Origin of the sequence: Clostridium sp. C2-6-12 (genome assembly GCF_009928485.1) — a bacterium.
GTDB lineage: Bacteria > Bacillota > Clostridia > Clostridiales > Clostridiaceae > Clostridium.
Genome location: NZ_JAABNP010000006.1, coordinates 1 through 115,343 on the forward strand (window position 1 = coordinate 1; position 115,343 = coordinate 115,343).

Here is a 115,343-nt window from a genome sequence, read left to right on the forward strand (position 1 = left end):
AAATAATGGATAATAAATCGAGCGAAATTATTGCCAACTTTTACTTGACTCAAACATTAATAAGAGAAAAACTATATTGAACAGCATTAATGTGGTAGTATATAGATATATAGGAATATTTAATAGTATTTGCACAATGGAGGTAAAAATTTATGGGAATTAAGCAGACGTTAGTGAGCTTTATGAAAGAGCCAGGATATAGACCAATGGATATTGAAGAGTTAATTGCTGTATTTGATATAAAGAAAAATGAATATACTGCTTTTAAAAAGATTTTAAGAGTAATGGAAAGTGAAGGCTTTATTGCAAGAACAAAAAAGAATAAATATATGATAAATGGAGAAAATCATGAAGAAGAAGGGCTAATTGTAGGTAAACTTCAAGCCCATGCAAAAGGATTTGGATTTTTAATTCCTGATGAAGAAGGTCAAAAAGATGTTTTTCTTCCAAGTACAGCTATGAATGGAGCTATGAATGGAGATAAAATATCTGTAAGGGTAACAAGAGAAGATTCAAATACTAAAAAAAGAGAAGGCGAAGTAGTTGAGATATTAGAAAGAAATACAACCAAAATAGTAGGTGTATATGAAGATTGTAAGAATTTTGGGTTTGTAGCTTCTGAAGATACTAAAATATCTAAAGATGTATTTATTTCTAAAAAAGATAGAAATGGTGCTAATGATGGAGATGTTGTTCTTGTTAAAATAACAAAATGGCCGGATGAAAAGAGAAAAGCAGAAGGTGTAGTAACAGAAATTTTAGGAAGAAAAGGCGATAGAGGAATAGATATTTTAGTTATAATAAAGAAGCTTGGACTTCCAGAAGAATTTTCAGATAAAGTATTAAAGTATGCTGAAGGTATTTCGGAAGAAATAGAAGAAAAAGAATATAAAAGAAGAAGAGATTTAAGAGACTTAAAAATGGTTACAATAGATGGTGAAGATGCAAAAGACTTAGATGATGCTGTATCTATTGAAAGATTAAGTAATGGAAACTTTAAATTAGGAGTTCATATTGCAGATGTAACTCATTATGTAACAGAAGATAGCCCATTAGATAAAGAAGCATTAAAAAGAGCTACTTCAGTTTATTTAATAGACAGAGTTGTTCCAATGCTTCCTAGAAAATTATCAAATGGTATATGTTCTTTAAATCCTAAGGTTGATAGATTAACATTAACGTGTTTTATGGAAATAGATCATAAAGGAAAAGTAGTAAATCATGAAATATTAGAATCAGTTATTAGAACTAATGAAAGAATGACATATACTGATGTTACAAAGATATTAAAAGATCATGACGAAGAATTAATAAAGAAATATGACTATCTTTATGAAGATTTTAAAGCAATGGAAGAGCTTTGCCATATATTAAGAGCCAAGAGAACTAAAAGAGGTGCCATTGATTTTGAAATAGCAGAAGCAAAAATAACTTTAAATGAACTTGGAAGACCAATTGAAATTAAACCTTATGACCGTGAAATAGCTAATAGAGTAATTGAAGAATTTATGCTTGCTGCTAATGAAACAGTAGCAGAGCACATGTTTGGAACTCATTTACCTTTTGTATATAGAATACATGAGGCTCCAGATGAAGAAAAACTGGCTAAATTTAAAGAATTTATTTATAACTTAGGATATACAATACAATGGACAGAAGAAATAAAACCAAAGATTTTACAAGAAATTGTAGATAAAGTTAAAGGAAAAAATGAAGAAACAGTTGTAAATACTTTATTATTACGTTCTATGATGCAGGCGAGATATGCTCCAGATTGTAGCGGACACTTTGGACTTGCAGCAGAATTTTATTGTCACTTTACTTCTCCAATAAGAAGATATCCAGATTTACAAATCCATAGAATTATAAAAGAATATCTTAATGGTAAAATTGATGAAAAGAGAATAAATAAATTAAAAAATATAGTTGGATATTCTGCAAAACAATCATCAGAAATGGAAAGAAAAGCACAAGATGCAGAAAGAGAAGTAGACGATCTTAAAAAAGCTGAATATATGAAGGATAGAATTGGCGAAGAATTTGAAGGAATTATTTCTTCAGTTACGTCCTTTGGTGTATTTGTAGAATTACCAAATACAATAGAAGGATTAGTTCATATTACAGATCTAGATGATGATTATTATATATTTAATGAAGCACAGCTAAGTTTAATAGGTGAGAGAACTAAAAAAGTCTATAAACTTGGTGATAAAGTAAAAGTTGAATGTGTTAATGTAGATATGGCAAATAGAGAAATATTCTTCAGAATCACTGAAGAACCTAAAACAGAAGAATGCAAAGAAACTGAAATTACAGAAGATATAAATGTAGAAGTTAAAAATGAAACAGAAGAAATGGTGTAATTAAAGAAAATAATTTAGGTGGAGAAATACTCCGCCTAAATTTTATTGATTTAAAAACACAGGTATAATATAATTCAATTATACAAATTTAAAGAAATTCTGAAAGAATTTCATCATAAGCTGTTAACTTTCAACTGTTAACTGATTTAAGTGGGTGATAAAATGGCAAGAAAAAAGAATGAAAATTCATTAGCAGAAAATAGAAAAGCAAGACACGATTATTTTGTTGAAGAAGCAATGGAGGCTGGCTTAGTACTTGTAGGAACCGAAGTTAAGTCAATAAGAAAAGGCAGAGTTAATCTTAAAGATTGCTATGCAGATGTGTATAATGGTGAAATTTTTATAAAAAATATGCATATTTCTCCATATGAACAGGGAAATATATTTAATGTAGATCCTGTAAGAGAAAGAAAATTACTTCTTCATAAAGATCAAATAAGAAGACTAGATGCATTAGTAGCTCAAGATGGATATACTTTAGTTCCTCTTTCACTTTATTTAAAAGAAGGTAAAGTTAAAGTTGCTCTTGGAGTATGCAAAGGTAAGAAAAATTATGATAAGAGAGATTCCATGTTAGAGAAAGCTCACAAGAGAGATATGGATAGAGCAATAAAAGAGAGATATAGATAGAAATGAATTGATTATAACTGCTATTTAATGATTTTGCATAACATTAAATAGCAGTTTTTATTGTAAGAAATATTTTAAAGCGCTATTTGCTCATTAAATTAATATTTATTTAATAATATAAATATTGATTTAACTTATAATTATTAAAAATTAGATAAGTTTATGTTAATAAAGTTAAATTTTATACGTAATAGTATAAAATTTGAATAATAATATGGAATTTCCTTTCCTGTAAGTATATAATTATTATTGTAAACGTTGCATTTGATGCAACATTATATAGATTAAGGGGGAATTATTTTGAAGAAACTACTAAAATCAAAGCAGATTACAGCATTATTTACCAGTCTATTTCTTACAATAACTTTATTTGCAGCATTTCCAGTAATAGGGTATGCGGCAGATAATGAGAAAATCTTTGATATCATTGAGATAACAGATTTTCATGGAACGTTAAAAGATTCTTCTGGAAATCCAGTTGCAGGAGTTTTAGCTGATAGATTGGGGAATGTTAAAAAATCAAATGGAGATAGAACACTGATACTTGGAGGGGGAGATTTATATCAGGGATCTGCTATTTCGAATATTATGAAAGGGGTTCCAGTTCAAGAAGTTATGTCTGAAATAGGTATGGAAATAACAACTCTTGGAAATCATGAATTTGACTGGGGCTTGGATACAACTATAAATACTACGATGAAAGGTGCTTCATATTCAATAGTTTGTAGTAATCTTTATAATAAGCAAACTGGTAAGAGAGTATTTGAACCATATAAAATTGTATCTAAAGATGGAATAAAAATTGCTATTATAGGTGGAATAACACAAGAAACGGAGACTAGTGTTTCACCTAAATTTATTAAAGACTATGAATTTAGAAATCTTGGAAATGAAATTAACTCCATAGCAAGTCAAATCAAGCAAGAAAAATCAGCAGATGTAATAATAGCATTAGTACACGAAGGTGATAAAGGAGATAATGCTACAGGACCAGTATTTGATTTGGCCGATAAGCTTCAAAATGTAGATGCTGTATTTGGAGGACATAGTCATACTAAAACAGCAGCAGTTTCTAAAACTACTAATATCCCAGTTTATATTGGAGCTTCTAATGGTAAAGGATATATAGATGCCAAATTTAGAATAACTGCAGATAAAAAGGTTGTTTTTGATGCTCCAAATCTTGAAACAAGTTATGTAGCTTTGGATAATGACAAAGGGTACAAAGCAGCTAAATCAGCAACAGATAGGCATGTTGATAAAATTGTAAAGATGGCAGACAATGAAATAAGTCCAAAAACAAGCGAAATTATCGGATATAATACGCAAAAGGATTTAACAAGAAAATTAGATGCAGCACCATACGGTTCATCAGTTTTAGGAAATTGGGCAGCAGATGTTACAAGAAATGCAATTAAAGCAGATGTTGCTTTCCAAAACAATGGAGGACTTAGAATAGATATACCTCAAGGGAATATAACAGTAGGTACAATCTGGCAATTTATGCCTTTTGATAATACAATTTATAAGTTGAGTATGACAAAGTCTAAAATTAAGGATGTATTAGAACAAGCTGTTGCAGATAACAGCAAGGGATTACAAATATCAGGAATTAGATTTACTTATGACTCAAAGCTTCCATCAGGTCAAAGAGTAAAAGAGATTACAAAAGATGATGGAACAGCAATTAGCGATACACAAATTTTATCTGTAGCAGTACCAGATTTTGTTGCTCAAGGAGGAGATTCTTTCACAGCATTTACAAAAAGCGGTGGATTAGATACTACAAATGATACACATATTGTAGTTAGAGATGCACTTATAGATTGGTGTAAAGCTAACAAGGATAAAGATGATAGCATAAATAAAAAATATAGAAATACAATACCAAATGTAGATATTCCAAGAATGATTAATATATCAAGTTCAATAACTTTACTTGCAACAACAGATGTTCATGGTACAGTTTTAAATTATGATTATGCAACTGGAAAAGAACCAGCAAAAGCACAAGGATTAGCTAAAATCTCATCATATGCAAAAAGTATAAGACAAAATAATAGTAATGTTATGTTAATTGATAATGGAGATACTATTCAAGGAACACCACTATCATATTATTATGATATTTTAGATACAACTTCAGAATACCCTATGGCGAAAGTAATGGGAGCAATGAAATATAATTCATGGACACTTGGAAATCACGAATTTAATTATGGATTAGATGTATTAAATAGAGTGATTAAGGATTATAAATCAGAAGGAATATCAGTACTTGGAGCTAATATTTACAAAAAAGATGGAACTAATTTTGTAGCTCCTTATATTATAAAAAGCTTTTTTGTTAATGGAAAAGAAGTAAAAGTTGCAGTTGTAGGATTAGAAAATAAATGTGTACCTAGCTGGGAAGATAAGAAGCACTATGAGGGCTTAGAATTTAAAGATCTTGTAGATGAGGCAGATAAATGGGTAAAGGAAGTAAAGAGTAAAGGTGCTGACATAGTTATAGTTTCAGCACATAGCGGACAAGAAACAGCAGCCGATGTTTTACCAGAAAATGAAATTAATGCAATAGTAGCAAAAGTTAAAGGAATAGATGCAATTATTGCAGGTCATACTCATTTAAAGATAAATGATTTAAGCCAAAAGAATCCAGAAGGAAAAGTAGTTCCAATATTAGAATCAACAAAGGGGGCTACAGGTTTAGGCCAAATAGACATGAATTTTGATACTAATGGTAAGCTTTGTGGAATTTCAACAAAAAATGTTGTTGTTGATAATAGTATTGCAGATGATCAAGAAATTCTGGATTTAATTAAGCCTTATCAAGAAGCAACATTAAAGTATGTAGATACCAAAATAGGAGTTTCAACTGGAGAGTTTACAGGAAAAGGCCAAACCACTGAACCTACAGCAATTATGGAATTGATAAATAAGGTTCAAAAAGAAGGGGCAGCTACACAATTATCTATTGCAGCACCTTTAAGTTCTTCAGCATTTATACCTAAGGGTGATATAACTATAAAAGATATGATGGCTGTCTATGTATTTGAAAACTTCTTATATGGAGTAAAGATGAATGGAAGACAGTTAAAAGACTGGATGGAGTATTCAGTAAGATATTATGCTCAAACAACTGAGGAAAATAATAAGGTATCTAAGGATTCTGTATTAAATATTCCTGATTATAATTTAGATCAATTATATGGTGCAACATATGATATTGATTTAACTCAACCAGCATGTACTGTTGATAAAGAATCAGGAAGAGTTATATCTGGAAATAGAATAAAGAATTTAAAAATTAATGGAACTTTAGTAAAAGATTCAGATGAATTTACAGTAGCAATTAATAACTACAGATACAATGGTGGAGGCGGCTTTATGAAAGCGGCTGGATTAAGCAGTACAGATCCAAGTATTGTTACTTATGATTCTGCAAAAGCTCTAGGAGATGACGGTCAAGTAAGGAGTTTAATGACAAATTACATTAAAAAGCATGGAGAAATTTCACCTGAATGTTCAAAAAACTGGACTTTCATATTGGGTAAAGAAACTCAAAAGAAAGCAGCTTAATTAATAAGTTACTTAGATTTAAGAACTTATTGAAATGAAAAGTATATCTCTAGGTATTGCCTGGAGATATACTTTTTTATGTTATTTAAATAAACATATATTAAAATTTCTATATTAATTATTAAAAAATTATCAATAAATTTAATATTTTTTAATTAAAAATAAAAAAAGCTTGCAATAAAATAAAGAAATATATATAATAAAAACTAATCCGATTACAATACTAAGGATTGATGGCTTTCGAATTAAGTATTTTAGTTTGAAATTTTATCAATTATTTTTTTTAGAAGTTGACAAATAAAAAAAATGCTTATATAATCATGTCATAAACTAAATTAAATAGTTGAATATCTTATCAAGAGTGGTGGAGGGACTGGCCCTTTGAAACCCGGCAACCGAAATGTTGGTTAATTTATCAATATTTGTATGGTGCTAATTCCAGCAGCTTTTAGCTGATAGATGAGAGGATAAATTTTGCAAAGTGTTTTATGCGCTAGAGATTTATTCTCTGGCGCTTTTGTTTTGAGGTGTTTTTCAATCAAATAGCAAGCCAGCTATTTAATTGAAGTAGATATCTTAGTTATCCGGAGAACTAGACAGAACAAAATCAAGGGAGGAAAGTGTTTTGATAGAAATTAAAAATGTGGTTAAAAGTTTTGGGGAAACACAAGTAATAAAAGATGTATCAATAAGCATTAAACAAGGTGAAATTTATGGAATAATAGGGCATAGTGGAGCAGGAAAATCTACATTGCTTAGATGTATAAATGGTCTAGAAGACTATAATGGAGGATCTGTTAATGTAATGGGGAAAGAAGTTTCTTCATTAACAGGCACAAGCCTTAGAGAATTTAGAAAAGACTTAGGAATGATTTTTCAAAACTTTAATCTTATGCAAAGAAAAAATGTTTTTGATAATGTTGCACTTCCTCTTGAAGTATGGGGCTACAATAAGAGTGAAATAAAAGATAAGGTACTTAAATTACTTAAATTAGTTGGCTTAGAAGATAAAAGACTGAGCAAACCATCAGAACTTAGTGGTGGACAAAAACAAAGAGTAGCAATAGCAAGAGCATTGGCTTTAGATCCTAAGATATTACTTTGTGATGAAGCTACATCAGCATTAGATCCTAAAATTACAAAGGATATACTAGCATTACTTTCAAAGATAAATAAAGAATTAGGAATAACTATAGTAATGGTTACACACCAAATGGAAGTTATTAAAGAAGTTTGTGAAAGAGTTGCATTATTAGACGGGGGAGTTGTAAAAGCTGAAGGAAAAGCTGAAGATTTATTCTTAAAACCAGGAAAATCCTTAAAGAAATTCCTAGGAGAAGAGGATGATGAAATATTGCCAGATGAAGGTGTTAATATAAAATTATTCTTCCCAAGTGATTCTTCAGAAAATGCACTTATAACAAAAATGGCTAGAGAATTAGGAATAGATTTTTCAATAGTTTGGGGTAAGCTTGAAAAATTTAGAGATGAAGTATTAGGGGGCCTTGTAATAAATATAAGCGAAGAAGACAAGGATAAAGTTATAAAATACTTAGAAAACAAGGATGTTTTATTGGAGGTGATTGAATAATGAATGAAGTGATAGGGAAAGCTTTGATAGAGACATTAGAGATGGTTTTTGTATCAACTACATTTTCAGTTATTTTAGGATTTATACCTGCAATTATACTAACATTAACAGCTAATGATGGATTAAAACCTAATAAAATAATATATTCAATTTTAGATTTCATAATTAATACATTAAGGAGTTTTCCATTCATTATATTGATGGTAATAATAATACCATTAACTAGAGTGATTGTTGGTAAATCAATAGGAACAGAAGCAGCGATAGTTCCACTTACAATTGCAGCAGCACCTTTTGTTGCAAGGGTAATTGAATCAGCTTTAAGAGAAGTAGATAAAGGAGTAATAGAAGCAGCAAAATCCTTTGGTGCATCAAATACTCAAATTATATTTAAGGTCATGCTTAAAGAAGCAATTCCTTCAATAATGTCAGGAATAACTCTTACAATAATAAGTATTGTTGGATATTCTGCAATGGCAGGGGCTGTTGGAGGCGGAGGTCTTGGAGACGTAGCAATAAGATATGGGTATCAAAGATATCAAATAGATACAATGATTGTAACATGTATTATTTTAATTATAGTAGTTCAATTATTACAATTTTTAGGCAATTATTTTTATAATAAATTATCAAAATAAATAGGGGGAATAAAACATGAAGAAAAGATCAATATTATCAATAGTTTTAGCAGGAGTAGTAACATTAGGATTAGTTGGCTGTGGCGGGGCAAATACAGCAGGTACTAAAGATTCTAAAAATGATAAGGTAATAAAAATTGGCGTAACACCAAAACCACATAAAGAAATTGTTGATATAGCCAAGCCATTATTAGAAAAACAAGGATATACAGTAGAAATAACTGAATTTAATGATTATGTTCAACCTAATACTGCAGTATCAGAAGGATCATTAGATGCAAACTTCTTTCAACATACTCCATATTTAAATGAACAAAATCAATCAAAAGGATTTAAATTAGTTTCAGTTGGACCAATTCATTTAGAACCGATGGGATTATATTCTAAAAAGATTAAGAATGTAGATGAATTAAAAGATGGAGCTACAATTGCTGTTCCTAATGATCCATCAAATGAAGCTAGAGCATTAAAACTACTAGCTGGTAAAGGAATAATAAAAATAAAGGATGGAGAATTAGTTACTCCAAAGGATATAACTGAAAACAAAAAGAATCTAAAATTTAGCGAATTAGAAGCAGCAGCAATTCCAAGAGCAATGGATGATGTAGATGCAGCTGTAATAAATGGTAATTATGCAATCGAAGCTAAATTTAATCCAGCAAAAGATACTTTAATAGTAGAAGATAAAAATTCTGAAGCAGCTAAGCCTTATGCTAATATATTAGTTGTAAAAGAAGGCAATGAAAAACAAGACAAGATTCAAGCTTTATATAAAGCATTAACATCACCAGAAGTAAAAGCATTTATTGAAAAAGAATATAATGGAGCAGTAATTCCAGTATTCTAATATCAGTAATGAAAAATTAAATTAATAGTAAAATAATATTTTTAGCACAATATTTTATGAGAAGTAAAAATTTCATAAAATATTGTGCTATTTTATATTATATACTCCATATTTTGGATTGCATAATATTAGTTAAATGATTTACATTAGAAGTTGAAAGTAAAGCAACGCTTCCATTAAATTGATTTGTAATATAGTTGAGTACCCAAGAATTTGGATCTTCTTGCTCCTCAAGTAATTTTTTTAGTTTAGCCCTGTTAAACAAAGTGTCATATTCCGATTTTATAATTTCTTTTTGAATATATTGCCCATGTAATAGAGGAGAATAGGCTACGAGAGTTAAATCTTTATAATATTTAATATATTCTTCTAAATCTTTATTGACAGCAATCTGAGGTTGAAAATCTGCATCAATTGCTGGGCTAAGATAACTATATCTTTGCTGTATTGCACTAAAAAATTTATAATTGTTTTTAGTGCAAATATTTCGAGCATTCTCTATGCGCCATGTTGTAAAATTGCTGCAGCCAATTTCTTTTATTAATCCATCTTTAATAAGCTCATTTAAGGTTCCAAGTGTTTCATCTTGAGGAGTATTATAATCATCCACATGTAAATATAATAAATCAATATAATCTATCTTAAGATTATCAAGTGATCTTTTTACAGATTCTATAATAACAGGTCTACTCAAGCCTTGCATATTTGAAAAATCTCTTTTTTCAAGATCTTTTGGAAGTGCCCCAAGTTTTGTTGCAATAACAACATTATTTCTATAATTGTATTTTTCTATCCATTTTCCTATTGTCTTTTCACTTTCAGTTCCATCACCACCATTCCATACAGCATAATTATTTGAAGTATCAATAAAGTTTCCACCATTAGTTATATATTCATTCATAAGTTTAAAGGAATTTTCTTCATTTATAGTTGTACCAAAATTAATTGCTCCAAGTCCTAGAATAGATACATTTAATGACGAATTCCCAAGAGATATTTTTTTCATATGAATCACTCCTACAAAGTTAGTTTATCTTTTGAGGAAATTATAACTTAACTTTATCATCATTGAAATTAGGCACTATTTTGTGGTATAGTTACAAAAAAGTGCCTAAGGAGATGGCTGAAGTGGTAAATGAATGGGAAAAGGGCTGTCCTTTATTATTAACTCAAAGAATAATATTAGGAAAGTGGAAATTATCTATAATATGGTTTTTGGCAAAATATAGAGTCATGAGATATTCTGAGCTCAAGCGAGCTTTTGATGATTCTACTCTTACTCAAAAAATGTTAACTCAGCACTTAAGGGAACTTGAGGAAGATAATCTGGTCTGTAGAATATCATATAATGAAGTTCCACCAAGAGTGGAATATAGTTTAACTGAAATTGGTCTTAAATTTATTCCAGTTGTTGATATGATGGAAAAATGGGGAAAAGAATATATGGAGGAATTCGTGGATAGTACTTTAGGTTAGTAAAGTAATAGGTATTTGTTTTTATCCATGTACATCTTTAAGAATATATATAAATAATGTATACTTTTAGGTATAATTAGAAAAATAATGTTTTAAATTGTAAAACGCATTAAGGGGAAATAAACTCAAAGTGAAGAGTTTTTTAAAGGGGAATGAGTCATGAACATATCAGAAGTTAAGGTTAAATTAACCGGAAATGATATATTAAGTATTATAAATGAATTTGTAAAAATTCAAGGATTAAATTTAAAAAGTGTAACCATTGAAGATGGAATAATTTTAGAGGGAACTTTTAAAAAAGGAATAAAAATAGACTTTTTAATGAAGGTAGAAATAGTTGAGTGTTTTAATAATAAAATTGTTGCAAGAATAGTTAAAGTTAAAATTTTAAATCTTGGGCTTTTTAGAATTATAAGGAGCTTTGCATTGAAGCAGTTAGCAAAAGCTTTTAAATCATATGGAATAGAAAGTGAGAAAGATAAGGTAATAATTGATATAAATATGATTCTTAAAGATGTACCTTTTGTGGATTTAACTATTAATGAAATTTTTATGAAAAGATCAGAATTGTGGGTTGAAGCCTCAAATATTAATATTTCAATAGCAGGGGAATTAATAAAAAAGGTTGAAGCCGAAGAAGTAAAAGTAGAAGAGGTAGATGTTACAGCTGCACTAGAAATTACAAACAAAACAGAGGATAAATATTCAAAAGGAAGAGAAATTTTAAGTAATAAATTTCCAGAAGAAGCTAGACAATATAAGGATTATATATTTATATTAACAGATATAGTTTCTTTGATTTATAGATTGCTTAAGGATACCAGAGTTCCCTTGAAAACTAAGCTGATAATGTCAGCAGCAATTGCATATATAACAGTACCTACAGATTTAATACCTAGTAAAATACCATTTGTAGGGGCAATTGATGATATTGGAGTAGGGCTTTTTGCCTTGAATAAAGTTTTAAAAGATGTTCCCTTGTCTATAATAATAGAAAATTGGGAAGGTAATAATGAATTACTTATAGTATTAAAGAATGGAATTGAATATTTAACTGATTTTACTGGAGCAAGGAATGTACAGAAATTATATGATGTTGTAGAAGAATTATCTACATTATAAATAATAAAGAGTTTAGAAGGGATAATTAAAAATATGGCAAAGAAAGTTTATGCAATACAATATGGATTTGATGCTAAAAATAATAAAAAAATTGAAAATGTTATAGTTAAAACTTGGGACGAGTGTTTAAAATTCGTTAAAGGTGTAAAAGGTGCTAAGTATAAAAGTTTTGAGAGTATGGAAGAAGCTAATGCTTATTTAGGCGAAGGAAATAGGATGTTAAAAAAAAGTGATGAAAATTATCCCAAAGATTGTCTTCATGCTTATGTTGATGGAAGCTATAATTCATCTGACGGAAGATATTCTTATGGCGTAGTTTGTGTCAAAAATAATATTGTTGAATACATAGAAAGCAATGCTGAAAAAGATACATCTGAAAAGAACATACGACAAATAGCAGGAGAGCTTAAGGGAGCCGTTAAAGCTGTTGAATATGCTTTGAAAAAAAAAGAAACTAAAATAGTTTTATTTCATGACTATGAAGGTATAGCTCATCATGCAACTGGTGCTTGGGATAGAAAAGAGGAATCTTCTATGTCATATTATCACAGGATGCAAGAACTAATGAATTCTGGAATTGAAGTCATATTTGTTAAAGTAGACAGCCATACTGGGGATTTATTTAATGAGCTGGTTGATGAAAAGTGCAAGGAATGCTTAGGGATCAATTCAGATAAAGTTGTTGACAAATGGCTTAGTAAAGACATAATAGAAGTATCAGATGAAAAGGTGAAAGCAGAAATTTTAAGTTTAGCTCCTAATAAATCAAACAACATAATTTTATTTGGGGATAGTAAGAGCGAATTTATAGAAATAAAATCATTAAAAGAAGAACAAGAAAATTCCGATAACAGTGATAGGTTTAAGGAAATTGTAAATTTATATAAAAATAATTCTAAAGAAGCTAAAAAGAGAATTTCTAAATTATTGAGTAAAGAAAAAGAATGGTTTATTTTATACTTGCTGGATAATATTAAATAAATTTTTTTGAGTATTTTAATTTAAAGTATAATTTTCAAATAAATTATATAAATAAGGGAAAAATTAACAGGGATAACTTTTTGAATAATACATAATATACTTTTAGAAAATAAATTATTATTAAAGAGGTGTTAATTATGCAAGGTTTTTCAAAAGGAATGGTAGCTGGAATTTTAGTTGGAGTGGCTGTTGAAATGGCTATGATGCCACACTACGATAGAAGAACTCAAAGAACAATGAGAAGAGCTGGCAAAAGAATGAAGAATATGGCTGAATCTACATATAACGGAATCCAAGATTGGATGAGTTAAATGTTAATATTGTAGTGAATTTTTGATTAATTTATTAAATTTGATTTACAAAAGGCATACAAATTAATTGGAAAAAATTTCACATGAGTTGTGAATTATTCCAATTAAGACTTGTATGTCTTTTAATTTATTTATAAATTATTATAAAAAAATATTTTCTGCCTATAAATTTTAGTATAAAAATGGATAAAAAAATTAAATTATATAAATTTTGGACAACATTTATATTTTTATGCAGTTTTTTATTAATTTATGTTATAATTAAGGAAAATTATATTAAAATTAATTAAATAATTTGTTGAATAGAGAAGGATTAAAGAGATGGAAATTCTATCATTGGGAGAGAAAATTAAAAGAAGAAGAAAACAACTGAATATGACATTAAAAGATTTGGCGAAAGATAGGATAACACCAGGGCAAATAAGTTTAGTTGAATCAGGTCGATCTAACCCTTCAGTTGACTTGTTAGAATATTTAGCTGATACATTAAACACATCAGTAGAATACTTGATGGAATCCGAAGAAAGCCAAGCTGAAAAGATTAGTCTTTATTATGAACAAGTGGGAGAATCCTGTATTTTACAAGGTGATTTTGAAAAAGGGCAAAGATATATAGACAATGCCTTATATTATTGCGAAAAATATAATTTGGAATATAGGAAGGCAATGATATATTTTATAACTGCAAAATCTTATATGTATAAAAAAGATTTTCCTATGGCCCAAAAGTTTTTTTTATCAGCAAATGTAATATTTATTAAGAATAATAATTATGAGCAAATAATAAAAACTTTTTTAAATTTAGCCAATATAGCTTTAGAATTGAGAGCATATCATTCAGCTAGTAGTTATTTAAAACAAGCTGAGAAAGTATACTCAGATAATAAAGTGGTAGATGATTTTCTGATGGGTGAAATACACTACAATATGGCAAGAACATATTTTGATGTAGAAGAATTAGATTCAGCATTAGAATATGCATATTTAGCTAAGAAAAGATTTGAACAGATATATAATGATGAAGATTATGCAAAGAACTTATTTTGTTTAGCAGAAGATTTCAATAAAAAAGGCGATTTATCAAATGCTATAAAATATTCTAAAAAGACATTGGAAGTGTATAAAAAAATACAATATAACAAAAGTATAGTAAGTATAGAACATAATTTAGGAAGGCTATTTTACGAATTAGGTGATTTAGAGGAATCGTTTAAGCATTATGAAGTCTCTAGAAATGTAAGTGTTCAAAATCGTGTTAGTAATGTGAATGATATTTTAATTGATATTTGTAAAAATTATTTAAAATTAAAAAATACTGAACAATGTGTAAAAATACTAAAGAATATAGAAACCACAATTGAGGAAGATGATGTTGATAGAAAAATTGAATGTAAATTAATTAAACATACTATTTTTAGTATTGATGAAAAAGCCGAACAAGCTGAAAGTATATTGATTGATACATATTTATTAGCAAAGAACAATGGAAGATTAGCTAAGGCTGGAGAGCTAGCTATGAGAGTAGGAAAATATTTCTTGGATAAAAAGGAAGAGGAAGAAGCTTCATATTACTTAAACCAAGGAATAAGATTATTTGATGAGGCAGCAAAATTAAAAATTAAAGAGTAAATGGGTGATAGAGTTGGAAATACTGTCTACTGGTGAAAAAATAAAAAGAGCTAGAATATTTAAGGGAATTACTTTAAAAGACCTTTGTGGAACTAGAATTTCAATTGCTAAAATGAGTTGTATAGAAAATGGAAAAATTAAAGCTGACAAAGAATTACTTAAATACATAGCTGAAAAAATAGAAATTGATTTGGATTATTTAGTTGAAGATGTTTATGAGCAGATATTAAATAATTTAAATTTTATTAAAAAGAATATTTCATGGGATAAAGATTCTGAAAATAAGTTGAAGGACAATTTGAGTTATGCGCTTAAATACAAATATTATGATTTAGCATTTGAATTAATACATATACTATTTTCTTACTATGTAGAAGAAAATAAAGTGGAAAATATCCAATTAATAGTTTCACAATACTATGATTTATATCAGCGAAATAATACAGAGAAAAATACAGTTATATATTTTAAAGATATGGCAAGATATCTTTCTCAAAATGAAGAATATATAGAAGCAATTTCTTACTATAGTAAACTTAGAGAAATGTTTCATCAAAATAAAGACGGATTTGATAGTGCTGAATATTGTTTGATTGGCTATAATGAAGCTTTATGCTATCAAAATTTAAACAAGTCAGAAGAAGCGTATACTATATTATCAGAAATAATAGAATATGTTAATTCATTAAAAACTGATGAAGGCAAAGGGAAGATATATCATATTTATGCTACAGTATGTATTAAATTAAAGAAAGAGAACGTAGAAGAGTATATAAATAAAGCATACGAATATCAAAAATATAATCCTATATCATTAGCATTATCTCACGGAAATTACGGAAAATATTACTTTGAAGTAGGGGAAAGAGATAAAGCAATTTCAGAGTTAGAAAATGGAATAAAGATATTCCCAAGTGATAACGTGGAAAAGAATGTAGAATTCTTAAATTATTGCACAAACATATTAATTGAAAATTTAGAGTATAATACAGCGTATAAGATTACAGAAGAAGCTTTAAATATGGCAATTATTACTGACAATATTAAATTAATTGAAAAGTCATATTATTTTAAAGGGTTAATACTTCAAAAGATGGATAAATATAATGAAGCAGAAAAATATATGAATTTATCATTAGATTCCTTATTTAAATTTGGAACAAGAGAAGAAAGAAAAAACAGATATATAGATATGGGACATCTTTATTATCAGCTTGGTTCCACTGCTGATGCTTTAAAATACTTTAATTTGGCTTTAGCTGTAGATAAAAAGATTTAATAATATCAAATAAAAACAAGAATTCTAATTTAAGTTTTAAACTAGAATTCTTGTTTTTTTATATGTTATAAGTAAAAAGTGTCAGTTAAATGTTATTCCTCAGTAGATAAATTATCATCATAAGTTTGAGGATTTATATTAAGAAAATAGTCCAATAAATCTTCAATACTAATGATTCCTACAATCTTTTCATTTTCAACTACAGGCATAGATATAATATCATTTTTTCTTAAACGTCTAGCAACAGTATAGAAGTCTTCATTAGATTGAGCTACTATTACAGACTTAGACATAACCCACTCAACCGGACAGCTAACATAATGACCAGGATGTACCATAAATCTATAAATATCAGCCTTTACTACCATTCCTACTAAATTGTTATTATCATCTACTACAGGCATACCATTTATGCCGGATTCATTCATGAAATCTAAAGCTTTATCAATAGAATCATTTGCGTGAATAGTGTGAAAATCTTGCTTAAGAATAGAATTAATTTTCATAATATCACCTCTTTTAAAAAATAATATTCTAATTGTACATGAATTACAAATTAGGATAAATATATAGTTCTACATATTATTATTTTACTACAAAATAACTAAATTTTAAATAAGAGTTTAAGCAATAAAAAAATTATTTAAAAACAAAAATACACTTTGACTTTCTTTGACCTATGTATTATTATATATTTAAGAAGGAAGTGTTTAGTTATATGTTAACAATTATGAGTTTAGCAGGAAATCTCTTTATGAGAATTCTGTAATTATATAAAATTAATTATACTAGGAGGAATAATGATGAATATTGATAAGATGACTTTAAGAGTACAACAAGCTTTAAATGACGCTAATGTAACAGCTGTAAAATTTAATCACCAACAAATAGATTTAATTCACCTTTTTTCTGCACTTGTAGAACAAGAGGATGGATTAGTTCCAAACATTTTCACTAAGATGGGAGTGCCTGTAAAGAATTTAAAGGATTCTATCAATAGGGAGTTAGATTTAATGCCTAAAGTTTTAGGTGATAGTGTTCAAAATGTATATATTACCAGAAAGGTAGAAGAAGTTCTAATTAAAGCTGAAGAAATTTCTAAGAAGTTTGAAGATTCTTATGTCAGTGTTGAACATTTAATGCTTGCTATTATGGAGATAGATAAGAATAGTACTGTTTCTAAAATATTAAAACAATACAATGTAAATAAAGATAACTTTTTAAAAATTCTTTCTGAGGTAAGAGGAAGTCAAAGAGTAGAAACGCAAGATCCAGAAGGGACTTATGATGCTTTGGCTAAGTATGGAACCAATTTAGTTGAACTTGCTAAAAAGCATAAGCTTGACCCTGTTATTGGAAGAGATGAAGAAATAAGAAGAACTATCAGAATTTTATCAAGAAGAACCAAGAATAATCCTGTATTAATAGGTGAACCTGGTGTTGGTAAAACAGCAATTATTGAAGGTTTAGCTGAAAGGATAGTAAGAGGAGATGTTCCAGAAGGGTTAAAGGACAAAATAATATTTTCCTTAGATATGGGTGCATTGATTGCTGGTGCTAAGTATAGAGGTGAATTTGAAGAAAGATTAAAGGCTGTTTTAAAAGAAGTTCAAAGCAGTGAAGGAAGAATATTATTATTTATAGATGAAATTCATACTATAGTTGGAGCAGGTAAAACTGATGGAGCTATGGATGCTGGTAATTTAATAAAACCGCTACTAGCTAGAGGAGAACTTCATTGTATTGGTGCTACAACTTTTGATGAATATAGAAAATATATTGAAAAGGATAAAGCGCTTGAAAGAAGATTCCAACCAGTAATAATTGAAGAACCAACAGTAGAAGATACAATAGCAATACTTAGAGGATTAAAAGAAAGATTTGAAATACACCATGGAATTAGAATTCATGATTCAGCTATAGTAGCTGCTGCTAGGCTTTCTGACAGATATATTCAAGATAGATTTCTGCCAGATAAAGCAATTGACCTGATTGACGAAGCTGGTGCTATGATCAGATCAGAAATAGATTCTCTTCCAACAGAACTTGATGTTATAAGACGAAAGATATTCAAGTTAGAAATTGAAAAGGAAGCTTTATCGAAGGAAAAGGATGAAGGTTCAAAGAGCAGATTAGAGGATATTGAAAAGGAACTCTCAGAATTTAAAGAAAAAAATGATGAAATGACTGCAAAATATACAAGGGAAAAAGATCAAATTACAGCAATTAAAACTTTAAAGAGTGAGTTGGATAATGCTAGAGGCGAAATTGAAATTGCTCAAAGAAATTTTGACTATAATAAAGTAGCTGAAATTCAATATAGTAAGATTCCAGCATTAGAGCAAGAAATTAAGCAAAAAGAAATTGAATTAAAGGAAAACTATGAAGGTGCTTTATTAAAAGAAGAAGTTACTGAAGGGGAAGTATCCCAAGTGCTTTCTAAATGGACTGGAATTCCTGTGACTAATTTACTTGAAGGTGAAAGAGAAAAACTTTTAAGATTAGAAAGTGAAATGGCTAAGAGAGTTATAGGACAGGATGAAGCAATTGAATCTGTTACTAATGCAATACTTAGAGCAAGAGCTGGACTTAAAGATATTAACAGGCCAATAGGTTCATTTATATTCCTAGGACCTACTGGGGTTGGTAAAACAGAACTTGCAAAAACTCTAGCTAGAAATCTATTTGATTCAGAAGAAAATATAATTCGTATAGATATGTCTGAATATATGGAAAAGCATTCGGTATCTAGATTAGTTGGAGCGCCTCCAGGATATGTAGGTTATGATGAAGGTGGTCAATTAACAGAAGCAGTAAGAAGAAATCCTTATAGCGTAATTTTATTTGATGAAATTGAAAAGGCTCATGAAGATGTATTTAATATATTCCTTCAAATTCTTGATGATGGTAGATTGACAGATAATAAAGGCAAGACAGTAGATTTTAAAAATACCATAATAATTATGACTTCGAATATTGGAAGTGAATATCTATTAGAAAACCAAAATGAAGAACATGTTGAAGATGACATTAAGAATAGAGTGATGAGTGTATTAAAATCAAGATTTAAACCAGAATTCTTGAACAGAGTAGATGATATAATAATGTTCAAACCATTATCTGAAGCTGGAATTAAGAAAATAATTGATATATTCTTAGGTGATGTAGGAAAGAGATTAAAAGACAAGAATATAGAGATAGAAGTTACTGATGAAGCTAAAACAATAATGGCAAAAGAAGGTTATGATGTTGTATATGGAGCAAGACCACTTAAGAGATATATACAAAACACATTAGAAAACAGGCTTGCAAGAATGATAATAAGAGGAGATTTAATCTATGGTTCAAAGGTTAGAATTTATGGAAATGAGGAAGAGATTATAATAGAACCTGTCTTATTACCAGAAAAGCAATAGTTTGATTATGCCAGAAAAAAGTACAGTTTTGAAATCTCGGTTCAAATAAATAATTAATATACAAACAATACAGGCAGTCCCAATTGGGCTGCCTTGTTTTCGGTGATATTAAAAATTTAACTGTTGTTATAGTGCTCTTTACAAATAATATATTTTGTAATAATATAAAAATGAATTTAATATTCAATTTTGAGGTGATTAAAAGTAAGATGGTTCAAGTAAAAAAAGATGAAGTCAGGCAAGCAATTGAAAAATCAGCTATAGAAACATTTTTAGAAAAAGGATATAGGAATACAAAAATTAAAGATATTGCTGAAAAAGCAAATATATCTGTTGGTAGTATTTATATTTATTTTAAAAACAAAGAAGATTTATTTTATACACTTTTACCACAATATTTTGTAGATGCTTTTAAAAATTATAATTATAATGTATTTCCAACCCTAACAAGAGCTTTTTTTAATAAAGAACAAAATTTAGAAGATTATCTTCCAAATCACAGAAATATAGATCGTTTAATAGTAAATCGTAAGAGATTATTAATTTTATTGAAATGCAGCCAAGGTACAAAATATGAAAATTTGAAGGATGAACTATTGGAGAATATAGTACAGAGTGAGAAGGATTGCCTTGAGGAATATGGTTTAGGAGATAATTGTAGAACAACTCAAAATTATAAGGTAGTAAAAATGGTATTTAATAATATGTTTAATATGCTTTTAGATTCTCTAGAAGGTGAGATGACTCCAGAGGAACGAAGAAATGTGGTAAGATTTGCATTTAAATATAATTTGGATGGATTTAAAAGATTGCTTATAGAATACACTAAATAAAATAGAAAATCTAATGATAATAGATGGAGTAAATATATTATGATGATTGTAAATAAAGAAAAATGTGTAGGATGTGGACTTTGTGTTAAGGATTGTTTTCCTGGCATAATTAGAGTAATTGATAATAAAGCAAAGATAAGAAATTTAGCATGTATAAAATGTGGACACTGTATTGCTGTTTGCCCTAAAGGGGCTATCTCTACAGATGAATATAATATGGAAGATGTTAAAGCTTATAAGGAAGTAGAATTTAATATTGAAGCAGATACATTACTTAATTTTATAAAGTTTAGAAGATCAACAAGGCAATTTAAAAATAAAGATGTGGAAACAGAAAAGATACTTAAAATTATTGAAGCTGGAAGATTTACACAAACTGCAACTAATAGTCAAAATGTTTCATATATAGTTGTAAAAGATAATATGGAAAAACTAAAAGAAATGATTTATGAAAGTCTTAAAAATAAAGGTGAAGAAATACTTGGAAATTTGAATCCACAGACAATGCCTTATAAAGGATATGCTCAATTATGGCTTAAGATGTATAAGCAATATAAAGAAAATTCTAAAAATGATAAATTGTTTTTTAATGCTCCTGCTTTAATACTTGTTGTATCTGATTCACCAATAAATGCTTCTTTAGCATCATCAAATATGGAGCTTATGATTAATACTTTAGGTCTTGGAACATTTTTTAGTGGATTTTTTGTCATTGCAGCAAAAGAAAATGAGGAAATTAGAAATTTCCTTGGGATACATGAAAAGAACGAAATTGTTACTTGTATGATTATTGGATATCCTAATGTAAAATATTATAGAACTGTTCCAAGGAAAGATCCATTAATATCATGGAAATAAAATATGATTTATTATGCAAATTGTTGAGGTGGGAAATTAAATGGTAGATTTATTTAAAGCATTTACTACAAAGGAAGATTTTTTTTATGAAGGTGCATTTATTGCGAAAGTAAAATATGAACGCTTCAAAACAAAACTATGTAGCGAAACATTTAAGCATGAAATAGTAAAAAGCAGTAGAAAGTTATGTGTAATTAATTGTAGTGGATATGTTAATGGTGAACCTATAGAAACTTTAACGGTGTATTTAATGATGAATGTATCAGTTAAAGAACCTGTTAAACCAGAAATTGTTGAAGATACTGGTGATTTATGGCGTGAGTTTTCAAAAGAGGAAATTGCAGATTTTAGCTATCTAACAGGAGACACAAATTCTATCCATCTTACAGAAAATCCAGTTGTACAAGGATTGTTTATATTAAAAGAACTTTGCAATACAACTCAAGCAAAAGAAATAGAAGTAAAATATATTCATCCTGTTTATGGATGTAACCCAGTTTATATAAAACATGAAGGAAATATTATTAAAGGATTTAGTAATAAAATATTATGTTTCCAAGCAAATTATATAATTTAAAGACAAATGATAATTTAGAAAGGAAGAAAAGATTATGTTGGAATATAGATATGATACACAATTACTAATTGAAGGAAAGAATCTTGATGAAGATAAAATTAATGAATATTTTATAAAGAATTTTAAAGGTGATTGCTTACTTGCGGTTGGAGATGAGGAGTTAATTAAGATTCATTACCATACTAATGAGCCATGGAAGGTATTGGAGTATTGTGCTTCATTAGGAGAAATATATGATATTGTAGTTGAAGATATGGAACGTCAAGCAAAGGGACTTAAAGGTTGACTTTAACGGAATATTAATATTTCTTCAATTTTTATATTGGGATTTAACAACTATATTTTTGGATACTGATATTTAAAGTGTAAAATGAAAAAATAGTGGAACTCTTGGAAAGGAGTTCCGCTATTTTATATTATTTATTAACGCTGCTAATTAATATAGCCTAAATTTAAATATCTATAATTGTAATATATGGGTTATTTAATTGGAATTTCAACATTAGCAGTCATACCAGATTTTAAAGTTCCATCCTGAGAATCTATAGCAACTTTAATTTTAGTAGCAATATGTTTACTGTCAGCAGTTGATTGCTTATCTTTTGGAGTATATTCGTGTTTTAGTGCAATATAGTTAACTGAACCAGTTTGAGTTTTCTTATTTGAGGCTATTACATTTAATGATTGATTGTAAGTTATTTTATCCAAGTATTCATCTGGAATATAGCATAAAACATAGATATCATTTGAGACAGCTATATCAACAATATCGCTTCCGATATTAACCACATCTCCTAAGTTAAAATTTTTACTTATTATTACGCCATCACTTGAGGCTGTAATATTATAATTACTTAGAGTATTTTGAGCTTGATTTAGTTGAGCAGTGGCTTGGTCTAAATCTCCTTGAGCAGCATCAATTGCTTGTTTAGTAGAACCGTTTTTTATTAAATTTAACTGAGCATTTGCAGCATTATAGTTTGCTCTGGCAGCATCAATTGCCTGAGAAGTAGAACCTTCTTGTAATAGCTGAAGTTGCTGTTTAGCAGTTTCAAGCTTAGACTTTGCAGAAGAAAGTTGGGCAGAGGCTGTATCAAGTTTTACTTTTGCATCATCCAAGGAACTTTTTGATACTGCGTCACTTTCATAAAGCTGAGTTGTATTATTATATTGAGTATTTACATTATCATATGTTGATTGAGCAGAGTTTACAGAATCCTGAGCCATTGATACATCATTTTTTGCTATTTCAATCTGCTCGGTTCTATTTCCAGCTAATAATTGGTCGAGTTGAGCCTTGCTTGCACGCGCTTGAGCTTCAGCTTGTTCTATTTGTTCTGGACGGCTTCCTGATTGTAATTCATCAAGTTTTGCTTTTTTAATATTTACTGTAGCCTGCATTTGATCAACAATATATTTTTGGTTTACATTATCTATAACTGCAATAATATCACCCTTCTTCACTACTTCACCTTGATTTTTTTTCATTTCAACAATTTTGCCGGAAACAGTAGAAGTTGAAGTTACAATATTGTTTTGAATATCTCCTTTTAAAGTTAAGACCTTTCCATTTGAGGAACAGCCGGTAAATAGGAATAAAGTAATAAGAATGTATGTAATTAATCTTTTCATATAATCACTCCTTAAATATTCACTATTAATCATTTATTTTTCACTAATTTTGCTACATAAAGTTTTTAGGGATTAAAAGTTTTTAAAGTACTATTTTTACCAACACCATTTAAAATATATTGAATTAAATATTCTAAATCATTCTCGTTTTCTGGCAATTCAGGTAAGGCTATGTAGTGTAAAAAGAGATAACCAAATACAGAAGTAATTATTAAATTAATAATAGTATGGCTAGGCATATCAACAACTTGTCCATTTGCTTTAAATTTTTCAATAATAGAAAAGCCTCTTTTTGCTGAAGGGAAAATAACTGTATTTATTATTTTGCTTCTTAGTTCAGGGTGAAAAGGTACTTCTTGAATTATTACTTTTAAAATCGGTGCACTTTCTGAAACAAATTGTTTTCTGTTCATTATTATTTTTCTTAAAAAATCTTCAAAGCTATCCTGATTATCATTTAAAATTTCATAAAAATCCTCTAAAAAAATTTCAAATAATGAAATCTTAGATAATGCATTGGGAATAGCGTATAAAAGATCTTTTTTAGTTTTGTAATATCTAAAAATAGTGCCTTCTGCAACTTGTGCTTTTTTAGCAATTTCACTAGTAGCTGTAGCCTCATAGCCTTTTTCTGAAAAGAGCTCAATTGCAGCACTAAGAATGTTAATTTGCTTTTCTGTCATGTCCATGTCTGTAGAACTTATGCTTATAAGATCTTTTAAAGTTTTTGTAGATTTCAATTTTACTCACCTCGTGTGTTTTACTATATTTTGCGATATTTTTTCAAAGCTAAAATATTAGCAATGGTAAAGAAGATACAAATTAATATTAAAATAAAGGCATCAAACAAAATATCTTCTAAGCCTTTACCTCGAATCATAATATTTCTAAGAGCATCAGCTGAATACCATAAGGGCATAAACTTGCCGAAAGATTGAAGCCAGATAGGCATGGTAGTCAGGTCAAAAAGGCCTGAAAAAAATACTTGTGGTACAACGATAATAGGTATAAACTGAATTACCTGCAATTCATTGTTTGCAAAAGCTGATATAAAGGTTCCAATAGTTAGTGCAACCATTGCTGTTAAAATAGTAATTATAAGAACTAATGAAAATGAACCAACCATCATTATATGAAGAATATTAATAGAAAACCACGCAATAAGAGCTGATTGTATTATTGTAAAGGAACCAAAGCCTAAAAAATACCCAATGACAATTTCCCATCTTCGAAGGGGAGTTGCTAGGATTCTTTCTAATGTTCCAGTAGTTCGTTCTTTTAAAAAGGCAACTCCAGCTATTAAAAATACAAAAAAGAATACAAAAAATCCAATTAGTATAGGTCCAAAATTATCAAAGGCAGCCATATTTTCATATCCGTATAAATAAGTTATATCAGGTGCTACAGTTTTTGATAAGCCTGAAAGAGAAAGCGCATTTTGAGTTAACTTAATAACGGCTTGACTTTTACTGGGATCACTGCCCTCAAGTGTTATTTTGGGAATTCCACCTTCAAAATTAATCAGTGCATCAATTTCAGAAGCTTTTAAAGTAAGATCAGCATCATTTTCGGTAAATCTAATAACTTGTACATCATTATCCTCTAATTTGTTTACAAAGTTTAAAGGGGCATTTATTATTCCGACTTTAGGATGATACTCTGAACCATCAAAAACAAATGAAAGTAGTGTTAAAACTAAAATCGGTGCTAATATCATTAAACCAATAGTTCTTTTATCATGAGCAAGTTGTAACAAAATTCTTATCATAATTGCTTTAACTCTCATTTTGATTCACCTCCATAATACAAAAAGGCTTCTTCGATTGTAGCTGAATTTGATGCAAGTTTAATTTCAGTTGGAGAACCTATAGCAATCAATCTACCATCTCTAATCATACCTAAAGTATTACATTTGTCAGCTTCATCCATTACGTGAGTAGTGACGATAATAGTAGTACCATTATTCTTTAGTTTATATAATTCCTCCCAAATAGACTTACGAAGTACAGGATCTATTCCAACAGTAGGTTCGTCTAATATTAATATTTGTGGTTCGTGTATGAGAGCAATTGCAAGAGACAAACGTCTTTTCATACCTCCTGAATACTGCTTTACCTGCTTTTTTAAATGATCAGATAAATTTACTAATTCCATAACTTTAGTAATTCTTTCTTTTTGTTTTGCTCTTGGAAGTTTGTACATAGAAGCAAAGAATTTTATATTTTCTTCGGCTGTAAGTTCATCATATAAGGCATCAGATTGGGCCATGTACCCTATTTTATCCATCATTGAAAGCTTTGGCATTTTTTCGTCAAGTAAATATACATTTCCACTGGTTGGAGAATCAATGCCAGAAATCATTTTTACAATAGTTGATTTTCCAGAACCCGATGGTCCAAGCAATCCTAAAATTTCAGAATAGGGAACATCTAAACTTATATCAAAAAGAACTTGTTTCTTGCCGAATAATTTATTCACATGTTCAATACGAATTGAAGGAGAGTTTTTGGTCATGTTATTAGATAAATTTTGCATAATGGTGCTCCTTTCTGAAATGTAGTGAGTAATCACTCATTTTTATATTAAAAAAATAATTTCAAAGCTTTTTAGTTGAAATTTCAAAGATTAGATTTTATATAAAATTTTCTCTACTTTTATTCATATTATAATATGGCATAAATAAAAATTCAAGAAAAAATATTTCTAAAAATAGTAAAATGAAAATTATATTTATGGAGATGAATTAAATGATTAAGGATAATTGGAGGGGAAAATAATTTGCTTTTAAAATTAAATTTAAGGAGATTTCATAAAAAATAAAATTGTGAACATAATAAAAGATAGGCAAGTTTAATATATTGCCTATCTTAATATAATAATATATTATCTTTTTGTTTTAAAAATAGCTATTATAACGGGAACTGAAATTACAGCACTTACTATTGCTTCTGGAATTCCGTTTGTAGCACCAATAGTTGCAATTGCAATACCAGCTGTTTCAGGATTTATTTTAAGGATAGCGGAATATCTTTCTAAATAAAAAACATAAGTCAATCCTAAAACTCCTATTGTATTAACTAAAGTAGCACAGATTGATGCTATTGCTATGCTTATACCCTGATTTTTAATCTTTGATTTAATAAGAGTGTATGCATAATACGCAACCAATCCAATTAAAATTCTAGGAACTAAAGCTATTATAGGATTCCAAAAAATAAATGATGTTGGACCAGGAGCAGTAAAATTTTGATACATTGAAAATAAACCAAAGACTAAGCCTACAGCAGCACCTACCACAGGACCTTCAACAATTGCTCCTATAATAACAGGAATATGCATTATAGTGGCTCTTACAGGTGGAATTGGAATAAATCCAAGGCCAGTCAATCCTAAAAAGATTGAAATTGCAGAAAGCATACCAACCATAGCTATTTGTCTTACTGAAAATCTTGTTTTAACATAATTTCTTTCCATTAAAATACCTCCGTTCTTATTCCTTAATTAATGGATATAATTCGGAAAAATCTATAATCATATATGAATTTCCGTTCAGTTTCCATAGGAATACCGACTAATAGTATTTTATCACTTTAAAAAAAATCTTCAACTAAAATTTGAAATTAGAAAGAAATTTAATTATTAATATCGGTCTGGATTATTATATATATCTTGTTTGTCAGGCATTAGTATTGCAAATATAAAGTATATAACAATTAAAATAGGCAGTTCTATAGTTATTAACACAAATAGAACTCTGACTAAAGTAACATCTCCATTTATATAATCAGAAAAACCTGCAAGAACACCAGAAATTTTTTTCCTCGATATATCTTTATATAATCTCTTTTTTTCTAACATTGAAACCACCATCCATCTTTTTTTATTTTATGTATTTTAAGTATATAAATTAAACTCATTTCTAGTAATATTATAATTATTTGCTTGAATTTTCAATTGGTACATACATGAAGTTAAAATTTAATCTGAAAATATACAAAAGTCTTATTAATATTTATTATAATAGAGAAATTAAAATATAATAGTAGGTTTAACGTATCTTTATATAATAATAAGAAAATCATAAGATATTTAAGAATTATTTCACTAAAATTATTGTTGTATATATAATAAAAATACTTGTAAATGTTATTGGTTCATTATAAACTTTTTAAAGAAGAAAGATTGGGATTAGTTAGGAGTTAAATAAGAAGTTTATAAGTAAACGAGTATATAATATAGGATTAGTTTATTACTTGCTGTTTCTTCAAAAGGAATTTTGAATTATAATATATAAAATGAATAATATTTATGTTGAGAATATTATTAAGATAATAAGGAGAAAATGATAATGAGTACAATTGCAGGAAAAGGTTGCGAAAGAATTATACCTGATGGAGAAAAAAAATCGTTATATGATATAGAAAGAAGTATTATAAAAACTTACAGAAAAGATATTTGGAGAAAATTTATAAAGGCAGTTATGGAATATAAATTAGTAGAAGAAGGGGATAAGATTGCTGTTGGTGTTTCAGGTGGGAAAGACAGTATACTTATGGCGAAGCTATTTCAAGAACTTCAAAAGCATGGACCAGTTAAATTTGAATTGGTATTTTTAGCTATGGATCCAGGATATCATCCAGATATTAAAAAGTTATTAGTTGAAAACTGTGAATATTTAAATATTCCAATTCATATGTTTGATTCGGGAATTTTTGAAGTAGTGGATAGAATGGCTAAGGATTATCCTTGTTATTTATGTGCAAGGATGAGAAGAGGCTCTCTGTATTCAAAAGCTAAAGAATTTGGATGCAATAAACTTGCACTAGGTCATCATTATAATGATGTGATTGAAACGACTATGTTGAATCTATTATATTCAGGTAATTTCAAAACTATGTTACCTAAATTCAAATCAAAGAATTTTGAAAATATTGAACTTATTAGGCCACTTTATTATATTGAAGAAGACGATATAAGGAGATTTATTAATAATAGTGGTATATGGCCATTAAACTGCGCTTGTATGGTTGCAGCAGAGAAAATAGGAAATAAGAGATATGAGATTAAAGATTTAATTAAAGAATTAAAGAAAAACTTCGACGGAGTAGAAAAGTCTATATTCAGAGCGGCCGAAAATGTAAGTATGGATGGAATATTAGGATGGCAGAAAGGTGATACGAAATATTCTTATTTGGATTTTTATGATGAAGAATAGCACCAAGAGTAAAGGTGTTTATTAATTTGGAAAAGTATGTTATATTAGAGTAAGCAATATATCTAAAAAAGGAAGAATAGAAATGACAAATGATTCAATAAAGACTATGGATCCTATTATGTTATTAAGTATAATCAATATGAAATTAAGAGATCAATATTCTTCATTAGATATTCTTTGTTATGATATGGGAATATCTAATGAAAATATAATATCTAGGTTAGATATTATAGGTTATTCTTATAATGAAAAGGAAAATCAATTTAAGTAATTGAAAGTATATTTTAATTTTAGTTTAAAATGTTAGGGAGGATGATGGTATATGAATTTAAAAAAGACAGGAAAAATACTTACTGTTATGGCAGCAACAGCAGCTTTAATAACATCCTTAGTAAAAGACAAAAAAGATAAAGAAACAAAAGAAAAAAAATAAATTGAATTATAGCTTGAGTGAAGGATTATGGGGTATGATTAGGGAAGAATTTCAATTTAACTATGAGGAAATTTTAGATTGGTCAGATAACAATGGATTTAACATAATTTGGAATCAGTTGGATAAAAAATTAATCGTTGATAATAAGGTCATGGAATTTATACAAGAATATGACATTGAAAATCAAAATTTAGACCAATTTATGAACTTTGTTGAAGAAGAAGATAAAAAAAATATGTTTGAATTTTTCTTTCAGGATTTAAGCAAAAGTTATGAAAGCAGAGATCAGATACAACAAAGATATAAGATGAAAGATATAAATGGAAATATAGTAGAATGCATTATCATTGGAAAGACAATACAGAATAAAGAAAAATTTTATTTTGTTGGAACAAGTTATTTGTTTGGAAAATTAGAGGATGATTATAAAAACATAGACTCTTGGATGAACAATTGGAAAGAGTCTATGGTTAATAATACTGTAAAATCAATTATTCAAAGTGATAGAATTACAGGGTTGCCAGATAAGTATTTTTTCAAAAATACTGTTACTAATCTATTAAAAGATGTTGCTGAAAATGGCACTAGAGCAGCGATGGTAATAATTAATTTGGATAATTTTAAATATGTAAATGATTCTTTTGGACATGACTTTGGCGATTTATTACTAAAACAAGTAGGTTGTAAAATATTAGAATCTGTACCGCCAGATGTATTAGTATCTCGTTATAGCGGAAATACGTTTTTGTTATTTAAATACAATATGGCTGATATTCATGAAGTAGTGGCTTTGTGTAATATAATAATAAAATCTTTTGAAGAGCCAAATTTAGTAGGTGACAAGAAGATTTATTTGACAGCTAGCATCGGAATTGCTTTATCTCCGGATCACGGAATTGATTATAATACTCTATTAAAGAATGCAGATGCTGCAATGTATGAAGCTAAAAAGAATGGAAAAAACGAGTGTGATTTTTTTAATGATAGTCTCTCAGTAGAATTAAATAGAGTTTACAGTTTGCAAAAAGGATTGAGAACTGCATTAGAAAATAATGAAATATATGTTATGTTTCAACCTAAAGTATCTCTTGATGATTCACTAGTAAATGGTTTTGAAGCACTTGCAAGATGGGAAAGTCATGAATTTGGAACAGTGAGTCCTAATGAATTTATTCCAATAGCGGAAAGTTCTAAGATGATAGTTCCAATTGGAAGATTTGTTTTAGAAGAAGTGTTTAAAAAGACTAAATTTCTATTAAATGAAGGTAAGGATAATTTTAAGATAGCTGTTAATTTATCTGAAATGCAGCTTAGAGACGATATTATTTTATCAGATTTTAAAATGTTGATAAAAAAATATAGAATAAATCCTAAATATATTGAAGTTGAAATTACTGAAAGTATGCTAATGAAATCTTTTGATAAGAACGTGAGAATACTAGATGAGATAAAGAAATTAGGAATTAGTATAGCACTAGATGATTTTGGAACTGGATATTCATCTTTAAATTATTTAACAAAGCTTCCTATAGATGTATTAAAAATAGATAGAAGTTTCTTAATTGATTTAATGAATAATCCAAAGAGTAAATGTATTGTGGAAAATATTATTAATCTATCTCATCAATTGGGAATAGAAGTTGTAGCAGAAGGTGTTGAAGATAAATCCCAAGTTGAATATTTAAAAATTATATTATGTGATGTTGTTCAAGGTTATTACTTTAGTAGACCTAGAATGTTTAATCAAATTAAAGATACAATCGGAAAAGAAATAGAAAATAGTATTGACAAATAAGAAAAATGAGTATAGTATAGCAATATAAAGTAAATCCTAAGAAGAGGGATAGTAATCAGGATACGATGTCAAAGAGAGTTGAAGATGGTGAGATTTCAGCACGGTAGTTAATGATGAATGGGCCTTTGAGGAGCAATATGAAATCTTTTTAGAAAGTAGTTGAGCCGTAAGTCGCACGTTATAGCGAATAAGATATGTATGTATCTGATAATGAGAGGCATTTTATGCAATCTAGGTGGCAACGCGGATAATCTCCGTCCTATTATTAATAGGACGGAGTTTTTTTATATTTAAAAATTGGGGGCGTGATAGTTATGTTATGAAAGAAAGTGATTTTAATATAGAAAATATAGAAATAAAGCAATAATAAATAATAAAGGGGAGCTTAATTATGAATACAAAAAAAATGGCGGCAAATGCAATATTAATAGCAGTAGGAGCAATATTACATCAACTTACACCAGGACTTGGAATACAATCAGATTTTTCATTAGCAATGCTATTTATAATAATAGTATTAAATAAAGATTACAAGACAGCATTAACATGTGGAATTATCATCGGAGTTTTTGCAGCACTTACAACTAAAACTCCAGGTGGACAATTACCTAATATTTTAGATAAGTTTATTACAGCTAATTTAGTATATTTAATATTAATGCCATTAAGAAATAAAGTTAATAAGCTTGTTCAAATGGGAATAGTATTACCTTTAGGGACACTAATAAGTGGAACAGCGTTTATAACATTACTAGCAACAATTGTTGGATTACCAGCAGGAGCATCATTTGGAGTTTTATTTGCATCAGTAGTTATTCCAACAATGGTTATAAATACACTAATAGGATTAGTATTATTTAAGATCGTTGAAAAAATATCAGCAACAAGCGGGGCATATGCAGTACAATAATAAATTTAAAATAAAGAAATGAGACTATCATTGTTATTGGTAGTCTCATTTCTTTATTTATTATATTTTTTTACAAAGTGAAATTCTTCAGGAGTATTTCCATCAATTGGCTTAAATTTATATCCATTTTCTTTATAATATTTAATTATTTCAGGCAAAGCTTTAACAGAATTTTTGCTCATATATGCACAATGCATTAATAGTATTACATTGTCTTTACTACTTTCAGAATTTCTAACAAATGAACTTGGACTAGCATCAGGGTGAGCTCCGTCTCCACTATCTGTATTCCAGTCATAAATTTTAAAATTATTTTTATGAAGCAAATCTACCATTGATGGGGAAAGTTTATAGCAGTTATTATTACAACCAAAAGGAAATCTTAATATATTAGGCTTAAAGCCAACGATAGAATTTATTAATTCTTGGGTTTCAAGCATTTCATTTAAAAATGCTTCATTAGAATTATAAAGAGAGTTCCGCTTGTGACTCATACTATGGAGTCCAAGAGCATGACCTTCATTATACATTCTTGTTATTAAAGATTCTTGACCTTTAATTTGATCTCCTATTATAAAAAAAGTTGCAGGTACTGATTCGTGTTTTAATATATCCAAAATATCTTTAGTGACTTTTCCTGCTGGACCATCATCAAAGGTTAAATATACAATCTTTTCTTCAGCAGCACATACTTTTAATGAATTAAAGTTTAGAGAGGAAATCAGAAAAAATATTATTAAAATAAAAGAAAAAGATTTTTTAAAAAATTTGAAATTCATAAAATCACCTTCACTATATTATTACTACAAAAATATTATGTCCTAAAACTAATTTAATATTAATGTAAAATAGAGGTTTATTGATAGAATTGCTTTGGGGATATAGGAAAATATGGTATAATTTTAATTAAATTGGTATGGTTAGACTTATAAGGAAAAGAGTTGGATGAGTATTGAGAAATGTGAATAATAAGTATTTAATTGAATATGAAATGACAGTAGAAGAAAATTTCTCTAATTATGTAGTTAAAGATTCAGAAAAAGATGAGAAATATGTATTATGTATTTTAAAAAATGATTTTACATATGAAAAGACAAGAGAATATTTACTGAGTAAATTTAAAACTATTAAAAGTTTGAATTTTGATAACCTTATTAATATTATTAAGATTGAAATAATTCATAGCATTAATGGTATTAAATTAGAAAAACCTCAATATGGATATTTAATGGAACATATCGAATCTAAAATAGATACAAAAAATTATCTTGAACTGTGCACTCCTTATAAAAAACTAGATATATTTATGGAGTTATGTGCTGCAATTAATACATTGAATATGCAAGGATATATATTTGATGATATCTCAATTAAGGATATAAAATTAATTCATAATTCCCACAATCACATGAAAGTAAAGTTAAAAAGCTTATTGCAAAATGAATTAGGCAAATTTAATTTGCTTAATTCTGCCATACACTCATTGCCTTATCAATATAATATTGAATCTGGAGAAGAAGGAATTCTAAAAAAAGATAATATTGAGATTGTTGTAAATTTATTTAATCAAATATTTACAGATGAGGACTTAGAGCACGAATTAAGGGAATTAAATTATGTAAAAAAATTATATAATCGAGTAAAAACTATAAATAATTCTTTCAGAATTCAAGCGTTTATAAAAGATATTAATGATAAGATGCATAAGGATTATAAATATTTTGCAGTTGAAGCTTTGAACAAACTCCAAATTGATTTGGACATAATCGGTATGAAAGAAGAAATTAAGATCGTAGAAAAAAATTTTCAAAGAATACTGGAAAATAAAGAGAATTATAAGATTATTGGTTTTAACGGAGAATATGGAAGCGGAAAGACAAGATTATTAGAGGAATTGAGATATAGACTTGAAAATAAATACTTTAAAGATATTTTATATGTGAGCGATTTCACAAATAAAAGTATTTCTAAAGAAGATAGATACGAAGATTTAGTAAATTTTATATTTCAAAGAATAGATAAGAATTTAAAGGAAAAGTATGAGATTTATATAAAAAAATTCATCTCTATATTAGTTAAAGAAAATCCTAGTAAAAGTGATAATAAACAAAAGCTTCAACTTATGAACAGAATGGGCAAATTTATAAATGAATTTACTACTAGTAAACCTTTTGTTATATTGATCGATGATTTAGATCTAGAAAATGAAGTCTTTAAATCATTTATTAAATATATTGCATTTTTGGGCCATAATTTAGAAAATGTAATGATGATATTTTCTATGAATCAAGAAAAATGCAGTAAGGATTTTTTAGAGTTTATAAAAGAGTTAAAAGAATTAGAGCAATATGAAGAATATAAAATAAACTATTTTAATCAATATAATACTACTCAGATGATAAAAAGTATGCTTAAAACAAATGAAGAAATGAATAGGCTTTCATTAAGAGTTTATTCAGAAACTTTGGGTAATCCACAATACATAAGTGGCGTAATAAGAGAGTTATATGAAAATAAAACTCTATATTTTAATGAAGAAAAAGGATTGTGGGAAAGTGATATTGACGAAAAAAATATTCTAATACCTAAAAATTTAGAAAAGCGTTTAGAGATGAATATTACTTCATTAAACGAAGAAGAAATAAGCATTTTAAAAAGACTATCCATTTTTGAAACGCCATTATCTGAAAAAATTATATTGAAGTATATAATAGTTGACTTAGAAGATAGGAAGATTTATGGAAATTTAAAATCAAAAGGTTTTTTAGAAGATAAAATTAGTGATCAGGGAATACTTGTAGGTTTTACTAATAATCTTTTAAGAAATATATTATATTTGAAACTTGAAGATAAAAATAGAATAGAAATGCATTTTAAAGCATCTATTTTTCTTGAAGAGGTTTTGTTTGAAACAGATTATTATGTAGAAGAATTTTTGATTCATTTAGAAAAGAGCCAAAATTTAAAAAAAGCATATTTGTATACAAGTAGATATGCAAAAGTACAAGATGTTATAGGTAATTTGTCTAAAGCTATAAAATACTATAAAAAAGCTTTGAATTATTCTGAAGTTCAAAATAGATGTGAGATTGCTATCAATATAGCGAAACTTTATGAAAAAAATTCTAGGCATGATAAAAGTTTTGAATATTATGAAGTAGCTAATCAACTTGCAATACAAAATGATGAATTAGAAATCGAAATATACACTCTACTTGAGATGATCATTATTAAGATTAATGATATTACAGATATTAATACAGGAATAGACTATTCTTTGAATTGTGTAAGACGGTTATTAGATAGAGTGAACTATCCGAAGGGAGAAGTATACTATTATTATGCACTTGCATTAAAATTTAGACTTGAATACAATCATAAATTAACACTATTAAATGCTGAAAAAGCATTGAACATATGTCACGAAAATAAAATAAAAGAGGATATTTATGCATGGATAAACATTATTATGGTAAAGGTCTATATTAAAAGAGGTAATTATATAGAAGCCAAAAGGTTATGTTTAAATGCGGAAGAAGCATTTATAAATAATAACAATATTAATGGTGAATTATTAACTAAGTTAAATTATGCAACTATTTCTAAAGAAGAGAATAACTCAAATGAAACAATTTTAGAACAATATTTTGAAATTGTTAAACTAAGTAATAAAAATAAAGTATATAAAAAAGAAATATTAAGTTTAATTTATATTGCTAAAATTTACAGACAGGAAAAAAAATATAAAGAGGCAGAAGAATTTTTGTTAAAAGCATTAGAAAGAGAAAGAGAGGAAAATATAGAATCATATTCTTTTAATATTTGCAATGAACTTTGTTTAATATATATGAAGCTTGGAAAAATAAATTTAGCAATAAAATATTATTATTTAACAAAACAAATGGAAAAAGGAATAAAGCTTCTAGAAGAAGAGGTCATTGATTCTAACTACACTTATGCTTTATATAACTTATTAATTTGCAACTATAATATGGCATATAATTATTTGAAAAAAATATATACTTTAGCATTCAATAATAAAAATTCTTTTCATAAAATTCTAATTTGCAATTATCATGAATTAATGATCTATAAATGCAAAAATGAAAATGATATAAGAAGGGCGTGGGAAAAATTACAAGTAAAAATTGAAGGGATTGAAAATAAAGAAATTAAACTTGAAATAAAAATAAATGCCATAAGAATAATTCTATCACTTGGATATAAAGAGTTTGCTAGGGAATTGTTTTTAAAGCTAAAGGGGTATCCTAAAGATTATAATGTAGAAGGTATGTATTTGTATTTAGAGTTTAATTTTAAAAATAGAAATCACTATAATTTTTTGATAAATAAAGCATTAAGATTATGTGCATATATAAATAATCAGGAACTTAAGGCAGATATATATTGCATGATTGGGAAAAAATATAATGAACTAAAGTGTCATGTTTTAGCTATGAATTATTACTATGAATCCATAGCATTGCATGTAGAGGTAATTAAATCATTGCCTAGAAGTGATAGGTTAATATATATAAATAATAGTAGATTTCTAGAATCTAGAGATAAATTTATAGAGTGTTTAAATAAAAAATTAAACATTAACTTAACATTTAAAAGCATTAAAGATGTTAAAATGAATAAAGAAGTAGAAGAATTATTAGTTGAATTAAGTTTGAAAAATATACTAAGTAATCAATCAGTACTTAACTTGGCGCAAAGTCTATATGAGAATTGTTATTATAATGATTTGAAGGATATATATACCGTATTTGATAGATTTTCTAGTGATAATATTAGTAATTTAGAAAATATTATGAAGTTTATGGCAAGGCTCACTTTGGCAGATAAAGCTATGATAGTTATGGAAAATAACGAGGGTGAAAATGAGGTTATATGTACTTATAGGATTAGTGATAAAAATGAAATAAACAGATATTTTTCACTTAAAGTTGATTCAGAAGAAGATATATTTATTATAAGTAATAGTGATGAAAAAATTAATCAATTAGATAATAATAAGATACTTAAAGATGGAATAAAGGCTTGCATGTACATGAAAATCATAAATAGAGAAAAACAGATTAATAGTAGTGTTGGAATAAATGCAAGATTGATTTTAATTACTAATAATGCTTTGAATTATATTAATTCTGAATCTAAGAAAACTATGAAAAAGTTTAAGCCATTTTTAACATTTTTATTAGAAAAATATAATCTTACAATAAGTTCAACTTTAGATAAATTAACTGGCGTTTATAATAGAAGGCATTTTGAAGAAGCATTACTTTTTTTATTAGATAGTGCAAGGTTGGATAAAACTGAATTTGCTGTAATAATGTTTGATATTGATGACTTTAAAGGTGTAAATGATAAATATGGACATCAAACAGGGGATGAAGTTTTAGTTAAACTAACTACGGAAGTTAATAAGTGTATAGGAAAGAGCGATATTATTGGAAGGTATGGTGGTGAAGAATTTATATTATTACTTCCTAATGCAAATAAAGAAAAAGCTATAAATATGGCTGAAAAAATAAGAAGTAATGTTGAAGCAGCAAAAATTTTAGGAGATAAAAGAAAGATTACTATTAGTATTGGAATAGCTATGAGTGCTTACGAAGCCCTAAGCAGCCAGGAAATAATAGAAAGAGCAGACCAAGCTTTATATAAAGCAAAAAATGAAGGGAAAAACAGATTTGTTCTTTGGGAAAAAGATTACGGCATAAGTATTAATGCTAATAATGAACTTACAGGAGTGTTATCTGGAAATGCAACAAAAGATTATAATATTGCAATTATACTTAAGGAAGTTGCCAATATAGTAAAATGCAAAGGCGAAAAAGAAGATAAAATATATCAGCTTATACTAAAAATTATGCAGGTTATTGAGGCTGAAACGGCTACAGCATTTATAGTAAAAGAGAACAAAATAGTGAATATGTATAGCAAATCAAGAACGAAGGATGGATGGTATGTAGTTGAAAAGTTTAATTTTAAGCTTATTTATGAGACTATTGAGGAAGAGAAAGGAAGGTATTTAATTGATTGGGAAAGTATGGACAATTATAATCATTATGGCATTCCAGATTGGAAATCTGTTTGTATCACTCCAGTAATATGTAATGGCAAAATTCTAGCTGTTATATACCTTTCGGTTTCAGTAAATAAGCGAGAATTTATTTTAAATGATTATAACCTGTTAAATTGTTTTGCAGAAATTGGGGTTTCAATTTTTGAAGGACTTTAAATTATAATCACGTTAAAGGTTTGTATTCATAATATATTAATGAAAAACAATATTAAGGATAGTTTTATGAAGGACACACTTTTGAAATTTCGCGATTCATATGGAGGTAATGGAAAGATTGTTGTTACCTCAATATTGGAATGTGAAAAAAATGAATTATTGGAAGGAATGAAAATTAATTTATATAAAATAAGTGGGTTATCGCCAATTCTTGTAGAATCTAAAATAACAGATATAGAAGGAAAAGTTATTTTTGAAGGAATTGAAAATGGCTGTTACAGAATAATAGCCATTGTAGATAAGCGTTATTTTGAAAAACCTAAATATATTAAGTGGAATGAGTTTACAATAGATGATACAAACAAAGAGCAAAAGGTAGTTATTATTAATAAAAATAAACTACCTACAATGGAAAATAAACATAGCAATTAAATTTAAAGCACAGTGTTTCAATCATTGTGCTTTAATTTCAATTGAGCTATAATCATAATTAATATAAAATTATAAATATATTTTATCAATAAGGGATGGAAGCTGTTAAATATGAAGATTAGAATTAAATATTTTGAAGGTGCAACTAAGTTAAAAAAAATAATTAAAGGAAATTGGATTGATGTATATGCTAATACAGATCTATTTATAAAAGAGGGAGAAAGAGGCATGGTTCCTTTAGGATTTGCATTGGAATTACCTAAAGGTTGGGAAGCACATATAGCACCTAGAAGTTCTACATTTAAAACATGGGGAATTATTCAGACAAATTCAGTAGGAGTTGTTGATGATACATACATAGGAGATAATGATCAATGGCATATGCCTATATATTGTCTTCAAGGAAAACATAATAAATTGGAAGATGAAAGTAAATCTGGTGGAATAGAATGTCATGGAACATGGATAAAAAAGGGAGATAAAATAGGGCAGTTTAGAATAATGGAAGTTATGCCAGAAATAGAATTTGAGGAAGTAGAGTCTTTTGGAAATGTAGATCGAGGTGGATTTGGTACTACAGGAATTAAATAAATTTCTAGTGTACAGATGTGAATTTTTGCAAAATGTATAAAATAATTATAAAAATAATTAGAGCTTCAGAAATTTATAGCAAATTATTTCTGAAGCTTTTTAACTTAAAGAGATTATGTTTATTAAAAATGCATAATTTAGTTATAAATTGTTTTGAAAAATTAACAATATACAACTAAACTAATTTCAAAGAGACATTAAATCTGCATGGATTGTAAAAGCCATCCATTATATTCCAATCTTTAAAGTCTTCCTTTTTATAAAGTAAATGCTCCTTTCTGTGAGAGGTAACAGGTAAATCGCCAATAAAAATTGCTTTTTTTGCAACTCTTTTTAATTCAGCAATTGCTTGGTTTGCATATTCTTCATTTGGAAAATAATGAAATGCACCAAAACAAATTACTTTATCAAAAGTTTTATCTTTAAAAATTAAGTTATTTGCTTCGCCATGTAAAACTGAATTATTAAGTATTTGTATGTGTCGCTTTACAAGAGAAGTTGAATAGTCAACTCCAACATAGCTTCCACATTTTATATATTGAGCTAAGCCACCAGCACCACATGCCACTTCTAAAACACTATCAGTTTCTTTAATATCTAGTTCTTCAACAATTTGTCTAGCTATTTCTTTTACATTAGCTGTAGTGTCTTCATAACCATCTAATTCTTCTAAGCAGTCAGTATTTCCATTACCTTTTCTTTCCCAAACTTCTTTCCAATAAGACATATCTTCCATAATTCTTTCTCCTCCTGATTTTAATACATTTAAAGTAGCATTTTATTTAAATAAAATAATGTTTTATAAAATTTAACGGTTAGGTTCAATTAATGAACATGCTTATGATAACATGGTTCAATGTTCAGAACAATAAGTTCATTGAATAAAATTTTCTTGATTATAGAAAAAAAATAAATTTTTGTTAGAAAAATATTTAATAAATTTAAGTGCTATGTTTTTGTATTCTTCAATTTTCGATTAATTTCATAAAAAAATACGTTGAAAAATGTTGAAAAGTAAGAAGAAAGAAGGTATAATTTGGGTACACATAGAAAATCATGTAATATAAATAAAGTTTAAAAAAGAATTTTTTAAATTAATTGAAAGGGGCGCTAAATTAAATTGATAATTATTGATATTATAGCTACCATATTTCAATCAGTCTTATGTGCATATTTGACGAATTACTGCATAAGCAGAGAAAAAAATATAGCTAAGATTTCATTACTAACAATATCCCTGGTACTTGTTGGGACATTGTTTACAAATTCTTTTGGGAATAACAAAGCCTTGTCTATATTTATGACGCACATATTAGCAATGGGAGTAGTCGCGGCATTTTATAGAAAAAGTATTATTAACGCCTTAACATCATATACAATAATTTATTCCATGTTATGTATATATACAATTGTATTTGGAAATATAATTTTTGAGTATGTCAGTAAAAAATTACCGGTACAATACATTAATCAAGAAATCATTTCTATAATTTATTTTCCAGAATTACTATTAATAAGCATGTGTTTTATACATAAAGAAAAGATAAAACAGATTTATAAACTAATAATAAATGAGGGCTTTTTTATAAGTGCTTTAATAATAAGTTTTGTATTAGATTTTATAATAACTTTTTATGTAATAACCTTAGGCAAGGAAACCCAGTTACTAAAAAACATAGTATATTTAATATTTTTTATATTCTTTTTAGTAATTTTAATATATTTTTGGAAGGTTAAACAAAAATCTGAGCAGATATATAAATTAAATGAAGCTTTAGAAATAAAAAATAATGAGCTTAGAAAAATCAAGCATGATTACGGAGCACAAATTTCATATTTATATGGGCTTTGTCTCATGGTGAGGTTTGATGATTTAAAAGGAGCTTTAAAGAAAATTATTGATAATAACGAGGCGATACCAACTGCGGCAGAAGTATGTAGGAATGAAAAATCATTATTATCACTTGCATTGAAACCAGCTATTGACAGAGGTATTCATGTTATTATTGAAGAAAAATGTGATTTAAGAGCAATAGATATGTCTGAAATGGAATTTTATAGAGTTGTATCAAATATAGTAAATAATGCTATAAGTGCCATGAATGGTCAGGGAATAATAATAGCTAAAAGTTATGAATATCTAGGTAGCATAGTTGTGAAAATTGAAAATAATGGTCCTAAAATCGAAGAAAATCTTTTAAAAGAAATCTTTACAGTTGGGTTTACAACTAAAGATAATAGCGATAAAAATCATGGATATGGATTGAGTATAGTAAAAGAACTTGTAGAAAATTATAATGGAAGGGTATATGTTAAAAGTACAGATACAGCAACGGAATTTAAGATAGTATTGCCCATAAAAAATGAAAATGTAGTTTAAGTTTATTAATAGGGAGGTCTTATTTCAGTTTTAGAGTGAAATAAGACCTCTTTGTTTTAAGTCTATGTCCGATGAATTAAATTATCATTTTTCTTAAATTGCATAAAAAAATAACTATATCTTATGTAAATATGGGGGCTGAATGATAAAAATGTTGAAAATTAACAAAATAAGGTTTATAATTTTAATGTAATTAGAAAAACAAAAGAGTGATAAAAATGGTAAAGACTATTTCTAAAAAAATTATTAATAGCATAGCAAAATCAACAAGAGATAAATATAATGAGGATGAACTTGAGCAAATGGAGTATGCTTTGGTAACAATTTTATTTGAATCAATAAAGATTATTTCTACAATAGTTATTTTTTCACTATTTGGATACTTTAAAGAAATAATAATTATTCAAATAATATTGTGTTCGGTTAAGCCATTTATAGGTGGCTATCATGAAGAAACTCAAATTAAATGTTTTTTAACAACATTGTTATCTGTAACTGGAATATTGATTTTAAGTATGCAATGTACACTTAGTTTTATAGCTAACTTCATATTAATTTTTTTGAGCATATTTTGCATATGGAATCAAGCTCCAGTAATAAATTCAAAAATGCCAATTACGCGCCCCGAAATTATAAATAAAAACAGAAGAACAGGATTAAGAAATGTAACAATAATTGGTTTCGTATCAATAGTTACATATAATTACTCAAATTATTATTTGATAATAACTTGGACAATTTTATTATTAGCTTTGGAAATGTTCAATAAAAGAGAAAATTAAAAGGAGATGTGTTTTATGTTAAAAAGATTATTAGGTGAATTTTTAAAGAAAGTTGCAGATTCTATGATTACATTAGCTCCAGCATCAATAGGTGATTGGGGTATTGAAGAAATGCCTGAATCTATGAAAAACTTAAGATAAGTTACTAATAACTGAGGGGAGGGCGTAATTTGGCATTAAATTTTTTAGATATGGCTGCCTCAATATTGCAAGCAATATTAATCGTTTATGCAATAAATTATTGTGCACATAATCATGATAAAAGATCCCCAATAATGAACTTATTTATTGTAATAATATATTCATTAGAAGGGCAAATTTTTACAAGTGCTTTTGGCAATAGTTGGGGAATGGCAGTTTTTTCGACTCATATAGTGGGAATATTTATAACGGCAATATTTTATAGAAAAAATATTTTGACGGCAATAGTATCATATACAATAATGTATTCTATTATGATGTTAATGAGCATTATATTTGGTAGTTTGATTTTTGAATATGTTAGAGGAATATTTCCTAAAGAATATATTTTTTATGAAACTATTTTTATTGTATACGTTCCACAATGCATACTTTTATTATTATGTTTTATGTATATTAGCAAGATAAGAGAAGTACATCAATTAATAATAAATGAAGGATTTTCAGCCATATCAATAATTGTAAGTTTTTTTCTCGATTTTATTTTAACTTTTTATTTAGTAACATTAGGGCAAAAAAGCCAGTTGCTTAAGAATATTATTTATATAGTATTTTTTATATTTTTAGTAATACTTTTAGTGTATTTTTGGAAAATTCATCAAAAATCACAACAAATATATAAGTTAAATGAAGCTTTGGAAGTTAAAAATGGTGATCTTAGAAAAATTAAACATGACTATGGTGCTCAAATTTCGTATTTATATGGATTATGCCTTATGGAAAGGTTTGATGATTTAAAAAAAGCCTTAAAGGATATTATTAACAATAACGATTCAGTACCCACAGCTGTAGAGGTCACTGGAAATCAAGAGTCTTTACTGGCGGTAGCATTAAAGCCAGCTATAGAACAAGGAATACACGTAATAATAGAAGAAAAATGTGATTTTAGTTTGATTAATATGAGTGAAATGGAATTTTTTAGAGTAGTATCTAATATTGTAAATAATGCAATTAAAGCCATGAATGGAGAAGGAATAATTATTGCAAAAAGTTATGAGTATTTAGGCAATGCTATAATTAAGATAGAAAATAATGGGCCTAAAATAGAGGACCGTCATATAAAAGATATTTTCAAAGAGGGATTCACAACAAAAGATAATGCTGAAAAGAATCACGGATTTGGATTAAGTATTGTTAAAGAATTGGTTGAAAGTCGTAAGGGTAAAGTGTTAGTTAAAAGTACTGATGCGGCTACTGAATTTAAAATTATTTTACCTATTGATAAAAATGCTTAGGTAGAGGGAAATTAATATAAGTATATTAATTAAAGAAATATTAATTAAAAATGGTCTTATGGAATATAAAATTGTTTGAAATTTAATAAAAAATAAAATTAAAAGCAGTAAAGATATTTATATTTAAAATAAATTGATTTACTGCTTTTTTATATAGTTGAAATAGTTGGGGCATTGAAAAATATTTAAATTGGTATTTTTAGAAGATATGTTTTATTTTAGTGCGTGTAATATTAAAATATATTAAAGCTGGAAGATAAAAACATAAAAAATAAGAAAAATTATTTTAAAAATTCTGAATAATAGTGTAAACTATATAGTAGAGGAAAAAAACTTAAGAGAGCAAAAGGGGTGCAATACATGTATAAAATAATGAGCAAAAGGGAACTTACAAATAATATATTCTTAATGGATATAGAAGCTCCAAGAGTAGCAAAATCTGCAAAGCCAGGTCAATTTATCATTATTAAAAATGATGAAAAAGGTGAAAGAATACCTTTAACAATTGCAGATTATGATTCAGAAAAAGGGACTGTAACCATAGTTTTTGCAGCTATAGGAAAAGGAACTAAACAATTGGCAGCATTTAATGAGGGTGATTCGGTTTCTGATTTTGTTGGACCATTAGGGGTCCCAAGTGAGTTTATTCATGAAGATGTAGAAGAGTTAAAGAAAAAGAAATTTATATTTATTGCAGGTGGAGTTGGTGCAGCACCAGTTTATCCACAAGTAAAATGGATGCATGAACATGGAGTTGCTGTAGACGTTATACTAGGAAGTAGAAATAAAGACTTATTAATATATGAAGAAGAACTTAAAGCAGTTTCAGCTAATTTTTATGTTACAACTGATGATGGTAGCTATGGATTTAAAGGGACTGGTTCAGATATGTTAAAAGACTTAGTTAACAATCAAGGAAAGAAATATGATCATGCAGTTATTATAGGGCCAATGATAATGATGAAATTTACTTCAATGTTGACTAAGGAATTAGGAATTCCAACTGTAGTAAGTTTAAATCCAATAATGGTTGATGGTACAGGAATGTGTGGTGCTTGCAGAGTAACTGTTGGTGGAGAAGTTAAATTTGCTTGCGTTGATGGACCAGAATTTGATGGGCATTTAGTAAATTATGACGAATCAATGAGAAGACAAGCTATGTATAAGACTGAAGAAGGAAAAGCACAATTAAAAGTAGAAGAAGGAAATACTCATAGCCATGGTGGCTGCGGTTGCGAAGGAGATAAATAATATGGATATGAATGAAAGATTAATAAGAATACCAGTAAGAGAACAAGATCCTAAAGTTAGAGCTACAAATTTTGAAGAAGTTTGTTTGGGATATAATGAAGAAGAAGCTGTAAAAGAAGCTTCAAGATGTTTAAATTGTAAAAATCCAAAATGTGTTGATGGATGTCCTGTATCAATTAACATTCCAGGTTTTATAGCCCATCTTAAAGATGAAAAATTCGAAGATGCAGCAAAAGAAATTGCTAAATACAGTGCACTTCCAGCAGTTTGTGGAAGAGTATGTCCGCAAGAAAAACAATGTGAGCAAAGATGTGTTTTAGGAATAAAAGGTGATGCTGTATCAATAGGTAAGCTTGAAAGATTTACAGCAGATTGGTCAGCAGAACATAAGGTCGATTTAAGCGCAACAGAACCTAAAAATGGAATCAAGGTTGCAGTTATAGGAAGTGGTCCTGCAGGATTAACTTGTGCTGGAGATTTAGCTAAAAAAGGATACGAAGTTACTATCTTTGAAGCACTTCATAAAGCTGGTGGAGTTTTAGAATATGGTATTCCAGAATTCAGACTTCCAAAAGAAAAAGTAGTTAAAAATGAAGTTGAAAACATCAAAAAGCTTGGTGTAAAAATAGAAACAAACGTAATTATAGGTAGAACTATAACTATAGATGAATTATTTGAAAAGGAAGGTTTTAAAGCAGTATTTATAGGATCAGGAGCAGGTCTTCCAAGATTTATGGGAATTCCAGGAGAAAATGCAAATGGAGTATGTTCTGCTAATGAATTCTTAACAAGAGTAAATTTAATGAAAGCAGCTGTAGAAGGTTATGAAACTCCAGTAAGAGCAGGAAATAAAGTTGCTGTAGTCGGTGGAGGAAATGTTGCTATGGATGCAGCAAGAACTGCCTTAAGACTTGGATCAGAAAGTCATATTGTATATAGAAGAGGAGAATCTGAACTTCCAGCGAGAGCAGAAGAAGTACATCATGCTAAGGAAGAAGGAGTAATCTTCGATGTATTAACTAATCCAACAGAAATCCTAGTAGATGAAAATGGGTGGGTTAAAGGAATGAAATGTGTAAGAATGGAACTTGGAGAACCAGATGCATCTGGAAGAAGAAGTCCTGTTGAAGTTCCTGGTTCAGAATTTGTTATGGATGTAGATACTGTAATAATGTCTCTTGGAACATCACCAAATCCATTAATTTCTTCAACTACTGCAGGATTAGATATAAATAAGAGAAGATGTATAGTTGCGGAAGAAGAAACTGGTCTTACTACAAAAGAAGGTGTTTATGCTGGTGGAGATGCAGTTACAGGAGCTGCTACAGTAATTTTAGCTATGGGAGCAGGGAAAAAAGCTGCTAAAGCTATAGATGAATACTTACAAGCAAAATAATAAAATAATTAATTAAGAAATATATATAGTAACAGGAAATTTGTATATGGTGGCAGTCACCAATTTATGAAGAAATTATTTTTCATAACGATTATTAAAAAGCATTTATTACAAGAGGTTAGAATCTATAGAAAGATATATAGAATTCTAAGTCTTTAATAAATGCTTTTTTGTATTTTTAAATTGTTATTAGAAGGAGTAAATAATAGTTAACTTAACAAAAGTTAAACGTTATGATTGAAAATGAATGAAAGTGAATGAAAATGATTGATTTTCTTTTGACAAATGAAAATGCGTATAGTAGAATATTTTTTGCTTAGTAAGATAACAAATTCCATATAAAAATCAACGTTGTTTAAATTGATTACTATTTTTATACAATTTATAAGCAGCAATAATCATAATAAAAAAGGATGGTAAAAATGAATAAAGCAATTAATTTATTTAAAAGAGTAATTTTATTTTTTGTTGGAATGAGTATAATTCAATTTGGTGTAGCTCTATTTTTAAAAACTAATATTGGTTCAGATCCATTTACTATATTTACTCAAGGTTTAGCATTTACACTAAACAAAACAGGGTTAAAAGAATTATCTATAGTTAAGTTAATAAGTGGAACAAATGAAGTAACTACAGGATTTGCTATGATAATAATATTAACAGTGTTGTTTGCTGTAATAATCTTAGTTGAGAAAAGTCGTATTAAAATAGGAACGTTAATATGTGTTATTGGAGTAGGTCCAATAATAGATTTAGGTGTAAGAGTAGTATCTTACTTACCAGTTGAATCTTATAATTATGTTGTAAGGTCATTATTAGTTGCTTTTGGTTGCTTTATAATTGCAATAGGATTTTCTGTTTTATCAGCAGCTAATGTAGGGGTAGCGCCCAATGATATAGTTCCATTTATAATACAAGATAAAACTAAAGTTGAATATCGTTGGATAAGAATTGCTTTAGATGGAGGATTTTTAATTATAGGATTTATATTAGGTGGAACTGTTGGTATAGGTACAGTAATAGCTATGTTATCAACTGGACCATTTATACAAATCTGCCTTCCATATGGAGAAAAGTTTGTTAATTTAATTGTAAACTCAAAAGTTGAAGAGACAGAAGAAAATACTGCTACTGCTATTGCATAATTAATTTATTTTTCCTCACATTAAAATAAATTAATTTAAGTATAGATATAAAAGATATGTATAAAATAACGACTTAAGATTATTGTGAAATGATTTTGAGTCGTTATTTTTATGTATAGATAAGTTTAGGACTTTGTAAGTTTTTAAAGCTCATAAAATATAGGATAAAATGTTTGTGCTTTGTTAGGTTATATAAATATATTGGTATATGTTGAAAAACAAAGAAATTAGTGTAATAATAAAGAGTAATGCTGAGATTGATTTTTAATCAACAAAAGAAAAGTTAAATCTTTTCATAATAACTATTTTAGAATTAATATTATTGGAAAAGGAGGAAAAGAAATATGCCGGAAATCGATGGAAAAGTATTATTTTATGGGATAGATAATATTAATGAAAAGCTAGATAATATTATTCAATCACTAAATATAAAAAGACAAAGTTTTGAAATAAAATTAATTTTAATTGAAGCTGTTAATAATGCTTATATCCATGGAAATAAAAAGGACATAGAAAAACCAATATGTATTGAATGGAAGTTAGCAGAGGACTTACTGGAAATTTCTATAACAGATTGTGGAGAAGGGATTGAATATTTATCTAATTATAATTATGATAATGACATACTTTCTGAATCTGGAAGAGGTCTTCTTATAATAAATTCATATAGTGATTCAGTGGAATTTAAGGGGAATTCAATAATTATAAAAAAATACATTTAACATAAGTGAAAATAAATTTACATAATTAGATAATAAATATATTTTTAGGTATTATACAACAAGGGGGAAATTAAATTGAAAATATCTTTAAAAGCCAAGCTTATGGCTGCATTTCTTATTCTCATTTCTGTACCGATGTGGGTTTTAGGATATAGTTCATATACTATGTCTTCAAAAGCTTTGCAAGCATCAGTACAGCAGCAACTAAAGGAACAGACGTATGATACATCTCTTTTAATTCAAAAAACCATAGATTCAGTAAAACTTACAATAAAAACTGCAAGTTTAAATCATTCTCTAGTTGATGTTGCAAAACAGGAAAGCTCAGGAGAAATTGATAATGCATTTGAGTATATTCAAGATATTCAAAAAGAAAATCAAGATTATATTGAAGCATTAGTTATTACAAATGATAAAGGAAAAGTTATTATTGATAGTCAGAGCAAAAACCCTAATACTGATCTAAGTGATCGTGACTATATGAAAAAAGCACTTAGTACAGGAAAAGAAACAGTTAGTGAAGTAGTGACTTCAAAAGTTAGCAATAAGCCTGTAGTAACAATAGCTTATCCACTTAAGGAAGGGGACAAGATTATTGGAACTTTAGTTGGAAGCATAAAATTTGAAAGTATTTCAGCTTATGCAGCAAAAGTTAAAGTTGGCGAAAATGGATATGCTTATATGATTGATAGAAATGGATTAATTTTATCTCATCCAGACGTCAGCAAGATATTAAAAGAAAATGCAAGTGACAAAGCAAATGATGAGTTTAAGGCAATAATTGAAGAAATGAAGGCTGGAAAGGCTTCAGAAGCTTTTTATACTTATAATAATGTATACAAATATACTGTATTTCAACCAGCTGGAAATTGGGTTATAGCAGTAACTGCAAATTATAATGAGTATATGGCACCTGCAATTGCCATTAGAAATAATACATTTATAATAATTATTATAGCAATTATTGTGGCTATGATAGGAGCTTACTTATATTCAACAAAGGGAATAATTAATCCTATTAAGGAATTAGAAAAATTAATGAAGCGTGCAGGCGATGGAGATTTAACTGTTAAGATAAGTATAAAAAGCAAAGATGAAATAGAGGAGCTTGGTAATTCCTTCAATGAAATGATAAAGCATCAAGATGAAATAGTTAGAAATGTAAGAAGTGCTGCAGAGCAATTAAATGCTGCCTCGGAAGAAATGGCTGCTTCGTCAGAAGAAATTAGCGCTACAACAGAGGAAGTATCTGCAACTATAAATCAAGTAGCTCAAGATGCAGAAAAACAAAATGAATCTATTGTAGATGTATCTGGCGTATTAGTGCAGTTAGCAAGTCTTGTACAGTTAGCGCAAAATAGAGCTAAATCTACAAGCTCAAATGCAGCTGAAACTATAGCAGTAGCAGATAGAGGGCGTGAGAAGGTAGAAGAAACTGTAAAGGCAATGAATAATATTAGTGCAGGAAGTGAAGAAACTGCAAAAGCCCTTGAAGCAGTTAATAATTTATCAGTTAAAGTTGGTGGTATAATAACTACTATAAATGCAATTGCAGAACAAACAAATCTTTTAGCTTTAAATGCAGCAATAGAAGCAGCAAGAGCTGGAGAACATGGTAAAGGCTTTAGTGTAGTTGCTGATGAAGTTCGTAAATTATCAGAGGAATCAGATGATAGAGCAAAAGAAATTACTTCATTAGTTAGTGAAATGATGAAGGAAATAAAAAATGCAGTAGCTGCAATGGAAAGAGCTAAAACTGAAGTAAATAATGGAGTTGTAATTGTATCAGAAACAGATAAAGCTTTTGTAAATATAAGAGAAGCAATAGAAAATATAAGTAATCATGTTAATCAAATACTCGATATTACAGGGGATGAGGTTGCATCTTCGGATAAGGTAGTAAAGCTTATTAATGATATAGCTACAGTAACAGAAAGTAATGCAGCTAATAGTGAAAATGTATCTTTAGCAGCAGAAGAGCAAGCAAGTGCAATAAATAACTTAACTTCTACTGCAGAGGAAACAAGTGCTATGGCAGAGGAATTAACTAGACTTGTAGAAAAATTTGAAATATGAGGTGAATATAGTGGGAAATAACGTATCAATAAATATAGCTAAAAATTTTGTTGTGGATGAAGTGGCTGAATTCAGAACAAAAATAAATAAACTTATAGAAGAAGGAAATAAAGATTTTATTATTAATTTTAGTGAATGTATATTTATAGATAGTACTGGACTTGGTGCATTAGTATCAATTTATAAAAAATGTGCTGAAAAAGGCGGAAGTATAAAATTAAAATCTCTAAATCCAGAGGTGCTAAAATTATTTCAATTAACAAGATTAGATAAAATTTTTGATATATGTCCATAAAGAAATAGCAGGTAACTGTAATTTTAAAGGCAGCGGAATTCAGTTGAAAGGACATTTAGAATTATGTATAAAAGAGAAGAGAACGCAGCAGTATTAGAAAAAGAGTTAAATGGAATACTCAATGGTATTCCAGATATAATAAAAGTATATAATCCAGATTATACAATAGCTTTTTTCAATGAAGCAGGATACAATTTTTATAATAGGAGTTTAATGGATATAAAGGGGAAAATGTGTTATGAAGTTTTAAACAGAAAAGAAAAATGTTTAGACTGTCCATTTGAACAGGTAGTAGAAAATAAACAAATGCTTTCAAGGGAAAGATATATTCCTGAATTAAATACCTTTATGGATGTTTGCTATAATCCTGTATTAGATGATGATGGAAATATATTATTTATTGTAGAAAGACTTAGGGATATTACAGAAAAGAAATTCTTAGACAAAATACTTAAAGACAGCAAAGAAAAGTACAAGCAAATTCTAAATAATTCTCCTGATGCTATACTTATTATAGTGGACAATAAAATTGTTCTAGTAAATTATGAAGCCTGCAATTTACTTAAATCGGAATATAGTAAAATTATTGATAGTAATGTCTACAAACATTTTCCGAATAAGTATAAAAAAGTATTACATAAGCGTTTTAGAAATGTAATTGCACAAAAAAGAGTAAAAGATATAGATGATTATGAGTTTGAATTTGGGAATAATAAAAAAACAAATTTAGAAGTATCATTTACTTATATAGTATATGATGGAAGTCCAGCTATATTAGCAATCTTAAGAGATATTACTGAAATGAAACAAGAATTAACTAGTGCAGCAAAACTTCAAAGGAATACTTTGCAGAGTAATTTTCCATGTGAAGAGCATGTAAATACAGTAAGCGTATATACACCAGCTCATATGATTAGTGGTGATTCTTATAGGATACAAAAAATAAACGAAGCTTCAATTTTAGGAATAGTTATAGATGTTAGAGGAAAAGGTATTTCAGCTGCACTTAATATATCTGCGCTAGATGTTTTATTTCTTCAAGAAATTTCAACTTCACATGAACCAATTGATATAGTTAAGAGTTTAAATGCAAAATTAGTAAGTTATTATGAAGAAAATTATATAGCTGTGTGCTGTTTTAGTATGGACTTTATAAAGAAGGAACTTAAAGTAGTTGGAGCAGGAATCAATAGATTTATTTTTCAAAAAAAAGGACAAAAAGTAGAAGAAAAGATTGTCAGGGGTCCATTTTTAGGAATGTTTGAAGATAGCGATTTCTCTGAAGAAATTATTAGTTTTGATTCTGGTGACAAAGTATTTTTTGTATCAGATGGGTTGGATTTTATTTTTGATGAAGATAAAATAATACAAAGATATATGGGAAAAGTTAGTGTGTCTCAATTTAAAGCTTACATAGATGAATTTTTAGATGATACTAGATTGGAAGTTGGGAAATTAGATGATGATTCTACTATGCTTGCTATGGAAATAAAATAACTTAAAATTTATCAATAAAACCATACATATAAAGAATAAATTAGAATTGGTTATAGAATAGGCTTTTATTATTATCTTTATATGTATGGCTTTTTTATATTGTTAGAAATTTTTGATGAAGTCATAATGATTTTAGTATTTATACTATAATTACTATGGTAGTATTTTTTACTCATTTAATATATTATGATATTTAAGGTTTGGAATTTTAGTAAAGGAAGAAATAATAAAATATGAATAAGAGTTTTAATTTAATAAAAAGATTAATTCTATTTTTTATAGGAATGACAATAATTCAATTTGGAGTGGCGTTATTTTTAAAAAGTGATATTGGCTCAGACCCATTTACAGTATTTAATCAGGGTTTAGCTTTTGCTCTACATACAACACCAGGAAAAGCAAATATAATAATTTTAGTTGTTTTAACTTGTTTGATTTTTGTTTTTGGGAAAAGTTATATAAATATAGGGACTTTGATTTGCGTTTTTGGAGTAGGTCCTGCTATTGATTTTGCATTAAATATAGTTTCTTTTTTTTCAATTGAATCATACAATATATTTGTTAAAGGATCTTTGATGGTTTTTGGATGTATGATAGTTGGTGTGGGATTTTCAATACTTTCAGCAACAAGTCTGGGGATGGCTCCAAATGACAGTGTGTATTTTATTATAAAGGATAAAACTAAATTTCAATATAGATGGGTTCGTATGACTACAGATATTTGTTATTTAATTGCTGGATATTTCTTGGGAGGCGTAGTTGGTGTAGGAACTATAATAGCTGCATTTCTACCAGGTCCAGTAATACAATTCTGTCTGCCGTATGGAGAAAAGTTCGTAAATTTATTATTGGGAAATAAAGAACAAAACAATAGATAAATCAAGCAGAAGAAAAGATTGTTAGAGCCATATTTTTTTATAAAACAAAAAGGTATTACCTAATTTTAGAGGTAATATCTTTTTATTTTATTCAAAAATCTGATTAGTATAAAAAATTTGTAATAATTTAATGGAAAAAAATTTATTGTTTTTTATGTAAAATAGTTTATAAAAACATATATCTTCTATATATAACATATAGATAGAAAATTATTTTAAAGGATTAACTTATTAATATAGATATGAAGGGGTATGGTAAATATGAAAGAAAGAAAATACATTAAATTAAGAACAGACATGTATGCAGATACAAAATTTAAAATAATAGACATAAAGCCTGAAAGAGATATGATTCATTATGTTTGGACTAGATTTGTTACTTTAGCTGGTAAGGTTAATATGGAGGGAGATTTATATATGTCAAGAAATCTTCCATATACAATAGAAACTTTAGCATTAGAGTTTAATAGAAGTGAAGAGCAAATTAAATTAGCTTTAGATGTATTTATTGAATTAGAAATGATGGAATTAATTGATGGAAAGATTTATAGAGTTAAAAATTTTGCAAAGCATCAAAATATTAAGGTGAAGGAAAAAACAAATTCAAAAGATAATGTGATTGTAGAGCCTAAAAATAAAGAAGAAATTGTAAAAGAGGTAACTAATCAAGAAACAACTTTATTGAAGACTAATATTGAAGATAGAGAAAAAATTGAGAAAGAGGCTTCTAAAAGAGATAATTATATTAATGAAGCGGAAAAGGTGGATAATGAAGATAGAAAATCCGAAATTGAAGTAGATGAAGACGGAGTGTCAAGCATAAAAAAGGACTATGGAGAGTATCAAGTAATTTACTATAGTGGAATTAATGAAGAGGATATTATTAATAGTGAAATTGTTGAGCCTAAATTAAAAGAGAGTATACCGATTCCTATTGAAAGTGAGAAAAATAATAAGAAAAGAGGAAAGAAAAAGCGGAAGGATGTAATTAATGTGACGGATGAGGATAATGGTGATGAAATAATTTCATTTACTGATGGCGAAAGACAACTAGGGGAAGGAGAACGGATTTTGTTTGAAATGACTTTTTAATTATCTAAGTATAAGATTAAAACAATGGAAATATAGATAAAAATATGGATACTTAAAAATTTATAGCAATATATTGCAATTAACAATTACGGTTGAAGCTCACAGAGAAAGTTAGAAGAACGAAATATAAAATGCCCACAGGGAAAGTTCATGTTTCCAAATATAAAATTTGGACATTCACTTTTCGATTATCACTTTTCCTTACAGGATTTTTTGAATTAATATTGTTGAATTATTATTGCAACAAATATATTATATATTTTTTTTCCAATTGGCTGACTAAGTACAATGTTCCAGTTGACAGTAATGCGTGATTGAGATAGAATAAATAATGCAAGGTGAACATTCTTTGAAAATTGAATATGTTATTAAACCATCTTAAACCTGGGGGCGTTTTGGCTTCGACGGGGGTGGGATAGGATTTGTTAAGCGAGTCGAGGGACGCATGGAGCCTCGTTAATAAAGTATGCATTAAATGTAAACGCAGAAGATAATTTTGCAATAGCAGCTTAGTTTAATAGTTGCTCATCAGCCCAGGCTTCCTACGGCTTGGATCACTGGTGTCATTAAGTAGGGAACGAAGCCTAGCAAAGCTTTGAGCTAGGGGGGTATTTATGAAGCTACCGGGAAGTATAGCCTGTCTAAGGGCGATGCTTCTGGGGAATCTTAAAACTTAGACTGCACTCGGAGAAAGACAAATTCAGCTGCTTTCGGACAGGGGTTCGATTCATAGACAGAGTCGCATTAAGGAGTGATCCTTAAATGAAAACTTGGCTTTATCGGTGAAACCGTAACAGATATAATGCTGACGGCAATACCGAGAGGTATGTAAGGAAACTTAACAGCCTCGTATCGACTTATAGGTTCCTAAAATATTACTTTAATAATATCAAGGAATACTAGGATAGAAGATATTAACTATACTAAGCTTCTATAATATGCCAGGGTTCTGTAAAATGATTAATTTGCAGAATAAGATATAGTCAGGGCCATATGAAAGTATGGAAGCTACTGACCCCTCGCCTCCACCATGAAACCCAAGAAAATCTAATTTTTGGATTTTCTTGGGTCTTTTTTTAGTTATTAGAGGTTTAGAAAATAAGCGTGTATCTTTGTAGGCAAAAAATTTAGGATATATAGAGGTGAACCGTATCATAAGTGACGTAGACTTTTTTGTAATGATAAAAATAGTAAATATATATATATATGTATATTTACTAAGGGTGGCTGCTTGTAAAGGCAAAATAAATTACTTGATTCATTAGAAGATATTAGAAAAAAGAAGCGTTAGAGCTCTAAAGAACAAAGTGCATTTTATTGGTACAAATCGCAGTATTCTCAGCTATACCAATAACAGTAACGCCCAGCATAAAATTTAAGCTTGGTACGATGAAATAGCATTAGAGAGAATCATTAATAAAGAATGAGCCTTTTACTGCTCATCCTCCAATGCCATCCTGTATTTAAGCAGCCAGTTTAGAGTATCAATAATTTGGTCATACTCATACTTCTTACGTTCAATCCCACTTATCTTCTGACGAATCCATTCAATAACTTCTTGATTGGTACGGGAATTTGTATCATGATATTGTAAGACTTCCATTATTTCAATTAGCGAACAACCAACGCCTTGAAATTTCTTTATCAGTTTTATTTGTTCTATAGCCTCATCTGGATAATTACGATTGACAAATAAATATTAAGTGGGATAATATATGTATATGCATATAAAATATTAACAATTTCTAATGAATAAAAAATTTTAAAGATATACATGTATATACATGTAAAGTGAAAGGCGGTTTATTAGTGAAATCATTATTCGATAAAACTCAATTAGGTTCTCTTAAAATGAAAAATAGATTTGTTAGATCTGCAACATATGAAGGTATGGCAGATGAAAAAGGTCACATGACAGAGGAGTTATTTAAAGTTTATGAAGATTTAGCTAAGGGGGGAGTCGGAACTATAATTACAGGATTAACAGCTGTAACTGATTTAGAAGAATTCATCCCTGGGCAAATGGGCATTTATGATGATTCCTTTATTAATGAGTATAAAAGAATTTCTGAAGTAGCTCATAAATATAATGCTAATATAATACTTCAAGTTGGAGCAGCTGGTACACAAACCATTAAAAATGAAGAAAAAGTAATGTGGGGACCAAGTGATATAGTAGACTTGGGATATAAAAATACTCCTCAAGAAATGACTCGAGAAGAAATTATTTCGTTACAGGAAGCTTTTGCTAGTGCTGCATTTAGAGCTAAGGAAGCAGACTTTGATGGGATTCAAATACATTCAGCACACGGATATTTATTGAGTAAGTTTTTAACCCCTTATTACAATCACAGAACTGATGAATATGGTGGTAGTATAGAAAATAGATCTAGAATGCTTTTAGAAACATACCAAAAAATCCGTCATAAGGTTGGGGATGAATATCCAATCCTAATTAAGATTAATAGTGAAGATTTTATGGATCAAGGGATGAGTTTTGAAGAATGTCAATACTTATGTAAAAGACTTGAAGAAGCAGGAATAGATGCTATTGAGATTAGTGGAGGTAGTTTATCCTCACGACCAAATGAAAGTTATTCGAGAAAGATATCAAAAGGTCAGACACCTTATTATTTGCATTATGCTGAAAAGATAAAACAAGAAGTGAGCATTCCAGTTATTTCTGTAGGTGGTATTCGAGACTTTACTGCATTGACAAAAAGTTTGAATGAGAATTCAATAGATTACTTTGCATTAAGCAGACCGTTGATATGCGAAAGTAATTTGATTAATCGTTGGCAAGAGGGAAATATGGAAGTGGCAAAATGTATATCCTGTGGTAAATGTTCAGGTTTTGGTAAAACAATATGTATTTTTAATAAATAATGATGAGAAATAGTGATAATCAACTTAATAAGCTGATTATAAGAACCTTGACAATGAGAATTACTGTGAATTAATATATGTATATTCAAGGTTTATTGGAGGTGTATTATTCATGGCTCATTTGAAGCATATAAAACTATTAAAAAGTTGTGTTTGTAGAAATTTGCGTATGACAACAAGAATTACTACCCAGCATTTCGATAAAATTTTTCAGACCGTTGGACTAACAGCGCCTCAATTTTCACTTTTAGTAGAAATAGCTGAAAATGAAAATATTGCAGTAAGTGGATTAGCTGAAAAAATGCTAATGGATCAAACTACAGTAACACGTAACATAGAAATATTAAGAAAAAAAGAATATGTTAATGTGAGAGCAGACGATAATGATTCGAGAAAAAGATGTATTTCAATTAGTGATATTGGTGAAGAAAAATTAAATGAAGCTATTCCAGTATGGAATAATGTCCAGTCTTCAATAGAAAAGGAGATTGGTGCTGAAAGATTTAAGGAATTTTTAATAACTTTAGGGCAAATACAGAATTGTATTAATAAGTATTGAGATAAATAAATCAGATAAGCGTTAATAGACAACTATCTTAGGTGTTATATAGAGGTTATGATCATAGTTCAATATAGACGTTCTTTAATTAATTAGGAACAAAGATTTCTCTTTAAAAATATTTATATATATTATAGAGAAACTAACTTAATATCTTGTCTAAGTAAAGTTTAGATGTTATTTTATCTGTGAAATAATACTTTTTAATATTATTATACAAGAGAATTAATGAAAGAAGATGATTTCTAATTATGGAGATACAGAATAGAAATGAATATAAGAATAGATGGATAATATTGGTGGTTGTAGTACTACTTCCATTCATGGCAACATTAGATAGTACCATAGTAAATGTAGTACTACCAGTAATGGTAAATATATTTTCTGTGCCCTTATCCTCTATTCAATTAATAATAATTTGTTATCTCATTACAATAGTTAGTACGATATTATTTTTTGGAAGATTAGGTGATATAAAAGGAAAATCCATAATATTTAATTTGGGGTTATTTGTATTTACTATCGGTTCCTTATTTTGTGGTTTATCGAAGAATTTTACATCCCTAGTATTTTTTCGAGTCATTCAAGCCATAGGCGCATCTGCTGCTATGGCAAATAATCAGGGAATAATAACTCAAGTATTTCCTGACGATGAAAGGGGAAAAGCCCTTGGAATATCTGCAACTTTTTTAGCGTTAGGAACTATGATAGGTCCACCTTTAGGTGGTTTCATAGTTTCGTATTTAAATTGGAGGTATATATTTTATGTGAATATTCCCATTGGAATAATTGCTTCGATAGTTGGAGTTAATGTATTACCCGGCAAGTTGAGTAAAAATAAAAAAGATATTGATTTTATTGGAGCTATAGTTTTTGGAGCTAGCGTTATTTTTTTATTTTATTCTCTTATAACTGGAGAAATCAGCGGATATGAGAATGATCTAATAATAGGTTGCTTTTTTATAGCAGCATTACTTTTTGTTATATTTATATTTGTAGAAAAAAGAAAAAAACATCCACTTTTGGATTTTTCTTTATTTAAGAATTCACTTTTTTCTGTAGGCATATCGTGTACTTTTATATGTTATATGTCATTTAATAGTAATAATATTGTTCAACCATTTTATCTTGAGAATGTATTAAAAATGACACCTGATTATGCTGGAATAATTATGATGATTTCACCAGCTATAATTACAGTAATTGCGCCTTATAGTGGACATTTGTCTGATAAAATTGGCTCTGAGTATTTAACTTTCCTTGGTCTAATGGTTATGGGAATTGGAATGGGTTTAATGGCAACCTTAAATGATAGCTCGACTATCCAGAGATTAATTATATATACATCCTTAATAGCTATAGGAAATGCACTTTTTTTATCACCTAATAATTCTCTCATCATGTCTTCTGTACCTGACGATAAGTTAGGAATTGCAGGGAGTATAAATGCTTTTGTAAGAAATTTAGGACAATCTATAGGTGTAGCTATGGCTAACTTGATTTCATATTCTTTCATGAGTATAAAAATGGGAAGAAAAGTACTTGGATATGTGGAAGGCAGAGATGATATATTTATATTTGGAATGAGACATGTCTATGTAGTTGCCGCTTTAATTTGTTTTATAGGAGTAGTGATAACAGCTGTAAGATTAAGGAGTATCATATATAAAAAATAATAGAAAAATGAAATATATATATTGATAAATAATGAGGTTGATTTTATAAGTAAAGTTGTTAATATATAAGTTTTAATTAAGACTGTACATTTTAATTAAAGATTATTTTAAAAGTCCAAAGTAATTTCATCATTAATTGTTACCTGTTAATTGGATTATATATATGTAATATTTTTGATTAAAACTAAGATAAGATTTTTTGGTGGATTTCAAAGGTCACGCTTCGCCTCCACCATAAAACCCACGAAAATCTAATTTTTGGATTTTCGTGGGTATTTTATTTTGTAAATATTTAATTTAAAAATTCTATTGTGTAGTTTCCACTCCTGGAGGTGTTCCACCTGGGCTGCCTCCATTTGGAGGTGCACCACCTTGACCACCATCTGGAGGCGCGACTCCTGGTGCTCCGCCTTGATTTCCTCCACCTGGTGCTCTGCCAGATTTGGATTTCTTTTCATAGATCTTTGCAAGCATTGAAGCTGCTTCAGCTCTTGACATTGCTTCAGATGGACGAAGCGTACTACTGTCTTCAGCTTCAAGAGCTCCTAAATCTACAATTGTAGTTGCTCCAACTAATGAATCAGAAGAAAGTGAACTTGCATCTGTATATTTGGTAAGATCTGATTCAGATCCATCGCTTGTTGTAACACCTAAAGAAGACAATGCACGATAGGTATAAAGGAATGCCTTATCTCTGGTTAGGGTATTTTCAGGTTTAAAATAATTATTGTCAGTATCAAGTATACCTTTGGATACTGCCCATGAAACAGCCTTGGCATAACTGCTATTTGATGATACATCTTCAAATGAAGAAGTTATTTGTGTTTCAGGAGATCCAGCTGCTTTATATAGCATAGTTATATAATCTTTACTCAAAATACTAGAACCAGGGTTAAATGCTGTATCACCATTTCCTGTAACTATGTCGTTTTGTGCAAGGGTATCTACAGCATCAGAAGCCCAAGAGTAATTTTCCATATCGTTAAAGTATTTTGAATAGTACTTTACAAATGTAACATTTCCGTATTGACCTGGAGTGATTGTATCACTTTTTTGATACTTAACAGTTACAGGAGTATCAGCAGTAATTTTTGAAATATCTGATGATTCTATAGTTCCTACGGTTGTATCCTTTGTTACCTTCCATGATGAATCGCTATCAAAATAAAGATTTGCATTATATGCATAACCATCTGTAGTTCCTGTCCACTCAGAATTTTCAAAGTGTGCATTTAGTGTACTTGGACCACTTCCCATTCCAGGAGCAGTACTATCTACAGTTTTTGCTACATAAAAATCACCATTTATCTCTGTAGTCTCACTTTCAGAATTTGATAGATCCCAATGAGTCTTACTGTTTTCATTCTTAAAGTATACATTTCCTGTTCCGCCACCTTCAGCAGAAATTATATAATTATTTGCAGCCTTACATTTATCAGGGTTTGCTGCTGCATAGCTTTCAAGATATGTTCCTTTGTAAGCATCTGGAGAATTATATTTGCTGTCACCATATTTTTTATAGTTTTCATTTATTAACAATGAACTATCTACATATACAGGTGTACTAGATGCCTCAGTATATATAACGGCAAATCTGTTTCCGCCAGAATATCCTGGAGTTGCAGATTTATCAAGGAACCACCAGTTAAGTGAATCTAATGTGTAAGCTGGTGAATTTGCCTTATCTAAAAACATGTTAAGTTGAGAAATAGAAGTTGCAGATTTTCCATTAATTGCACTATCAATTTCATCTTTTTTATTAAGGAATGCTGATGGATCAGCTATGTCATAGGAATTTCTCATCTCTTCGTCATCGTAATAAGCTGAAACCTTAGAGTTTGAAACTTGTACCTTAGAATAATTTCCACCTTCATTTCCATTACGTGTTTTTATTCCCATAACACCTTGGATTTCGCAGTTGTAAGCATAGCTATATCCACCTGAAGCAGATACAAGGCCTGCATCAAGATATGAGGTCAGATTACTGTTGTACAATGAAACTAGCCCCTTATCACTACCTATTGAATATACACCTGCACAACGAAGACCATAAGTTTTTGTGTAAGCCTGATTTGCTATAATAGTACCGCCACCTGTATCAGTTGCAAGTGCTGTACCAGCTTCGTCACCAGTAATAACTACTGTACTGTTGCTATAATCCTTTTGATTTTCATATTCTGGAACATGTGCTCCTGATTCATCTTTTGTCATGTAAGCATTAATACCTGAAGGTCTTGTTTCTAAAGCTGTTCCATCACCTCCAGAGTATTCTTTTCCAACATTGATTGTAGCATCATCACTACGTGTACCTGTTGTGACAAATTTAGTGTTATATTTTTCTCCATTTTGTGCATTTATATATATTTCTCCACGATATGAATCATATGGTCCATGTGCACCAGAAGAGCATCCAAATAAAAGACCACCTTGTATATTAAGGCGTCCACCATAGGTAGCGTAAGCGGTGTTTACAGTACCATCAATTAGTGGGTTTTTCAATGTCAAAGAAGCTTTTCCAACAGCTGTTGCATCAGTAGTTCCACCATCAACTATAATAGCTGAACCAAGTCCATAGAAATTTCCTGCTTCTGCTGGACCTATTGAACTTGCATCACTTTTAACATGATATGAATTAACTGTAACATTTGTTTCTTTAGTTGAAGAAGTTACTTCAGATCTGTTAGCAGAAGTGCTGCTTGAAGCTTGTACTAAAATACCAGCTGTATTTAAGTCACTTGAATATTTTTCAGTAGTATCATAGCTGCCTAAAAGAGTTTCTGAACTATCAGCAACTTTTGTTGTCTTTTTATATAGATAAGCAGTATATACTCCTACCTCACCTTTTGAAGGACCATTTTGTATATTCTCATTATAGTTAAATAAACGAATCAAATCATAGTCTTTACCATATACAAGCTTATCATTTTCATAAGCATAATTGATAACTTCTGCCTTACTTTTGAACATAATCTCTGATTTACTTTGATATGATTTAACTTGCTTATAATTTTTACTATCTGCTGCATAATATACACCTGTAGATATACCAGTAGATTCATAATAATCATTTGTTTCAGCACCACATGATTTAACTTCGGTATTAACATCATCAGGAAGAGATGTAAACCATGATACGGCACCTTTTGTTATAGATGGAGCAGTATAGGTTGAATCCTTTGATGATTTACGCGTATCGTTTGGATCAGCTTCAAAGGTAGCAGTAATACTTGCAGATGCACTTGAAAATGTGTATTCATAGGAATATTCATTTTTACCAATTGCAGCATCCACTGATTTTCCATCAGCAGTCAAGGATTTTATTTTGTAACCAATGTCTGCTGTGATTGTAAAAGTTCCAGAATATCCACCTGTAAGCATATCTTTTGGAACATTATAAGTTCCTTCTGGAAGAATTTCACCATTGTCTTCTGAAGTAACAGAAAATGTAGAAACTTTACTGCTAAAACCACTTGTTCTTTCTTCTGCAACAGTTTTAGATACAAAGTCTTCTGTACTATAAAATATACCTGCACAGCTCATAAAGCCAGCAGCAGTAAGAACGGTATCTTTGCCAAATGCCCATCCTTTTGTGGCATTGTAGTCATAAATGGCATTATCATTAATTTTAGTCACACTATTTGGAAATAAGACATAATTTCCATCTACCTTATTATTGGAAGATACTGCACTTGAGCCATTTCCAATGGAGGTAACTGTATGGCCATTAACTGTGGCTGGGAACATAACAACTTTAGCGCTCTTTTCTGCTCCAGCTGCATTTATAATTGTAGCTTTGCCATCACTGTCTAAGGTATATGACCAGTTGCCGTCTTGCAAATTGGATGCCGTCTCAGATTCAGATTTTTTATTACAGCCAATTACAAGTAGGCTAACTGAAAATATCAATAGTAGTAAAATTAATTTTTTCATTTTGTCCAAGCTTTTCACTCCTTAATTTTGAATTTATTTTTTAGTCGGTTGCAGAATACTGAAACCATTGATTTATATAACTCCTTAAAGCTATATATCTATATTTTTTATAATTACTACTAAGCTTTTACAAGTTTCAATATAACCTTTCCTGTATATGTTCCAGCTGCAATTTCTGTTTTTTCTCCATTTACAGTCATTGCAACCTTATATCCTTCAGGTGCTTTAATATTTGAAGGATCTGCAATAGTTAAACTTCCAAGGTATGAATCATTTGTAATTGTCCATGTAGAATTATTATTAAAGCTTGCAATAATTCCGAAGTTACCTTCAGCACCATAATAATTTCCGTTTAGACTTGAAATTTTGCCTGTGCCATCTGTATAAGAAAGCTTGTCAACATTCCATAAACCATTTGAACCATCAGCAAAAGAACCATTGAAATTAGAATCAGCAAAATTTACTGTAAGCTTTGAAGATCTGCTACCATTTCTGCCTTCAACACTTCTGCTTACATCTCCCTCATTCCAAATTATACCTTCAGCATCAGATTTATTAAAATTAATTATAGGTTCAGAACCTGCTTCAGAAGCTACAAGGTATTTAAAATCTTTTGTGTTAGTATTTTTAAATTTACTTTGATTGAAAACAAGATTTATTCCAGAGGCTTCAAATTCCATAACAGAGCTTGTAAGTCCACCAAAAGCACTTCCGCTTGTTAGATAAGGAACGTTTGAAAAATCAGTATCACCAGTATATTTACCAGCTGAATAATTATAATATGTGTTATCTAAAACACTATTTCTTAGCCTTGTGTCGCTTGTATATGTTTCTCCAGCAATTGTACTTAGCTTTGTAAGAAGTACTTTTGATGCATCATCAGAAATGTTATAGTTTTTGCAAAGAGTACCAATTGTCATAGTAGAACCGCTCATCATATAGTGAATTAAATCAGTGCTGCCACTGGCCTCTTTCCATGCTGCAACTGCTTGAGCTGCTTTGTCACCAGTAACATAACCTTTAATATCCTTATCAGCTATTAAAGTAATATTGTTAAAAGTTGAAGTGGAATTTGTGTTTATACCTCCACGATTTCTGAAGCCAATTTGACCTGTTGCAGTACTGTTATTAAATTTAAAAGTTCCTCCTGAAGCAGAGACAAGTCCAGCATCCATTTTTGAAGTGAAAGAGGAATCTTCAGCAGTAATTACACCGCCGCCTATAACATAAGCACCAGCTGAACGGTTACCATAAACAGTTGTATGGAAATCTTCTACGTCAACAACACCATTACCAAAATCATTTGCCAATGCAGAAGCTTGTCCGACAGAGTAACTTCCAGGAATACCTGTAACTGATGAGACTTTATTTAAATATGCATATCCACCATATACTACATCAGCAACATGATTGTTCCAACCCGTTAAGTTAAAGTCAGCATTATACACATAAACACTTGCAGTATCTTGTGGTGCAGAGGTTGTACCTGCTTTAGTTCCAGCTCCACCAGCGATAATACCATTAGCACCATCGCCATTTGCAGAAAAAGTACTTACTCCGCCTTTAAGACTTCCAACAGTAATTTTACCTCCATTTGTGGCATAAAGAAGAGCATTCATTCCCCATTCCATCATGATTTCAACATTATATGAACTAAGTCCTGTTTCATAAGACATTTTGCCCCAATTACCAGAAGAAGTTGATACAGCATCAAGCATGCCAACATCAATTGTTCCATAGTCATTAGCCCATAAAATGCTACGATTTTCATTTGCATTTGCACCAATAGCATCTCCATCCTTAGAAGTATCAGCGGTTAATTTACTTTTATAGTATTCATTACCTTCTCCGCTTGTCTTTACAACTGAATTTGCAAAGGCAAGATATATATTACTTAAAACATCTCTAGCGCTTAATCCATTAAGATTCTTGTTACCGCTAGAAATTGTAACAGGGTTATAAGAATAAGTTGAGTTATAAGGTGAATAGTAAAGAATATCTATATCACTATCATCATCTGTATCCCTGTAAGTTACATATTTATAGTGGTTGCTTGTTGAAGGAAACTTTTTAGTCTTTTCATCAATGGAAATACTTTCACCAGTTTTTACATCATAAGCAATAGCTTTTTTATCTAAATTAACTTTATTTCCATTTATATAATAGCCTTCTTGATAATTTAAGAGTGTTTTAACCTTACTATAGGAGCTGTCGCTTGCAATTTTAGTATTGAGAGTAGCAGCTTCATCAGCTGTCAAAGCACGAAAAGTTTTATTGAGTTCAGCAGCACTTATATCCTTTGCAAAGTCTTTATAAATTTCAATTGTTTGTGCTTTGGGGGTATAATTATCACCACTAAAAGTAACAGTGTTATTGGAAAAAGTCACATCGGAAGCTTTATCACTAGCACTTTTGCAAATTTTTGCTATGGATTCTGCTGTGACTCCGTAGCTTGAAGAATTTGTTACATTTAAATAATTTCCACCACCAATAGCAGCAGCGCTGGAGTTAGTCATAGAAACATTTAGGCTTTCTGTATTTCCAGTTACAACAGTTTTTCCACCTGCAGAAGATTGAGACGTACCTGATGGTAGATATAAAGCTGCGTTACCACTACTTTGGAAAGCACCTTCTTTAATTGCTACATTAGGATTTGCAAAGGAAAGAATGACAGCAGTATTCAAATCGTAAAAGGCCCAATCTTCAATTTCAGTTACACTATCAGGAACATAAACAGCCATGATTTCACTATGATGACCAAAAGCTTGTGCTGAAATTTTTGTAACAGGAGCTCCGCCTAGAACGCTAGGAACAATAACTACGGCATCTGTTTTTCCAGCATAATATGTAATCGTGCTAGTTACAGTTTTAGTGTTACCAGAAGTTGTTGTTATAACATCAAAGGACCAGTTCCCCTCCACAGTAGAAACTTTTGTTGTAGATGTAGTGCTGCCAGCTCCTGGTGCACCACCTTCTGGAGGAGCTCCCATACCACCAGCAGGTGGTTGAGCTGGTTGATCTGCTGCCATAGCACTTAAAGAAAAACAGCTTGTTGTTATTGATAAGGTTAGAAGAAGTGTTAATATTATTTTTTGTGATTTCATTAATATCCTCCTTGTGTTTTATAAATATTATGTGTTTTTAGTTTATTTTAACTAGTGAACCTTTAATTAGTCTTAAATTATTTGTTTTCATGTACCTTTATTTAGAATATTACCTGAGACTAGAAGCTAGATTTATTTATGAATTTACAATCCAACTTACTCTTTGTGTAATTAATTCAGATAATTAACTGTTAAGGAAACGTTAAGGTTGGAATGATAAATTGTATTCAAAGGTTAAATAATATAAATAGTTGAGGTGAAGGTAATGAGTAATGACGTAATATATTCTATAATAGTACCCTTATATAATGAAGAACTTGTGATAGATGAAAGTTATAGAAGATTAAAAAAGGTTATGGACTCTACTAAAGAAAATTATGAAATTGTATTTGTAAATGATGGAAGTAGAGATACTACAAGAGAAAAGGCTCTGGAGATATGCAAAAATGATGAAAAAATAAAACTTATTAACTTTTCACGAAATTTTGGTCATCAAGCAGCTATAACAGCAGGAATGGATTTAGCACTCGGAAATGCTGTTGTTGTAATAGATGCAGATCTTCAAGATCCTCCAGAAGTCATTTTGAAAATGATTGAAAAATGGAAGGAAGGCTATGAAGTTGTTTATGGAAAGAGATTAAAAAGAGAGGGAGAAACTTTCTTTAAAAAATTTACCGCAAAGATATTTTATAGAATATTAAAAAGTATAACGACTATTAACATTCCTGTAGATGTGGGAGATTTTAGACTTATAGATCGAAAAGTATGTGATTCTATGATTTCACTTCCTGAAAAAAATAGATATGTAAGAGGACTCGTTAGCTGGGTTGGCTATAAGCAAACTTATGTAGAGTTTGAAAGACAGGAAAGATTTGCTGGAGAAACCAAATATCCTTTGAAAAAGATGATAAAGCTTGCTTTTGATGGTATAACCTCTTTCTCATATAAACCACTTGTTATTCCGGGGTATTTTGGAGTTTTGTTTTTTCTTATAGGAATAATTTTAATGATTGTAACTATTGTAAAAAATATACACAATTTAAATATAAACTTTGGAATGATAATGTCAATTAATTTAATCATGTTTGGTGTAATTTTAGGCTGTATAGGTATGATTGGTGAATATATCGGACGAATTTTTGATGAAAGTAAAGGAAGGCCTATGTATATAATTGATACCACAACAAATTATACACCTATAAAAAAAGCGCGAAGCGCAACCAAGAACAGTTCACCTTTAAAAAAAGTCGGAAGAACAAGCGAGAACTTATCACATTTAAAAGAGGTGAGAAGCACAGCCAAGAACTTATCACAACCACCAAAAGCACAAAGCAAAACCGTAAGCATACCTCATTTAAAAAAAGTGCAAGGTTCCAATTAAAATGAGGAAGCATATTTTAAAAGGAAACACATCTTATAATCATTCGCTGAGTAAGGGATTTACAGAAAATCATAGATTTTGGCTATCTGCTTATGGAAAACTTAAACTATTAAGTCGATTTTCTATTATAGGAGTATTAAACACACTTATTGATTTGGCTACATTTACAATATTTCATAGTTTGTTTGGCGTAAATTATACAATAAGTCAGGTAGCAGGATATAGTCTTGGGGTTGTAAATAGTTTTGTATTTAATAAGAATTGGACCTTTGAACATAGAGATACTAATAAAAAGACAGTTCATGAATTTTTGCAATTTATTATTATTAATTTAATTTCGCTTACAATTACAATAATATTTATGGAATGTTTAATAAACGACTTTGAGGTTAATGTATATATAGCAAAAATAATTGTAACGTTAATAGCTCAAATAACTAATTTCATTGGATATAAACTATGGGTGTTTAACTAAGTTTAAGAGAGTTTATGTGAAATTAAAAAATAATAAAGGGAAAGAACTTTATATGGAGGCAAAAAAATGAAAAAACTTAAATTTACAAAAGAAACTTTAGTTTTATCACTAATTTTAATATTATCTGCAATACTAAACTTTGCAAATATAGGTATAGAGGGATATGGAAATGGATATTATGCTTCAGGTGTAAAGAGCATGACTATGAGTCTTAAGAATTTTTTCTTTGTATCTTTTGATCCAGCAGGCTTTGTAACAATTGATAAACCGCCAATGGGATTTTGGATACAAACTATATCAGCAAAAGTATTTGGGTTTAGTGGATGGAGTATACTTTTACCTCAAGCTATTGCAGGTGTAATTTCAGTTTACCTTATATATTATCTTGTAAAAAGATCTTTTGGAGCTCCAGCTGGACTTATATCATCATTATGTCTTGCAGTAACTCCAGTTTTTATAGCTACAAGCAGGAATAATACAATAGATAATTTACTTATTGTTACACTGCTCTTTGCCTGCTTAGCTCTTTCTAAAGCGGCAGAACAAGGAAAAGTTAAATATCTTATAATAAGTTTAGTGCTTGTAGGTATTGGATTTAACATTAAGATGTTAGAAGCATATATGATTGGACCTGCTTTATATATAACATATCTTCTTTCTTCAGCGATATCTTTTAAGAAGAAGATAACACACCTTGTTGTGGGTTCAGTTATTCTTTTTACGGTATCTTTATCCTGGGCTGTAATTGTAGACTTAGTACCAGCACAAAATAGACCTTTTGTAGGTAGTAGTACAAACAATAGCGTTATTGAACTGATATTTGGGCATAATGGTTTGGAGAGACTTGGTCTTAGCAGCCAATCAGGTCCAGGGGCCGGTGGTCCTGGTAATGGTAATAAAGATGATGGACAAAGACAATCTAAAAATATTGGGAATTCTACTTCTAATGCAGCACCAGAAAATTCTAACGACAATAGTAAAGGGCAAGAAATGGCAGGTGCTCCAAGCGGAAATGGTCAAGGAATGCCTGATGGTCCTACAGATGGAAATAGTCAAGAAATGCGTGGGGGGCCTTCAGATGGTAATGGTCAAAAAGGTGGAGAGATTCAGCCACCAAGTGGTGCTGGTCAAAGAGGTCAAAATGGTGGAGGACCAGGAGGTCAAGGCAGCGGTCTTCAAGGAACCTTCGGAGGTCAAACTCCAGCAGGAATTACAAGATTATTCTCTAAAAATGTTTTATCAGATCAAATAGTTTGGTTTATTCCACTTGCTTTATTTGGATTTTTAGCAGGTGCAATAAAAGAAAAATTAAGATTCAAGTTAGACAATAGAAAAAAAATATCACTATCATTATGGATTGTATGGCTGGTTCCTGAATTTATATACTTCAGCTTTACAACAGGATTGTTCCATCCATATTATTTAAGTATGATGGCACCACCAATTGCAGCTTTAGCAGGAATTGGGGTGGTAACAATGTGGCAATTCTATAAAGAAGGTGGTTGGAAGTCATGGTTATTACCGATAGCTTTTGTAGCAGAAGGTTTAACTCATACGTTAATGTTATCTTATTTCTATAGCAGCCTATCAGTTGTTATAAGAAATATAATTATTGCCTCGCTAGCATTATGTTTTGGAGCTTCCGTGATACTTTCTATATTAAATGTTACAAAAAGTAAAAATAATGATGACGTTAAAGATAACAAAAATACAAAATTAAAGAAAGGATTAGTAGGAATTGCTTTAATTGGTATTCTGGTAACACCATTTATTGGTGCAAGTGCAGCAATAACTCATAGTGTAAATAGTACAATTCCTTGTGCTGGATTAGAACTTCTTTCGAATAGCGAAAAAGGTGGTTTTGGTGGAGGAATGGGAGATAAGATTAATAGCGGCAATACAAAGTTAATTGAGTTTCTAAAGAGTAACAAAACAATTGAAAAATATTTACTAGTTGTATCTTCTTCACAAAGCGCACAAAATATAATAATTCAAACAGGTGAATCTGTGATGGCTCTTGGAGGTTTCTCAGGCTCTGATAACATACTTACTTTGGATCAGTTTAAGGAATTGGTTAAAAATGGAGAGGTAAGATATGTACTTTCAGGAGGTATGGGAGGTAGAGGTAATGGAGGCAACGAAATCATGAACTGGGTTGCTCAAAATGGTGAAGTTATTCCAGGAAGTGAATATAAAGATTCTAATACATCACAAAATCCTGGTGGATTCGGAGGAGGAAACAATTCTGAACAGTTATATGATTTAAAAGGAGCCGCTGATACTTTAAATTAAAAAATTAAATTATGTAACTATATTAAATGAGTAAAATATTATATTCAATAAATAAAATATTTTGCTCATTTTTCAATGTATAAACTAGTTTGAAATTATTAGCATTTTAAAAGTTTATAAAATCAAGGGCTAAGGAGTTATAATTGAAAAATTTAAATGGTCAATTAAGGATGAAAAGACCTGAGGCTTTTCTGAAAAACATTTAATTAAAGAAAGCCAGTAGATTTCCTCCTATATTTTCATTTTAAATTCTAAATTGAAAATATAGTGAAGTTTGGTGAAGGGAGAATAAGAAATGGAAAAAGCTAATTTAAAAAAACATACACTCAAAATAAGTTTAATTTTTATTTTATTGATATCAGCATTTTTATGCATATATACAGTATGGAATTATAATGGAAATAATGATATGATAAAAAACAATCAATTTATGGCAGAAGGAGCTCAGTCTAATAATGGTCAGAATACATCTCCTTCAAATAAAGCTCAAACAAGCTCCAGCGAAGATTCAAGAGCTTCTAGTGGAAATGATCAATCAAATCAAAATATGAAACCGGATAAAAATGGAGGTATGGCACTACAAAATGGTGATACGAAGCCAAATCAAAATGAAGGCATTGCTCCGCCAAGTGGAGGTAAACAATCTTATTCAAATAAAAACAGACTGCCTGGACAAAATGGAAATATGCAAAGAGGTAATACAAATACTAAATATGTTCCTGCACTTACTATATACTCAGGAATATTTTTAATTTTATGTATGGGAACGTATTACTTATTTAGACGCAAGAATATAAAGATTAATTTTGCTGATGAAAAAACAATAATGTTTGCACTATTAGCTGCAGGACTTCTTTTAAGAATTGCTGGATCAACACTGATGGATGGACACAATGATATTAACTTATTTAAAAATTGGGCATCGACTGCCGCAAATGGTCTTTCACAATTTTATTCAAACGCTAGATCAGCAGACTACCCGCCTTTGTATATATACATTTTAGCTTTAATCGGTAAGATTGCAAGTGTGCCTGATTTTAGTGCATATTTTATTTTGATGCTCAAGATACCATCAATAATCGCTGATATTATTACATCTTATTTTATATACAAGCTAGGGAAAAAACATTTTAGTTCAGTAATTAGTATTTTAATAGCTACATCTTATATTTTCAATCCAGCTATTTTTATAGATTCAGTTTTTTGGGGACAGGTTGATTCATTTTTTACACTGTTTATTGTTATTGCATTATTTTTATTAGCAGAAAAGAAAATTGCAGTCTCATCTGCAATGTTTGCAATAGCTGTACTCATGAAACCTCAAGGAATTATATTCCTTCCTATACTTTTCTTTGAATTAGTAAGAGAAAGAAAAGTAAAAAAAATTATATGTGCAGCGTTGTCAGCAATAGTTACTGCATTTATAATTATACTTCCATTTTCCTTAAATCAGCAAAGTCCATTATGGATTTTTAAGCTTTATTCCAATACAATATCAGAATATCCATATGCATCTGTCAATGCATTTAACTTTTTCAGTTTGATAGGAGCAAACTATAAAAACAATACAGATACTTTATTACTATTTAATTATCATACTTGGGGAATGATTTTTATTGTATTAACAACATTATTTTCATGGTTAATTTATATCAAAAATAATAATAGAGCTTTTGTTCCAGCAATAGCATTACTTCAAATCGCAGGAGTATTCACTTTTTCAGCTGGAATGCATGAGAGATATCTATTTCCTGCTGTAGCATTAGCAATTTTAGCATTTATATACTTAAAGGATAGAAGATTTATTTTATTAGCTATAGGATTTAGTTTAACGAGTTATATTAATATTTCGACTGTTCTGTTTAATCTAAATTTTAATATTTTACTTATGATGACTTCAGCTTTAAATGTACTATTGGTTGGTTATTTGGTAAAAGTTTTATTTGATATTACTGTTAAGTGTGATAAGTCGCAAGGGCAGAGTGAAATAAAGGAGTTTTAATATGTTAGAGTATTTACATTCACTAAGAGAGAAATTGAAAATAAATTATCTAACGAGGGTTTTGATAACTTAGCAAAAATGTATTATAACAAGATTATATGGATATGGACTGAAAGAACATATCAAATTGAAGCATATGGCATTGGTAATGAAGAAACAATGAATTTAAATCATGGACCGGGCAGGGGTGAAGCACAATATAGTATACTACTTTTGCAACTAATGTATTTAAAGGAGATTCAAAATATAGAAGCGGATTGCTTTGAATATTATATGTAATGAAATTTCTAATGTATTGCTTTATTTTTATCAGATTGATAAGTGGGATAAAATTAAAAATAGTTAATAGATGAATTTGATTTCCCAATAATCCTCCAGTTAACACCCACCAACTAGTATTTTGATGTTTCCTATAGTCGGTAAAGTATTAGATCCATTTAATAAAGTGATAAAAAATATCAATCCAAGTCCTAAAGTTCCAACAGCAAAGCTGACAAGAAATGAAAGTATAGGATTTACTATTTTATAGCGAAAAGCTCCATTTATATCAACTTGCAAAGTCAGAGCAAAGCCAGATAATAATGAGAGTAAATAATATAGGAATGTCATAGTATAGCTTCCATTAAATTTAATATTATAGAGCTTTCTATGAAAAATTAAATTAAGCATAGAAAGCTCTATTAAAAAGTAACTAGAATTAATTTAAGTTTTAGTAAAAATAATTTTCAAATATATCATCTAACCAATCAAACATAACTTGATGAAATAGTGCATGATTACCTTCTTGACAATGTTCTTCTGCGCCTTCATCTATAGTAAAGATACGAACTGTTTTTGGTGCCTTTATTGAATCTAAAAGGGCATTTAATTGGTCATTAGAAACAAAGTGATCTGTTTCTCCCATAGTGAGCAATATAGGGCATTTAATCTTTTCAGCAACTCCTTTTAAAGAAGCTTTCTTCATTTCATCAAAAACTTCATATCTGTGTTTCAAGCCAAATACCCACTTACCATTGTTTAGCATCCAACGAAGATTTGAATTATTTTCTTCAGCTTTTGCAAGCATTGCTTCTTTTTGTTCTGTTGGTAAGCTTAATACTTTTTCAAGGTGAGGATTTTGATTTATAGTAGATTCATAAGTATCATAGAATACGTTGAAAGCAATACATGCTTTTATACGTTCATCAAAAGCTGCTGCCCTTGGTGCAAAATAACCACCTAAGCTCATACCAAGCAAGGATATTTTATTAATATCGATATCTTTTCTTGTTTCAAGGTAATCTATTGCAGCACCTACTGGAACTTCTGCATCATGACGCATATAAAGGTTATTCTTTCTTAAAGCTTCTCCTTGTCCTGGGCATTCAAAGATCAAACAGTTATAACCACGTTTTATAGCTGGAGCAGCACCACAGAAATAAAGCTCTTGAAGAGTGGAGTCATATCCACCGATAAATAATAAAGTTGGTATTGTTGAAGTATTGGCTTTATCATAGTTTAATGCTCCATAGAAATATCCTTTTAAATATGTACCTTCATATGGTATTTCTACTATTTCAAAATGTGAATCTATAAGCTTCATTGCTTTTTCGAAAGTTTCAACACTTTTTTCAAAGTTTTCACTACGTCTGGGATCAGTTCCTTGTAAAAATAATTCTGCGGTTCTATAATAATTATGTGCTCTAAGGAAAGCTTCTCTAGCACTTATTTTATGTCTCTTATTTAAGCAGTCAATACCTGTTTGTTCAACTCTTTCAGCTGTATTATTCCATTCTTCATACCAGCTGTCAAAGTCACCTTCTTTAATTTTTGCAGCTGTTGCTAAGGTTTCACCTATTTCTGCTCCTTGATATCCTGCATAAGTTGCAGCTCTTAATAATTCAAATGAAAATGCTTGATCTTGAAAATGTAGTTTCATAGTTAAATCCTCCTTTATATAATAAATTTTCAGTTTTGCATTTAATAGATTTATTTGATTTTTTAATTGAACATTCAATGAATGAAAAGTGTAAAATTCCATAAAGGAATTTTTATTTTTTCCAAGTCATTTGAGTATAATTTATAATTTGTTCTAAATACTCATCTTTACTAATTGAATATATATTTCTTTCTCCAAAAAGTATATTTTGTAATATATACGTATAGATAGAACTCCAAAACTGATTTGCCATCATGAAAAAATCAAAAGCTTTTATTTCATTTTTTTCAGCTTTCTCTTTTAAAATAAGTTCTGTTTTATGAATTACCTTCTTTATATGGTTATTAAAAGTGTTAATATATTCATTAGATAATATATTTTGCTCCCTTAATAATATAATTACTATATTTTTATCATTGCCAATATACTTAAATATTATATTTCCCAATTTTAAAAGAATCTCTTTAAGTGGTGTGTCACAAGTAACTTCAGATATATCTTCTTCAAATTTAATCCATTTTTCATCAATAAATTCTTTAATAATTATATCTAAAATTTGTTTTTTTCCATCTGGAAAATAGTGATAAATAAGTCCGTCAGCCATGCCAATATTATTTGTTATCTGTCTAGTTGTTGTTGCATGGTAACCATTCGAGGCAAATAGTTCCTTTGCTGAATCTAAAAGCTGACTACGTCTTTCTATTGCTTGGAGATCTCGATTCGTAAGTTTAATGTTATTATTATTCAATTTATTCACCGCCTGTTCAATGAAATTATAAAACATATTTAAATATAATGCAATAGTATAAAAATCATATTTATTCTTATTTAAATTAGTGCGTATTAATAAAATAAGATATAATATAACCAATGGAAAAGTTAAATGTTTATATTAATTTGGAGGTATATTAAATGAATAGAGCTAGGTATTTACGTTTATTTATATTTGCGATTGCAATGTTTTTTTTGCTTTTTTATCCTTTTTATGTTCGTAATTCTTTGATGGAAGTATTACCTTATTTAGTGGAATCAAAGTGTGTGTCAGAAGTCGTAATACAGAATATTGCTATAAATAAATTACTGATATTTAATTCCTTACTTATAGTCCTATTTCCTATATCGCTACTATATATTTTTTTCTTAGGAAATTTCAATATCGGTGAGAGATTACTTTTTAAAAGAAATCAGGTGAATCCAAATTCTAAAAAGAATTTTCAATTGGACAAGTGGTATGATATGACACGAAGGTTTTTAGGAAATGATTGGTTTGTACATATGTATGGTGCAATTGAAAAAGGGGATTTTGTCCCTAAAAAATCAGCACTAACTTTTGTGAGTCCAGCTGCCAATAAAGGAATCTATGAAAAATTCCTATACGATGACTTAAAACAAAAGGGAATTTCAATAAAATTTATCATTGCGGACATAGATGAAATTCAAAATCATGCTGTAAAAGGTACTAATGATGAAAATCTGAGATTTTTCGAGGGAAAAGAGGCATTAAAAATAGAAGAGTATTTGCTAGAAGCAGGAGAAACAAAAGCTGATGTGATTTTTGATATAAAAGGAAGCATATGGTATTCTCTAAGAAGTGATAATGAACAAAATATACTTTTCGAAAAATTCTATAGAGTGTTGAGTGATGATGGACTAATAATTATAGATAATTCAAAAAAGAGTTTTCTTTCATTTTGTATTTATTATTTATTTGGACATGTTTCATGGCATGTTGAAACTTCGACTGGATTTCTACTAAATAGAAACAAGAAAAGGAATAGTAAATTCAAGGCATACATAGATTCTCATTTTGAACAAAATGAATTGAGATTTCAAAATGATTTTGGAGATTTATTTGATATTATTGTTTTAAAGAAAAAAATATTGCAATAGAAAAAATTAAAAAAATCGCTAAAGTGTATTAAAAGTATAGCCATTATATATACATATCCACGACAGAAATGTCGTGGATTTTCATGTTAGAGACCTAAACCTAAATTAAATTTAAATTTTAATTGGTATAGAAATCACAAATAAAATTTTCTCAAATTCAGTAGAAGTTAATTTTATAGTTCCACAATGTTTTTCTATGATTTTTTTGGTTATAGCTAGTCCTAGACCGCTTCCATTAGAATTATTATTATCTGATTTTACAAATGGTTCAAATATTTTATCACTTATTGATGTATCAATACTAGCCTCATCACTGCCAATTTTTAAGATTACATTATTTTCTTTCTCATATGATTCAACTTTTAAACTTGTATTATTTTGATTATGACTTAGTGCGTTATTAAAGATATTTGAGATTGCCCTTTTCATTAATTTTTCATCAAATTCAAATACAACAGAATAATCACTAATATTAATTTCTAAGTTAAAATGTTTATTTTGGAACTCTTCATAATATTCAACAATGAGGCGTTTAAGCCATTCGTTAAAGTCAAGTTTAATTAAGGATAGGTTATATTCAGAATCCTCAAGCTTTGATAGTGCAAATAAATCTTCAATAAGTACTGCTGAATATACTGATTTATTATAGATTATTTTTAAAAACTTTTCTCTTTCTTCAGAGGTTATATTTTCTTCTAATAAAAGTTTCGAAAAACCTTGAATAGAAGTTATTGGAGTTTTTAAATCATGGGATATATCTACTAATAATCTTTTTTTACTTTCGTCTATTCTTAAATTTTCTTCCTTAACTTTTTCAAGTTCTATTATCATTTCATTAAATTCATTTTGTACTTCTTGAAGTTCCTTTAAGCCTTTTATATTAGCTCTAGTACCATAATCAAGTTTTTTGATATTTTTAATATTAGATACAAAGTTTTTTAGAGGAGTTGTTATAAAGGTTGAACTAATAATGCTATAAATGTAAAGACCTATTAATAATAAAACTGCCTGAATAAAATATAAAGTGCCATAGGTTTTTAAAGAAAGAGTAATATCTGATTTACTAGAAAAATTAGGTTTGTAAATAAATGAATGTTCAATTTTACTTTTTTCAATTTTATACAGAAAAAGATAGTGCTCTCCATTTCTACCTTCCACAGGAAATACTTGTCCAAAGTAAGAATTTTCAGTAGAATCTTCGTTTGAAGAATTTAATTCAAATAGCTGATTTTCAGTGTACTGCATTAAGGTATCTTTTTTATCACCTTTTATATAAATTACTTTTTTGTTTTCATCTAGAACTTCTTCCCAAGCACCCATTTCTGAGAGAAAACCAAGTTTGATTTTATCAAAATCTTTATTATAATAGGAAGCAAACGAAGTGACATGAATTTTTTCATTATTTAAAATAAACTTTTCTACTATAAAGGTTGAAGATTTATATGATAATTGAACTATTATATATAATATTAAGAAAGTTATTAGATAATTTATAATAAGAAAGCCTTTTACATTTAATTTTTCGTTGATGTGCTTAAAATTTATCTTCATAACTTTATTTACCTTCAAACATATAACCAAGACCTCTTATGGTCTTAATATATTTAGGTTCTTTAGGGTTGTCTTCTATTTTCTCTCTTAACTTACTCATATAAACCATTATAATTTTTTCATCTCCAAGATAGAATTGATCCCATACGTGTTCATACAATTGACCTTTAGTAAAAACTTTATTTTTGTTGTTCATAAGAAAGCACATAAGCTTATATTCAAATGATGTTAGGTGAAGTTCATCATTATCTTTATATATTTTGCAAGCTTTTTCATCTAATTTCAAATGTTCATTTACTATAATAAATGTGCTTTCTTCAGACTGTTTGTTGAATACTATACTCCTTCTTAAAAGTGCTTTAACCCTTGCAATTAGTTCTATAGGGTTAAAGGGCTTTGAAAGATAGTCATCTGCACCAAGAAATAAACCATCAATTTTATCTATATCTTCACCTTTAGCAGATAAAAAGATTATAGGTGTATTACTTTTTTCTCTGATCTTTCTTAAAACTTCTTTGCCATCAAGTTCAGGCATCATTATATCTAATATTATTATATCAATTTGTTCTTTTTCAAAAATCTCTAGTGCTTCTATTCCATTCAGAGCTCTGAAGGTGTTATATCCATTATTTCTTAAATAAAAATCTATTAGTTCTACAATTTCTTTTTCATCGTCTACGACTAAAACTGAATTCAATTTCTTCACCTCTTATTTGTTAGGTTTATATTTTATGTCAATTACAATTAATGGATTTAGTGCCATATTTAATATCAATATTAACTTAATTATAAAGTAGTAATGTTTTGATTTACAAGTTAATATGTTAATTTTATGTTTCATTAAGCTTAGATTAATAAAACATTAATTTTAGAGGCATATACTTTGGTCTGTAAGGAAATTTAACAAAAAAGAGATCTATATATCAGGTTTAGGATGAAAATGAAATTAAGGAGGTAGGGGCGTGACAAAAAGAATATTACAATTTATATTAGTTGTTTTAGCATTAGTTTCTTTAGTAATGGGGATTATATTATTTTTATCAGCTAAAACAACTAATGAGCAAAGAATTTTTACTTCAGAGGAAATATCCAATTTGCAAGAAATATCATTAGAGGGAAATTTTGATGTTAATGTTACTTCATCTGATTCAAAGGAGGTAAAATGCAGTTTTTCTAAAGTTAAAAGGGGCTATATATCAAATGAATATGAATTAGAAAGTAAAATTGAAAATAATGTTTTGTATGTAAAAACAAACAGTGAAAAAGCTTCAGGAGTTGTTATTGGTAGTGAGGCTTTAATTTTAAATATTGATATTCCAAAGAGTTATGAAAATAAATTATCTATAAAATCTGAGTTAAGTAAAATAAGTATACTAAATTCAAAATCAAAAGATATACAGTGCAATGTTGATGATAGTAATATAAAAATTTCTCTAGATGATATATGTGGCAATATTAATGTAAATGCCAATCTAGGAGATATAGATTTAAAATTACCTAAAGACCAAAAATTCAATCTATCAGCTAAATCTCACTTAGGCAAAGTTACTAATAATCTTGATTCAAATGTAGATTCCTCCATAAGGGAAAAAAATATTAATTTATCATCCTCAGATGGGGATATAACTATAAGTGGAAAATAAGTATTAGGAAATTTATTATATTAGAGTTAGGAGGAAAATTATGCTTTCAATAAAAAATGTTTCAAAAAAATATTCAAGTGATTTTATGGCTATTTCAAATTTTAATCTTGAACTGGAGGGAGGAGTAATAGGACTTTTAGGTGCAAATGGTGCTGGTAAATCAACATTGATGAAACTGATAGCAACAGTTTCAAAACCAAGCGAAGGAATTATTACTTGGAAAGGACAAGATATTCATAAAAATGGAGATGAACTTAGACATGATTTGGGATACTTGCCTCAGAGTTTTGGTGTATTTCCTAATTTGACAGCTGTTGAATTTTTAAAGTATATGGCAGCTTTAAAGGGACTTAATATGAAGAAGGCAAAAGGTAGAATAAATGAGCTTATTGACTTATTAAATCTTAGTGATGCAGCTAATAGAAGTATTGGAAATTATTCAGGTGGCATGAAGCAGAGAATAGGTATTGCTCAAGCACTTTTAAATGATCCTAAAATTCTTATAGTGGATGAACCTACCGTTGGATTAGATCCAAATGAAAGAATGAATTTTAGAAATTTAATAAATAGTTTATCAAAAGATAAAATAATTATATTGTCTACACATATAGTATCTGATGTTGAATCTTCAGCAGAAAAAATTGTTCTTATGAATAAAGGCAAGCTTATGTGTTTTTGTAAAAATGAAGAACTTTTAAGTTCCCTAGAAGGAAATGTGTGGGAATGTTTAATTGAGGAAAGCAAACTTGAAGACATAAAAAATAAATATATAACAGGAAACATTATAAGGAGAAATGATGGAATGGCAGTTCGAGTAATATCAGAAACAAAACCAGTATCAGATGCTATTAATATGCAGCCTACACTTGAAGATGTTTATATTTATTATACTTCTGGAAAGAGAGGGGAGAAGCTTGAATAAGTTATATGAAATTTATTATATAGGAAGATCTGATTTTTTAGACAGAATAAGAAGTAAAAGTATATTCATGATAACTCTTTTAATGATGTATATATCCTATTTATTTTTTCCACAAAATAATAGCAGTGTATATTATACATTAAATTATAATTTTAAAGGATTTTTTTATAGGGGGATTTATAATTCTATATGGATGGGCTGGGTTGCTACAATAGCCTTTATCAGTGTTGTAACTTTAATTGGTTTTTATTTTGTCAGGAATTCCATAAAGAGAGAAAGGGAGCTCTTAATAGGGGAAATAACTGCTTCTATAGGGACAAAGTCTTGGATTTTTATATTTGGAAAAGCCTTTGGTAATTTATTATTTCTGTTATTGCAAATGCTTATAGTTATTTTTATTACAATTATAATGCAGTTTGTGAGAGGAGAAAGCTATTCTCTTGAGTTAATTAATCTTTTAACACCATTTGTAATATTAGCAGTACCAGTTTGTTTTATTGTATCAGTTATAGCTATAATCTTTGAGGTTATACCTATACTTAGAAATTCTTTTGGAAATGTAGAATATTTCTTTGTGTGGTCTGGTATATGTGTAGCATCCCTTAGAGGAGAAAAATCCTATTTATCAGATGTTTTTGGAATGAATACTACTTCTAAAGTGATTTTAGAACAAATTAAGAATAACTTTGATGAATTTAAAGACATTAATGACTTCAGCCTTGGAACAAATGGGGCACTTCATGATAATATTAAAACTTTTGTAATGGATAAAGTTAATATTGATATGTATATATTTATAGGAAGATTCTTTTGGATTGTTATAGGCATTTTAATACTTTTTTTGGCTTCTATATTTTTTAGAAGAACTTCTCTCATTAGAACAAAAGTGAGTTTAAAGAGGGGCAAGGTGATTGATACTAAACTAAAGGAATACAATTCACCCAAAAGAATAATATTAAGTAAGATTTTTGAAAGTAAAACTTATTCTAATAAATTAAGAATAATATGTAGTGAGCTTAAGCTTATGTTTGCAACATGTAATTTGTGGTGGTACTTATCTATGATTATTTGTACTATAGTAATATTTTTTGCAAAAGGTGAAATTTTATATAAGTTATTAATTCCTGTAATATGGATTTTGCCTATTTTTATATGGTCTAAATTAGGTACTATTCAAATTAATTTTAATATGGACGACTATCTTGTCACATATAATAATTATAGAAAGTCTCAGCTTTTTGATTCGGTTATAGCAGGAATTTTATTTACTATGCTTATGAACATTAGTATAATAATAAAATTTATCATATCAAATGATTATTTAGGAATTGTATATATTTTAATGGGAAGTGTATTTGTAAATACATTGGGACTGTTTATTGGGACTGTTTCTAAAAACGCTACTGCTTTTGAGATAACTTATATGATTTTATGGTATGTAGGTATATTAAATGGTTTTACAAGCTTAGATTTTCTCGGTCTTACAAAAACAGCTTTAAGTGCTCATACTCCAATTATATTCTTTGCCGTTGGAATTATTTTGTTAATAGCTTCAATTGTAATTAAGAAAAATAGAATTAATACTTTCAATTAAGATAAATCTAATTGAGCATAAAGTCACTATATGATAAACTTGAATTAATTTAATTAAGATTTCCTTATAAGTTAAATTTATCAAATTAAAAATATAATAATTATAGTTAAATTTAATAAGGAAAAATTATTGGTAATAAGAATTAACTATATATTTCAGAGTTTATTAATTCATTTTATTTTAGAGTTAGAGGGATTTTAAGAATGGAGGACATTAACATGAGCAAAAATAATATCAGTAAATTTGAAGGATTTTCACCTGAAGCTTTAGCTTTTCTTAATGATGTAAGAGTAAATAACAGTAAGGAGTGGTTTGAAAGCCATAGAAATGAATATAACAAATATTTATTAGAACCATTTCAAAATTTAGTGATAGATTTAAGTGAGCAAATGCTTAGTATTGATAGTCATATTGATGTTACTCCTGTGATTAATAAAACAATATCAAGAATTTTTAGAGATATAAGATTTTCAAAGGATAAGTCTTTATATAGGAACACCATGTTCTTAACATTTAAAAGAGCAAAAAAAGAGTGGAGAGATGCTCCGGCATTTTTCTTTGAAATTTCTCCACAATCTTATCGATATGGGATGGGATATTATAGTGCATCTAAAGAGTCTATGGATGTATTTCGTAAAATGATAGATGACAATCAGAAATCTTTTGAAAAAACTATCTCATTTTTTGATAAACAAAATGTATTTACAATTGAGGGAGAAGAATATAAAAGAACTTTAGATCCTACTAAACCATCTAATATAAACAAATGGTATAACAGGAAAAGCATCCATTTGATTCATAACAGCGTTGAAGTTGAGAGACTTTTTACAAATGGTATATTAAAAGACTTAATAGCAGATTTTACTATGCTCAAACCTATTTATGATTATTTATGCAACGTAGAAGCTAGAAAAAATAAAGCAAATAATTAATTAAAGGATATTTTTTCTAATAGCAAGTAAAATCAAGCAACCACGTCTCTATGTATTTATAATAAATGTAGGGTGATTGAAACGAGGTGAATAGACAAATGTACGAGTGGCAGCAGCAAATTCAAAAAATTGTTGATGAAATTGATAAATGTATTAAAAATTATAATGATGAAGCTTTGACACTTTGTTTTCTTTCTCGCAGGTTAGGATATTCCGAATTTTATACAACGAGAAAATTCAAAGAAATATCGGGTATGCAATTTAGGGATTATCTGCGGCATAGAAAATTAGCCTTTGCTCTAAAAGAGGTTAGGGATAGTGAAAAAAGTCTTTTGGATATTGCTTTTGACTATGGATTTTCATCACATGAAGCTTTTACTAGAGCCTTTAAAGGAACATATGGTGTAACTCCAAGTGAATACAGAAAAAAGCCTAAGCCTGTCGTTCTTCGTACAAAAATAACTCCTTTCGACCGCTACATTTTAGGATTGGGAGAGATTGGTATGATTAAATCTACAGATGATGTTAAAATTTATTTTGTAACTATTCCAGCACATAAGTTTTTACACATTAAAAACTATGAGAGTAATGGGTATTGGGATTTTTGGCAAAAACAAAGTCTTATTCCAGGACAGGATTGTGAAACAATTTGCGGCTTACTTGATAGCATAAAGGGCAAATTGGATGACGATGGTGGAAGCGAAGTTAACAGCGGTAGTGGCCAGATTATGGGATACATTAGTGACCCAGACGGCAGACTCTGCGATTGGGGTATTCCACGTACAGAGTGTTATGGTGTACGTCTTCCTATTGATTATAAAGGCGAAGTGCCACCACAAATGCTTTTAATTGATGTTCCTGAAGCAGAGTATATTGTTTTTGAACATGGACCATTTGATTATGAGCAGGAAAATCGTAGTGTAGAGGAAAAGGTTGAAAAGGCAATGGCAACTTTTGATTTTGAAGGCACTGGTTACTGCTTTGATACTACCCCAGGTAGAATAATATACTTTTATCATAATCCAGAACGTTTTTTTAAATATATCAGACCAGTGAGAAAGTAAATAAAATCTACAATGAAACCTATGAGAATCTAAAGTTTGGATTTTCATGGGTTTATTTATATTGTAAAAAATTTTAAATGAAATATTTTAATAAACATAAAAAAATCCTTATAGAAAATAAAAAAATATATATATGAAAGAATTGCTGATTTTGTTGGAAAACAGTGAAAAACTGGATAATTGCTGATTTTTTTGCTAAAATAAAATTATGGTATAAAAATTTAATTTAGTATTATTGAAATTTTAGGAGGGGTTACTTTGAAGTGGTTTAATAACTTAAAAATGTCTAAAAAATTAATACCAGCGTTTGTTATTATAGCATTATTAATATTATTGGTTGGAGCGATTGGAATAAGAAATATGCAGATTCTCAAGAATAATACGAAGGAGATTTACAATGAAAATTTAGTATCAATTCAGAAAATCAATAAAGTTAAGCAGGATACTTTAGAAATAAGATATGATTTGTTGAAAATTTCAAATCAAGGAAATAAGGAAAATCAAAATCCTGGATTAGTAAAAGAAATTCAAGATTTTGCTGCAGATACAGATGCTATACTTAATGATTATGAAAAAAATTTATTAACAGAAGATCAAAAAGATACTTTTAAAGATATAAAAAGTAATTTAAATGAATTTAGATCTGTTTATGGTGATGTTATAAAGTTAGCAGATGAACAGGATTTTGAAAAATCTAAAAAAAGATTTACTGAAATAGCCACATCAAGAGCTAATTTATTTAAAGGCTTAGATACTTTAATTCAAGCTAATGATGAGAAAGCATCTAGTTCATATAAACAGGGTGCAAATATGTATACTTCTTCATTGTACATAATAATATTTGTTATAGTTTTAGGATTGGTACTAGCTATAGCACTTGGAACATTTATTTCAATTATTATAGCTAAACAATTAAATAAAGTTTTAAACTTTGCTGAAGCTATTGGAGAAGGAGATTTAACTCAAGAAATAGATTTAGACAGCAAAGATGAAATAGGAAGGCTTTCTAATGCGCTAAATAAAGCTGCTGAAAATATAAAAGAACTTATATCACAAATATTTAACGGTGCAGAAAAGATAAATTCTGCTAGTGGAGACTTGTCAGCAACTACAGAAGAAATATCATCAATGATGCATTCTTCTAGTGAAGCTACAGAAACAATTGCTAAAGGAGCTCAAGACTTGAGTGCTACAACACAAGAAGTTCAAGCATCCATGGATGAAATAGCAATGAATACAAGTAACTTAGAGCGTAAGGCTGAAGAATCTAAAATATCTGGTAATGATATAAATAAAAGAGCTATTGAAATAAAAGAAAAAGCTACAGCGAACATAAAACAAAATAATGAAATATATGAAGAAAAAAGACTTAATATTATAAAAGCTATTGAAGCTGGGAAGGTTGTTGAAGAAGTTAAATTAATGGCTGAATCTATAGGCAGTATATCTGAACAAACCAATCTTCTTGCATTAAATGCTGCTATAGAGGCTGCAAGAGCAGGAGAGCAAGGAAAAGGTTTTGCTGTAGTTGCTGAAGAGGTTAGACAATTAGCTGAACAATCTTCTGAAGCTGTAACTCAAATTCAAAATATGGTTACTCAAGTAAGAAGCGCTTTTGATGATTTATCTTCTAGCGGAGAAGATATATTAGACTACATGGTAAATAACGTTAAGCCAAGTTATAATTTGTTATTAGATACTGGTATACAATATGAAAAAGATGCTAAGTTTGTAAGTAATATGGCTATTGATATATTTGATACTGCTAAACAAATGAATGATACAGTAATGCAAGTGAATAAAGCTTTTGAAGCTGTTTCAGCTACAGCAGCAGATTCAGCTGCTAGTTCAGAAGAAGTATTAGCTAGTATTAGTGAAATTACAAAAGCAGTAACTGATGTTGCTAATTCTACCCAAAGTCAAGCTCAATTAGCTCAAGACCTTGATGAATTAGTGCAAAAATTTAAAATATAATAAGCAAATTCGCGAAAATCTAGATTTTGCGGGTTATTTATGTTTTAATTCATTTAAAAGATATTTGATTCTCCAGTATAATATAAAGAATTATTAATAACTATTGAATTAATTCTAATTTGATATAATATTAAGATATAAGTAGGTTAAAAAGGAGGATAATTAAATGAAAATAAAAATGTATGGAGCAGCAATTTGCCCAAGTTGTGTTGAAGCAAAGGCTATTTTAGAAGAACATAAAGATATAGAATTAGATTATAAAAATATTATCGAGAGTACTACAATGTTAAAGGAATTTTTATCTTATCGTGATAATGATGAAATGTTTGTTAATGTTATTAAAGAGGGCAGAATAGGAATTCCATTTTTTATTTTAGAAGATGGAACAAAAACATTAGACATATTTGATTATTTGGATATAGAAAAGCCTAAGAAGGTTGTAAATAGCTGCTCTATTGATGGTAGTGGTGATTGTTAATCTATATAAGGTTTAGTAATTAATACTTATATTTTACCATAAGTTCACCCGAATCCTAAAATTTGGATTCGGGTGAGCTTTTCAGTTTGTGACGATTTAAAATTAATAAGAAAAATAAATTTCTGCATAATATTCATGCTTTATATCTTTATTAAGTAATGCAAAAGAATACTGAATATTGGAGAATTGGTTTATTTTATAGTGGCAATTAGTTTAAATTAACCTTATAAATCGGTACACCATTTAATTTCCCATTTTCTTCTCTACTAGCCATTAAGCTTATTGACTTTACTGGAATTGAAATTCTCTCAAATTGAATTAAGTTGTTTATGTCTTGAGAATCTTCATGAAGTAATATTCTTCTACCTAAAGTTATGTGAGGCATAAATAGTTTATCGTAAAATGGTATCTTTGATTCTTTTAACTGATTGGAGATTTCTTTATGAAGTTCTGAAAGAACGTGGCTTTTTTCTATTCCAATCCATAAAATATTTGTTTTTTTCCTTTTAAAAATACCTAAGTCATTTACAAATAATTTAAAAGGACTAGTTTCTGAAATCACTTTATTCATCACTTCTTTTAGCTGAGAAATTTGCATATCATCAGCTTCGCCTATAAAACGAATTGTTAAATGAAAATTTTTCTTTTCTGTAAAGCTACCTTCTATGCAATAAGGTTTAATATATGAGGTTATTTGGGAAAAATAATTTTTAATGTCATCTTCAAAATCAATGGCAATATAGACTCTCAAAGTTTTCTCGTCCTTTCTTATAAACTGTAATAATTATAATTTATATTTAGAAAATAAGAAAGTTTACTTATTAATCCATTTGTAAGTTGTTTTAAATACATTGAAAACACATGTTTTTCTATAGTATTTAATTGAATATAGGCATTTTATTTAATTTTACAAAAATGCTAAAGCTGTTGAATAAATAACACTTTCAAAATATATGGTATATTGTAAAAGTTAGGATATGATAATATAATCAATCTAGTGAATTAATAAAAAACTCTTAATTATATCAATATAGTATAAAATAACATTTTATTGAATTATATTATGTTAAATTATAATTTAAATCATAACAGGGGGAGAGAAAATGTTTGGATTTAAGAAAAAAAGAGAACTTAAAAGTGGGACTATAAATAAGGAAACTTCATATATGATGGCAGTTCCTAAGAGTGAAGATGAAATTAAAAATCCTAAGGATGTTATTGATCGTTTAAAGGAAACTACTTTATTCAATTTTAAAGGCGCTGAAATGAAAGAGAACCTAATTATAAAAGTAGAATACAAAGGAGAGGAGTATGAAGTAGAATTAATTCCAGAGGATGTTGTGATAAACCAAATGTATACAATAAATCATCAGCTTACAGAAGAAAATTATAATGCTATGATGAATGCAGAATGCGGTTTAACTACAGCTATGGTATTTGGAGAATCGTCAATAGATTCATATCATTTACAACTTAAAATATTATATGTTACAGTTCCTAATATGGTTGCAATAGTTGATTTTTGTACAGAAAGAGTTTTATCTGGTGTGTGGGCTAAAATAACTGCAGAATCAAAAATACCTCCTTCTTACGACTATATATATTCTATACAAGCTATAAGTGATGAAGATGGAGGGGTATGGCTTCATACTCATGGACTTAATAGATGTGGTTCAATTGAGGTTGAAATTTTACAATCAAATAAGGACACTTATAAAAATCACTATTATATTTTGCAAACAATCGCTAAAAGAGTAATTTCAGATGGTGGATTTGTTGATGAAGAAGAGGCCTTTTGGATAGGACGAATGAATAACGGAGAGTCTTTAGTTGCAACTTGGATTAGTTGGACCATTGCTACAAGTTTATATAAAAATAAAGATATTCTTGGTGGAATTAAAGATAGAGTAGAAGGCCATAAATTTAATACAGGTGTTGTATATATATATTTATCAGAAGAAGATTATAAGAAGAGAAAATATACTCATGTATCAGCTGTTGATGAGGAAATTTCAGATAACTTATTGATGATGTTTACAACAGAAGAAACAATTCATATGAGCAGTCTTGCAAAAGAACGAATTAAATATTTTAGAGATGCAATAAATAATGCTGAAAATGAAATTCACGGATTGATGAAAATGGGATTATTAGTTGATGAAGAATACCAAAATGAAGAAAAAGACAATAGGGAGCATATTTGGTTTGAGGTTATTGAAATTAATGATACAAAAATAAGAGGAATCCTTACACAAGAACCTTATTATATTAAGAATTTAGAAGTTAATAGTGAAATGGAGTTAGCTATTGAAGATTTAACAGATTGGATATTATATACTCCTGATAATCAAATAACGCCTGATAGTGTATACCTATTATAAAAAAAATAAAGTACATTATTTTATGTGAAGGATTTTACATAAAATAATGTACTTTATTTATTAGTAATAGATTCATAAAGAACTTGTATATAAATTATGCTATATAGATTTACAAATAATATTTAGTATAATATACAGAGGGAGGGGATGTTTTGAACGTAAATTATTATTTTAGTATTGCACTTTTAGTATCAGCAATGGTGCTGATTTTTATAGGATATTTTTCATGGAAAAGAAATAAATTATATGCGTGTATGTCACTGCTTCCAGTAGCAATTTATGAATTCGGATATGCATTTGAAATATTAAGTACAAGCCTTGAAAAGGTGAAGATTTGGATAAAAATAGAGTATATTGGAATAGCATTTTTGCCTGTGGTTTGGTTAATGTTTGTACTTAATTTTAATGGATACGAAGAAAAAATGAAAAAGAATATGTTAAGGCTGCTTTATATTGTACCTGTTATTACATTAATAATGAATTACACAAATGATTTTCATCATTTGTTTTATAAGGATTTATACATGAATAATGATGGTATTTTTCCAATTGTAGAAATGATAAAAGGACCATTTTATTGGCTCAATGTTGTTTACACCTATACTCTTATGTTTGTAGGATTAATAATTTTTATTTTTGCTTACTTTAAATCAGTATCAATTGTTAGAAAACAGATATTGATATTAATAGTAGCTTGGGTAATTCCGTGGATTTCAGATATTATTTATATGTTGAAATTGACACCCTTTAATTTAGATTTATGTCCACTTGCATTTTCGTTTTCTGGAATAATATCCAGTTTTGCTATATTTAATTATAAGCTGTTAAAATTAACGCCAATTGCAATAGAAAAAGTTTTTTATAATATGTCAGATGGAGTTATAATACTTGATTCTGAAAATAATATAGTTAATTTTAATAATTCCTCCCAAAATATTATTTCTAAATTGAAAAATATAAAAGCAGGTGAGAAAAAAATAGACGAAGTATTAGAGGATTATAAAGAAGTATTAAAAGCTATAAATGATGATTTGTATAATGAGAGTTTGATAACAATAAAAAACAATGAACAATTGAGATATTTTAAAATAAATATAAACAATATATATAGAAATAAAAATGATGTTATTGGAAAAATAGTAATTTTAAATGATGTAACTGAAATTGAAATGCAGAGAAAAAAATTATCAGATAATTTGAAATTCCTAAAAACACTGATGGACACTATTCCTAATCCTATTTATTCAAAGGATGAAAAAGGAATATATAATCATTGTAATAATGCATTTACTGAATTTTTTAATATAAATAAAATGGACATTATAGGTAAAGATGCTAATGAAGTGTTTGGTGAGGATTTTGCAAAAATCCACAATGAATATGACAAAAGCTTAATTGAGAAAAAAGGAACTCAAGTTTATGAAGCAAAGATTATGAACAATGATAGTGCATATTATCATTTGAGTTTTAGTAAATCAGTTGTTGTAGATAATTATGAAAATAATAAAGGCTTAGTTGGTGTAATAACAGATATTACAGAAGAGAAAGAAAATAGAGAAAGAATAAATAAGCTACTTAAGTTAAAGGAATCAATGGTTAGAATTGGATATTCTATTAATGAATTAACTAATATTAATGATTTGCTTCAATTGATATTAGATGAAGTTATTAATTGCGTTGATGAGAGAAGTTGTGGTTCAGTATTACTTTTGGATGAAGATAAAACTTTAAAAATAGCTGCAGCTAAAGGATATCATTTAAATGAATCTAAAGGATTTTCAATTAAACTGAAGGAACATCAGTTTAGGTTTAATAATGGTGAGAAAATAAATGAAACAGTTATTTTTAACAATATTCATAAAATACAAGATATAAAAATGTTAGATACAATAGAAGGAAAAAAAATAAAATCGGCAATTAGTTCACCTATAATTATTGATGGTCAATTATATGGTTTTTTGAATATTGATAGTATTTATAATAATATCTTTAATGAAAGAGATATAGAATTAATGGAATATATGAGAAATCAAGTTTCGATTGCTATCACTAAACATAAACTTTATGAAGAAACGTTATATTTGTCTAGATACGACAAATTAACAAAAGTATATAATAGAAGTTATTTTGAACAATTGATTCATGATAATATTCATAATGCAAATGTTAATAAAAAAGAATTTTTTGTAGCAGCATTTGATTTGAATGATCTGAAATTTCTTAATGATAATTATGGCCATTTATATGGTGATAAATTAATTAAAACATTTGCTAAAGGTTTAAGTAGCTTAACTAGAAATGCTGATATCATAGGAAGATTTGGAGGAGATGAGTTTGTAGGTGTTTTTTATGATGTTGACTTTCAAAATTTAACTAACAAGTTTGAGGAATTGATTGAACATTTTAAGAATAATCCAATAATCTTTGAGAATAAAGAAATTGTTTGCAGTTATAGTTACGGAATAGTTAGCTTTCCAAAAGAAGGAATCAATTTCAATAAATTATTAAAGATTGCTGATGAACGTATGTATGAGTATAAACGCATAGTAAAAAGTAAAAAATGTGCCATTGTGCTAGAATAGCAGTATTGTATTAAATAATAAGGAGATAAATAACAATGACATTACAACAGTTAAAATATGTAGTGACAGTTGCTGATAAAGGAACCATTAGTGAGGCAGCGAAAGAATTATTCATTTCCCAACCAACAATTACTAATGCCATTAAAGATTTGGAAAAGGAAATGCAGATTACTATATTCAATAGAACTAATAAAGGAATTATAGTTTCAAATATAGGAAATGAATTTTTAGCTTATGCAAGGCAAGTGCTTGAACAGGCAAATTTATTAGAAGAGAAATTTTTGAATGTGAAGAAACAAAGTCCTAGATTTTCTGTGTCTACACAACACTATTCTTTTGCTGTAAATGCTTTTGTGGATGTTATTCGTGAATTTGGTGGAAATCAATATGATTTTACGCTTAGAGAAACTCAGACATATGAGATTATTGAAGATGTAAGCAGGCTGAAAAGTGAAATAGGAATTTTATATACTTCATCAAAAAATGAAGAAGTAATTAAAAAATTTATAAAGCAAAATAATCTGGAATTTGAAGAGCTATTTGTGGCTAAACCTCACGTGTTTATTAGCTCAAAGCATCCATTAGCTAAGAAAGATAAAATAGAATTAGAAGAGTTAGAGGATTATCCATATCTTTCATTTGAACAAGGGGAGTATAATTCCTTTTATTTTTCAGAGGAAATTCTTAGTACTCTTGATCGTAATAAAAATATTAAGGTAAGGGATAGAGCCACTTTATTTAATCTTGCAGTTGGGTTAAATGGGTATACTGTTAGTACGGGAGTAATTAGCAAGGAATTGAATGGAGAAAATATTATAGCAAAACCACTTATGGTAGAAGAATATATGCGCGTGGGAACAATCATACAAAGGGATATGCCCCTTAGCAGATATGGAAATGCTTATATGGAAGCATTAAAGAAGCATGTTCTTGAATATGTTTAGAAAGCGGTAACAGTCACCGGAATTTGATATAATATAAAGATGGAAATATGGATTGGATATAGTTAAAAACTATATCTAATCCATATTTTTTTGTATTTTTCAAGATACAAAAAGTGGTTTATACTATCATCATAATAGAAGTTTATTACAAATAATATAGATGGGGGAGATAAAGAATATGAAATATAATGCACCTTTTAAATATGATATAGTAGGAAGTTTTTTAAGACCTGAACATTTAAAACAAGCAAGAGAGCAATATGCAAGTGGAAAAATTTCAGCAGAAGAATTAAAAAAAGTTGAAGATAAAGCAATTACAGATTTAATAGTAAAGCAGAAAGCTGTTGGACTTCAGGTCATAACAGATGGAGAATTTAGAAGAAGTTCATGGCATCTTGATTTTATGTGGGCGTTTAAGGGAATTGGGCATGAAAAGACAAAAAAGGGAATTCCCTTTCATGGAGAACCTGCTTTAATTGATGATACTTTCCTTACTGGAAAAGTGTCTGTTGATAATCATCCATTTGTTGAACATTTTAAGTTTGTAAAGCAATTTGAAGATGAGAATACAGTTGCTCGTCAGACCATACCAGCGCCAGCACAATTTTTATTTCAGATGATTACACCAGATAATCAGGAAGGAACGAAATCAATTTATCCAAATGAAGAAGAGTTGATTCAAGATATTGTTACTGGGTATAAAAAGGTGATAGAAGATTTATATTCAGTAGGTTGTAGAAATATTCAATTTGATGATTGTACATGGGGAGTTTGTGTTGATCCAAATGCTTGTTTTATCTTTGGTACAGATGAAGAAGGGCTACAAAAAATTATTGAAAAATTAATTAGGATTAATAATCTTGCAATTGAAAATAAGCCAGAAGATTTAATAATCACTACTCATATTTGTCGTGGGAATTTTCATTCCACATGGGCTTGTCAAGGTGGCTATGACAGAGTAGCAAAAGATCTTTTTACAAATGAAAATGTAAATGCATTTTATTTGGAATTTGATGATGAACGTTCAGGAGATTTTAAATCACTTGAATATGTAAGTGAGGATAAGAAAGTTGTATTAGGGCTTATAACAACCAAATCACCAATGCTAGAAGACAAAAATTCTATAATAGAACGTATTCACGAAGCAGAAAAATATGTTCCACTAGACCGTTTATGTCTTAGTCCTCAGTGTGGCTTTGCATCTACAGAAGAAGGAAATAAGCTTACAGAAGAAGAGCAATGGGCAAAACTAAGATTGATAAGGGAAATTGTAAAAGAAGTATGGAAATAAAATATGAAGCTCATGAAAGTCTAAAACTTAGATTTCATGAGTTTTTTATATTTCTTTGAAGGAGAAAAAAATCAAAAGTTAGACTTATAATCATGAAGTTTTAATAAACCTTCTTGATTAGATATGAAAAATAAAGTATACTAAATAAAGAGAAAATGATAATTGTTATCATTGGAAAAATAGGTAAAATTAATTTCTAGGGTTAGTATTTTAATATAATGGAAGACTATTCATGAACATTATATTTAACTAAATAAAAAAATATAACTAAGGAGAATTACTAATGAATAAGCAAAATTATCTGACACCGCCAGAAATTACTGAAGTTACAATACAAAATGGAATTAAGAAATCTAAAATGACTAGAGTAAATATGCTTATACTTGGAATTTTAGCAGGTGTATTTATTGCTTTTGCAGCTGAGGGTTCCAATATGGCAGCTTTTAATTTACTTGCGAAGGCAGATACTTATGGATTAGGGAAAGTCCTTGCAGGTGCAGTTTTTGGGACAGGCCTTATGCTGGTTTTAATTGCTGGAGGAGAACTGTTTACTGGGAATACAATGATAATTGCAGGTGTATTAGATAAAAAAGTAAGTATAAAATCAATGTTAAGAAATTGGTTTTATGTCTATGTTGGAAATTTTATAGGTTCAATATTTATTGCATATATGATGAATCAATCAGGTCTTTTTCACAGTGGAGATAGCATGCTTGGTGCAGTAACAATAAAAATTGCAGCATATAAAGTTGGACTGACATTTACTCAAGCATTTTTTCTTGGTATTATGTGTAATTGGCTTGTATGTTTAGCTGTATGGATGGCATATGGTGCTAAGGATATGACTGGGAAAATATTTGCAATATTTTTTCCTATATGGCTTTTTATAACTTCAGGTTTTGAGCATTGTGTGGCAAATATGTATTATATTCCAGCAGGTATCATGGCTAAAAGTAATAAGGAGTTAACAGATGTAGCCGTCGTGCTAGGCGTAACACCGGAAAAATTGAACCATTTGAATTGGGAGACTTTTTTTACTGGAAATTTAATTCCTGTGACCCTTGGAAATATAATTGGAGGCGGTATTTTTGTTGGTGCAGTTTACTGGTATGTATATATTAAAAATAACAAATGCATAGAGAGAAAATAAATCTAAAAATTAAATAAGTATGCTATAATTTATATTCAGAGTATAACCCGCAAAAGTCGAAAGTATATATTTTAAGCGGGTTTTTACTTTATAAAAATACAGGAAATAATATTTATTATAATAAAATTTTTTGAGATTTTATTACATATTTGTGAAATAAGTCTGTTTTATAGTATGCAATATATAGAATTTCAAGATTATTTTCTTCTTTGTTGTGGTTGACAAATATTATTGATAACTATAAAATAATATTGCGTAATTGATAATTGTTTTCATTATCAATTTGAAAAATTGAAAGAAATAATTAAATTCAATAACAACTAGGAGGAAAATTATGAAATTAAAGAGAATAAGTACGATTATTATTGCTTGCGCTTTATTAATCACAGGATGCACTAGTCAAGCCGGAAAAAATCAAGATAAATCAACGACTGTGGAGCAAAGTGCATCAGTAACTTATCCAATGAAAATTAAACACGCCTATGGAGAAACTGTAATCGAAAAGCAACCACAAAAGATTGCTACAATTTCTTGGGGAAATCAAGATGTACCGTTAGCGTTGGGAATTATACCTGCAGGTGTATCTAAAGCAAATTATGGAAAATCAGATGAAAATGGTTTATTACCGTGGACAGCAGAAAAATATAAGGAATTAAAAGTTGAAAAACCTGTTACTTTTAATGATATAGATGGTTTAGATTATGAAGCTATTAGTAATTCTAAACCAGATATTATATTGGCTGCATATTCAGGAATCACTCAAGAGGAATATAATTTATTAAGTAAAATTGCTCCTGTAGTAGCATATCCTAAACTTCCATGGCAAACATATTGGAGAGATCAGATTACAATTAATGCCAATGCGATTGGTAAAAGAGATGAAGGAAATAAATTAGTTTCAGATTTAGAAAAGTTAATAGCAGAAAAAGCTAATGAATATCCTAAGCTTAAAGGGAAAAAAGCTGCGTTTTGTTACTTTAATCCAGCTGATTTTGGGAAATTTTACATATACCTTCCAACAGATCCTCGCGCAGCATATCTTACTGATTTAGGATTAGAATTACCTGAAAGTGTTAATAAACTTGCACAAACTTCAGATAGCTTTGCTCTTGAAATTAGTTCAGAAAATATTGATAAATTATCTGATATTGATGTTATTGTTACTTATGGAAATGATAAATTACTAAAACAATTGCAGTCAGATCCTTTATTAGGAACTGTTCCAGCAATAAAAAGAGGATCAGTTGGAATTATAGAAGAAGGTTCAGCACTTGCAGCCTCTTGTACTCCAAGTGCCTTATCAATTCCTGCAACAATAGATGAATATTTAAAGATAATTGGAGAGGCAGCAGACAAAATATAATGAGATTAAAAAGAACAATATTAATATATTTAGTAAGTATGTGTTTTCTTGGTATTTGTGTAATGGCATCATTTGCATGGGGATCTAAAAATTTAGAAGTTAGTCAAGTTGTAAGTGCTTTATTAAATAAAGGAGATATGTCTTTCTCTGCATTAGTGGTACGTGAACGTATTCCAAGAACTATTTTTAGCATTATGGCAGGAGCCTCTCTTGGAATATCGGGAGCCCTTATGCAATCTATTACTAGAAACCCTATAGCAGATCCAAGCATATTAGGAGTTAATACGGGTGCTTCTTTATTTGTTGTAATTGGAATAGCATTTTTTAATATAAATTCAGCTAATCAGTATATTTGGGTTGCTTTAGCTGGAGCCGCCTTAACATCTATATTTGTATATGGAATGGCCTCAATTGGAAATGGTGGTATAACTCCAATAAAGCTTGCATTAGCAGGTTCTGCCACAAGTGCAGTTTTATCCTCGTTAGTAAGTGCAATTATACTTCCAAGAAGTGAGGTTATGGATGCATATAGATTTTGGCAAGTTGGAAGTGTAAGCGGTGCAACTTGGGAAAGTATTAAGTTGATACTTCCATTTATTATAGTTGGATTAGTAATTAGTGTAGTTGTAGCACCTGCATTGGATGCTTTAGCATTAGGAGATGAAGTTGCAACTGGCTTAGGCGTTAATATAGGAGTTATTAGGATTATATGTGCAATTGCTGGAGTTGTATTATGTGGTGCAATTACTGCAATTGCAGGGCCTATAGGTTTTGTAGGGTTAATGATACCTCATAGTATGCGTCTTATTTTTGGCTCAAATTTGAGAGGGATGGTTCCGCTGTCTGCAATAGGAGGAGCAGTACTTCTAACAATTTCAGATGTTTTGGGAAGAGTAATCGGAAGTCCAGGCGAACTTCAAGTAGGAATTATTACTGCATTTATAGGAGCACCTATTCTTATTGTCATAGCTAGGAAAGCGAAGGTGAGGGCTATATGATGCAAACTTCTCATAGAATTATTAGGCAAGGTTATAAAAGAAGAAAAGTTCGTTTGTTTAGTGTAAATATAATATTAACTATATTAACGGTATTCCTTTGTGGAATAATGTTATTATATGGGAAAACAAATTATTCATTAGATACAGTTATAAGAGTTTTGAGTGGTGAAGAAATACAAGGAGCTTCATTTGCTATATCAACTCTCCGTCTCCCGAGAATGTTATGTGCATTATTAGTAGGATTAGCTTTTGGAATGGCTGGGAATACATTCCAAAATATGCTTAGAAATCCATTAGCAAGCCCTGATATTATAGGGATCAATTCAGGAGCAAGTGTGGCTGCGGTATTTTGTATATTAGTTCTTCATATGAGTGGTAGCAGTGTTTCTATAGCAGCAGTCATTTCTGGAATTTTGATTTCAATACTTATATATGCACTATCTAAAGGTTCAGGATTTTCAGGTGGTAGATTAATACTTATAGGAATTGGTATACAGGCGATGACAAATGCATTAATATCATTTTTTCTAGTTAAAGCATCACAAAATGATGCTTCAAATGCACTTAGATGGTTAAGTGGTAGTTTAAATGGTATGAGTATAGACGCTGTGCCGAAGTTACTTATTGTTGTAGCCATATTTGGGGCTATTATTCTAGGTTTAACACAGCAGCTTCAGGTATTAGAGCTAGGAGATGAGTTTGCTACAACGCTTGGTTTTAAAATAAAATTAATACGAATTATATTAATTTTAAGTTCAGTATTTTTGATCGCATTTGCAACCGCTGTTACAGGACCAATTGCTTTTGTTGCATTCTTATCTGGACCAATAGCATCTAGACTTGTTGGAAATGGAACTCAAAATATGTTTGCAGCAGGTTTAGTTGGAGCATTATTAGTAGTCGGAGGAGATCTTATTGGACAATTTGTATTTGGAACAAGATTTCCAGTAGGAGTAGTTACAGGAATTTTAGGAGCACCTTATATGATATTTTTACTAATATTTATTAACAGGAGGGGGCAGGCATAATGGAAAAAAAACAACAATTATTTGAAGGAAAAAGCATAGTAACTGGATATGATAAAAAAATTATTATTGATGGAATAGATATAACTATTCCAAGTAATAAAATCAGTGTAATTATAGGAGCCAATGCATGTGGAAAATCAACTTTGCTGAAAACTTTAGCTAGGCTTATTAAGCCAAATTCGGGAGAAGTTGTAATTGATGGTAAAAAAATCACCTCAATGCCATCTAAACAGCTAGCACAAATTTTAGGCTTGCTTCCTCAATCACCAATAGTTCCAGAAGGTATAACTGTTTGGGATTTAGTTTCAAGAGGTAGATTTCCTTATCAATCATTTCTAAAAAACATGAATCAAACTGATTTTGATGCTATAGAAGAAGCACTTGAAATAATGGGGATAACAGAACTTGCAAATCGTAGTGTAGATGAGCTCTCTGGAGGTCAGCGTCAAAGAGTTTGGATTGCTATGGCACTAGCTCAACAAACAGACATACTTCTTTTAGATGAACCAACAACCTATCTTGATATAGCGTATCAGGTAGAAATTCTTGATTTATTAACAGATTTAAACCGAAAAAGAGGAACTACTATTGTAATGGTACTTCATGATATTAATTTATCTGCTAGATATGCCGATTATATATTTGCACTTCGCAGTGGGGAATTAATTAATGAAGGTACACCAGCAGAGGTCATAACACCGGAGTTAATAGAAGAAGTATTTGGACTAGATTGTGTAGTAATAGAGGATCCAATATCATATTCACCATTTATAGTTCCAAGAGGAAGACATCATATCGGTATATAATACAATTTAAAATGTGAATTAAAATAAATTAAGTTTATAGGCCTCCTTAATGAAATTTTCATTAGGGAGGTATGTTTTTACCATAAGTGATATTTATTTCAAGGTAATAATATGCGTATAAATCAAGTGGACTAAAGAAACAAAAAGATATAAAATACAAGTTATAGTATATATATGTAAAATAGGAGGCTTGATGAATGGAAAAGGTTTTAAAGGAGAGAAAAGATGTAGATGAAGCCCTTACTTGGGATTTATCTGCAATTTATGCTACAGACGAAGAATTTCAAAGAGATGTAAAAGAAATGATAGAACTATCAATAAAAATAGAAAAAGATTATAAGGATAAATTAAATACTGCAAATAAGATTAATGAATGCTTAGATGAACTAAGAAAATTATATGAGATTAGAGATCTTACTAGCTATTATGTAGAACTTGCAGTTTCAGTAGATTATGCAAATAATGAAAATCAAGATAAATATTCTAAAATGGCTAATATAATATCTGAAATGGAGAGCAGATTAAGTTTTATAGAAAGTGAAATTATTCAAGCTGATGAGGAAGTTTTAGGTGCAGCAATAAGTGAGTCGAAAGAAAACAGTAATTATTTAAAGGATAAAAAAAGAGAAAAGAAGCATGCACTTCATCCAGAAGTGGAAAGAGTATTAGCAGCTTTATCTGGAACATTGGAAGGACCATATAAAATTTATGAGCAAGCTAAGCATGCAGATATGAATTTCAAGAGCTTTACTGTAGATGGAAAGGAATATCCTCTTGGTTATGCACTTTTTGAAAATGAATACGAATATGAATGTGATACAAATGTTCGTAGAGCAGCATTTAAAACATTTTCTAATAAATTAAAAGAATATGAATATACTACAGCTGCAGCGTATCAGCTTCAGGTTCAAAAGGAAAAAAGTTTGGCAACATTAAGAGGTTTTGACTCAGTTATAGATAGTTTATTGTTTCCTCAAAAGGTAGATAGGGAGTTATATAATAGACAAATAGATCTTATAATGGAAAAATTAGCACCTCATATGAGAAAGTATGCTAAACTTCTTAAGAAAATACACAAACTTGATGAAATGACTTTTGCAGACTTAAAAATAGCAGTTGACCCAGAGTATGATCCTAATGTAACTATAGAAGAATCTAAAAAGTATATTGAAGGAGCTTTGGCTATATTAGGTGATGATTACTTAGAAATGGTTAAGGCAGCTTATGATGAGAGATGGATTGATTTTGCACAAAATAAAGGCAAATCTACAGGAGGTTTCTGCGCAAGTCCTTATAGAAATCATTCCTTCATATTGTTATCTTGGAGTGAAAAGATGGCAGAGGTGTTTACTTTAGCTCATGAGCTTGGCCATGCAGGTCACTTTAAATTATGTAATGAAAGTCAAAATATATTTGATGTAAATGTATCTGGATACTTTGTTGAAGCACCATCTACCATAAATGAATTGCTTATGGCAAATTATCTTTTAAAGACAAATGAGGATAAAAGATTTAGAAGATGGGTTTTATCTTCAATGATTGGCCATACTTATTATCATAATTTTGTTACTCACCTTTTAGAAGCAGCATATCAAAGAGAAGTATACAAAATAATTGATGAAGGGGGAAGTGTTCAAGCTTCAACTCTAAGCCAAATAAAGAAAGATGTACTTGAAAAATTCTGGGGCGATAGTGTAAAGATAATTGAAGGTGCTGAATTAACCTGGATGAGACAGCCTCATTATTATATGGGTCTTTATTCTTACACTTATAGTGCAGGACTTACTATAGCAACTGAAGTCAGCAAGAGAATATTAGAAGAAGGAAAACCAGCAATAGAGGACTGGAGAGCAGTACTTTCAGCAGGTTCAACTAAAACACCAGTAGAGCTTGCTAAAATGGCAGGTGTAGATATAACTACAGATAAACCGCTTCTTGATACTATTGATTATATTGGTGGAATAATTGATGAGATAGTTAAGCTTACAGAAGAAATTGAAAATTAATCATAAAATTTAATTTAGAAACCTACAAAAATCTAAAAGTTGGATTTTTGTAGGTTGTTTTTTTAGAGATTTTTTTGTGACGGCAGTCACTATTTGATTATTATTATAATAAATGATATACTTACCTAAGTAATTATTACTTAAGTAAGTAATTGGAGGTAGAAAAATGATTTTATACGGTCATAATGTAAATCAATTAGCAAGGAGTTTTACAAAGAAATTAAATGAAAAGATTTCTCCTCTTGGTTTGTATTCATCACAGTGGGGAATAGTTTTATATTTACATAAAAAAGGACAATGTACACAGATTGAATTATGTAAATATCTTGGAGTAGAAGCACCAACTATAACTAGAACCTTAGCTAGAATGGAAGAAATGGATCTTGTAATTAGAACAGAGGGAAAAGATAAACGTGAAAAAAATATAAAGTTAACTGAAAAGGCTAATGAAGAGTTTCCTAAATGGTATGAAGCGGCTATAAGTGTAGAATTGGAATCTATATCTAACATTAGTGAAGAAGAAGTGAAAATTTTCAATAAGGTACTAGAAAAAATGATGATGAATTTAAATTAGACACAAGATAGAAGGAAGAAATAATATGAATATATCTATGATTAAACAAGCATTCAAATTAAATAAAAATCCTTTCCCTTGGGATAAGGCAATAAGTGCAGCTATATGTGGAGGATTTCCAGTCCTTCTTGGACTTTTATTAAATCAAGTACGTTTTGGGTTGTTAGGTGCCATAGGAGGATTTACTTATTTATATGTATTTAATGAGCCTTATGCACAACGTGTAAAGAAAATATTTTTTATTGCCATTGGCATTACTTTTTCAGTTACACTTGGAATTTTGGCAGCACCATATCCAGCACTTATAATTTTAATAGTTGGTTTAATGGGGATAATTGTAACTTTTATATTTGGTATGTTTAAGATACCAGGACCAGCAGCAGTATTTTTTGTATTAAGCTTTACAATGACAACTGGGATTAAGATTGAACAATCAGAAATACCAATATTTATTGGAGTAGTTTTTGCTGCCAGTATGTTTTCATGGATAGTCAGCATGGTTGGATATTTCTTTAACCCTCATGGACCTGAATTGAAAAAAATAAAAGGTTTATATTTAGCTTTGGCTGAATTTGCAGAAGCTGTGGGTAATGAAGATATTAGTAGTATTAGAAATCATACTGTTAATTCTTTAAAAGAATCAGAAGAAATTCTTACAATAGGTTATATCCCTTGGAAAGTTTCATTTTTCTTTAATCGATTAGTTCTTTTGAATAAACATGCTAATAAAATGTTTTTAGAAATGCTTGAGCTTCATTCAAATAGTAGTAACAAATTGCCTGAGGAATTACTTGAGATTATTAAAATATTATCTAAAGGTATTGATTTAAAGAATGGCGAGAGAATAACAATAAAAAAATCAAACAAAGAATTCGACGAAAAGTATAAAAAACTTTTAGAGATAATATTTGATATAGAAGCAATAATGAATTTACCCTTAGAATATATTGGTCGTGGTATAGAAATTTCAAAACCATCATTAAGCACAAAGCTTATTAGGGGAATTAATAAAGATTCAATAGTATTTTCTAATTCAATTAGATCTGGAATAGTACTTTCAATATCAGCATTAGTAGCATTTAACTTTCCTTTTACAAGACCATATTGGATTACTTTATCCTGTGCTGCTGTAATGTGTGGAGCAACGATTATGGCAACTTTTCATAGAGCAATTCAACGTTCAGTTGGAACAATTATTGGGATAGGTTTAGCTATAATTATTTTGAGTTTTGAGCCTAAGGGATTTATGGTAGTTGTAATCAATATGTGTTTAACAGCTTTGATTGAACTTGCCATTTCTAAAAATTATGCTCTTGCAGCCATATTCATTACTCCCAATTCTATACTTATAGCAGAAAATTCAACTAAAATTTATAATGTGGGATATTTTGCAACAGCTCGTATTACAGATATAATTGTTGGATCAGCAATAGGATTAATTGGTACATATATTATTGGGCGTAAATCAGCTTCAAGTAAATTACCAGATTTAATGGCTAAATTGTTAAGAAGTCATTCTAGAGTGTTAGTATTTCTTTCTTCAAATAATAATGAAAATGATACAAGCCTTATAAAAGAAAAAATGGAAATAGATTTTATGAATTTTAAAATGGCTTATAACACAGCATTAGGAGAAATTCCTAATAATGAAGAAATGCTTGAAAATATGTGGCCAGCATTTTACTCACTAGAACATGGTAGTTATTTACTTACTCAATATTGTACAGAAAAAGGGCATTTGAACTTATCAGACGAGGAACTATCACAAATGATACTTGTTTTTGAAAAAATGGCTAATGATATTGAACAAAAAAATGAAATACTGCCAAGAAAGATTCATGTTATAAACGAAATATCTGAATTTTGCGAAGAACTTAATATTCTTCAAGAAGCATTAAGTATCAAAAAAATTATATAAATAAATATGACTATTAAAAATAAAGCGTGTTAAAATCTAATAATATGATTTTAGCAGGCTATTTTTATTTATTATAGGCATGTAAAAAAATATAAGGTAGGGATAAAAATTAGCGCAACTACAATTTATGTCTATATTGTATCAATTTATTGCCAGTTTAATTCATTAAAGAGAGGTAATATATAATAGGAAAATCATAAATTACAAAAATACTAATAGGTATAAAGCTTAGAAAATTTGTATGAATGAAATTTAAATTAATAATACATAACTAGGAGGAAAAAAAGATGATTAATAATGCACAATCAGGACCTAAAGCACCTAAAGATCCACAAAAAAAGCGTAGTGGCTTTTATATAATGGTGGATAAAATTATAGAGGCAACTGCACGATTGGAAGGAAAACCTTCTCAAGAAGTATATTTAGATGAAGGTAGATTAGCTTTTAATGCCCAATTTGTAGGCGGCGTTGAAGATGAAAACATTCTGAATTTATTAAAGGACTGTGAAAGTGTTCACAAATTAGTTCATAGTATTGGAGTTTCTGTAAAAGCATCTGATGATGTAGGAGCAATTGACTTTGTATTTCATAACTACGGGAAAGTAGATAGATATGGAGGCGGGACACAAATTAAGGTACCTTGCACTAATGATGGAGCAGAATTAATTCTTAAGCTTGAGGATTATGAGTGGTCAAAAGATGATGATGTTGTTGGCAAAATGGCTTTTGAATTTGAAAAGCCAGCGTTAACAGCAGAGGTAACAGTTAAGGTTTATCTTAATGATGGATATGAGGTGCCAGAAATTGCAATAGATCCTCCAGTAGAATTTGAGAGTGATCAGTATAAGTCTATAATTTCAAAATCTCTTTTAAATAAAGGTAATAACAGAAGGCTTAAAGCTGCTATGGAGAAGGCTCAAAGAGGAGAAGATGTTACTATTGCTTATATTGGAGGTTCTATCACTCAAGGAGCTGGAGCTAAACCTATTAATACAGGATGCTATGCATATAAATCTTACTTGAAATTTAAAGAACTATTTGGAAAAGATGGTGGAGATAATGTTCATTATATTAAAGCTGGAGTGGGAGGAACACCTTCAGAACTTGGTATGATTCGATATGACAGAGATGTACTTAGAGATGGAGCGGTAAAACCTGATGTCGTAGTTGTTGAATTTGCAGTAAATGATGAAGGCGATGAAACAAAAGGTGTATGTTACGAAAGCTTAATTTTAAATATACTTTCGGCAGAAAATAAACCTGCAGTAATTTTATTATTCAGCGTATTTTTAAATGATTGGAATCTACAAGAAAGACTTTCACCAGTTGGAAGACTTTATGATTTACCTATGGTAAGTGTATCAGATGCTGTAGTCGATCAATTTAAATTAACAAGAGAAGAAGGAAATGTTATAACTAAAAGACAGTTTTTCTATGATATTTACCATCCTACAAATGATGGACATATAATAATGGGAGACTGTATTGGGTATTTATTTGAAGAAACAGCAAAAAATCCTTTGGATGAAAAGGACATATCCTTAGATAAAGAACCTGCTATAGGAAATTCCTTTGTAGGAGTACATCTAATTGATAAGAAGGATAATGCATGTGGGGCAGTAATCGAACAAGGAAGTTTTAAAGAAACAGATGAAGAACTTCAACTTGTTGAGATGGATGTTAATCCTCTTGGAACAGCACAATTCCCACATAATTGGATGCATACACCTGAATCAGGAGAAGAAAGCTTTCATATGACAGTTAGCAGTAAGAGTTTACTATTGGTATTTAAAGATTCAGGAAGAATGGATTTTGGTAAAGCAGAGGTTTATGTAGACGGAAAACTAGTTTTAACAGCAGATCCACGAGCAGTAGGCTGGACACATTGCAATGCAGTAATTTTGTATCAAGAAGAAATTAGCAGGGAACATAAGATAGAAATTAAGATGACAGAAGATAGCAAGGATAAATATTTTACTATCCTTGGATTCGGATATAACTGGTAAATCCACCCAGGGGTCAGACCCCCAAAAAGGAGTGAGTGTATGGATGTTTTAAAGTTTGGTTTTAAATATTGGAAAAGGAATTTGAAATGGGCAGTAATTGCACAGCTTGTGGGCTATTTTGCTATAATTGCAGATTTGATGATTCCACTATTTTCAGAACTTTTTATTGATTATGTTATAGGTGATAATAAACCTACAAATGAAGGCGTATTTTCATTTATGCTCAGTGGAAAATATGGGCAGATTCATTCGAAGCAGCTATTTTTCAGCTTGGCAGCAGTATTTATGCTTTTTTTGCTTACAAGAATAATTCTTATTTATATTAAAAATCTTACAAATCAGCATTTAGGTTTGAATTTAGAGACAGATTTAAGGTTGGCTACTTTTCGTAAGTTAATGGAGCTGGATAGTGAGACAATATCTGAGTTTAACACTGGAGAATTGTTGACTACAATTAATTCAGATACCATTATGTATAAGGAACTTTTTTCTAGAATGATTCCTAATATATTGGATAGTATATTTGTGCTAATTATATGTACTATTTTATTATCAAGTATTAGCATAAGTTTCCTAGCTATTCCAATAATTACGATGCCATTTTTCCTTATTGCTTTGATGAGATTTAAAAAGGCAGCAAGGAGTAATTATAAAAATATAAGGAAAAGCAATAGTAAAATGAGTTTAAATGTTCAAGAGAATATTGAAGCTGTACGTTTGGTTCGTTCCTTTACTAATGAGGAACTTGAAAAGAGAAAATTTGATAAGTCAAATGAAAAACTAAAAGATTCTTATATCAAACAAATTAATCTGTCATCTAAGTTTGAAGTAATCTTTAGTTCAATTAAGCAGCTTGCATATATTGGAACCATTGCAGTTAGTGCAATTCTTGTTATAAAAGGTTATATGCTTATAGGATACTTAGTCGCTTGTTCAAATTATGTTCTTAAGATAATGGATCATATATCACAAATTAATAATAACTTATTTCAAATGCAGCAGCAATTTGTTTCAGGGCAAAAAATGATGTATTTCATGAATTGCAAATCCAAAATAATTGATAGAAAAGAAGGCATAGAAATAAATGATGTACCTAATATCAGTATTAAGAATGCATACCTTACTATGGAAGAGAATCAAGTGCTTAAGGATGTAAGTATTGAAATTCCATATGGGAAAAAGGTTGGTATTGTAGGAGGGACAGGTAGTGGTAAAAGTGTATTGTTAGAATCACTAATGCGTATTCATGACATGACTAGTGGAATAATTGAGATAAATGGTAAAGATATAAGAAACTACTCCCTTAGGTCACTTAGAGATAACTTTTCATATGTATTTCAAGAGGTATTTCTTTTTTCGAATACCATTGATTCTAATATAGCATATGCTAAACCTGATATTGATAACGACAAAGTAATAAAAGCCTCAAAACATGCTCAAGCACATGACTTTGTGAAAAAGCTTCCAGTAGGATATGAGACTATAGTTGGAGAAAAGGGAATAGGTATTTCAGGGGGACAAAAACAGAGGGTTTCTATAGCTAGAGCACTACTAAAAGATGCACCTGTGCTTATACTTGATGATTCAACTAGTGCATTAGATGTTGAAACAGAAAAAAGACTTTTAGCAGACATTAAAAAGTATTATCCTAATAAAACTATTTTTATTTCTGCTCACAGAATGTCCTCTGTTGTTGATTGTGATGAAATAATTTATATGCAAGATGGAGGAATTGCTGAGAGAGGAACCTTTGATGAGCTTATGAAGCTTAATGGTCATTTTGCAAAAGTATATAAAATTCAAGAAGCACAGAGAAAGGCAGTTGTCGACTTTGATTCTTTAGCAGCAGGGGAGGCGGGAAGATAATATGGCACAGAGAAATACATATTTTCAGGATGAAATTATAGAGAAGAAAATAGATATTAAACAGCTTGGTAGAACCATAAGATATATATTTCCTTATAAAAAAATCTTTGTACTCATAGGTTTTTTGATGCTTATTGGTGCAGCAGTTTCTATGATAGCACCATTATTATTAAGATATATAATTAATCATACTGTTATATCAAAGGATTATAGTGAATTATCTTTGATAATTGCTGGCTTTATTATTCTTGCAGCTATTGAGATAGGAATTACCTTTGCGCATCAAAGACTTATGGGTAAAACAGGGCATAAGATAATTGCTCAAATAAGACAAGATATATTTTATAAGCTTCAGGAACTTCCATTTGATTACTTTGATTCAAGACCCGATGGGAAGATAGTTGTACGTGTTACTGATTATATTAATGAATTAGCGAATTTTTTTACTAATAGTTTGCTACTATTTATTGTTTATGTAGTAAAAATTGCAGTTGTTACTGTATTTATGCTTGCTATAAGTGTTGAGCTTACTGCTATTGTTTTTGCAGCCGTTATTCCAATGATGATATGTGTATTTGTTCTTAGGTATTCAATAAGGAAGTTATTTGCAAGCCTTAGAGCGAGAAATTCAAACAGGACTGCATTTATTGTAGAATCACTTATGGGTGAAAAGATTGTCAAGAACTATAATAGAGGTGGAATGAACGAAAAAATATATATGCAGATTCAAGATATTTGTGTTAAAACATGGTTCAAGATATTTATGAGAAATGAGCTTAACACTCCAATTGTTGAGATATTCTGGAATATGGGAACTCTTTGTTTATTTGGAACCTCATTATATTTGATTCTTCAAGGTAATAGTGGTATTGATGCAGGTACAGTTGTTGCCTTCATAAGTTATATGAGTCTTTTTAGTGGACCTCTTACCCAGGTTGCCATGATTATTCAACAACTGGCGCAGGTAAGTTCTAATCTAGAGCAAGTATTCGATACAATTGATGCCCCTGTTGATATTGAAAGCAAAAATAGTGGAGTGGAACTTAAGAATGTTAAAGGACAGGTGGATTTTGAAAATGTAAGTTTTGCATATGAAGATGACATTAATGTTCTAGAAAATTTTAATCTTTATGTGAAACCAGGAGAAACTATTGCTTTAGTAGGTCCTACAGGTGCAGGTAAAACTACTGTAATCAATACTATTACAAGATTCTATGATGTAAATAAGGGTAGTGTGAAAATAGATGGTATAGATGTAAGAGAAGCTACTCTTGCTTCACTTAGAAAAGAAGTTGGAGTATTAATGCAGGATCCATTCATATTTAAAGGAACTGTTATTGATAATATACGATATGGAAGAACAGATGCAACAGACGAAGAATGTATTAAGGCTGCTAAAACCATTTTTGCAGATAAATGCATAAATAAAATGAAGAATGGATTTTATCAAGAACTAGAGGAACGTGGTAATGGACTTTCAGCAGGTGAAAAACAGCTTATAAGCTTTGCTCGTATTATTCTTAAAAATCCTTCAGTAATAATATTAGATGAAGCAACAAGTTCCATAGATACAGAGACAGAAAATTTAATTAAAGAAGCAATGGATATAATTCTTAAAGATAAAACTGCATTTATAGTTGCACATAGATTATCCACTATAAGAGATGCAGATAGAATTTTGTATATTGATAATAAGGGAATTGCAGAAGAAGGAACTCATGAGGAACTCATGAATTTGAAAGGATTGTATTATAGCTTAAATTAATGATTACCATGTAAGAATGAGGAAGATATTATGGATTATGAAAAATACACATCTAATGCTGAAAAATATTCAAAATATCGTACTGAATATACAAAAGAATTTATAGATTATTTGTACGAAAATGTTGGATTGAGTAATGATTCAATTATTGCAGATATTGGCTCTGGTACGGGAAAACTGAGTGGCAAACTATTATTAAAAGGTAGTCAGGTGTATTCTGTTGAACCGAATGATGATATGAGAAGAGTTGCACAAAATGATTTGTCTAGGTTCTCAAAATTTATTTCTATAAATGGAACAGCAGAAAATACAACTTTACAAAATTCAAGTGTAGATTTCATAACAGTTGGAACTGCTTTCCATTGGTTTGATATGGAGCAATTTAAAAAAGAATGTAAAAGAATATTAAAACCAAACGGAAAGGTAATTTTAGTTTGGTTGAGTAGACCAGTAAATAGAAACAAGAACTTTGAAATTAATTTTAATGGCTTAAGTGGTGGAAAAGAAGAAAACCCTGAATTGATAGCACCTTTTTTTAAAAACAATGATTTTGAGTATAAGATATTTCAAGAAGCCTCTTCATATACTAAAGATATTTTTATTGGACGAGCTTTATCAACATTTGACAAATTAACAGATAAAAAATATATTAGTGAACTTTCGAGTCTATTTGATAATCACAAAGAAAATGAGAATATAAATATTATTTTATATACTCGAAGTTTCGTTGGTGAGGTCTAGTAAATATATGTGAAATGAACAAATCAAAATGTGTTTGTTTAATTGGATGTAAAAGGAGACGGAACGTGTGAAGAAAGAAGAATTGTTAGAAAAAATAGCTCCATGTTCTTTGATGTGCCATACCTGTAGTGCTTATGAACATGGAGTGATTTCAGAAGCAGCAAAACAATTATCAAAATATATGGAAGGTGTTTATGAATTTTATGAAAAACATGCTCCATGTGAGCTTGAACGATTTAATGTCTTTCAAGAAGAGTTGGTAAAGTATAGTGCAGGTAATTGTTCAGGATGTCGCAACAGAGAACATCATGGATGTAGTATAAAGGACTGCTTTATTCTTGATTGCACAAAAGAACGTAATATTGATTATTGTGGTGAATGTGCTGAATTTCCATGTGATAAAACACAGAAAATTTTTGAAAAAGAAGTATATAAGCAATGGCTTAAAGGTAATCAAGAAATTAAAAGCTTAGGAATAGAAGGTTTTTGGAAAAAGAATTCTGAAAAACCACATTATAAGGCATATAAATAATAATAGATAAGTTCCAATCATATGAAAAAAAAAGAATAATTCTTATATTGTGAACTTTAGGAGGAAAGAAAAGTAATGAAAAAAGTAACAATTGCAGCAGCGGGTAAAGCAGCGGCCATGTATATAGATCAAAAAGGGCAAGATTATAATGGTTTAAGGCTTGTAGCAAATTCTTTTGTTGAAGATATTAATTTAGTTGCTGGAGTGATTCCAGAAGTAAAGACAACAGTGAATGAATTAAAAGAAACAGTAATAATTGCAGGCTCTATAGGCAATAACGATATAATTGATACATTAATCTCAAAAGGAACAATAGATGTAACTGGTATAAAGGATAAGCGTGAATGTTATAAGATTCAGGTTGTTGAAAAGCCAGTTGAAGGTGTGGATAACGCTATTGTTATTATGGGAAGTGACAAGAGAGGAACAATTTATGGAATTTATCGTATTTCAGAATTAATTGGAGTAAGTCCTTGGGTTTACTTTGCAGACGTTATGCCAGCAAAGAAGTCTGAAATTATTCTTTCTGAAGAGGAATTAAATATAACTTCAAAGGAACCATCTGTTAAGTATAGAGGATTTTTCTTAAATGATGAATGGCCAGCTTTGGGCTCATGGGTAACTAATACCTTTGGAGATTTTAATGAAGAATTTTATGATAAAGTATTCCAGTTAATTTTAAGATTAAAAGGTAATTTTATGTGGCCAGCCATGTGGAGTGCTGTATTTAGTGAAAATGGGAAAAGCCATTCTTTAGCTAATGCAGAGCTTGCGGATGCATATGGTATTGTAATGGGGACATCACATCATGAGCCTATGTTCCGTGCAGGGGAAGAATGGAAACAAATTAACCAGCAATATGGTACAAACCCAGCATGGGATTTTTCTAGCAATTCAGAAGCTATAACAAAGTTCTGGGAGGATGGATTAAAGCGAAACAAGAATCTTGAAAGTTTAATTACCATGGGTATGAGAGGTGAACAAGACTCTGCATTAAAAGGTTCAGAAGAAGAAAATATCCAACTTTTAAAGGATATTATTTTAACACAAAAACGTTTATTAAAAGAACAAGGTTTAGAAAAGGCACCTCAAGTTCTTACTATATATAAAGAAGTAGAGAAATATTGGTATGGAACAGATAAAGCAGAAGGTTTAAGAACTTGGGATGAATTGGATGATGTAACAATCATGTTAGCAGATGATAATTTTGCAAATTTACGTACACTTCCAACAGAAGAAGAAAGAAATAGAAAAGCTGGCTGGGGAATGTATTATCATTTTGATTATCATGGAGGTCCACGTTCTTATGAGTGGGTAAATACAACTCCTCTTGAAAAAGTATGGGAACAAATGTCGATGGCTTATGATTATGGTATACGTGATATATGGATTGTGAATATTGGAGACTTAAAACCAATGGAATTTCCTGTTTCATACTTCTTAGATTTAGCCTATGACTTTGAAACTTGGGGAGTTAATGGAATGAACAAAACCAAGGAATACACAAAGAAATGGGCAATGCAGCAATTTGGAACTGTTGCAAAAGAAGAAATAATAGATGGAATTGAAACTATATTAACAGGCTATACTAAAATGAGTGGATTTAGAAAACCAGAGGTTACTTATACTTCTACATACAGCTATACAAATTATAACGAAGCACAAAGAGTGCTAAAACAAGCAAGTAATTTAGAAGATATAGCTAAGAAATATTATGATGAAATTCCAGAAGTATGTAAAGATGCGTACTATCAACTTGTATATTATCCAGCTGCAGCATCAGCCAATGTTGTTAAAATGCAGATATATGCTGGATTAAATAATTTATATAATAAACGTAATAGTGTTCTTGCAAATTCCTATGCTGCATTAGTTGAAGAATGCAAAAAGAAAGATATTGAAATGCAGAATTACTACAATAATGAGATGTCTAATGGTAAGTGGAAGGGAATGATGAGTTCTCCACATATAGGATATATGGAATGGAGTCCAGATGGATGGACATATCCAGAAGTTTATAGTGTTTCTCCTAAAGAGGGAAGTATTATGATTGTAGATGTGCAAGGAACAGAAAAAGAATATTGCTCTGGTACAGCAATATTGCCAGCATTTACAAATCTGTGTAAAGAAAGCTATTCCATTACAATCAGTAATGGAGGAAACACAGAGTTTGCTTATAAACTGGAGGCTAGCGAAGCTTGGATAAAGGTAGAGGATATTCAAGGTACTATTTCTGATGGAAAGACTATTATGGTTTCAGTAGATTGGAATAAAGTATCTAAAACTTCAAATGGATTTATAACTATTTTAGGTGCAGGAGAAAAAGTCAAAGTAGATGTTACCGCTGAAGTTATAGAAGTTGATAGTTTGCCTAACATGACCTTTGTAGAAACTCATGACGTAATTTCTATTGAAGCAGAACATGCAGTAAGTAAAGTTTCAAAATCAAATGTTGAATGGAAGGTTCTTGAAAACTATGGACGAACTTTATCTTCTGTAAAGATGTTCCCAACAACTGTTTCTTTTGAAAAAATAGATGAAGCACCATATTTAGAATACTCATTAAGAGTAAATGAAGAAGCAGAGTATACTCTAACAACCTATGTTGCACCAACAAATAATCTTTCTGAAAAGAGCCGTTTAAAATATGCTGTAGCTTTTGATGGTGAAGCTTCAACTATAGCAGATGCTCTGCCAAAGGATTTTTTTGCTGGAAGCTATATTAATAATATTTGGTGTGATGCAGTGCTTGAAAATATTCATATAACTACCACTGTGCATAAATTAAGTAAGGGAATTCATACTCTTAGATTTTATGGTTTAGATGCAGGTTTAGTATTGCAAAAACTAGTTTTATCAAAAGGAAAACTTCCTTATTCATATTTTGGACCTGAAGAGAGTTACTATGTAGGTAAATAATAATAGAGAAGTCAGCAGGAGTTATGAAATAAAAATTAACCAGTCCTTTAGATTGAGATAGTCATAAAAAACTATTTTAGTTTATATTTGTATATTATATAGAATTTAAATAATTAATTATTTATAAATGATAGGTAAATAAATAAAATGCCCAAGGAAAATCTAATTTAAATTTTCTTGGGTGTTTTATTTATATGTGAATAAGTTATTGAATCTGAGACTAGATGTGAAGTATTATTATTTTGGTATAATAATACAAAGCTATCATCAAATTAAATAGATATTTTTTAAATAAAGACATTACCTAATAAAACTTTAAAGAAGAATTATGAGAAAGGATTTATGTAATGGATATTAAACTTGTAGAAGATAAAGATAGTAAATTGGAAGTTCAAATTAAATATCCAATTATGAATGCCCATGTAAAGCAGCTTATACAAAAGATTAAGAGTACTGAAATGAAAATAGTTGGAAGTGATAGTGGTGAGGACACAGTCCTTAATATTTATGATATTTTCTATATAGAAAGTGTTGAAAGAAAAACATTTATTTATACAAAAGATCAAATTTTTAGAAGTAGCAAGAAGTTATATCAGCTATTTGATGAATTAAAAGAGTTTGGTTTTGTTCAAATAAACAAAGCATGTATTTTGAATATTGATGTATTAGAAAGTGTAAAAACTATTTTTAATAGCAGGTTGAAAGCTACCCTTATTAATGGAGAACATGTAATTGTTACAAGGACCTATATTCCAGAAATAAAAAAATGGCTAGATGGGGAGGCGAGTTTATATGAAAATGAAGATATTTAGAGAGTATATTATTACAAGTCTTGCAGTAAGTATGCTTATTGTATTTTGGATGTTTTTTATTGATGCATTTTTCTATAATATGTGGTCAAACTTTAGAATTATTATTTCTATAGTAAGCTTTGCTTTTTTATTATGTCTTATTCATACTGCTGTGAATTTTTTACTAGATAATAAACCTATAATTTCAATAATTCTAGAATATGCAATTGTAGTAATAATGTTTTTTGTCTTTGGAATAAAATTTAAATGGTATCCAGCTGGATCAGAATGGTTAGTATTTATTTATACAATTCCGGTTTATGGTGCTGGATATTTACTTCGATTAGTTGGAGTAAGAAAAGATGCTGATTATATTAATATTAGATTATCAGAACGAAAAAAAAGAAAGACAGAAAAAATTGAAATTAAAAAGTTGTAGTTCTAAGTTTTTTGTAAGAGATGACAAGGTATTTGTAAGACATGACAAGTAATATTGAATAAGGAATAAGAGAAGGCTAACATGTAACTAAACAACAAAAATGGAAGGATGTATATGATGATAATGCTTAAGGAAAGCAATTCTCTTATTTCAATATTAATAAGAAAGGTTAGGAAAGTTATGTTAATTTTATCATCTTTTATTATTTTGTGTATAGTTGCACTTTTTATTATTTTATTAATACAAAGCCCAGGAAAAGTAAAACCATTGTTAAATGAAAATGGAGATATAATTAAAGGAAGTATTTCAGAAAAGGTTTATGCTAATATTAACGGAGCAAATATGGGGATGATAATAAAAAGCAAGGATTTATCAAATCCAGTATTGCTTTTTGTCCATGGAGGGCCTGGTATGCCTGAATATGAATTTACTGAAAAATATCCAACAGGGCTTGAAGAAAATTTTACAGTAGTATGGTGGGATCAAAGAGGTTCAGGATTGTCTTATAATAGTGATGCTATAAAAGAAAAAATGACAACAGAACAGTTTGTACTTGATACAATAGAAGTATCAAAGTATCTTTGTGAGCGTTTTGGCAAAGATAAAATATATCTAATGGCACATTCATGGGGAT

90 protein-coding genes, 1 other RNA gene, 2 pseudogenes, 1 riboswitch and 1 other annotated feature (1 of these 95 running past the window's edge) are annotated in these 115,343 nt (G+C 29.2%); of the genes and pseudogenes, 75 read left to right on the forward strand and 18 right to left on the reverse strand.

Annotation, left to right across the window (positions count from 1 at the left end; all coding sequences use genetic code 11):
* Window positions 1–152 precede the first annotated feature (152 nt).
* The 6 genes from rnr (at window position 153) to GXK56_RS06625 (ending at window position 9,648) form a co-directional block, all read left to right on the forward strand.
* Entirely contained in the window at window positions 153–2,363 is a 2,211-nt protein-coding gene (gene rnr / locus GXK56_RS06600; RefSeq protein ID WP_160686446.1) for a ribonuclease R, read from the forward strand.
* Window positions 2,364–2,525: 162 nt separating this feature from the next.
* Complete coding sequence (smpB, locus tag GXK56_RS06605; RefSeq protein ID WP_160686448.1) at window positions 2,526–2,993, forward strand: SsrA-binding protein SmpB; 468 nt, start codon at window positions 2,526–2,528, stop codon at window positions 2,991–2,993.
* A gap of 300 nt (window positions 2,994–3,293) precedes the next feature.
* Window positions 3,294–6,572 (forward strand): 5'-nucleotidase C-terminal domain-containing protein, encoded by a 3,279-nt coding sequence (locus GXK56_RS06610; protein WP_160686450.1) that lies wholly within the window; start codon window positions 3,294–3,296, stop codon window positions 6,570–6,572.
* Between the two features lie 349 nt (window positions 6,573–6,921).
* Window positions 6,922–7,038, forward strand: a riboswitch (SAM riboswitch).
* Between the two features lie 159 nt (window positions 7,039–7,197).
* Complete coding sequence (locus tag GXK56_RS06615) at window positions 7,198–8,163, forward strand: methionine ABC transporter ATP-binding protein (RefSeq protein ID WP_160686452.1); 966 nt, start codon at window positions 7,198–7,200, stop codon at window positions 8,161–8,163.
* Window positions 8,163–8,801 (forward strand): methionine ABC transporter permease, encoded by a 639-nt coding sequence (locus GXK56_RS06620; protein ID WP_160686454.1) that lies wholly within the window; start codon window positions 8,163–8,165, stop codon window positions 8,799–8,801. The genes GXK56_RS06615 and GXK56_RS06620 overlap by 1 nt, the downstream gene beginning before the upstream one ends.
* A 16-nt stretch (window positions 8,802–8,817) precedes the next feature.
* Window positions 8,818–9,648, forward strand: a complete 831-nt coding sequence (locus GXK56_RS06625; RefSeq protein ID WP_160686456.1) for a MetQ/NlpA family ABC transporter substrate-binding protein — start codon at window positions 8,818–8,820, stop codon at window positions 9,646–9,648.
* 97 nt (window positions 9,649–9,745) lie between these two features.
* Here the strand turns inward: GXK56_RS06625 and GXK56_RS06630 are convergent, their stop codons facing one another.
* Entirely contained in the window at window positions 9,746–10,654 is a 909-nt protein-coding gene (locus tag GXK56_RS06630) for an aldo/keto reductase (protein ID WP_160686458.1), read from the reverse strand.
* A 122-nt stretch (window positions 10,655–10,776) separates the two neighbouring features.
* On the opposite strand from GXK56_RS06630, the gene GXK56_RS06635 reads away from it, so the two are divergent.
* The 6 genes from GXK56_RS06635 to GXK56_RS06660 all read left to right on the forward strand — a co-directional run bounded on the left by GXK56_RS06635 (window position 10,777) and on the right by GXK56_RS06660 (window position 16,446).
* A complete protein-coding gene (locus tag GXK56_RS06635) occupies window positions 10,777–11,124 on the forward strand; it encodes a helix-turn-helix domain-containing protein (RefSeq protein WP_243156032.1) in 348 nt (115 codons plus the stop codon).
* Between the two features lie 159 nt (window positions 11,125–11,283).
* On the forward strand, window positions 11,284–12,246 hold the full coding sequence (locus GXK56_RS06640) for a DUF1232 domain-containing protein (protein WP_160686460.1): 963 nt from the start codon (window positions 11,284–11,286) through the stop codon (window positions 12,244–12,246).
* A gap of 33 nt (window positions 12,247–12,279) precedes the next feature.
* On the forward strand, window positions 12,280–13,227 hold the full coding sequence (locus tag GXK56_RS06645) for a ribonuclease H family protein (protein ID WP_160686462.1): 948 nt from the start codon (window positions 12,280–12,282) through the stop codon (window positions 13,225–13,227).
* Between the two features lie 137 nt (window positions 13,228–13,364).
* Window positions 13,365–13,538 carry a YtxH domain-containing protein gene (locus GXK56_RS06650; RefSeq protein ID WP_160686464.1) on the forward strand — a complete coding sequence of 58 codons (174 nt, stop codon included), beginning with the start codon at window positions 13,365–13,367 and terminating at the stop codon, window positions 13,536–13,538.
* A gap of 321 nt (window positions 13,539–13,859) precedes the next feature.
* Window positions 13,860–15,167, forward strand: coding sequence for a tetratricopeptide repeat protein (locus GXK56_RS06655; RefSeq protein WP_160686466.1), 1,308 nt, complete (start codon window positions 13,860–13,862; stop codon window positions 15,165–15,167).
* A gap of 13 nt (window positions 15,168–15,180) precedes the next feature.
* The gene (locus GXK56_RS06660) at window positions 15,181–16,446 is read left to right on the forward strand and encodes a tetratricopeptide repeat protein (RefSeq protein WP_160686711.1); all 1,266 of its coding nucleotides are present in this window, start codon (window positions 15,181–15,183) and stop codon (window positions 16,444–16,446) included.
* A gap of 92 nt (window positions 16,447–16,538) precedes the next feature.
* Here the strand turns inward: GXK56_RS06660 and GXK56_RS06665 are convergent, their stop codons facing one another.
* A complete protein-coding gene (locus GXK56_RS06665; RefSeq protein WP_160686468.1) occupies window positions 16,539–16,952 on the reverse strand; it encodes a CBS domain-containing protein in 414 nt (137 codons plus the stop codon).
* A 297-nt stretch (window positions 16,953–17,249) separates the two neighbouring features.
* Here GXK56_RS06665 and clpB point away from each other — a divergent pair, with 297 nt between their 5' ends.
* The 5 genes from clpB (at window position 17,250) to GXK56_RS06690 (ending at window position 22,416) form a co-directional block, all read left to right on the forward strand.
* Window positions 17,250–19,862, forward strand: a complete 2,613-nt coding sequence (gene clpB, locus GXK56_RS06670; RefSeq protein WP_160686713.1) for an ATP-dependent chaperone ClpB — start codon at window positions 17,250–17,252, stop codon at window positions 19,860–19,862.
* A gap of 209 nt (window positions 19,863–20,071) precedes the next feature.
* A complete protein-coding gene (locus GXK56_RS06675; protein ID WP_160686471.1) occupies window positions 20,072–20,695 on the forward strand; it encodes a TetR/AcrR family transcriptional regulator in 624 nt (207 codons plus the stop codon).
* A 39-nt stretch (window positions 20,696–20,734) separates the two neighbouring features.
* Window positions 20,735–21,553 (forward strand): nitroreductase family protein, encoded by an 819-nt coding sequence (locus GXK56_RS06680; protein ID WP_160686473.1) that lies wholly within the window; start codon window positions 20,735–20,737, stop codon window positions 21,551–21,553.
* Window positions 21,554–21,593: 40 nt separating this feature from the next.
* Window positions 21,594–22,130: a hypothetical protein gene (locus GXK56_RS06685; RefSeq protein ID WP_160686475.1), complete on the forward strand. Its 537-nt coding sequence runs from the start codon at window positions 21,594–21,596 to the stop codon at window positions 22,128–22,130.
* Window positions 22,131–22,164: 34 nt separating this feature from the next.
* Window positions 22,165–22,416 (forward strand): kinase to dihydroxyacetone kinase, encoded by a 252-nt coding sequence (locus GXK56_RS06690; protein ID WP_160686477.1) that lies wholly within the window; start codon window positions 22,165–22,167, stop codon window positions 22,414–22,416.
* Window positions 22,417–22,610: 194 nt separating this feature from the next.
* Here GXK56_RS06690 and GXK56_RS06695 read toward each other — a convergent pair whose 3' ends face one another.
* The 6 genes from GXK56_RS06695 to GXK56_RS06720 all read right to left on the reverse strand — a co-directional run bounded on the left by GXK56_RS06695 (window position 22,611) and on the right by GXK56_RS06720 (window position 27,620).
* Window positions 22,611–23,762, reverse strand: coding sequence for an HlyD family efflux transporter periplasmic adaptor subunit (locus GXK56_RS06695; RefSeq protein WP_160686479.1), 1,152 nt, complete (start codon window positions 23,760–23,762; stop codon window positions 22,611–22,613).
* 65 nt (window positions 23,763–23,827) lie between these two features.
* Window positions 23,828–24,502, reverse strand: coding sequence for a TetR/AcrR family transcriptional regulator (locus tag GXK56_RS06700; protein WP_160686481.1), 675 nt, complete (start codon window positions 24,500–24,502; stop codon window positions 23,828–23,830).
* Between the two features lie 23 nt (window positions 24,503–24,525).
* A complete protein-coding gene (locus GXK56_RS06705) occupies window positions 24,526–25,548 on the reverse strand; it encodes an ABC transporter permease (protein WP_160686483.1) in 1,023 nt (340 codons plus the stop codon).
* Window positions 25,545–26,297, reverse strand: coding sequence for an ABC transporter ATP-binding protein (locus GXK56_RS06710; RefSeq protein WP_243156033.1), 753 nt, complete (start codon window positions 26,295–26,297; stop codon window positions 25,545–25,547). The genes GXK56_RS06705 and GXK56_RS06710 overlap by 4 nt, the downstream gene beginning before the upstream one ends.
* A 348-nt stretch (window positions 26,298–26,645) precedes the next feature.
* Window positions 26,646–27,236, reverse strand: coding sequence for an ECF transporter S component (locus tag GXK56_RS06715; protein ID WP_160686485.1), 591 nt, complete (start codon window positions 27,234–27,236; stop codon window positions 26,646–26,648).
* 165 nt (window positions 27,237–27,401) lie between these two features.
* Complete coding sequence (locus GXK56_RS06720; RefSeq protein WP_160686487.1) at window positions 27,402–27,620, reverse strand: PspC domain-containing protein; 219 nt, start codon at window positions 27,618–27,620, stop codon at window positions 27,402–27,404.
* 490 nt (window positions 27,621–28,110) lie between these two features.
* Between GXK56_RS06720 and GXK56_RS06725 the strand changes: the two genes are divergently transcribed.
* The 4 genes from GXK56_RS06725 to GXK56_RS06740 all read left to right on the forward strand — a co-directional run bounded on the left by GXK56_RS06725 (window position 28,111) and on the right by GXK56_RS06740 (window position 32,115).
* The gene (locus GXK56_RS06725; protein ID WP_160686489.1) at window positions 28,111–28,977 is read left to right on the forward strand and encodes an ATP-binding protein; all 867 of its coding nucleotides are present in this window, start codon (window positions 28,111–28,113) and stop codon (window positions 28,975–28,977) included.
* Between the two features lie 82 nt (window positions 28,978–29,059).
* Window positions 29,060–29,248: a DUF4250 domain-containing protein gene (locus GXK56_RS06730; protein ID WP_160686491.1), complete on the forward strand. Its 189-nt coding sequence runs from the start codon at window positions 29,060–29,062 to the stop codon at window positions 29,246–29,248.
* 175 nt (window positions 29,249–29,423) lie between these two features.
* Window positions 29,424–31,205, forward strand: a complete 1,782-nt coding sequence (locus tag GXK56_RS06735) for a bifunctional diguanylate cyclase/phosphodiesterase (RefSeq protein WP_243156034.1) — start codon at window positions 29,424–29,426, stop codon at window positions 31,203–31,205.
* Window positions 31,206–31,234: 29 nt separating this feature from the next.
* Window positions 31,235–31,470, forward strand: a binding site (T-box leader).
* Window positions 31,471–31,596: 126 nt separating this feature from the next.
* A complete protein-coding gene (locus GXK56_RS06740; RefSeq protein ID WP_160686493.1) occupies window positions 31,597–32,115 on the forward strand; it encodes a tryptophan transporter in 519 nt (172 codons plus the stop codon).
* 53 nt (window positions 32,116–32,168) lie between these two features.
* Here GXK56_RS06740 and GXK56_RS06745 read toward each other — a convergent pair whose 3' ends face one another.
* Window positions 32,169–32,894, reverse strand: coding sequence for a polysaccharide deacetylase family protein (locus GXK56_RS06745; RefSeq protein WP_160686495.1), 726 nt, complete (start codon window positions 32,892–32,894; stop codon window positions 32,169–32,171).
* Between the two features lie 182 nt (window positions 32,895–33,076).
* On the opposite strand from GXK56_RS06745, the gene GXK56_RS06750 reads away from it, so the two are divergent.
* The 3 genes from GXK56_RS06750 to GXK56_RS06760 all read left to right on the forward strand — a co-directional run bounded on the left by GXK56_RS06750 (window position 33,077) and on the right by GXK56_RS06760 (window position 39,388).
* Window positions 33,077–38,365, forward strand: coding sequence for a diguanylate cyclase (locus GXK56_RS06750; RefSeq protein ID WP_243156035.1), 5,289 nt, complete (start codon window positions 33,077–33,079; stop codon window positions 38,363–38,365).
* A gap of 39 nt (window positions 38,366–38,404) precedes the next feature.
* Window positions 38,405–38,797, forward strand: coding sequence for a prealbumin-like fold domain-containing protein (locus tag GXK56_RS06755; RefSeq protein ID WP_243156036.1), 393 nt, complete (start codon window positions 38,405–38,407; stop codon window positions 38,795–38,797).
* Window positions 38,798–38,908: 111 nt separating this feature from the next.
* A complete protein-coding gene (locus tag GXK56_RS06760; RefSeq protein WP_160686501.1) occupies window positions 38,909–39,388 on the forward strand; it encodes a deoxyuridine 5'-triphosphate nucleotidohydrolase in 480 nt (159 codons plus the stop codon).
* A 175-nt stretch (window positions 39,389–39,563) separates the two neighbouring features.
* Here GXK56_RS06760 and GXK56_RS06765 read toward each other — a convergent pair whose 3' ends face one another.
* Entirely contained in the window at window positions 39,564–40,124 is a 561-nt protein-coding gene (locus GXK56_RS06765) for a class I SAM-dependent methyltransferase (RefSeq protein ID WP_160686503.1), read from the reverse strand.
* Window positions 40,125–40,508: 384 nt separating this feature from the next.
* On the opposite strand from GXK56_RS06765, the gene GXK56_RS06770 reads away from it, so the two are divergent.
* The 17 genes from GXK56_RS06770 to GXK56_RS06850 all read left to right on the forward strand — a co-directional run bounded on the left by GXK56_RS06770 (window position 40,509) and on the right by GXK56_RS06850 (window position 59,459).
* Window positions 40,509–41,768, forward strand: coding sequence for an ATP-binding protein (locus tag GXK56_RS06770; protein ID WP_243156037.1), 1,260 nt, complete (start codon window positions 40,509–40,511; stop codon window positions 41,766–41,768).
* Between the two features lie 218 nt (window positions 41,769–41,986).
* Window positions 41,987–42,550: an accessory gene regulator B family protein gene (locus GXK56_RS06775; protein WP_160686505.1), complete on the forward strand. Its 564-nt coding sequence runs from the start codon at window positions 41,987–41,989 to the stop codon at window positions 42,548–42,550.
* Window positions 42,551–42,565: 15 nt separating this feature from the next.
* Window positions 42,566–42,691, forward strand: coding sequence for a hypothetical protein (locus GXK56_RS28510; protein WP_279283092.1), 126 nt, complete (start codon window positions 42,566–42,568; stop codon window positions 42,689–42,691).
* A gap of 29 nt (window positions 42,692–42,720) precedes the next feature.
* On the forward strand, window positions 42,721–43,986 hold the full coding sequence (locus GXK56_RS06780) for an ATP-binding protein (protein WP_160686507.1): 1,266 nt from the start codon (window positions 42,721–42,723) through the stop codon (window positions 43,984–43,986).
* Between the two features lie 360 nt (window positions 43,987–44,346).
* Window positions 44,347–45,237: a sulfide/dihydroorotate dehydrogenase-like FAD/NAD-binding protein gene (locus GXK56_RS06785; protein WP_160686509.1), complete on the forward strand. Its 891-nt coding sequence runs from the start codon at window positions 44,347–44,349 to the stop codon at window positions 45,235–45,237.
* Window position 45,238: 1 nt separating this feature from the next.
* On the forward strand, window positions 45,239–46,633 hold the full coding sequence (gltA, locus tag GXK56_RS06790; RefSeq protein ID WP_160686511.1) for an NADPH-dependent glutamate synthase: 1,395 nt from the start codon (window positions 45,239–45,241) through the stop codon (window positions 46,631–46,633).
* A gap of 422 nt (window positions 46,634–47,055) precedes the next feature.
* On the forward strand, window positions 47,056–47,778 hold the full coding sequence (locus tag GXK56_RS06795; RefSeq protein WP_160686513.1) for a hypothetical protein: 723 nt from the start codon (window positions 47,056–47,058) through the stop codon (window positions 47,776–47,778).
* Window positions 47,779–48,122: 344 nt separating this feature from the next.
* Window positions 48,123–48,500, forward strand: a complete 378-nt coding sequence (locus GXK56_RS06800; RefSeq protein ID WP_160686514.1) for an ATP-binding protein — start codon at window positions 48,123–48,125, stop codon at window positions 48,498–48,500.
* A gap of 75 nt (window positions 48,501–48,575) precedes the next feature.
* On the forward strand, window positions 48,576–50,576 hold the full coding sequence (locus GXK56_RS06805) for a methyl-accepting chemotaxis protein (RefSeq protein ID WP_160686515.1): 2,001 nt from the start codon (window positions 48,576–48,578) through the stop codon (window positions 50,574–50,576).
* 10 nt (window positions 50,577–50,586) lie between these two features.
* Window positions 50,587–50,871, forward strand: a complete 285-nt coding sequence (locus GXK56_RS06810) for an STAS domain-containing protein (protein WP_243156038.1) — start codon at window positions 50,587–50,589, stop codon at window positions 50,869–50,871.
* Window positions 50,872–50,934: 63 nt separating this feature from the next.
* Window positions 50,935–52,368, forward strand: coding sequence for a SpoIIE family protein phosphatase (locus GXK56_RS06815; protein WP_160686517.1), 1,434 nt, complete (start codon window positions 50,935–50,937; stop codon window positions 52,366–52,368).
* Window positions 52,369–52,601: 233 nt separating this feature from the next.
* The gene (locus GXK56_RS06820; RefSeq protein ID WP_160686518.1) at window positions 52,602–53,246 is read left to right on the forward strand and encodes a hypothetical protein; all 645 of its coding nucleotides are present in this window, start codon (window positions 52,602–52,604) and stop codon (window positions 53,244–53,246) included.
* Window positions 53,247–53,507: 261 nt separating this feature from the next.
* A complete protein-coding gene (locus GXK56_RS06825) occupies window positions 53,508–54,338 on the forward strand; it encodes a phage replisome organizer N-terminal domain-containing protein (RefSeq protein WP_160686519.1) in 831 nt (276 codons plus the stop codon).
* A gap of 394 nt (window positions 54,339–54,732) precedes the next feature.
* Window positions 54,733–55,068: a transfer-messenger RNA gene (gene ssrA / locus GXK56_RS06830) on the forward strand.
* 1,079 nt (window positions 55,069–56,147) lie between these two features.
* Window positions 56,148–57,224, forward strand: a complete 1,077-nt coding sequence (locus tag GXK56_RS06840) for an NADH:flavin oxidoreductase (RefSeq protein ID WP_160686520.1) — start codon at window positions 56,148–56,150, stop codon at window positions 57,222–57,224.
* Window positions 57,225–57,336: 112 nt separating this feature from the next.
* The gene (locus tag GXK56_RS06845) at window positions 57,337–57,783 is read left to right on the forward strand and encodes a MarR family winged helix-turn-helix transcriptional regulator (RefSeq protein ID WP_160686521.1); all 447 of its coding nucleotides are present in this window, start codon (window positions 57,337–57,339) and stop codon (window positions 57,781–57,783) included.
* A 251-nt stretch (window positions 57,784–58,034) separates the two neighbouring features.
* Window positions 58,035–59,459 carry an MFS transporter gene (locus GXK56_RS06850; protein ID WP_160686522.1) on the forward strand — a complete coding sequence of 475 codons (1,425 nt, stop codon included), beginning with the start codon at window positions 58,035–58,037 and terminating at the stop codon, window positions 59,457–59,459.
* A 306-nt stretch (window positions 59,460–59,765) separates the two neighbouring features.
* Here GXK56_RS06850 and GXK56_RS06855 read toward each other — a convergent pair whose 3' ends face one another.
* Together GXK56_RS06855 and GXK56_RS06860 are read right to left on the reverse strand one after the other, a co-directional pair.
* On the reverse strand, window positions 59,766–63,389 hold the full coding sequence (locus GXK56_RS06855; protein WP_243156042.1) for an S-layer homology domain-containing protein: 3,624 nt from the start codon (window positions 63,387–63,389) through the stop codon (window positions 59,766–59,768).
* A gap of 119 nt (window positions 63,390–63,508) precedes the next feature.
* Window positions 63,509–66,493, reverse strand: a complete 2,985-nt coding sequence (locus GXK56_RS06860; RefSeq protein ID WP_160686526.1) for a hypothetical protein — start codon at window positions 66,491–66,493, stop codon at window positions 63,509–63,511.
* Between the two features lie 265 nt (window positions 66,494–66,758).
* Here GXK56_RS06860 and GXK56_RS06865 point away from each other — a divergent pair.
* The 5 genes and pseudogenes from GXK56_RS06865 to GXK56_RS27705 form a co-directional block, all read left to right on the forward strand.
* A pseudogene (locus tag GXK56_RS06865) lies at window positions 66,759–67,685 on the forward strand (glycosyltransferase family 2 protein); the annotation flags it as partial.
* 190 nt (window positions 67,686–67,875) lie between these two features.
* Window positions 67,876–68,349: a GtrA family protein gene (locus tag GXK56_RS06870; RefSeq protein ID WP_160686528.1), complete on the forward strand. Its 474-nt coding sequence runs from the start codon at window positions 67,876–67,878 to the stop codon at window positions 68,347–68,349.
* 66 nt (window positions 68,350–68,415) lie between these two features.
* The gene (locus GXK56_RS06875; protein WP_160686530.1) at window positions 68,416–70,641 is read left to right on the forward strand and encodes a glycosyltransferase family 39 protein; all 2,226 of its coding nucleotides are present in this window, start codon (window positions 68,416–68,418) and stop codon (window positions 70,639–70,641) included.
* Between the two features lie 295 nt (window positions 70,642–70,936).
* Window positions 70,937–72,643 carry a glycosyltransferase 87 family protein gene (locus tag GXK56_RS06880; RefSeq protein ID WP_160686532.1) on the forward strand — a complete coding sequence of 569 codons (1,707 nt, stop codon included), beginning with the start codon at window positions 70,937–70,939 and terminating at the stop codon, window positions 72,641–72,643.
* A 78-nt stretch (window positions 72,644–72,721) separates the two neighbouring features.
* Window positions 72,722–72,922 (forward strand): hypothetical protein, encoded by a 201-nt coding sequence (locus GXK56_RS27705; RefSeq protein ID WP_202127840.1) that lies wholly within the window; start codon window positions 72,722–72,724, stop codon window positions 72,920–72,922.
* Between the two features lie 82 nt (window positions 72,923–73,004).
* On the opposite strand, the pseudogene GXK56_RS06885 reads toward GXK56_RS27705, so the two are convergent.
* The 3 genes and pseudogenes from GXK56_RS06885 to GXK56_RS06895 all read right to left on the reverse strand — a co-directional run.
* A pseudogene (locus GXK56_RS06885) lies at window positions 73,005–73,252 on the reverse strand (DMT family transporter); the annotation flags it as partial.
* A 100-nt stretch (window positions 73,253–73,352) separates the two neighbouring features.
* The gene (locus GXK56_RS06890) at window positions 73,353–74,561 is read right to left on the reverse strand and encodes an alpha/beta hydrolase (protein ID WP_160686534.1); all 1,209 of its coding nucleotides are present in this window, start codon (window positions 74,559–74,561) and stop codon (window positions 73,353–73,355) included.
* Between the two features lie 112 nt (window positions 74,562–74,673).
* Window positions 74,674–75,309: a TetR/AcrR family transcriptional regulator gene (locus tag GXK56_RS06895; RefSeq protein ID WP_160686536.1), complete on the reverse strand. Its 636-nt coding sequence runs from the start codon at window positions 75,307–75,309 to the stop codon at window positions 74,674–74,676.
* Window positions 75,310–75,473: 164 nt separating this feature from the next.
* On the opposite strand from GXK56_RS06895, the gene GXK56_RS06900 reads away from it, so the two are divergent.
* On the forward strand, window positions 75,474–76,451 hold the full coding sequence (locus tag GXK56_RS06900; protein ID WP_160686539.1) for a hypothetical protein: 978 nt from the start codon (window positions 75,474–75,476) through the stop codon (window positions 76,449–76,451).
* Window positions 76,452–76,562: 111 nt separating this feature from the next.
* Here GXK56_RS06900 and GXK56_RS06905 read toward each other — a convergent pair whose 3' ends face one another.
* Together GXK56_RS06905 and GXK56_RS06910 are read right to left on the reverse strand one after the other, a co-directional pair.
* A complete protein-coding gene (locus GXK56_RS06905; protein ID WP_160686540.1) occupies window positions 76,563–78,002 on the reverse strand; it encodes a HAMP domain-containing sensor histidine kinase in 1,440 nt (479 codons plus the stop codon).
* A 4-nt stretch (window positions 78,003–78,006) separates the two neighbouring features.
* Window positions 78,007–78,708, reverse strand: a complete 702-nt coding sequence (locus GXK56_RS06910; RefSeq protein ID WP_347707943.1) for a response regulator transcription factor — start codon at window positions 78,706–78,708, stop codon at window positions 78,007–78,009.
* Window positions 78,709–78,964: 256 nt separating this feature from the next.
* On the opposite strand from GXK56_RS06910, the gene GXK56_RS06915 reads away from it, so the two are divergent.
* From GXK56_RS06915 to GXK56_RS06945, 7 genes are all read left to right on the forward strand, one after another.
* Window positions 78,965–79,645, forward strand: a complete 681-nt coding sequence (locus GXK56_RS06915) for a DUF4097 family beta strand repeat-containing protein (RefSeq protein ID WP_160686544.1) — start codon at window positions 78,965–78,967, stop codon at window positions 79,643–79,645.
* Window positions 79,646–79,685: 40 nt separating this feature from the next.
* Window positions 79,686–80,567, forward strand: a complete 882-nt coding sequence (locus GXK56_RS06920) for an ABC transporter ATP-binding protein (RefSeq protein WP_160686546.1) — start codon at window positions 79,686–79,688, stop codon at window positions 80,565–80,567.
* Window positions 80,560–82,161 carry a hypothetical protein gene (locus GXK56_RS06925; protein ID WP_160686548.1) on the forward strand — a complete coding sequence of 534 codons (1,602 nt, stop codon included), beginning with the start codon at window positions 80,560–80,562 and terminating at the stop codon, window positions 82,159–82,161. Before GXK56_RS06920 ends, GXK56_RS06925 begins: the two co-directional genes overlap by 8 nt.
* Before the next feature lie 218 nt (window positions 82,162–82,379).
* Window positions 82,380–83,093 carry a DUF2461 domain-containing protein gene (locus tag GXK56_RS06930; protein ID WP_160686550.1) on the forward strand — a complete coding sequence of 238 codons (714 nt, stop codon included), beginning with the start codon at window positions 82,380–82,382 and terminating at the stop codon, window positions 83,091–83,093.
* A 98-nt stretch (window positions 83,094–83,191) separates the two neighbouring features.
* Window positions 83,192–84,157 (forward strand): response regulator transcription factor, encoded by a 966-nt coding sequence (locus GXK56_RS06935; RefSeq protein WP_160686552.1) that lies wholly within the window; start codon window positions 83,192–83,194, stop codon window positions 84,155–84,157.
* A 258-nt stretch (window positions 84,158–84,415) separates the two neighbouring features.
* The gene (locus GXK56_RS06940; protein ID WP_160686554.1) at window positions 84,416–86,131 is read left to right on the forward strand and encodes a methyl-accepting chemotaxis protein; all 1,716 of its coding nucleotides are present in this window, start codon (window positions 84,416–84,418) and stop codon (window positions 86,129–86,131) included.
* A 166-nt stretch (window positions 86,132–86,297) separates the two neighbouring features.
* A complete protein-coding gene (locus tag GXK56_RS06945; protein ID WP_160686556.1) occupies window positions 86,298–86,609 on the forward strand; it encodes a glutaredoxin in 312 nt (103 codons plus the stop codon).
* 208 nt (window positions 86,610–86,817) lie between these two features.
* Here the strand turns inward: GXK56_RS06945 and thpR are convergent, their stop codons facing one another.
* Window positions 86,818–87,360 (reverse strand): RNA 2',3'-cyclic phosphodiesterase, encoded by a 543-nt coding sequence (gene thpR, locus GXK56_RS06950; protein ID WP_160686558.1) that lies wholly within the window; start codon window positions 87,358–87,360, stop codon window positions 86,818–86,820.
* Between the two features lie 352 nt (window positions 87,361–87,712).
* Here thpR and GXK56_RS06955 point away from each other — a divergent pair, with 352 nt between their 5' ends.
* The 21 genes from GXK56_RS06955 to GXK56_RS07055 form a co-directional block, all read left to right on the forward strand.
* Window positions 87,713–88,990 (forward strand): DUF4026 domain-containing protein, encoded by a 1,278-nt coding sequence (locus GXK56_RS06955; RefSeq protein WP_160686560.1) that lies wholly within the window; start codon window positions 87,713–87,715, stop codon window positions 88,988–88,990.
* 152 nt (window positions 88,991–89,142) lie between these two features.
* Window positions 89,143–91,572 carry a histidine kinase N-terminal 7TM domain-containing protein gene (locus GXK56_RS06960; protein WP_279283093.1) on the forward strand — a complete coding sequence of 810 codons (2,430 nt, stop codon included), beginning with the start codon at window positions 89,143–89,145 and terminating at the stop codon, window positions 91,570–91,572.
* A gap of 35 nt (window positions 91,573–91,607) precedes the next feature.
* A complete protein-coding gene (locus GXK56_RS06965; RefSeq protein ID WP_160686562.1) occupies window positions 91,608–92,516 on the forward strand; it encodes a LysR family transcriptional regulator in 909 nt (302 codons plus the stop codon).
* A gap of 178 nt (window positions 92,517–92,694) precedes the next feature.
* Window positions 92,695–93,807, forward strand: a complete 1,113-nt coding sequence (locus GXK56_RS06970; protein ID WP_160686564.1) for a 5-methyltetrahydropteroyltriglutamate--homocysteine S-methyltransferase — start codon at window positions 92,695–92,697, stop codon at window positions 93,805–93,807.
* A 283-nt stretch (window positions 93,808–94,090) separates the two neighbouring features.
* Window positions 94,091–94,957, forward strand: coding sequence for a formate/nitrite transporter family protein (locus GXK56_RS06975; protein ID WP_160686566.1), 867 nt, complete (start codon window positions 94,091–94,093; stop codon window positions 94,955–94,957).
* Window positions 94,958–95,291: 334 nt separating this feature from the next.
* The gene (locus GXK56_RS06980) at window positions 95,292–96,320 is read left to right on the forward strand and encodes an iron-siderophore ABC transporter substrate-binding protein (protein ID WP_160686568.1); all 1,029 of its coding nucleotides are present in this window, start codon (window positions 95,292–95,294) and stop codon (window positions 96,318–96,320) included.
* Window positions 96,320–97,318, forward strand: a complete 999-nt coding sequence (locus GXK56_RS06985) for an iron ABC transporter permease (protein WP_160686570.1) — start codon at window positions 96,320–96,322, stop codon at window positions 97,316–97,318. Before GXK56_RS06980 ends, GXK56_RS06985 begins: the two co-directional genes overlap by 1 nt.
* A complete protein-coding gene (locus tag GXK56_RS06990; protein WP_160686572.1) occupies window positions 97,315–98,346 on the forward strand; it encodes an iron chelate uptake ABC transporter family permease subunit in 1,032 nt (343 codons plus the stop codon). The genes GXK56_RS06985 and GXK56_RS06990 overlap by 4 nt, the downstream gene beginning before the upstream one ends.
* Window positions 98,346–99,152, forward strand: a complete 807-nt coding sequence (locus GXK56_RS06995) for an ABC transporter ATP-binding protein (RefSeq protein WP_160686574.1) — start codon at window positions 98,346–98,348, stop codon at window positions 99,150–99,152. The genes GXK56_RS06990 and GXK56_RS06995 overlap by 1 nt, the downstream gene beginning before the upstream one ends.
* 197 nt (window positions 99,153–99,349) lie before the next feature.
* Entirely contained in the window at window positions 99,350–101,158 is a 1,809-nt protein-coding gene (gene pepF / locus GXK56_RS07000) for an oligoendopeptidase F (RefSeq protein WP_160686576.1), read from the forward strand.
* A 166-nt stretch (window positions 101,159–101,324) separates the two neighbouring features.
* Entirely contained in the window at window positions 101,325–101,732 is a 408-nt protein-coding gene (locus tag GXK56_RS07005; protein ID WP_160686578.1) for a MarR family transcriptional regulator, read from the forward strand.
* 25 nt (window positions 101,733–101,757) lie between these two features.
* Window positions 101,758–103,650, forward strand: a complete 1,893-nt coding sequence (locus GXK56_RS07010; RefSeq protein WP_160686580.1) for an FUSC family protein — start codon at window positions 101,758–101,760, stop codon at window positions 103,648–103,650.
* 287 nt (window positions 103,651–103,937) lie between these two features.
* Entirely contained in the window at window positions 103,938–105,656 is a 1,719-nt protein-coding gene (locus tag GXK56_RS07015) for an SGNH/GDSL hydrolase family protein (protein ID WP_160686582.1), read from the forward strand.
* Window positions 105,657–105,695: 39 nt separating this feature from the next.
* On the forward strand, window positions 105,696–107,522 hold the full coding sequence (locus GXK56_RS07020) for an ABC transporter ATP-binding protein (protein ID WP_160686584.1): 1,827 nt from the start codon (window positions 105,696–105,698) through the stop codon (window positions 107,520–107,522).
* 1 nt (window position 107,523) lies between these two features.
* Entirely contained in the window at window positions 107,524–109,287 is a 1,764-nt protein-coding gene (locus tag GXK56_RS07025) for an ABC transporter ATP-binding protein (protein WP_160686586.1), read from the forward strand.
* A 30-nt stretch (window positions 109,288–109,317) separates the two neighbouring features.
* The gene (locus tag GXK56_RS07030; protein WP_160686588.1) at window positions 109,318–110,028 is read left to right on the forward strand and encodes a class I SAM-dependent methyltransferase; all 711 of its coding nucleotides are present in this window, start codon (window positions 109,318–109,320) and stop codon (window positions 110,026–110,028) included.
* A 67-nt stretch (window positions 110,029–110,095) separates the two neighbouring features.
* A complete protein-coding gene (locus GXK56_RS07035) occupies window positions 110,096–110,560 on the forward strand; it encodes a DUF3795 domain-containing protein (protein WP_160686590.1) in 465 nt (154 codons plus the stop codon).
* 75 nt (window positions 110,561–110,635) lie between these two features.
* Window positions 110,636–113,479, forward strand: a complete 2,844-nt coding sequence (locus GXK56_RS07040; RefSeq protein ID WP_160686592.1) for a glycosyl hydrolase 115 family protein — start codon at window positions 110,636–110,638, stop codon at window positions 113,477–113,479.
* Window positions 113,480–113,826: 347 nt separating this feature from the next.
* Window positions 113,827–114,291: a LytTR family DNA-binding domain-containing protein gene (locus tag GXK56_RS07045; RefSeq protein WP_160686594.1), complete on the forward strand. Its 465-nt coding sequence runs from the start codon at window positions 113,827–113,829 to the stop codon at window positions 114,289–114,291.
* On the forward strand, window positions 114,272–114,709 hold the full coding sequence (locus tag GXK56_RS07050) for a hypothetical protein (RefSeq protein WP_243156040.1): 438 nt from the start codon (window positions 114,272–114,274) through the stop codon (window positions 114,707–114,709). Before GXK56_RS07045 ends, GXK56_RS07050 begins: the two co-directional genes overlap by 20 nt.
* A 114-nt stretch (window positions 114,710–114,823) precedes the next feature.
* Window positions 114,824–115,343, forward strand: partial view of an alpha/beta hydrolase gene (locus tag GXK56_RS07055; RefSeq protein WP_243156041.1) — the 5' end (the start) only. Its footprint extends 638 nt past the window's final position; 520 of the gene's 1,158 nt are visible here — the first part of the coding sequence; it begins with the start codon at window positions 114,824–114,826; its stop codon lies off the right edge, out of view.

What these genes read in the sequence shown, in the direction of transcription:
- GXK56_RS06935 (WP_160686552.1), top strand. Translation starts at nt 83,192, where the DNA reads ATGTACGAGTGGCAGCAGCAAATTCAAAAAATTGTTGATGAAATTGAT.
- GXK56_RS06795 (WP_160686513.1), top strand. Translation starts at nt 47,056, where the DNA reads ATGAATAAAGCAATTAATTTATTTAAAAGAGTAATTTTATTTTTTGTT.
- GXK56_RS06680 (WP_160686473.1), top strand. Translation starts at nt 20,735, where the DNA reads ATGATGATTGTAAATAAAGAAAAATGTGTAGGATGTGGACTTTGTGTT.
- GXK56_RS06645 (WP_160686462.1), top strand. Translation starts at nt 12,280, where the DNA reads ATGGCAAAGAAAGTTTATGCAATACAATATGGATTTGATGCTAAAAAT.
- GXK56_RS06765 (WP_160686503.1), bottom strand. Translation starts at nt 40,124, where the DNA reads ATGGAAGATATGTCTTATTGGAAAGAAGTTTGGGAAAGAAAAGGTAAT.
- GXK56_RS06860 (WP_160686526.1), bottom strand. Translation starts at nt 66,493, where the DNA reads ATGAAATCACAAAAAATAATATTAACACTTCTTCTAACCTTATCAATA.
- GXK56_RS06665 (WP_160686468.1), bottom strand. Translation starts at nt 16,952, where the DNA reads ATGAAAATTAATTCTATTCTTAAGCAAGATTTTCACACTATTCACGCA.
- GXK56_RS06850 (WP_160686522.1), top strand. Translation starts at nt 58,035, where the DNA reads ATGGAGATACAGAATAGAAATGAATATAAGAATAGATGGATAATATTG.
- GXK56_RS06785 (WP_160686509.1), top strand. Translation starts at nt 44,347, where the DNA reads ATGTATAAAATAATGAGCAAAAGGGAACTTACAAATAATATATTCTTA.
- GXK56_RS06730 (WP_160686491.1), top strand. Translation starts at nt 29,060, where the DNA reads ATGACAAATGATTCAATAAAGACTATGGATCCTATTATGTTATTAAGT.
- GXK56_RS06990 (WP_160686572.1), top strand. Translation starts at nt 97,315, where the DNA reads ATGATGCAAACTTCTCATAGAATTATTAGGCAAGGTTATAAAAGAAGA.
- GXK56_RS07050 (WP_243156040.1), top strand. Translation starts at nt 114,272, where the DNA reads ATGAAAATGAAGATATTTAGAGAGTATATTATTACAAGTCTTGCAGTA.
- GXK56_RS06905 (WP_160686540.1), bottom strand. Translation starts at nt 78,002, where the DNA reads ATGAAGATAAATTTTAAGCACATCAACGAAAAATTAAATGTAAAAGGC.
- GXK56_RS06655 (WP_160686466.1), top strand. Translation starts at nt 13,860, where the DNA reads ATGGAAATTCTATCATTGGGAGAGAAAATTAAAAGAAGAAGAAAACAA.
- GXK56_RS06970 (WP_160686564.1), top strand. Translation starts at nt 92,695, where the DNA reads ATGAAATATAATGCACCTTTTAAATATGATATAGTAGGAAGTTTTTTA.
- GXK56_RS06920 (WP_160686546.1), top strand. Translation starts at nt 79,686, where the DNA reads ATGCTTTCAATAAAAAATGTTTCAAAAAAATATTCAAGTGATTTTATG.
- GXK56_RS06710 (WP_243156033.1), bottom strand. Translation starts at nt 26,297, where the DNA reads ATGCAAAATTTATCTAATAACATGACCAAAAACTCTCCTTCAATTCGT.
- GXK56_RS06995 (WP_160686574.1), top strand. Translation starts at nt 98,346, where the DNA reads ATGGAAAAAAAACAACAATTATTTGAAGGAAAAAGCATAGTAACTGGA.
- clpB (WP_160686713.1), top strand. Translation starts at nt 17,250, where the DNA reads ATGAATATTGATAAGATGACTTTAAGAGTACAACAAGCTTTAAATGAC.
- GXK56_RS06945 (WP_160686556.1), top strand. Translation starts at nt 86,298, where the DNA reads ATGAAAATAAAAATGTATGGAGCAGCAATTTGCCCAAGTTGTGTTGAA.
- GXK56_RS07030 (WP_160686588.1), top strand. Translation starts at nt 109,318, where the DNA reads ATGGATTATGAAAAATACACATCTAATGCTGAAAAATATTCAAAATAT.
- GXK56_RS07025 (WP_160686586.1), top strand. Translation starts at nt 107,524, where the DNA reads ATGGCACAGAGAAATACATATTTTCAGGATGAAATTATAGAGAAGAAA.
- smpB (WP_160686448.1), top strand. Translation starts at nt 2,526, where the DNA reads ATGGCAAGAAAAAAGAATGAAAATTCATTAGCAGAAAATAGAAAAGCA.
- GXK56_RS06890 (WP_160686534.1), bottom strand. Translation starts at nt 74,561, where the DNA reads ATGAAACTACATTTTCAAGATCAAGCATTTTCATTTGAATTATTAAGA.
- GXK56_RS06845 (WP_160686521.1), top strand. Translation starts at nt 57,337, where the DNA reads ATGGCTCATTTGAAGCATATAAAACTATTAAAAAGTTGTGTTTGTAGA.
- GXK56_RS06690 (WP_160686477.1), top strand. Translation starts at nt 22,165, where the DNA reads ATGTTGGAATATAGATATGATACACAATTACTAATTGAAGGAAAGAAT.
- GXK56_RS06625 (WP_160686456.1), top strand. Translation starts at nt 8,818, where the DNA reads ATGAAGAAAAGATCAATATTATCAATAGTTTTAGCAGGAGTAGTAACA.
- GXK56_RS06755 (WP_243156036.1), top strand. Translation starts at nt 38,405, where the DNA reads ATGAAAAACAATATTAAGGATAGTTTTATGAAGGACACACTTTTGAAA.
- GXK56_RS07040 (WP_160686592.1), top strand. Translation starts at nt 110,636, where the DNA reads ATGAAAAAAGTAACAATTGCAGCAGCGGGTAAAGCAGCGGCCATGTAT.
- GXK56_RS07045 (WP_160686594.1), top strand. Translation starts at nt 113,827, where the DNA reads ATGGATATTAAACTTGTAGAAGATAAAGATAGTAAATTGGAAGTTCAA.
- GXK56_RS07015 (WP_160686582.1), top strand. Translation starts at nt 103,938, where the DNA reads ATGATTAATAATGCACAATCAGGACCTAAAGCACCTAAAGATCCACAA.
- GXK56_RS06760 (WP_160686501.1), top strand. Translation starts at nt 38,909, where the DNA reads ATGAAGATTAGAATTAAATATTTTGAAGGTGCAACTAAGTTAAAAAAA.
- GXK56_RS06715 (WP_160686485.1), bottom strand. Translation starts at nt 27,236, where the DNA reads ATGGAAAGAAATTATGTTAAAACAAGATTTTCAGTAAGACAAATAGCT.
- GXK56_RS06985 (WP_160686570.1), top strand. Translation starts at nt 96,320, where the DNA reads ATGAGATTAAAAAGAACAATATTAATATATTTAGTAAGTATGTGTTTT.
- GXK56_RS28510 (WP_279283092.1), top strand. Translation starts at nt 42,566, where the DNA reads ATGTTAAAAAGATTATTAGGTGAATTTTTAAAGAAAGTTGCAGATTCT.
- gltA (WP_160686511.1), top strand. Translation starts at nt 45,239, where the DNA reads ATGGATATGAATGAAAGATTAATAAGAATACCAGTAAGAGAACAAGAT.
- GXK56_RS06775 (WP_160686505.1), top strand. Translation starts at nt 41,987, where the DNA reads ATGGTAAAGACTATTTCTAAAAAAATTATTAATAGCATAGCAAAATCA.
- GXK56_RS06675 (WP_160686471.1), top strand. Translation starts at nt 20,072, where the DNA reads ATGGTTCAAGTAAAAAAAGATGAAGTCAGGCAAGCAATTGAAAAATCA.
- GXK56_RS06825 (WP_160686519.1), top strand. Translation starts at nt 53,508, where the DNA reads ATGAAAGAAAGAAAATACATTAAATTAAGAACAGACATGTATGCAGAT.
- GXK56_RS06965 (WP_160686562.1), top strand. Translation starts at nt 91,608, where the DNA reads ATGACATTACAACAGTTAAAATATGTAGTGACAGTTGCTGATAAAGGA.
- GXK56_RS07010 (WP_160686580.1), top strand. Translation starts at nt 101,758, where the DNA reads ATGAATATATCTATGATTAAACAAGCATTCAAATTAAATAAAAATCCT.
- GXK56_RS06980 (WP_160686568.1), top strand. Translation starts at nt 95,292, where the DNA reads ATGAAATTAAAGAGAATAAGTACGATTATTATTGCTTGCGCTTTATTA.
- GXK56_RS06695 (WP_160686479.1), bottom strand. Translation starts at nt 23,762, where the DNA reads ATGAAAAGATTAATTACATACATTCTTATTACTTTATTCCTATTTACC.
- GXK56_RS06725 (WP_160686489.1), top strand. Translation starts at nt 28,111, where the DNA reads ATGAGTACAATTGCAGGAAAAGGTTGCGAAAGAATTATACCTGATGGA.
- GXK56_RS06930 (WP_160686550.1), top strand. Translation starts at nt 82,380, where the DNA reads ATGAGCAAAAATAATATCAGTAAATTTGAAGGATTTTCACCTGAAGCT.
- GXK56_RS07005 (WP_160686578.1), top strand. Translation starts at nt 101,325, where the DNA reads ATGATTTTATACGGTCATAATGTAAATCAATTAGCAAGGAGTTTTACA.
- GXK56_RS06745 (WP_160686495.1), bottom strand. Translation starts at nt 32,894, where the DNA reads ATGAATTTCAAATTTTTTAAAAAATCTTTTTCTTTTATTTTAATAATA.
- GXK56_RS06815 (WP_160686517.1), top strand. Translation starts at nt 50,935, where the DNA reads ATGTATAAAAGAGAAGAGAACGCAGCAGTATTAGAAAAAGAGTTAAAT.
- pepF (WP_160686576.1), top strand. Translation starts at nt 99,350, where the DNA reads ATGGAAAAGGTTTTAAAGGAGAGAAAAGATGTAGATGAAGCCCTTACT.
- GXK56_RS27705 (WP_202127840.1), top strand. Translation starts at nt 72,722, where the DNA reads ATGTATTATAACAAGATTATATGGATATGGACTGAAAGAACATATCAA.
- GXK56_RS06720 (WP_160686487.1), bottom strand. Translation starts at nt 27,620, where the DNA reads ATGTTAGAAAAAAAGAGATTATATAAAGATATATCGAGGAAAAAAATT.
- GXK56_RS06705 (WP_160686483.1), bottom strand. Translation starts at nt 25,548, where the DNA reads ATGAGAGTTAAAGCAATTATGATAAGAATTTTGTTACAACTTGCTCAT.
- rnr (WP_160686446.1), top strand. Translation starts at nt 153, where the DNA reads ATGGGAATTAAGCAGACGTTAGTGAGCTTTATGAAAGAGCCAGGATAT.
- GXK56_RS06820 (WP_160686518.1), top strand. Translation starts at nt 52,602, where the DNA reads ATGAATAAGAGTTTTAATTTAATAAAAAGATTAATTCTATTTTTTATA.
- GXK56_RS06880 (WP_160686532.1), top strand. Translation starts at nt 70,937, where the DNA reads ATGGAAAAAGCTAATTTAAAAAAACATACACTCAAAATAAGTTTAATT.
- GXK56_RS06900 (WP_160686539.1), top strand. Translation starts at nt 75,474, where the DNA reads ATGAATAGAGCTAGGTATTTACGTTTATTTATATTTGCGATTGCAATG.
- GXK56_RS06640 (WP_160686460.1), top strand. Translation starts at nt 11,284, where the DNA reads ATGAACATATCAGAAGTTAAGGTTAAATTAACCGGAAATGATATATTA.
- GXK56_RS07020 (WP_160686584.1), top strand. Translation starts at nt 105,696, where the DNA reads ATGGATGTTTTAAAGTTTGGTTTTAAATATTGGAAAAGGAATTTGAAA.
- GXK56_RS06630 (WP_160686458.1), bottom strand. Translation starts at nt 10,654, where the DNA reads ATGAAAAAAATATCTCTTGGGAATTCGTCATTAAATGTATCTATTCTA.
- GXK56_RS06870 (WP_160686528.1), top strand. Translation starts at nt 67,876, where the DNA reads ATGAGGAAGCATATTTTAAAAGGAAACACATCTTATAATCATTCGCTG.
- GXK56_RS06975 (WP_160686566.1), top strand. Translation starts at nt 94,091, where the DNA reads ATGAATAAGCAAAATTATCTGACACCGCCAGAAATTACTGAAGTTACA.
- GXK56_RS06955 (WP_160686560.1), top strand. Translation starts at nt 87,713, where the DNA reads ATGTTTGGATTTAAGAAAAAAAGAGAACTTAAAAGTGGGACTATAAAT.
- GXK56_RS06855 (WP_243156042.1), bottom strand. Translation starts at nt 63,389, where the DNA reads ATGAAAAAATTAATTTTACTACTATTGATATTTTCAGTTAGCCTACTT.
- GXK56_RS06740 (WP_160686493.1), top strand. Translation starts at nt 31,597, where the DNA reads ATGAATACAAAAAAAATGGCGGCAAATGCAATATTAATAGCAGTAGGA.
- GXK56_RS06620 (WP_160686454.1), top strand. Translation starts at nt 8,163, where the DNA reads ATGAATGAAGTGATAGGGAAAGCTTTGATAGAGACATTAGAGATGGTT.
- GXK56_RS06685 (WP_160686475.1), top strand. Translation starts at nt 21,594, where the DNA reads ATGGTAGATTTATTTAAAGCATTTACTACAAAGGAAGATTTTTTTTAT.
- GXK56_RS06875 (WP_160686530.1), top strand. Translation starts at nt 68,416, where the DNA reads ATGAAAAAACTTAAATTTACAAAAGAAACTTTAGTTTTATCACTAATT.
- GXK56_RS06650 (WP_160686464.1), top strand. Translation starts at nt 13,365, where the DNA reads ATGCAAGGTTTTTCAAAAGGAATGGTAGCTGGAATTTTAGTTGGAGTG.
- GXK56_RS06800 (WP_160686514.1), top strand. Translation starts at nt 48,123, where the DNA reads ATGCCGGAAATCGATGGAAAAGTATTATTTTATGGGATAGATAATATT.